Annotated in this window: 115 protein-coding genes, 1 other RNA gene and 1 pseudogene (2 of these 117 only partly in view); 53 read left to right on the top strand and 64 right to left on the bottom strand. The window is 37.6% G+C overall.

Annotated features, from left to right (window positions below; all coding sequences use genetic code 11):
• Positions 1-323: the 5' portion of a quinone-dependent dihydroorotate dehydrogenase gene (locus EHR07_RS10980; protein ID WP_135745122.1), read on the bottom strand. Its footprint begins 745 nt before the window's first position; only the first 323 of its 1,068 coding nucleotides appear in the window; its start codon is at positions 321-323; its stop codon lies off the left edge, out of view.
• 100 nt (positions 324-423) lie between these two features.
• Here EHR07_RS10980 and EHR07_RS10975 point away from each other — a divergent pair, with 100 nt between their 5' ends.
• The gene (locus EHR07_RS10975) at positions 424-2,040 is read left to right on the top strand and encodes a sensor histidine kinase (protein ID WP_135745121.1); all 1,617 of its coding nucleotides are present in this window, start codon (positions 424-426) and stop codon (positions 2,038-2,040) included.
• Positions 2,037-2,966 (top strand): response regulator, encoded by a 930-nt coding sequence (locus EHR07_RS10970; protein ID WP_135745120.1) that lies wholly within the window; start codon positions 2,037-2,039, stop codon positions 2,964-2,966. Before EHR07_RS10975 ends, EHR07_RS10970 begins: the two co-directional genes overlap by 4 nt.
• Positions 2,967-2,973: 7 nt before the next feature.
• Here EHR07_RS10970 and EHR07_RS10965 read toward each other — a convergent pair whose 3' ends face one another.
• Together EHR07_RS10965 and EHR07_RS10960 are read right to left on the bottom strand one after the other, a co-directional pair.
• Complete coding sequence (locus EHR07_RS10965) at positions 2,974-3,615, bottom strand: HAD family hydrolase (protein ID WP_135745119.1); 642 nt, start codon at positions 3,613-3,615, stop codon at positions 2,974-2,976.
• Complete coding sequence (locus tag EHR07_RS10960; RefSeq protein ID WP_135745118.1) at positions 3,605-4,318, bottom strand: RluA family pseudouridine synthase; 714 nt, start codon at positions 4,316-4,318, stop codon at positions 3,605-3,607. Before EHR07_RS10960 ends, EHR07_RS10965 begins: the two co-directional genes overlap by 11 nt.
• Positions 4,319-4,496: 178 nt before the next feature.
• Here EHR07_RS10960 and EHR07_RS10955 point away from each other — a divergent pair, with 178 nt between their 5' ends.
• The gene (locus EHR07_RS10955) at positions 4,497-5,699 is read left to right on the top strand and encodes an EAL domain-containing protein (protein ID WP_135745117.1); all 1,203 of its coding nucleotides are present in this window, start codon (positions 4,497-4,499) and stop codon (positions 5,697-5,699) included.
• A gap of 10 nt (positions 5,700-5,709) precedes the next feature.
• Here the strand turns inward: EHR07_RS10955 and EHR07_RS10950 are convergent, their stop codons facing one another.
• On the bottom strand, positions 5,710-6,288 hold the full coding sequence (locus EHR07_RS10950) for a TetR/AcrR family transcriptional regulator (protein WP_135745116.1): 579 nt from the start codon (positions 6,286-6,288) through the stop codon (positions 5,710-5,712).
• 168 nt (positions 6,289-6,456) lie between these two features.
• Between EHR07_RS10950 and EHR07_RS10945 the strand changes: the two genes are divergently transcribed.
• The 10 genes from EHR07_RS10945 to EHR07_RS10900 are packed head-to-tail and all read left to right on the top strand — an operon-like array spanning position 6,457 to position 17,937.
• Positions 6,457-7,023 carry a hypothetical protein gene (locus EHR07_RS10945; protein WP_135745115.1) on the top strand — a complete coding sequence of 189 codons (567 nt, stop codon included), beginning with the start codon at positions 6,457-6,459 and terminating at the stop codon, positions 7,021-7,023.
• A complete protein-coding gene (locus EHR07_RS10940; protein WP_135745114.1) occupies positions 7,016-8,557 on the top strand; it encodes a GMC family oxidoreductase N-terminal domain-containing protein in 1,542 nt (513 codons plus the stop codon). The genes EHR07_RS10945 and EHR07_RS10940 overlap by 8 nt, the downstream gene beginning before the upstream one ends.
• A gap of 4 nt (positions 8,558-8,561) precedes the next feature.
• Positions 8,562-9,443 carry a bile acid:sodium symporter gene (locus EHR07_RS10935; RefSeq protein WP_135745113.1) on the top strand — a complete coding sequence of 294 codons (882 nt, stop codon included), beginning with the start codon at positions 8,562-8,564 and terminating at the stop codon, positions 9,441-9,443.
• A complete protein-coding gene (locus EHR07_RS10930) occupies positions 9,440-10,567 on the top strand; it encodes an acyl-CoA dehydrogenase family protein (protein WP_135745112.1) in 1,128 nt (375 codons plus the stop codon). The genes EHR07_RS10935 and EHR07_RS10930 overlap by 4 nt, the downstream gene beginning before the upstream one ends.
• 1 nt (position 10,568) lies before the next feature.
• A complete protein-coding gene (locus EHR07_RS10925; RefSeq protein WP_135745111.1) occupies positions 10,569-11,531 on the top strand; it encodes an NAD-dependent epimerase/dehydratase family protein in 963 nt (320 codons plus the stop codon).
• Positions 11,532-11,552: 21 nt separating this feature from the next.
• A complete protein-coding gene (locus EHR07_RS10920) occupies positions 11,553-12,383 on the top strand; it encodes an SDR family NAD(P)-dependent oxidoreductase (protein WP_135745110.1) in 831 nt (276 codons plus the stop codon).
• 8 nt (positions 12,384-12,391) lie between these two features.
• A complete protein-coding gene (locus EHR07_RS10915; RefSeq protein ID WP_135745109.1) occupies positions 12,392-14,317 on the top strand; it encodes an AMP-dependent synthetase/ligase in 1,926 nt (641 codons plus the stop codon).
• Between the two features lie 11 nt (positions 14,318-14,328).
• Complete coding sequence (locus EHR07_RS10910; RefSeq protein ID WP_135745108.1) at positions 14,329-15,114, top strand: enoyl-CoA hydratase/isomerase family protein; 786 nt, start codon at positions 14,329-14,331, stop codon at positions 15,112-15,114.
• Between the two features lie 2 nt (positions 15,115-15,116).
• Positions 15,117-16,679 (top strand): methyl-accepting chemotaxis protein, encoded by a 1,563-nt coding sequence (locus tag EHR07_RS10905; RefSeq protein ID WP_135745107.1) that lies wholly within the window; start codon positions 15,117-15,119, stop codon positions 16,677-16,679.
• Positions 16,680-16,707: 28 nt separating this feature from the next.
• Entirely contained in the window at positions 16,708-17,937 is a 1,230-nt protein-coding gene (locus tag EHR07_RS10900; protein WP_135745106.1) for a DUF2804 domain-containing protein, read from the top strand.
• Between the two features lies 1 nt (position 17,938).
• Here EHR07_RS10900 and EHR07_RS10895 read toward each other — a convergent pair whose 3' ends face one another.
• From EHR07_RS10895 to EHR07_RS10860, 8 genes are all read right to left on the bottom strand, one after another.
• On the bottom strand, positions 17,939-19,138 hold the full coding sequence (locus EHR07_RS10895; protein ID WP_135745105.1) for an MFS transporter: 1,200 nt from the start codon (positions 19,136-19,138) through the stop codon (positions 17,939-17,941).
• On the bottom strand, positions 19,135-20,916 hold the full coding sequence (locus tag EHR07_RS10890) for a Vgb family protein (protein ID WP_135745104.1): 1,782 nt from the start codon (positions 20,914-20,916) through the stop codon (positions 19,135-19,137). Before EHR07_RS10890 ends, EHR07_RS10895 begins: the two co-directional genes overlap by 4 nt.
• Positions 20,906-21,871, bottom strand: coding sequence for an NAD-dependent epimerase/dehydratase family protein (locus tag EHR07_RS10885; protein WP_135745103.1), 966 nt, complete (start codon positions 21,869-21,871; stop codon positions 20,906-20,908). The genes EHR07_RS10890 and EHR07_RS10885 overlap by 11 nt, the downstream gene beginning before the upstream one ends.
• A gap of 1 nt (position 21,872) precedes the next feature.
• A complete protein-coding gene (locus tag EHR07_RS10880) occupies positions 21,873-22,766 on the bottom strand; it encodes a bile acid:sodium symporter family protein (RefSeq protein WP_135745102.1) in 894 nt (297 codons plus the stop codon).
• 281 nt (positions 22,767-23,047) lie between these two features.
• Positions 23,048-23,521: an LA_3150 family lipoprotein gene (locus tag EHR07_RS10875; RefSeq protein ID WP_135745101.1), complete on the bottom strand. Its 474-nt coding sequence runs from the start codon at positions 23,519-23,521 to the stop codon at positions 23,048-23,050.
• A 12-nt stretch (positions 23,522-23,533) separates the two neighbouring features.
• Positions 23,534-25,234, bottom strand: coding sequence for a porin (locus EHR07_RS10870; RefSeq protein ID WP_135745100.1), 1,701 nt, complete (start codon positions 25,232-25,234; stop codon positions 23,534-23,536).
• A 395-nt stretch (positions 25,235-25,629) separates the two neighbouring features.
• The gene (locus EHR07_RS10865) at positions 25,630-27,621 is read right to left on the bottom strand and encodes a methyl-accepting chemotaxis protein (protein WP_135746257.1); all 1,992 of its coding nucleotides are present in this window, start codon (positions 27,619-27,621) and stop codon (positions 25,630-25,632) included.
• Positions 27,622-27,738: 117 nt separating this feature from the next.
• A complete protein-coding gene (locus EHR07_RS10860) occupies positions 27,739-28,149 on the bottom strand; it encodes a DUF3052 family protein (protein WP_135745099.1) in 411 nt (136 codons plus the stop codon).
• 294 nt (positions 28,150-28,443) lie between these two features.
• On the opposite strand from EHR07_RS10860, the gene EHR07_RS10855 reads away from it, so the two are divergent.
• Positions 28,444-30,009, top strand: a complete 1,566-nt coding sequence (locus EHR07_RS10855; RefSeq protein ID WP_135745098.1) for a methyl-accepting chemotaxis protein — start codon at positions 28,444-28,446, stop codon at positions 30,007-30,009.
• Positions 30,010-30,095: 86 nt separating this feature from the next.
• On the opposite strand, the gene EHR07_RS10850 is transcribed toward EHR07_RS10855, so the two are convergent.
• Positions 30,096-30,956: an alpha/beta hydrolase gene (locus EHR07_RS10850; protein WP_135745097.1), complete on the bottom strand. Its 861-nt coding sequence runs from the start codon at positions 30,954-30,956 to the stop codon at positions 30,096-30,098.
• A 42-nt stretch (positions 30,957-30,998) separates the two neighbouring features.
• Positions 30,999-31,595, bottom strand: coding sequence for a TetR/AcrR family transcriptional regulator (locus tag EHR07_RS10845; RefSeq protein ID WP_135745096.1), 597 nt, complete (start codon positions 31,593-31,595; stop codon positions 30,999-31,001).
• A 436-nt stretch (positions 31,596-32,031) separates the two neighbouring features.
• Between EHR07_RS10845 and EHR07_RS19275 the strand changes: the two genes are divergently transcribed.
• Both EHR07_RS19275 and EHR07_RS10835 read left to right on the top strand, forming a co-directional pair.
• Positions 32,032-33,348 (top strand): AAA family ATPase, encoded by a 1,317-nt coding sequence (locus EHR07_RS19275; protein ID WP_135745095.1) that lies wholly within the window; start codon positions 32,032-32,034, stop codon positions 33,346-33,348.
• Positions 33,349-33,439: 91 nt separating this feature from the next.
• A complete protein-coding gene (locus EHR07_RS10835) occupies positions 33,440-34,018 on the top strand; it encodes an LURP-one-related family protein (RefSeq protein ID WP_135745094.1) in 579 nt (192 codons plus the stop codon).
• 189 nt (positions 34,019-34,207) lie between these two features.
• On the opposite strand, the gene EHR07_RS10830 is transcribed toward EHR07_RS10835, so the two are convergent.
• The 4 genes and pseudogenes from EHR07_RS10830 to EHR07_RS10815 form a co-directional block, all read right to left on the bottom strand.
• Positions 34,208-35,566, bottom strand: a complete 1,359-nt coding sequence (locus EHR07_RS10830) for a Fic family protein (protein ID WP_135745093.1) — start codon at positions 35,564-35,566, stop codon at positions 34,208-34,210.
• A 114-nt stretch (positions 35,567-35,680) separates the two neighbouring features.
• Positions 35,681-36,181, bottom strand: a complete 501-nt coding sequence (locus EHR07_RS10825; protein WP_135745092.1) for a DUF1579 domain-containing protein — start codon at positions 36,179-36,181, stop codon at positions 35,681-35,683.
• Between the two features lie 35 nt (positions 36,182-36,216).
• The gene (locus EHR07_RS10820; protein WP_135745091.1) at positions 36,217-36,780 is read right to left on the bottom strand and encodes a dihydrofolate reductase family protein; all 564 of its coding nucleotides are present in this window, start codon (positions 36,778-36,780) and stop codon (positions 36,217-36,219) included.
• Positions 36,781-37,154: 374 nt separating this feature from the next.
• Positions 37,155-37,910: pseudogene (locus tag EHR07_RS10815) on the bottom strand (SDR family NAD(P)-dependent oxidoreductase).
• A 268-nt stretch (positions 37,911-38,178) separates the two neighbouring features.
• On the opposite strand from EHR07_RS10815, the gene EHR07_RS10810 reads away from it, so the two are divergent.
• The 3 genes from EHR07_RS10810 to EHR07_RS19270 all read left to right on the top strand — a co-directional run bounded on the left by EHR07_RS10810 (position 38,179) and on the right by EHR07_RS19270 (position 40,453).
• Entirely contained in the window at positions 38,179-39,060 is an 882-nt protein-coding gene (locus EHR07_RS10810) for an AraC family transcriptional regulator (RefSeq protein ID WP_135745090.1), read from the top strand.
• 60 nt (positions 39,061-39,120) lie between these two features.
• Positions 39,121-39,597, top strand: a complete 477-nt coding sequence (locus EHR07_RS10805; protein WP_135745089.1) for a GyrI-like domain-containing protein — start codon at positions 39,121-39,123, stop codon at positions 39,595-39,597.
• Between the two features lie 184 nt (positions 39,598-39,781).
• Positions 39,782-40,453 (top strand): DUF1554 domain-containing protein, encoded by a 672-nt coding sequence (locus EHR07_RS19270; RefSeq protein WP_135745088.1) that lies wholly within the window; start codon positions 39,782-39,784, stop codon positions 40,451-40,453.
• A 101-nt stretch (positions 40,454-40,554) separates the two neighbouring features.
• Here the strand turns inward: EHR07_RS19270 and EHR07_RS10795 are convergent, their stop codons facing one another.
• From EHR07_RS10795 to bufA2, 3 genes are read right to left on the bottom strand one after another with little or no spacing between them, the layout of a single operon-like run.
• The gene (locus tag EHR07_RS10795) at positions 40,555-41,319 is read right to left on the bottom strand and encodes an HvfC/BufC family peptide modification chaperone (RefSeq protein WP_135745087.1); all 765 of its coding nucleotides are present in this window, start codon (positions 41,317-41,319) and stop codon (positions 40,555-40,557) included.
• Positions 41,285-42,145, bottom strand: a complete 861-nt coding sequence (bufB, locus tag EHR07_RS10790; RefSeq protein ID WP_244288932.1) for an MNIO family bufferin maturase — start codon at positions 42,143-42,145, stop codon at positions 41,285-41,287. The genes EHR07_RS10795 and bufB overlap by 35 nt, the downstream gene beginning before the upstream one ends.
• 5 nt (positions 42,146-42,150) lie before the next feature.
• The gene (bufA2, locus tag EHR07_RS10785; RefSeq protein ID WP_135572502.1) at positions 42,151-42,405 is read right to left on the bottom strand and encodes a BufA2 family periplasmic bufferin-type metallophore; all 255 of its coding nucleotides are present in this window, start codon (positions 42,403-42,405) and stop codon (positions 42,151-42,153) included.
• Between the two features lie 129 nt (positions 42,406-42,534).
• Here bufA2 and EHR07_RS10780 point away from each other — a divergent pair, with 129 nt between their 5' ends.
• Together EHR07_RS10780 and EHR07_RS10775 are read left to right on the top strand one after the other, a co-directional pair.
• A complete protein-coding gene (locus tag EHR07_RS10780; RefSeq protein WP_238734857.1) occupies positions 42,535-43,092 on the top strand; it encodes a sigma-70 family RNA polymerase sigma factor in 558 nt (185 codons plus the stop codon).
• Positions 43,089-43,733, top strand: a complete 645-nt coding sequence (locus EHR07_RS10775) for an NrsF family protein (protein ID WP_135745086.1) — start codon at positions 43,089-43,091, stop codon at positions 43,731-43,733. The genes EHR07_RS10780 and EHR07_RS10775 overlap by 4 nt, the downstream gene beginning before the upstream one ends.
• A 751-nt stretch (positions 43,734-44,484) precedes the next feature.
• On the opposite strand, the gene ssrA is transcribed toward EHR07_RS10775, so the two are convergent.
• Positions 44,485-44,836, bottom strand: a transfer-messenger RNA (tmRNA) gene (gene ssrA, locus EHR07_RS10770).
• 97 nt (positions 44,837-44,933) lie between these two features.
• Between ssrA and EHR07_RS10765 the strand changes: the two genes are divergently transcribed.
• The 5 genes from EHR07_RS10765 (at position 44,934) to EHR07_RS10745 (ending at position 49,100) form a co-directional block, all read left to right on the top strand.
• Entirely contained in the window at positions 44,934-46,076 is a 1,143-nt protein-coding gene (locus EHR07_RS10765; RefSeq protein ID WP_135745085.1) for an LIC13341 family surface-exposed protein, read from the top strand.
• A 6-nt stretch (positions 46,077-46,082) separates the two neighbouring features.
• Complete coding sequence (locus EHR07_RS10760; RefSeq protein WP_135745084.1) at positions 46,083-46,736, top strand: FFLEELY motif protein; 654 nt, start codon at positions 46,083-46,085, stop codon at positions 46,734-46,736.
• Positions 46,733-47,470, top strand: coding sequence for an OmpA/MotB family protein (locus EHR07_RS10755; RefSeq protein ID WP_135745083.1), 738 nt, complete (start codon positions 46,733-46,735; stop codon positions 47,468-47,470). The genes EHR07_RS10760 and EHR07_RS10755 overlap by 4 nt, the downstream gene beginning before the upstream one ends.
• A gap of 21 nt (positions 47,471-47,491) precedes the next feature.
• Positions 47,492-48,103, top strand: coding sequence for an LA_2478/LA_2722/LA_4182 family protein (locus EHR07_RS19185; RefSeq protein WP_238777068.1), 612 nt, complete (start codon positions 47,492-47,494; stop codon positions 48,101-48,103).
• 274 nt (positions 48,104-48,377) lie between these two features.
• The gene (locus EHR07_RS10745; RefSeq protein ID WP_135745082.1) at positions 48,378-49,100 is read left to right on the top strand and encodes a glycoside hydrolase family 25 protein; all 723 of its coding nucleotides are present in this window, start codon (positions 48,378-48,380) and stop codon (positions 49,098-49,100) included.
• Positions 49,101-49,106: 6 nt separating this feature from the next.
• Here the strand turns inward: EHR07_RS10745 and EHR07_RS19265 are convergent, their stop codons facing one another.
• The 4 genes from EHR07_RS19265 to EHR07_RS10725 form a co-directional block, all read right to left on the bottom strand.
• The gene (locus EHR07_RS19265) at positions 49,107-49,229 is read right to left on the bottom strand and encodes a hypothetical protein (RefSeq protein ID WP_275067017.1); all 123 of its coding nucleotides are present in this window, start codon (positions 49,227-49,229) and stop codon (positions 49,107-49,109) included.
• A 155-nt stretch (positions 49,230-49,384) separates the two neighbouring features.
• Complete coding sequence (locus EHR07_RS10735; RefSeq protein WP_135745081.1) at positions 49,385-49,855, bottom strand: hypothetical protein; 471 nt, start codon at positions 49,853-49,855, stop codon at positions 49,385-49,387.
• A gap of 29 nt (positions 49,856-49,884) precedes the next feature.
• Complete coding sequence (locus EHR07_RS10730) at positions 49,885-50,472, bottom strand: hypothetical protein (RefSeq protein ID WP_135745080.1); 588 nt, start codon at positions 50,470-50,472, stop codon at positions 49,885-49,887.
• Between the two features lie 460 nt (positions 50,473-50,932).
• Positions 50,933-51,649 (bottom strand): MIP/aquaporin family protein, encoded by a 717-nt coding sequence (locus EHR07_RS10725; protein WP_135745079.1) that lies wholly within the window; start codon positions 51,647-51,649, stop codon positions 50,933-50,935.
• 134 nt (positions 51,650-51,783) lie between these two features.
• Here EHR07_RS10725 and EHR07_RS10720 point away from each other — a divergent pair, with 134 nt between their 5' ends.
• On the top strand, positions 51,784-53,076 hold the full coding sequence (locus EHR07_RS10720; RefSeq protein ID WP_135745078.1) for a malic enzyme-like NAD(P)-binding protein: 1,293 nt from the start codon (positions 51,784-51,786) through the stop codon (positions 53,074-53,076).
• Positions 53,077-53,246: 170 nt separating this feature from the next.
• Here EHR07_RS10720 and EHR07_RS10715 read toward each other — a convergent pair whose 3' ends face one another.
• Both EHR07_RS10715 and EHR07_RS10710 read right to left on the bottom strand, forming a co-directional pair.
• Positions 53,247-53,696 (bottom strand): DoxX family protein, encoded by a 450-nt coding sequence (locus EHR07_RS10715; protein WP_135745077.1) that lies wholly within the window; start codon positions 53,694-53,696, stop codon positions 53,247-53,249.
• Positions 53,697-53,771: 75 nt separating this feature from the next.
• A complete protein-coding gene (locus EHR07_RS10710) occupies positions 53,772-54,671 on the bottom strand; it encodes an AraC family transcriptional regulator (RefSeq protein ID WP_135745076.1) in 900 nt (299 codons plus the stop codon).
• Positions 54,672-54,911: 240 nt separating this feature from the next.
• Here EHR07_RS10710 and EHR07_RS10705 point away from each other — a divergent pair, with 240 nt between their 5' ends.
• Together EHR07_RS10705 and EHR07_RS10700 are read left to right on the top strand one after the other, a co-directional pair.
• Positions 54,912-55,283 (top strand): phasin-related domain-containing protein, encoded by a 372-nt coding sequence (locus EHR07_RS10705; protein WP_004785689.1) that lies wholly within the window; start codon positions 54,912-54,914, stop codon positions 55,281-55,283.
• A 176-nt stretch (positions 55,284-55,459) separates the two neighbouring features.
• On the top strand, positions 55,460-56,296 hold the full coding sequence (locus tag EHR07_RS10700) for an LBF_0142 family lipoprotein (protein ID WP_135745075.1): 837 nt from the start codon (positions 55,460-55,462) through the stop codon (positions 56,294-56,296).
• An 85-nt stretch (positions 56,297-56,381) separates the two neighbouring features.
• Here EHR07_RS10700 and EHR07_RS10695 read toward each other — a convergent pair whose 3' ends face one another.
• Together EHR07_RS10695 and EHR07_RS10690 are read right to left on the bottom strand one after the other, a co-directional pair.
• On the bottom strand, positions 56,382-56,768 hold the full coding sequence (locus tag EHR07_RS10695) for a PIN domain-containing protein (protein ID WP_135745074.1): 387 nt from the start codon (positions 56,766-56,768) through the stop codon (positions 56,382-56,384).
• Positions 56,765-56,956 carry a type II toxin-antitoxin system VapB family antitoxin gene (locus tag EHR07_RS10690; RefSeq protein WP_135745073.1) on the bottom strand — a complete coding sequence of 64 codons (192 nt, stop codon included), beginning with the start codon at positions 56,954-56,956 and terminating at the stop codon, positions 56,765-56,767. The genes EHR07_RS10695 and EHR07_RS10690 overlap by 4 nt, the downstream gene beginning before the upstream one ends.
• Positions 56,957-57,187: 231 nt before the next feature.
• On the opposite strand from EHR07_RS10690, the gene EHR07_RS10685 reads away from it, so the two are divergent.
• Positions 57,188-57,427 (top strand): AbrB/MazE/SpoVT family DNA-binding domain-containing protein, encoded by a 240-nt coding sequence (locus EHR07_RS10685; protein WP_100719865.1) that lies wholly within the window; start codon positions 57,188-57,190, stop codon positions 57,425-57,427.
• Positions 57,424-57,819: a type II toxin-antitoxin system death-on-curing family toxin gene (locus tag EHR07_RS10680; protein WP_135745072.1), complete on the top strand. Its 396-nt coding sequence runs from the start codon at positions 57,424-57,426 to the stop codon at positions 57,817-57,819. Before EHR07_RS10685 ends, EHR07_RS10680 begins: the two co-directional genes overlap by 4 nt.
• A 168-nt stretch (positions 57,820-57,987) precedes the next feature.
• Here the strand turns inward: EHR07_RS10680 and EHR07_RS10675 are convergent, their stop codons facing one another.
• The 9 genes from EHR07_RS10675 to EHR07_RS10635 form a co-directional block, all read right to left on the bottom strand.
• Complete coding sequence (locus tag EHR07_RS10675) at positions 57,988-58,584, bottom strand: energy transducer TonB (protein ID WP_135745071.1); 597 nt, start codon at positions 58,582-58,584, stop codon at positions 57,988-57,990.
• A gap of 1 nt (position 58,585) precedes the next feature.
• Complete coding sequence (locus EHR07_RS10670; RefSeq protein ID WP_015677138.1) at positions 58,586-59,008, bottom strand: ExbD/TolR family protein; 423 nt, start codon at positions 59,006-59,008, stop codon at positions 58,586-58,588.
• Position 59,009: 1 nt separating this feature from the next.
• A complete protein-coding gene (locus EHR07_RS10665) occupies positions 59,010-59,429 on the bottom strand; it encodes an ExbD/TolR family protein (protein WP_004787714.1) in 420 nt (139 codons plus the stop codon).
• A gap of 20 nt (positions 59,430-59,449) precedes the next feature.
• Entirely contained in the window at positions 59,450-60,289 is an 840-nt protein-coding gene (locus tag EHR07_RS10660) for a MotA/TolQ/ExbB proton channel family protein (protein ID WP_135745070.1), read from the bottom strand.
• A gap of 85 nt (positions 60,290-60,374) precedes the next feature.
• A complete protein-coding gene (locus tag EHR07_RS10655; RefSeq protein WP_135745069.1) occupies positions 60,375-61,151 on the bottom strand; it encodes a cobalamin-binding protein in 777 nt (258 codons plus the stop codon).
• A 3-nt stretch (positions 61,152-61,154) separates the two neighbouring features.
• The gene (locus EHR07_RS10650) at positions 61,155-61,850 is read right to left on the bottom strand and encodes a potassium channel family protein (protein ID WP_135745068.1); all 696 of its coding nucleotides are present in this window, start codon (positions 61,848-61,850) and stop codon (positions 61,155-61,157) included.
• A gap of 7 nt (positions 61,851-61,857) precedes the next feature.
• On the bottom strand, positions 61,858-63,675 hold the full coding sequence (locus tag EHR07_RS10645) for a TrkH family potassium uptake protein (protein WP_135745067.1): 1,818 nt from the start codon (positions 63,673-63,675) through the stop codon (positions 61,858-61,860).
• A complete protein-coding gene (locus EHR07_RS10640) occupies positions 63,672-64,364 on the bottom strand; it encodes a hypothetical protein (RefSeq protein WP_135745066.1) in 693 nt (230 codons plus the stop codon). Before EHR07_RS10640 ends, EHR07_RS10645 begins: the two co-directional genes overlap by 4 nt.
• Before the next feature lie 30 nt (positions 64,365-64,394).
• Positions 64,395-65,705, bottom strand: coding sequence for an amidohydrolase family protein (locus tag EHR07_RS10635; RefSeq protein ID WP_135745065.1), 1,311 nt, complete (start codon positions 65,703-65,705; stop codon positions 64,395-64,397).
• 56 nt (positions 65,706-65,761) lie between these two features.
• On the opposite strand from EHR07_RS10635, the gene EHR07_RS10630 reads away from it, so the two are divergent.
• Together EHR07_RS10630 and EHR07_RS10625 are read left to right on the top strand one after the other, a co-directional pair.
• Positions 65,762-67,078 (top strand): MATE family efflux transporter, encoded by a 1,317-nt coding sequence (locus EHR07_RS10630; RefSeq protein ID WP_238734820.1) that lies wholly within the window; start codon positions 65,762-65,764, stop codon positions 67,076-67,078.
• A 15-nt stretch (positions 67,079-67,093) separates the two neighbouring features.
• Positions 67,094-68,845 carry a patatin-like phospholipase family protein gene (locus tag EHR07_RS10625; RefSeq protein WP_135745063.1) on the top strand — a complete coding sequence of 584 codons (1,752 nt, stop codon included), beginning with the start codon at positions 67,094-67,096 and terminating at the stop codon, positions 68,843-68,845.
• Between the two features lie 92 nt (positions 68,846-68,937).
• On the opposite strand, the gene EHR07_RS10620 is transcribed toward EHR07_RS10625, so the two are convergent.
• The 3 genes from EHR07_RS10620 to EHR07_RS10610 are packed head-to-tail and all read right to left on the bottom strand — an operon-like array spanning position 68,938 to position 71,559.
• The gene (locus EHR07_RS10620) at positions 68,938-69,933 is read right to left on the bottom strand and encodes an SPFH domain-containing protein (RefSeq protein ID WP_135745062.1); all 996 of its coding nucleotides are present in this window, start codon (positions 69,931-69,933) and stop codon (positions 68,938-68,940) included.
• A 26-nt stretch (positions 69,934-69,959) separates the two neighbouring features.
• Positions 69,960-70,487 carry an LIMLP_15305 family protein gene (locus tag EHR07_RS10615; protein WP_135745061.1) on the bottom strand — a complete coding sequence of 176 codons (528 nt, stop codon included), beginning with the start codon at positions 70,485-70,487 and terminating at the stop codon, positions 69,960-69,962.
• Between the two features lies 1 nt (position 70,488).
• A complete protein-coding gene (locus EHR07_RS10610; protein WP_135745060.1) occupies positions 70,489-71,559 on the bottom strand; it encodes a zinc ribbon domain-containing protein in 1,071 nt (356 codons plus the stop codon).
• A 76-nt stretch (positions 71,560-71,635) separates the two neighbouring features.
• Here EHR07_RS10610 and EHR07_RS10605 point away from each other — a divergent pair, with 76 nt between their 5' ends.
• Both EHR07_RS10605 and EHR07_RS10600 read left to right on the top strand, forming a co-directional pair.
• Positions 71,636-73,474 (top strand): DUF1553 domain-containing protein, encoded by a 1,839-nt coding sequence (locus EHR07_RS10605; protein ID WP_135745059.1) that lies wholly within the window; start codon positions 71,636-71,638, stop codon positions 73,472-73,474.
• Positions 73,475-73,483: 9 nt separating this feature from the next.
• Positions 73,484-74,770: a DUF1501 domain-containing protein gene (locus tag EHR07_RS10600; protein WP_135745058.1), complete on the top strand. Its 1,287-nt coding sequence runs from the start codon at positions 73,484-73,486 to the stop codon at positions 74,768-74,770.
• Here EHR07_RS10600 and EHR07_RS10595 read toward each other — a convergent pair.
• Positions 74,767-75,282 carry a hypothetical protein gene (locus EHR07_RS10595; RefSeq protein WP_135745057.1) on the bottom strand — a complete coding sequence of 172 codons (516 nt, stop codon included), beginning with the start codon at positions 75,280-75,282 and terminating at the stop codon, positions 74,767-74,769. The two genes, EHR07_RS10600 and EHR07_RS10595, sit on opposite strands and share 4 nt — an antisense overlap.
• 13 nt (positions 75,283-75,295) lie before the next feature.
• Positions 75,296-76,609: a porin gene (locus EHR07_RS10590; protein ID WP_135745056.1), complete on the bottom strand. Its 1,314-nt coding sequence runs from the start codon at positions 76,607-76,609 to the stop codon at positions 75,296-75,298.
• 147 nt (positions 76,610-76,756) lie between these two features.
• Here EHR07_RS10590 and gmd point away from each other — a divergent pair, with 147 nt between their 5' ends.
• On the top strand, positions 76,757-77,773 hold the full coding sequence (gene gmd, locus EHR07_RS10585) for a GDP-mannose 4,6-dehydratase (protein ID WP_135745055.1): 1,017 nt from the start codon (positions 76,757-76,759) through the stop codon (positions 77,771-77,773).
• Between the two features lie 140 nt (positions 77,774-77,913).
• Here the strand turns inward: gmd and EHR07_RS10580 are convergent, their stop codons facing one another.
• The 6 genes from EHR07_RS10580 to EHR07_RS10555 form a co-directional block, all read right to left on the bottom strand.
• Positions 77,914-78,219, bottom strand: a complete 306-nt coding sequence (locus EHR07_RS10580; RefSeq protein ID WP_135745054.1) for an STAS domain-containing protein — start codon at positions 78,217-78,219, stop codon at positions 77,914-77,916.
• A 48-nt stretch (positions 78,220-78,267) separates the two neighbouring features.
• On the bottom strand, positions 78,268-79,479 hold the full coding sequence (locus EHR07_RS10575; RefSeq protein ID WP_135745053.1) for a Crp/Fnr family transcriptional regulator: 1,212 nt from the start codon (positions 79,477-79,479) through the stop codon (positions 78,268-78,270).
• 78 nt (positions 79,480-79,557) lie between these two features.
• A complete protein-coding gene (locus EHR07_RS10570; RefSeq protein ID WP_135745052.1) occupies positions 79,558-80,094 on the bottom strand; it encodes a tetratricopeptide repeat protein in 537 nt (178 codons plus the stop codon).
• Positions 80,095-80,123: 29 nt separating this feature from the next.
• Positions 80,124-81,197, bottom strand: a complete 1,074-nt coding sequence (locus EHR07_RS10565; protein ID WP_135745051.1) for a vWA domain-containing protein — start codon at positions 81,195-81,197, stop codon at positions 80,124-80,126.
• A 32-nt stretch (positions 81,198-81,229) separates the two neighbouring features.
• Positions 81,230-81,853, bottom strand: a complete 624-nt coding sequence (locus EHR07_RS10560; RefSeq protein WP_409035715.1) for an NUDIX hydrolase — start codon at positions 81,851-81,853, stop codon at positions 81,230-81,232.
• Positions 81,850-83,070, bottom strand: a complete 1,221-nt coding sequence (locus EHR07_RS10555) for a ribonuclease D (protein ID WP_135745049.1) — start codon at positions 83,068-83,070, stop codon at positions 81,850-81,852. The genes EHR07_RS10560 and EHR07_RS10555 overlap by 4 nt, the downstream gene beginning before the upstream one ends.
• A gap of 41 nt (positions 83,071-83,111) precedes the next feature.
• On the opposite strand from EHR07_RS10555, the gene purF reads away from it, so the two are divergent.
• The 5 genes from purF (at position 83,112) to EHR07_RS10530 (ending at position 88,532) form a co-directional block, all read left to right on the top strand.
• Positions 83,112-84,539, top strand: coding sequence for an amidophosphoribosyltransferase (purF, locus tag EHR07_RS10550; RefSeq protein WP_135745048.1), 1,428 nt, complete (start codon positions 83,112-83,114; stop codon positions 84,537-84,539).
• The gene (gene queD, locus EHR07_RS10545; RefSeq protein ID WP_135745047.1) at positions 84,539-84,913 is read left to right on the top strand and encodes a 6-carboxytetrahydropterin synthase QueD; all 375 of its coding nucleotides are present in this window, start codon (positions 84,539-84,541) and stop codon (positions 84,911-84,913) included. The genes purF and queD overlap by 1 nt, the downstream gene beginning before the upstream one ends.
• Positions 84,914-85,669 (top strand): 7-cyano-7-deazaguanine synthase QueC, encoded by a 756-nt coding sequence (gene queC, locus EHR07_RS10540; RefSeq protein ID WP_135745046.1) that lies wholly within the window; start codon positions 84,914-84,916, stop codon positions 85,667-85,669.
• Between the two features lie 124 nt (positions 85,670-85,793).
• The gene (locus EHR07_RS10535) at positions 85,794-87,101 is read left to right on the top strand and encodes an SBBP repeat-containing protein (RefSeq protein WP_238734798.1); all 1,308 of its coding nucleotides are present in this window, start codon (positions 85,794-85,796) and stop codon (positions 87,099-87,101) included.
• Positions 87,102-87,122: 21 nt separating this feature from the next.
• On the top strand, positions 87,123-88,532 hold the full coding sequence (locus EHR07_RS10530) for an SBBP repeat-containing protein (RefSeq protein WP_208739759.1): 1,410 nt from the start codon (positions 87,123-87,125) through the stop codon (positions 88,530-88,532).
• 35 nt (positions 88,533-88,567) lie between these two features.
• On the opposite strand, the gene EHR07_RS10525 is transcribed toward EHR07_RS10530, so the two are convergent.
• Positions 88,568-90,283, bottom strand: a complete 1,716-nt coding sequence (locus EHR07_RS10525; RefSeq protein WP_135745044.1) for a hypothetical protein — start codon at positions 90,281-90,283, stop codon at positions 88,568-88,570.
• 339 nt (positions 90,284-90,622) lie between these two features.
• On the opposite strand from EHR07_RS10525, the gene EHR07_RS10520 reads away from it, so the two are divergent.
• From EHR07_RS10520 to EHR07_RS10510, 3 genes are read left to right on the top strand one after another with little or no spacing between them, the layout of a single operon-like run.
• A complete protein-coding gene (locus EHR07_RS10520; protein WP_035983036.1) occupies positions 90,623-90,913 on the top strand; it encodes an NAD(P) transhydrogenase subunit alpha part 2 in 291 nt (96 codons plus the stop codon).
• Positions 90,913-92,310: an NAD(P)(+) transhydrogenase (Re/Si-specific) subunit beta gene (locus EHR07_RS10515; RefSeq protein ID WP_135745043.1), complete on the top strand. Its 1,398-nt coding sequence runs from the start codon at positions 90,913-90,915 to the stop codon at positions 92,308-92,310. The genes EHR07_RS10520 and EHR07_RS10515 overlap by 1 nt, the downstream gene beginning before the upstream one ends.
• An 11-nt stretch (positions 92,311-92,321) precedes the next feature.
• Positions 92,322-92,993 carry a response regulator transcription factor gene (locus EHR07_RS10510; RefSeq protein ID WP_002977218.1) on the top strand — a complete coding sequence of 224 codons (672 nt, stop codon included), beginning with the start codon at positions 92,322-92,324 and terminating at the stop codon, positions 92,991-92,993.
• On the opposite strand, the gene EHR07_RS10505 is transcribed toward EHR07_RS10510, so the two are convergent.
• The 5 genes from EHR07_RS10505 to EHR07_RS10485 are packed head-to-tail and all read right to left on the bottom strand — an operon-like array spanning position 92,994 to position 99,411.
• Positions 92,994-94,007 (bottom strand): tetratricopeptide repeat protein, encoded by a 1,014-nt coding sequence (locus EHR07_RS10505; protein WP_135745042.1) that lies wholly within the window; start codon positions 94,005-94,007, stop codon positions 92,994-92,996.
• The gene (locus tag EHR07_RS10500) at positions 93,997-95,607 is read right to left on the bottom strand and encodes a cytidylyltransferase domain-containing protein (protein ID WP_135745041.1); all 1,611 of its coding nucleotides are present in this window, start codon (positions 95,605-95,607) and stop codon (positions 93,997-93,999) included. The genes EHR07_RS10505 and EHR07_RS10500 overlap by 11 nt, the downstream gene beginning before the upstream one ends.
• On the bottom strand, positions 95,582-97,132 hold the full coding sequence (locus EHR07_RS10495) for a spiro-SPASM protein (RefSeq protein WP_135745040.1): 1,551 nt from the start codon (positions 97,130-97,132) through the stop codon (positions 95,582-95,584). Before EHR07_RS10495 ends, EHR07_RS10500 begins: the two co-directional genes overlap by 26 nt.
• Positions 97,132-98,184 (bottom strand): putative peptidyl-prolyl cis-trans isomerase, encoded by a 1,053-nt coding sequence (locus tag EHR07_RS10490; RefSeq protein ID WP_135745039.1) that lies wholly within the window; start codon positions 98,182-98,184, stop codon positions 97,132-97,134. The genes EHR07_RS10495 and EHR07_RS10490 overlap by 1 nt, the downstream gene beginning before the upstream one ends.
• 12 nt (positions 98,185-98,196) lie before the next feature.
• A complete protein-coding gene (locus tag EHR07_RS10485; protein ID WP_135745038.1) occupies positions 98,197-99,411 on the bottom strand; it encodes an aspartate kinase in 1,215 nt (404 codons plus the stop codon).
• Positions 99,412-99,515: 104 nt separating this feature from the next.
• Here EHR07_RS10485 and EHR07_RS10480 point away from each other — a divergent pair, with 104 nt between their 5' ends.
• The gene (locus EHR07_RS10480) at positions 99,516-100,448 is read left to right on the top strand and encodes an acyl-CoA desaturase (protein WP_135745037.1); all 933 of its coding nucleotides are present in this window, start codon (positions 99,516-99,518) and stop codon (positions 100,446-100,448) included.
• A 10-nt stretch (positions 100,449-100,458) separates the two neighbouring features.
• On the opposite strand, the gene EHR07_RS10475 is transcribed toward EHR07_RS10480, so the two are convergent.
• Genes EHR07_RS10475 through EHR07_RS10460 form a run of 4 tightly spaced genes read right to left on the bottom strand, consistent with a single transcriptional unit; the run spans position 100,459 to position 102,776 of the window.
• Complete coding sequence (locus EHR07_RS10475; protein ID WP_135745036.1) at positions 100,459-100,968, bottom strand: hypothetical protein; 510 nt, start codon at positions 100,966-100,968, stop codon at positions 100,459-100,461.
• A gap of 2 nt (positions 100,969-100,970) precedes the next feature.
• Positions 100,971-101,279: an LIC13255 family lipoprotein gene (locus EHR07_RS10470; protein WP_135745035.1), complete on the bottom strand. Its 309-nt coding sequence runs from the start codon at positions 101,277-101,279 to the stop codon at positions 100,971-100,973.
• Positions 101,276-101,806, bottom strand: a complete 531-nt coding sequence (locus EHR07_RS10465) for a hypothetical protein (protein WP_135745034.1) — start codon at positions 101,804-101,806, stop codon at positions 101,276-101,278. Before EHR07_RS10465 ends, EHR07_RS10470 begins: the two co-directional genes overlap by 4 nt.
• Positions 101,796-102,776, bottom strand: a complete 981-nt coding sequence (locus tag EHR07_RS10460; protein ID WP_238839880.1) for a zinc-binding dehydrogenase — start codon at positions 102,774-102,776, stop codon at positions 101,796-101,798. The genes EHR07_RS10465 and EHR07_RS10460 overlap by 11 nt, the downstream gene beginning before the upstream one ends.
• Positions 102,777-102,846: 70 nt before the next feature.
• On the opposite strand from EHR07_RS10460, the gene EHR07_RS10455 reads away from it, so the two are divergent.
• From EHR07_RS10455 to EHR07_RS10420, 8 genes are all read left to right on the top strand, one after another.
• Positions 102,847-103,641, top strand: coding sequence for an MlaD family protein (locus tag EHR07_RS10455; protein ID WP_135745032.1), 795 nt, complete (start codon positions 102,847-102,849; stop codon positions 103,639-103,641).
• Entirely contained in the window at positions 103,641-104,720 is a 1,080-nt protein-coding gene (locus EHR07_RS10450; protein WP_135745031.1) for a glycosyltransferase, read from the top strand. Before EHR07_RS10455 ends, EHR07_RS10450 begins: the two co-directional genes overlap by 1 nt.
• Positions 104,721-104,741: 21 nt before the next feature.
• Positions 104,742-104,960 (top strand): flagellar FlbD family protein, encoded by a 219-nt coding sequence (locus EHR07_RS10445; RefSeq protein WP_100743511.1) that lies wholly within the window; start codon positions 104,742-104,744, stop codon positions 104,958-104,960.
• A gap of 3 nt (positions 104,961-104,963) precedes the next feature.
• The gene (locus tag EHR07_RS10440; RefSeq protein WP_015681831.1) at positions 104,964-105,746 is read left to right on the top strand and encodes a motility protein A; all 783 of its coding nucleotides are present in this window, start codon (positions 104,964-104,966) and stop codon (positions 105,744-105,746) included.
• Between the two features lie 10 nt (positions 105,747-105,756).
• Entirely contained in the window at positions 105,757-106,590 is an 834-nt protein-coding gene (gene motB / locus EHR07_RS10435; RefSeq protein ID WP_135740361.1) for a flagellar motor protein MotB, read from the top strand.
• Position 106,591: 1 nt separating this feature from the next.
• A complete protein-coding gene (locus EHR07_RS10430; protein WP_135572365.1) occupies positions 106,592-107,119 on the top strand; it encodes a flagellar basal body-associated FliL family protein in 528 nt (175 codons plus the stop codon).
• A gap of 4 nt (positions 107,120-107,123) precedes the next feature.
• On the top strand, positions 107,124-107,864 hold the full coding sequence (gene kdsB / locus EHR07_RS10425; RefSeq protein WP_135745030.1) for a 3-deoxy-manno-octulosonate cytidylyltransferase: 741 nt from the start codon (positions 107,124-107,126) through the stop codon (positions 107,862-107,864).
• Positions 107,865-108,036: 172 nt separating this feature from the next.
• Positions 108,037-108,726 (top strand): DUF1003 domain-containing protein, encoded by a 690-nt coding sequence (locus EHR07_RS10420; RefSeq protein ID WP_135745029.1) that lies wholly within the window; start codon positions 108,037-108,039, stop codon positions 108,724-108,726.
• Between the two features lie 27 nt (positions 108,727-108,753).
• Here the strand turns inward: EHR07_RS10420 and EHR07_RS10415 are convergent, their stop codons facing one another.
• The 4 genes from EHR07_RS10415 to EHR07_RS10400 all read right to left on the bottom strand — a co-directional run.
• The gene (locus EHR07_RS10415; RefSeq protein WP_135745028.1) at positions 108,754-110,463 is read right to left on the bottom strand and encodes a cation:proton antiporter; all 1,710 of its coding nucleotides are present in this window, start codon (positions 110,461-110,463) and stop codon (positions 108,754-108,756) included.
• A gap of 76 nt (positions 110,464-110,539) precedes the next feature.
• Positions 110,540-112,036, bottom strand: coding sequence for a TolC family protein (locus EHR07_RS10410; protein ID WP_135745027.1), 1,497 nt, complete (start codon positions 112,034-112,036; stop codon positions 110,540-110,542).
• Positions 112,033-113,370: an HlyD family secretion protein gene (locus tag EHR07_RS10405; RefSeq protein ID WP_208739751.1), complete on the bottom strand. Its 1,338-nt coding sequence runs from the start codon at positions 113,368-113,370 to the stop codon at positions 112,033-112,035. Before EHR07_RS10405 ends, EHR07_RS10410 begins: the two co-directional genes overlap by 4 nt.
• 21 nt (positions 113,371-113,391) lie before the next feature.
• Positions 113,392-115,343 carry the 3' portion of an ABC transporter transmembrane domain-containing protein gene (locus EHR07_RS10400; RefSeq protein ID WP_135745025.1) on the bottom strand. 277 nt of this gene lie beyond the right edge of the window, so only the last 1,952 of its 2,229 coding nucleotides appear in the window; the start codon falls outside the window, past its right edge — the gene reads right to left on this strand; it ends in the stop codon at positions 113,392-113,394.

The following is a 115,343-nucleotide window of genomic DNA, read 5'->3' as shown; positions in this document are numbered from 1 at the left end:
CGGAAGAGTCTTGGTTTTTCATTGCCTGGTTGTCCATTGGCAGTGATGGTACCTACTTCAATGTACCCAAATCCCATATGAATCATTGTAGGAAAGAGTTCTGCTGTTTTGTCAAATCCTGCGGCAAGTCCTAATGGATTGGGGAAATGGATTCCCTGAATGGTTTGTTCCAATCGTTTCGATTTGTATTCAAAGATTGAAGAAAGAGTCTTATGGAAAAAAGGGATTTTTTGTGAAAGCGAAAGGAATGTGGCAGCCAAGTGGTGTGCAGATTCCGGATCTAAATGAAATAGGATTGGTTTGATCAGGTGATTGTAGAACAAGAGGAGAACCTTAACGTTGATTCTTTTTTCGCACTCTTTTCTTACAATTTCTTTCCGAAAATAGCGTTCTTTCAGAGACTCATAATCAGGACTTTAATGAATGGCACCAAATTCTTCATTTGCCCGTATTTGGCAGAATCCTTCCGACTTTCCACCGGAAGCTGTACTTCGGGAATTGGAAAACCTTCTCAGGTCCAATCCTGATTTTTGGCTCAAAATCAACAGAGATGGAATCATCGTTGATTATAAAACTTCCAGGTTTGTCAATATTGGAGACAAACCAGAAACCTTACTCGGCAAACATATCGATGTGGGTCTTCCTCCTTACTTACGTGAAATCGCAGCCGAAGCATTGTCATATTTATCGGAGAAAAAAAGCCAAGTTTTTTGGAAAGAATATTCTTATGGCGTAGAACCAAATATCCGTTATGTGGAAGTTCGATTTGTAGTTCTCTATGAAGGATATATCATGTCCAACCATAGGGACATCACAGAAAGAAAACGTTTGGAAAATGCGTTTTTAGAAAGTGAATCTAGATTCCTTTCGATGGCGCAAAATGCTGCCGATTCTATTATCATAATCAACGATGACGGAATTATCCAATTTTTTAACAAAACCGCTGAAATTACCTTTGGATATACTCATGATGAAGTGATTGGCAAAAATGTTACGATGATTATCCCACCGGAATACAAAGACAAACATGATGAGTATTTGCGAAGATATAAGGCTACAGGTACTCAACATATCATCGGGGTTGGAAGGGAACTAATTGCACAACGAAAGTCAGGTGAGATTTTTCCATGTGAATTGTCTGTGGGTGAATTCAAAACTAAATCAGGGAAAATGTTTACAGGGATTTTAAGAGATATTAGTCAAAGGAAAATCCAAGAACAAGAATTATACCAATATAGAAATCATTTAGAAGAGTTGGTAGAAAGCCAAACGATGGACTTAAAAATGTCCAAAAATATTGCAGAAGAAGCCTCTTATATGAAGTCTCTCTTTTTAGCAAATATCTCTCATGAATTAAAAACACCGATCCATGCTATTTTGAGTTATGCTGAACTAGGGGAAGAAAAATCAGCAACGGTTTCGCCAGAGAAAATAAAAGAATACTTTCAGATTATTGATTCTTCAGGAAAACGATTGTTAGGTTTACTTGAAAATTTGTTAGATATAGCCAAATTAGAATCAGGCAAAATGAGGTATTTATTTGAGAAAAATTGTCTGAAAGAAACAGCTAAATTTGTGATTAACGAAATGCGAGTCATTTTGGAAAAAAGAGGGATCACAGTTGTTTTACTAGATAAGGAAGAACGTTGGGAAGCCGAGTTCGACTATGAAAGAATCCAACAGGTGATACGAAATATTCTCTCAAATGCACTAAAATTCATCCCAAATGACACTAATATTGAAATTAGTATGGTCAGAAGAGAATTTATTCCGAGAAAAACTCAGTCATATGTCAACGGTATCGGAATACAAATTCGTGATTTTGGACCGGGAATTCCTCCCGAAGACTTGGATAAAATTTTTGAAAAATTCATCCAATCGAAACAGGTAAAAGCAGGAACAAAGGGAACTGGACTCGGTTTGTCCATTTCTAGAGAAATTGTGAATGACCACCACGGATTGTTGTACGCCGAGAACCATGAAACAAAGGGAGCAATTTTTACCATGTTAATTCCTTGTTCTCGCGAAGGACTCCGATGATTAACTTACTTGCAGTGGATGATGAAATGATCAACTTGATGATCATTGATGAATCTCTCTCTGACAAAGGCTTTAATGTTGTAAAAGCAAAAGATGGAGAAGAGGCATTTCAAATTCTTAGTTCAGATTCTACATTGTTCCATGCGATTATTTTGGATCGACTGATGCCCAAAATGGATGGGATCGAACTTTTAAAAAAGATCAAACGCTCTGAAAAGTATAAGGATATTCCAGTTATCTTTCAAACAGCGATGAGTTCAGTCACAGATATGACCGAAGGATTGGATGCAGGTGCATTTTATTATCTTACAAAACCTTATTCTAGAACTTTACTCGTTCGGATTGTCCAAACAGCAGTAGAACATTTTATCAAACTCCAACGTGCAAAGGAAGACCTTCATAAAGGTATGGGTGCACTTAGGCATATGATCACAGGTGAGTTTCGCATTCGTTCGATTCGTGAGTCACATGAATTAGCACCATTACTTGCTAATGCATGTCCAGACCCCGAACGTGTGTTAACTGGTATCATGGAAATTTTAAACAATGCCATTGAACATGGAAACTTGGGTATCTCGTATCAGGAAAAATCGGAACTTCACGATAATGACAAACTTATGGAAGAAATTTTCAGAAGGTTAGAAACTCCCGAATTTAAAGATAAATTTGTAAAAGTTACTTTTGAAAAAAATGACGAAAGGATAGAAATTCGAGTGAGTGACCAAGGAAAGGGTTTTGATTGGCAAAGGTATTTGTCTGTAGAAGCCATGACAAAGAATGCTTTCAAAACCCATGGTCGCGGAATTTTTATGGCTCGCAAATTGTCTTTTGATGACCTTTCTTATACGGACGAAGGTAGAACTGCCGTGATTCGTATTGATTTATCCAATAAAAGGGGAAATTTACTCACCGACTTTCAAGAGTAAACTTCGTTTATAAAAGATAAACCGATGGTTCGGTGAAATCGCTTATGATTTGGTTTACGTGACTTTTTAGTTCTGATTCCGTATGAGATGTGGCCACACCGATGATGGAACATCCTGCTGACTTTCCAGATTGTAAACCAGCAAGCGAGTCTTCGAACACAACACAATCTTTAGGATCTAGTTCTAAAGCCTTTGCACAAAGTTCATACACTTGTGGGTGAGGTTTTCCTTGGTTTACCATTGTTCCATCCACAATCACATCAAAAAAATGTCTTAAAGATAAAGTATCTAGAGTGAAATTAACATTCATTGTGGGTGCAGAAGTTCCAAGTGCAATCTTTAGGTGATTGTCTTTTAGAAATTGAAGATACTTCACGAGACCTGTATGTGGTTTCATTTCATTTTTATATAATTCTTGGTACCAACTTTCTTTTTCATCTCCATAGTCTTTGATTTCTTTGTTAGAGATATTTCCGAATATCATGCGGAAAAGATCTGCATTAGTTTTACCATTAAACGTATCTCTATAGATTTCTGAATTTAGTGGGAAGTTATATTTTTTAGCAAATGCCATCCAAGCTTTGAAATGAAAAGAATGATTGTCTACAACGACACCATCCATATCGAAGATAAATCCTTTATGTTTCATTTAATTTCCTTTCATATCCACCAACGAGTCCTGTAAAATAGGCGGGGATATTAGTTTCAAAAGTAAGCAATTCTTTGTTATACGGATGAGTCAGTTGTATTGAAAAAGAATGTAATGCCATTCTTGGAAAAGATCTTGTATCGTTTCCATACTTCGTATCGCCCACAATCGGATGTTTTTTATCGGATACGTGGACACGAATTTGATTTTTTCGGCCTGTTAATAATTCGATTTCTAATAATGAATATAAATTTGTTTCTTTGAGGACTTTGAATTTTGTTTTAGAAAGTTTACCTAATTCTGGATCGTCAGTCGAATACACTCGGTGTGCCTTTGATTCGACAAGATAAGATTGAATGATACCTGACTTTTCTTTCCATACTCCATGAGTCACCGCCAGATAAACTTTTTTTGTTTTCTCCCAAGACTCTTGGAGTGTTTGTTTTGCCGTTTCTGTTTTAGCAAATACTAAGATCCCCGAAGTTTCTCGATCCAACCTGTGTACGATAAAGATTCTATTTTTAGAACGTTCGCTCCCTTTTTTTACATAATCCATTAGAGCAGCGTAAGCGGTTTTGGATTTTTCCGATTCCGTGGCGATCGTAAGGAGTCCGGCGGGTTTGTCTACGACAAGGATGTCCCTGTCTTCATATAATATGTTTAACCCTTTGGGTAAAAAACGGGTATTGGTCTTCTGTTTCATTCGTAATAAAAGGGTGCGAGGAATTCTTACCCCTCCTGGGAGTCTAAGAGAAAGTGCGGAAGGGGTCAAGAATTGTCCATTTCTCCTAAAATTCGATCAAAAACCTGGTTTCTTCCCTTCTGGGTTTAATTTATTGAATTTTATTCCGTTAAAACAGACGATGGTGGAAAGGAAACCTATGACTTTGGAATCAACAGTGGAATCGATACTTACAAATCATTATGTCCCTTTACTTCAGCCTATTTTCTCGGTAGAGGAACAGACTGTTGTGGCTTACGAATCTTTAGGTCGCAAACGAGATGATCTTGGGAATTTGGTGGCAGTTCCAGAGTTTAGCGATCCTCATGTTTCGGCACTTCGAATGAGTATCATCGATCGGCAGTTGCTTGGTCTGGCACTTACTAAAATTCAATCCACAAAAGATCTTTTGTTTGTAAACATGTCACCCGACCAAGTGATTTTGGAATACGAAGAAAGCCGTTCCAATACCTTACCCATTTCTGATTTGGTAAATAGCTATGGGATTCCTTTAAATCAAATTGTTATAGAGATTACCGAAAAATCGGGAAGTTACGGAACCGATGTGTTAGCTGCTGGTGTTGAACTTTTACGAGAACAAGGATTTGGAATTGCATTGGATGATGTTGGATCTGAATCTTCCAACTTAGAAAGATTAGGTGCCATAAAACCAGATATCATAAAAATTGATTTAAACTTATTAAAAAAGTCTATTGAGAAAAGAGAATACCAATCGATTTTAGAGTATTTGAAACAAATTTCTTTAAGTATTGGTTCTCAATTGCTGTTTGAAGGAATTGAAACAGAGGAAGAGTTATACCGTGCCATTAGTTCTGGAGCTAGTCTTTTACAAGGTTATTTTTTAGGAAGACCTTCGGAACAAAATCATGATAAACGAAGTATTTGTGACATCGTCGTTCCTCACTTACAGTTGTATCATGAAATGAAACGAAGAGAAGTTGCTACAGAGATTGAATTCGAAAAACAAATCAAATCAAAACTAAATTCAATCCATTTAAAAACTATAAAGTTAGATAATCGTGTGATTATCGATCCACATTCTTTTTTTAAACTAGATTCTCATATTAAAAGAGTCTATGTAACAGATTGGCAAGGTACCCAAGTTTCACCTTATTATGAACGTACAAGTGAAACTGGTTTTAGTGAAAACCTTTTGTTAATTCAGAAAAACTGGTCTTATATGCCATTCTTTTATAAACATGTGAAACAAGTTTTCAGAGATACAGATAATTGGCAAGTGAGTGATCCCTATTGGGATAAAGAACTAAAAAAGAATGTGATTGTGTTTTCTCGTGTAAACGAATTGGGATATTCTTTTTTTGTAGATTTAACTTTAGATTAAAAGAATTCCTTTAAGATGGCAAACAAATCGCAATCCACATCAGTTCTTCTGATTCTTTTAAAAAAGCGGAATCTAATTTTATTTTGCCGTTTCTGGATCCTTTAACTAAACCAACAAAAGCTCCCCAAACAATGGCTATCAAAGCATCTGGTGGTAAGTTTCTAAACACGTTACGGTTGTTATGTGCAAAACGTGCTAAGAATTTTAAAAGTAAAGCTCGTTTTTCTATGCTCTTTTTATCCAAATGAGGGAGATTGTATTGCATCTCTAAAAAGTCAAAGGCAAGAGGATTTTCTCTTTGGAATTCAGCCATAGATTGCCAAATACAGTGAAACTGTTCTCTTGGATTTCCATTAGTCGGAAAATCAGATTTAATCTTATCATATAAACTTTCTTGCCAACGCTGGAAGAGACTATTTACCAATTCTTCTTTGCTGGCAAAATATCGATAAATAGTTCCTGCAGCTACATTCGCTTTTTCTGCTATGAGTGGAACTGCAGTCCCATCAAATCCTTTTGCAGTAAATAATTCTAAGGCTGCGTTCAGGATTTCTTCGCTTTTGTTTAGTTTTAAAGACTTTTCGACCAATGAGACTCACTACCATCCAAACAGTTTGGATGTATTGTTCCTTTTTCAATTGGGATCATTGAACCCCAAAATCTGATTCGTTTCATTCTTTTTTTAAAAAAGTACTTGTAAAGTAAAAAAAGGAATGAATATTCATTCATTATTTTGTGAGGGAAATACGGATTTACGATGGCAATTTCGAGAAAAATTCTAATTTCTAGGCGAACCGTTGTCAAAACCTCGGCTCTTGGGGCGGTTTTTCTTTTTCTTTCCACTTGGAAATGTAAACCAACTGAAAAATCGGTGATTGCCGGTCGGGGTCTTTCTTGCAGGTTTTTGGATCCAGAGGCTCAAGAAATTTTCGCCCATTTGTGTGAAGCCGTACTATTTAACTTTCTTCCTAAAGAACCTTCAGAAAAAGAAAAGGTCCTCAATGAGGTTATCCTGGGTATTGATTCTTATCTCTACACTTTACCAATCCATACTCAAGATGAAATTTTGGAAGCCATTCAGTTTTTAAAGCTAAGATTTGTTAGATGGTATTTGTTTGGATCAGGTTCTCATTGGGAATTAACAGATAGAAACGTAGTCATCAAAACATTGAACCAATGGAAGATGTCCTCTATTAGTTTATTTCGTTCTATTTTCTTTTTACTACAATCAATGATTACAATTGGATATTTTGATTCATCCTATTCGTGGAAACATGTCGGATATCCAGGTCCAAAACATGCATTAGGATTACGTCATGGATAAATTAATTAATGTTTCCTATCTAGAGAAAGATTTGGATTTAGAAGCAGACTTTGTTATCGTCGGTTCAGGTGCCGGCGGTGGAACTAGTGCTGAGATTTTATCAAAAGCAGGATACAAAGTAATTATCGTTGAAGAAGGAAACTATGAAACGAGTAAAGACTTTGATCTGAAAGAACTTTCTACTTTTAATCGACTGTACTTTGAAGGTGCAACTCGACCAACAAAAGATAAAGCATTTACCGTTGTGCAAGGAAGAACTGTTGGTGGTTCAACAGTAGTTAACTGGACTACTTGTATCAAAACACCGAAGGAAACGTTAGAGTATTGGGAAAATGATTTGGGTATAAGAGGATATAGTTCAGATGAATTAGAACCTTGGTTCCAAATTGCCTCAAATAGACTTTCCATTGAAACATGGGAAGCACATAATCATAATAACAACTTACTTAGTTTAGGTGCAAAAAAACTAGGCTGGCGTTATAGTTCAATTCCGCGTAATGTTAAAAATTGTCGAATGTTAGGATATTGTGGGTTGGGTTGTCCCGTTGATGCTAAACAAAGCCAACTAGTGACTACGATTCCTTCTGCTCTGAAAGAAAAAACTACGTTGTTGTACAATACAAAAGCGCTTCGTTATGAATGGAGTGAGAATCAAATCGATCATTTGGTATGTGAGCCTGCAGTTTATAAAACAGATAACAAACCAAAAATAAGATTATTTGCAAAACATTTTATTACCAGTGCAGGAGCCATTAATTCACCGGCATTACTTTTAAGATCCAAACTACCCGATCCTTACCAATTAATTGGAAAAAGAACTTTCGTACAATTGCATAATTATTCGGTAGCAGAAATGCCTTCTTCTGTATTTGGATTTTTCGGTGCTCCTCAATCTGTGGCTTCGGACGAATTTTTATGGAAGGATGGGGTTACAGGTAGAGCTGGTTATAATATTGAAGCAGTAGGTGCACAACCTATTGTTCTTATGAACTTGCGAAAGTTAGTGGGTGAAGAATTTGAATCTTATGTAAAAAGTTATCCAAACTTACATGTATTGGTTTCGCAAATTCGGGATGGATTTAACGATGATAGTCCCGGTGGAACGGTGAGTTTGAATGATGTTGGTTATCCAATCCTAGATTATCCATTGAATAACTATATGATTGATGGAATTAGGAGATCTTATTTATCAATGGCAGAGTGTCAGTTTGCAGCAGGAGCAAAAACTGTTGTTCCTGCTAATAATGCTGTGAGTCCTTTTTCTTCTTGGTCAGAAGCAAAAAAAGGGATTGAATCGATGACAATCCAATCTCCTAACACTGTTGTAAATTCCACACATCCGTTAGGTGGAAATCCAATGGGAAAAGATCCAAAAACTTCTGTAGTAGATACATTCGGAAAATTTCACCATCTAAAAAACTTATCAGTCATCGATGGATCCATTTTTCCTACAAGTTTGGGTGTAAATCCAAGTTTCACCATTTACGCGATTGCATCGAAACTAGCCACTCACTTGGGGAAAGAATTAAACTAATATTATGTTAACAAGAGTCGAAGAAATATTATTTGCTTCTATGATTTTTTTTCTAATGGTTGCGATGGGTACAACCTTAACCTTAGAAAATTTTAAAAAAGCAATCCAATCCAAAAAACCATTGTTAATTGGAATGATTTCCCAATTTGGATTTATGCCATTGATTGCTTTTGGACTCGCAACGGGATTTGAACTTTCTCCATCGTTTGCCATAGGATTAATTTTAGTTGGCTGTACACCAGGTGGAACAACTTCAAATTTATTAACCTATTATGCAAAAGGTGATGTTGCGTTAAGCATTAGTATGACCATTGCTTCGACAATTCTTGCCATCGTAATGATGCCATTTTTGTTTTGGCTGTATTGTTCTGGATTCAACGCAGAACAGATTCAAATTCCATATAAGAGTATTATTGGTTCCATTATTATCCTAATATTTCCCGTGTTAATCGGTATTAAGATTAGGTCAGCTAATCTTAAAATGGCGTTAAAAATTGAAAAAGTGGGAAGTGTTTTAGGAATTCTAATGATCGTATTTCTTTTGATAGTTATGGTTCCGAAAAATATTGAGATATTGAAAAAAACTACATCTGCAATGTATATTTCCGCGATTTTGATTACGATTCTGGGGTATATATTTGGTTATGCGCTAAGTAGGGTTTTAAATCTATCAGAGAAACAAAGTACAACCGTTTCTTTAGAAACAGGCATTCAAAATGGACCACTTACGATCGCAGTGATTTTACTTAGTTTTCCAGCAGGATTAGTGAACGAAATTTTGTGGATGCCCTTGTTATACGCATTATTTGTTCCGATCACATCTTCTTTCGCAACGTTATTATTTTACTTAAAATCTAAGAAAAACCAAAAGGAAATGATTCAATGAATTTTTATTTTTCGGAAGAACAAAACCGATTACGAGAAGCCGTAGCTGCTTACGCAAAGATCGCGGGTGCAGATCCCCAAAGAGATGTTGAAGAACGCGATAGTGAGTTTTCATGGGACGTATTGAGTGCGTTAGGTGAAAAAGGTTGGACTGGCGTAATTGTTCCAGAGGAATACGGCGGAATGGGCAAAGGCGCAATGGAATATACTATCATTATGGAAGAGACTGCCAAAGAATTAGTATATGGTCCACAGAATTTAATACAAGCTCAACAAGGTCTGTTAGCTGTTGGAACAGAAGAGCAAAAACGGAAATGGTTACCTGAACTTGCGAAAGGAAAGATTATGGCTGCCCAGGCAATTTCTGAACCAGATGCAGGATCGTCTTTTCAAAACATTCAAACAACTGCCGTAAAAGATGGAAATGAATGGGTGCTGAATGGATTAAAGGTACATATCAATTTGGGAAAAGAAGCACAGTTAATGATGGTGTTAGCGAAAACTGATAAAGGATTAACTGAATTCTTGGTAGATAAAGATTCGAAAGGAATTCGATACGAAAAACAAGATCCAATTGGTTTACGTTCAGCTCCTATGTATGATGTATACTTTGAAGATTGTCGTATTCCTGCTGATACTGTTTTAGGAAGAGAAGGCAGAGGGATCGAAACCTTTATGGCGATTTTTAAATTGAGTCGTCTTGGTGTGGCATCGCAGCTAATTGGAATTGCTCGGGGCTGTTTAGACCATGCCGTGTCCTTTACCAAATCTAGAAAGGTTGGTGAAAACAGAGTTTCAGATTTTCAAGGAATACAGTGGATCATTGCAAAACTTACCTCCGAATTAGAAGCTGCGAAACTGGCTAGAAACCAAGCTGCATGGTTACATGATCAAAAAGTAAATCATAATTTGGAAACTTCCATTGCCAAGTATCTTGCAGGAGTTGTTGCCGATGAAACTGTGAATAAAGCATTCACTCTCACGGGATCCCATGCATGTTACAGAAATCGTCCTTATGATCGTTATGTGAGAGAAGTCAAGTCGCTATTAGCTGGCGGTGGAAGTTCTGAAGTCATGTTAAACAATGTCGCTAGAGAAATCTTAAGACCATCTTATCACTATTAATATGAATTATATCTCTACAACTTTAGTTACAGGTGCGAATGGATTTATCGGGTTTGAACTATTAAAGGAACTTTCCAAAGATAAAAACCTAAAAATTCGTGTTACTGATTTAAGAAATGATAGAATTGATTCTTTAAAGAATCCAAATATTGAATTTGTTAAATCAGACATACGTAAAGAAGAAGAACTTCGACCATTAATGGATGGAGTGGATAGAATCTTTCATGTGGCGGGGATTTGTAATTTAAGTACAACTTACGATACTTTAAAACCAATCAATGTAAATGCTGTGGATAAAATCACAGATTTAGCATTAGAAAAGAAAGTAAAAGCGTACATTCACTTTAGTTCTTCTAGTGTTTACGGAACTTATAAAGGGAATCCATTTCAGGAGACAGATCTTTGTTTCCCTAAGGACTCTTATGGTAAAAGTAAATATGATGGAGAACAAATTGTAATGAGTAAAATTCCGAAAGGTCTTAAAGCAGTGATTTTAAGACCTTGTACGGTTTACGGCCCTGGTTGCAATGATGGTGCTGGAAAGGTTTTTTCTAGGCCAGGAAAAATAGCAGGAATTCCAGGAAACGGAAAACAAAAGTTAGCAAATGTTAGGGTAGAGGATGTGGCATCGGCTGCAATCTATCTTTCAGAGAATGAATCTGTTTTTGGTGGAATTTTTAATGTAGCAGATGATAGCCATCCAAGTTTAGAAGAGGCTTTGAGTTTAGCTGCAGATGCTTTTGGTTCAAAAATTAATAAGGTCCACATCCCTTTAGGTTTTTTAAAGGTTTTAGCAAAGTTAGAAGCACCTATTGCCAAACTGAGAGGGAAAATTCCCGATTTGGAATATGAAGCCATCAAATATCTGTATAACGACTATTATATGGATAATCGAAAACTGAAATCGGTAGGTTATACTTTAAAGTATCCTGATTTCAAAAGTTCAATTTTAAAAATGAAATAGTTTTCTATAGGAGATAAGGAAATGAGTAAAGTCATAGTAATCAGTGGAATTGCACAAGGAATGGGAAGAGAAGTATCTCTTATGTTAGCGGCCCAAGGTCATATCATCTGTGGATTTGATATTGAAAAAAAGTATTTAGATAGTTTATCTTCTGAATTAACTAAGTTAAATGCAAAGTTTCATTTAGAACAATTGAGTATTACCGAAACAGAAAAAATTATAAAGTTTAAAGATACCGTTCTAAAAAAATTCGGAAATGTGGATACAGTTGTATCAAATGTTGGAATTGGTTTTTTCGGTCCATTTGAAGAAGTAGATTTAAACAAGGCTCTTCAATGTTTTGATATCAATGTTATCGGTTGTGCAAGACTTTTACAATCATTCCTTCCTTCTATGCGTATTGCAAAAAAAGGAAAACTGATTGTAATGTCCTCTCTTGTGGGCCAAGTTCCTTTTCCTTTTGAATCTATCTATTCAGCCACAAAATTTGCGATTGAGGGGATGGTATCTTCCTTACGTTATGAAGTAACTCCATTTGGTATTCAAGTGGCCATGATCCAACCAGCGCAAGTATCTACAAACTTTGCAGCAAAAGCACAAAAGTTACCAGAAAAAAATTCACCATATTATGATCGTTGTGTGCGTTTTATCAATAGAGATAATGATTTGATCCGAACCGCTACGAATCCTATTCAGGCAGCGGAAAAGATAGTTAAGGTTATTGTTTCTAACAAACCTAAGTTATTCAACCAAGTAGATTTTATGAGTACATTCTTTTTAGGACTAAACCGCTTTTTGCCACAAAAAATCAAAGATAAAATTTTGTTAAACCATATGAATATCAACGTTTAGGAATGGATATGAAGGTTCCCAATTTAGAAAAAAAAACTTTGTATAACTTAGTACAAGAAGGAAGACGTTTGTACGGCGATCTTCCTGTTCAAAGTTATAAAGATAATAAAAAAAATTATTTTGATATTAGTTATAATGAATTTGTTTCTTCAGTGGAAAGTTTATCCAAGGGATTACTTTATTTAAATGTAAATTCTGGAGAAAGAATCGGAATCATTGCTGATGTAGGCCACCAATGGTTACAAGTAAGTATGGCCATCACAAATATAGGTTGTGTGGATGTTCCTAGAGGAACCGATGCAACTTTAGATGACATCAGTTATATATTAACCCACGCAAACTGTAAAATTGTCTTTATTGAAAACGAAAAAACGTTACTTAAGTTTTTACCTGAACTAAAAAAACTGAAAATTGAAACTATTGTTTTATTTGGGGACAATCGAAGTGAAAATACCGAATTAGGTTTTCCAATTTTAAATTTTTCAGAATTGAAGAGAGCCGGCGCCTCCATTAGTGATGATAAATTTCATTCAAGAGGAAAAGAAATCCAGGAAGAAGATTTAGCTACTATCATTTATACTTCTGGTACAACAGGAAAACCAAAAGGTGTTATGTTAACACATGGGAGTATTCTTTTTGAAATTCATTCCCTTGTGGCTGAATTTCGAAAAACAGGAGTTCGAGTGGGAGAAGGTGATGTCACTTTAGGTTTCCTTCCTCCTTGGCATAGCGGTGAAAGAATTTTTGAAACTATCTGTTTTTATTCGGGTATCAAAATTGCTTTTACAACGGTTGCCGAGTTAGGAAAGGACTTAGCAAAGGCAAAACCTACAATTTTATTTACCGTTCCTCGTGTTTGGGAAAGTTTTTATGATAAAATTAGAGATACCATTAACAAAAGTAATCTATTCAAAAAATATTTTTTGAAATTACTTGTTTGGAACTCTGTTAATTTTTCCATTTGTTTTGATATTGCTTTTGATCGAATTCCAAGGTTAAATTCACCTAAAACAATAGCGCAACTGTTATCACAAGTTTTTCATTTCATTAAATTAGTCATTTATCTTCCGCTGCTCCCTATTTCTAAATTGGTACTATCAAAAATATTATCAGTATTAGGTGGTAAATTGCGTTATGCTTTCGCTGGTGCAGGAGCATTGCAAGCCGAAGTTGATAGGTTTATGTATGCAATTGGAATGCCTATATTAGAAGTCTACGGGATGACAGAGAATTCAGGTGTTTCTACCATAAGACATTATAATGATTTTTCAATTGGTAATGTTGGAAAACCCATTGAAGGAGTAACAATTAAACTTATTGATGAGTTTGGAAAGGAAATCAAAAAACCAGGAATCAAGGGTGTAGCACACCATCATGGATTCCATAATATGAAAGGTTACTATTTGGAAGAGGAAAAAACAAAAGCAGTGTTAACCGAAGATCGTTGGTTAAATTCTGGTGACCTACTTGTTTATACAGCTCAAGGTACTTTGAAGTTTGCTGGTAGAGCCAAAGATACAATTGTTCTCTCTGGAGGTGAAAATGTCGAACCAGAGCCAATAGAAATTTGTTTGAAACAAAGTGAATATATAGACCAAGCAGTTGTCGTTGGACAAGATAAAAAAACGTTATCAGTATTAATCCTGTTAAATTTGGAAAAAGTACAATCCTATTTAAATTTGCACTCGATCCCTTTGGATTTGAACCATTGTATCTACAACGAAGACGAGAATTTACAAAAGTTAATCAAAGAAGAAGTAAAAAGGTTTATATCTGATAAAAATGGATTTAAAGCTTTTGAAAGAATTTCAAATATTTATATCTTACAAAATCCTTTTGTTGTACATGATGAATTAACCCAAACACAAAAAGTGAAACGAAATAGAGTTCAAGAAAAGTATCATAATGAAATTGAATCTATGTATCGCAAATAGGGAGAAATATAGTGCAAACATATAAATCTTGGAACATAAGTATAGAAGACCGAGTTGCAACGCTTACATTACAAACGAATGATTTGAATGTAATGAATATGGATTCTCTTTTTGAACTAAAGAAAATTAGTAAAGAGTTAGATGAAAATCAAAATGTTTGGGTCATCATTTTGCAGGGTGCAGGAAAACATTTTTCGTCCGGTGTAAACATAGATATTTTAAATAAAGTGACTGAAATCAATACTGAAGACTTCAAACATAACATGCGCGAAATGCAAAGTTGTTTTACCGCATTTGAAAATATCAAAAAGCCAACAATTGCCAAAATGCAAGGATTTTGTATGGGTGGTGGATTTATGTTGAGTTTATGTTGTGATTTTAGAATCGCTAGCGAAAAGTCGGTATTTTCAATTCCTCTTGTTAAATTAGGGTTAACTGTTCTTATGGGAACCAATCGAATTACTAGAAATGCTGGCGTGGCTGCAACAAATGAATTAGTTATGTTAGGTGATAAATTTAATCCTGAAAAAGCATTACAACTTAACTTAGTCACCAAAATAGTTTCTCCTGATCATTTAGAAGACTCTGTGAAACAATTTGCAAATAAGTTTAAATCTTTACCTCCCAAAACTATTTCGATTACGAAACAAATTATAAAACAAGGGGATAAAATTCCTTTAGACCAGAGTTTAGAGTTAGAAATCGAATTACAATCGCAGATTTTAGGTTCTTCAGATTTAAAAGAAGCTCTAGATAGTTTTACTAATCAACGGAAACCTATTTTTACTGGCAACTAACAATGAGTATTGATTCTCTTTGGCAGAATGGAAAAGTAACAGTCAACCGAATCCGAATCGTTCTTTTTTTTATATTCTTTTTTGCGTTACTTGGAACGAGAGAAAGTATGCCAAAAGCAATGTTTACGATCCATTTGTCTGGAACATTGATTATGGGTATTTATGCTACCATTTGTTATCTTTGGTTAAAAAACGGAAATCCACCGGATTGGTTTCATAAATTTCTCATTGTTTTAGACATTGGAATTCACTTAATCAATACATCTATTGACTGTAGTATGGGCCCTCTAGAGGCGAAGTCTGCCTTAAATAACACTGCAGTGTTACTCGTTGTGTATTTTTATTTAATATACTCTGGGTTTTTAGGAAGTCCAAAATTTGTTTTGTTTAATGGATGTTTGTCGGGGTTTGGTGTTTTTTTATCTTATTTTATTTCTGTCTCTTATGGTGGATTGATTCCGACTGAAGATCCAACTCTTTATATACAAACGGGTTATGTGGGAACTTCTGCTGAAATCATTAAAGGTATATTTATTATTGTTAGTGGAGTTTTACTCTCAAGGCTTATTGCCCTTTTGATACAAATCAGTGATAAAGGAATGGAAAAGGCAAAAGAATCGGAAGACTTATTTCAAAAATCAATTTTACAAAAGAAAATGGTGCAAGGTGCTGCAGTTAATTTAGAATCTTCAATTCAAAGTTGTGGAAATTACATTTCTAAAACAGCAGAAAGATTAGAATCTCAAGCGGCATCTTTAGAACAAGTGACAGCAATCAACACAGAACTATTTTCTTCTTTTGAATCGAATGCTAAGATTATCAATGATCAAAATATAAAAATTTCTGATTTATTCTCTGGATCGAACGAACTAAATCAGTTGGTTAAAACGATCAGTGAAACAAATCAGGATTTAATTTTATTGGCCAATGAAAATAAAAAAGATACAACGGAAATTGCTGTGGTCTCTCAAAGAACTAGTGAATACTTATCTTCCATAAAATCTTCTTTTGATAAGGTAGATGAAATCAATCAAATTGTCGCCGAAATCGGAGAGAAAACAAATCTACTTGCATTGAATGCTTCCATTGAAGCGGCTCGTGCTGGTGAAGTAGGTAGGGGATTTGCTGTTGTTGCGAGCGAAGTAAGTAAACTTGCAGACTTTACAGCAACAAATGCAAAAATTATTTCAGAAGTTGTAGGCAACTCGCGAAAGTTTATATTTAACGCAGCTGAAGTTTCTGCTCAAACAGGGAAATTTACTACAAATCAAATTCAAAAATTAGAAATAACAACAGAGAAAGTGAGTTATATGCATGAACTTTTTGAAAAACAAAAAGGAATTATTTATGATACCTTAGCTCGTTTGAACGAAATCAATGATTTATCGTCACAAATATCACTTAGTACGAAAGAACAAATTTCAGGACAAACCGAAGTGAATAAAGGAATCCTTTCCTTAGAAGATGAGGTGAGTCAAATTTCGGATGCTTCCAGAAATTTGGAGCAGTATGTAGAACAAATTAGAATTCAATCTCAAGAGTTATTGACTTTAAGCAACTCCTAGTATAATATTTGTTTTTTGGAGAACATTTATGTTTTATAGCAAACCACAGGTGTTAATTGTCTTAGGTATTTTTTTCCTAAGCTTTTGTATATTCAATTGTTCTAATGCTACATTAGAACCTGGTCAAACCGTAGACCAACATGGAAAAACCATCACGCTCATTCCCGAACCTGGCACAAATCCGACTATTCAAAAGGAAATCAAAAGCCCAATCCCACTTTTGTTAGTCGATGGAAAACTAAATGTTTCTGGTTGGTCAAGATACCCTCATTTCCAAATAAATGAATCCTTTATTAAGGCTGAACCAAAACGATACAAACGATGGGAACATTATACATTTTATAACGAAAAATTTGGTGGAGCTGTTACTGTTACCGATATTGGAAATTTAGCAATGGGTAGCATTGAACTTTTAGATTTCTCCACTGGCAAAGTGATTTTTTCAAAAACTGAATTGGTAAGACCTGGTGAGATTTTTTTTCCTACTAATACAACAGATCCAATCGAATTCAAAAAAGGGGATCAGTTCATTCGCATTACGAAACTAAAAGGCAAAAGAGTCATTGAATATTCTATCATTGGTGATTCCAATTCTGATTTTATCAAAGGTAATTTAGAGTTGGAAGAAAAAGCAGCAGAGGCCCTTGCCGTGATTACTCCTTTTTCCGAATCAACCTTCTTTTATGAATACAAAATGCCAAGTTTGTTATGTAAAGGTTCAATCCAACATAACAATATCAATTATGAATTTAATGATAAGAGTTATGCTGTATTAGATTGGGGAAGAGGCACATGGCCAGAAAAAAACAAATGGCTTTGGGCAGCAGGTGCTGGTCTTGTTGATGGAGAATTACTAAGTTTAAACTTAGGATATGGATTTGGAATTCCAAACAACGCTACTGAAAATGGAATCGTTTATAAAGGAAAGGTTCATAAACTAGATAAAGTTACATGGAAGTATGATGTAACAGATTACAAAAAACCTTGGAAGTTTATCAGTAACGAAGGTCGTTTGGAACTCGAATTCACACCTGTTTATCTTTTGCATTCAGACATTGACTTAATGGGAATGATTGGTTTCTTAAAACAATTATACCAAAACTTTACCTTCGCTGAAATATTGGAACTTCTTAAGACAGAAGCTTATTTAAATAAAGCATTTGGACATTACAACGGTTATGTTGTTTTGGACAATGGCACAAAACTAATAGTAAAAGATCTTGCTGGTTTTGCAGAACAAATGTACCAACAATGGTAATTTAAAATTTATAGTTTCTAAGTGTTTCTAATCTGATTGTGCTGAAAATCACAATCAGAGTGAGGGTGGCTCCTGCGGCGATTACAGCGGTGTCTATTGGTAATTTTACCAATAGAAGTCCAGAAAGAAGACCTGACGTTGCCGGTACAACTTGACTTGTGATTGTATATAAACTCACAAGTCTACCTCTATATTCTGTAGTTACTTCTGATTGTAAGATAGCAACGATTAAACTAATACTAGCACCTGCTCCAAATCCACTAAATAGTAAAAATAAAACAGAGACCCATACAATTTTACTAAACCCAATTCCTAAAAAACCCAACCCACAAAATAAACCGGCCAAAAGTATCATTTTTCCATAACCAACGTGTTTTGCCAGTTTCAAAGAAACTCCTCCACCAATTAACAAAGCAATGGCGAGTCCTCCCAAAAAAAATCCTCGTTCCAATTCTCCCAGTTTCAAAATTCCTTTGGCAAACCGGGGCATCATTACTTGGACCGGGCCCATCGAGCAGTAAATGATAATCGAAAAAAGTAAGGTTTGTTTAAGGAGAGTGTGATTTTTAGCATAAGAAACCCCACGTAAAATCCGATCCCAAGCAGAGGAATTTTTACCAAGACCATCCGTTCGAATTCCCAAAAGAAGAACCATTGCAAGAATAAATAAACTGATTCCCGTTAGGTGAACCATTTCCCAGGAGTTCAATTTCCGGCAAAAAGCAAGAATTGGAGGAGCAGCTCCAAAACCAAGCATCACAAGAATATTAAATACTACTGCTAACTTTACTTGGCGCTCCCCTGCAAGCCTTCCCAGAAGGGACATCCGTGCGGGAGCAAGAACAGACCAACCAACGCCAGCAAAAGCAGCACCAAGTAGGTAAATGATCACTGCAAGTTCACCTTCCATGCGAGAAGAAAGGTTTAATAAACCAAGAGAAACTAAAAAAGAAACATGGGCACCTTGTGCTAATTTTTGAGGTGAATAAGAATCACACCAAGCACCCGCAAACCAACCAAGAATGAGTGGGACACCAAAACACAAACCAAAACCGAGACCAGCAAGGGCATCTGCATTCCAAACATCTTGTGCGTACAAAATGACGCTGTAGTTTGTTAGGTGGCCTGCTAAAAATCCTAAAAAAGAGGCAGCCAAAAATCTTACAATTTGTCCTTGGTTATAGTTTGTTATTGAATTCATTTTGATTGTTTAATTTCCATCAGTGTTGGTTGTCCATCTTCAATATGCCAACTAGGGAAGGCACCATTACAAGTGTAGGCTTTTCCATCGGGACCAAATTCTACATCTCTAGTAAAAGTAACTTTTCGACTCATTGGATAAACTTTCCATTCTTCTGTATTGATATCCATTGCCATAAGATTGTCCGAAGAAGTACCATTCACCCAAACTAAGTTTCTTGGTCTGTCTACGTTAAGAGAATAAGGAGTTTCTACTCCATCTACAGCAGTAGGCAAAGGATACAATTTAAATTTACCATCTTCTGGTGTGTACTTAGCAATAGAACCTTCAGGAAATGCAGAGATCCAAATATGATTGTCTTTATCGATTCTTAGGCGACGTGGTCCTTGGAAAGGTGTTTCAATCAATTGAAAACTATCATCTTTGGGATTGATCACACCAATTGTATCGGCGTGTAATCGAGTGAACCAAACATTTCCATTGGGTGCGATATCAATTCCATAAGGAAGAGGCATTCCACTCACACGTTCATCCACAGGAAGTAAGTGCATTGGGAAACCCCAGTTCATCAACTTCACAATGAATCCGCTGATCCATAAACTAAAACTTTCCTTTTTGGTTCTAGCTGGTAAGTTATAGTTTTTGAATGTATTTTTTTTACGATCAAACATTCCCACTTGGTTGGAAAGAGCTAATGTAAACCAAACTCGATCTTCATCATCAATACGAACCGTGTGAGGATACAATCCATCAGCAAACATATGGTCTGTGAATTTTTTTGAAATCGGATCAAACTCAGTGATTCTTTTTTGTAAGGATGGTGTGATGAATATATGTCCGTCCACTGGAGACTCTGCTAAGGAATGTAGGCCTACATAAGTTTCATGTTTTTGGAAAGATCGTAATCTTCCAGGAAGAAGCCCACCAAGTTCGTCTTCTGGTTGTTTGGGAACTTTGTAAACTACCGTTTTACCTGTGTTAGGGTTAATTTCCCAAAGTCTGTCTTGAATATTATCACCCACATACACTAAACCTGTTTTTTTATGATACAAAAGATCATGCATTTGGGAAAAACTATCACCCATTGGCCATTCGCGAATTACAGCACCGTATAATTCTTTTCCCCAAGTGCGACCTGGTTTTACACGTTCAGGATGTTTGAGTAAATCTACATAAGCATTTGATAATAATGACGGGAGTTTCTTTTTGGCTTTGCCGTGTGGCCTTGCACCATATCCCATCATTCGATTGATGATATCTTCCCAATCTCCTTCTGAAAATGCGCGGCGCATAAAAAAACTACCTTGTTGGTGACAGAACCCACATTGTTCCATGTAAGTTTTTCTTAAATCCTTATCTTCGCCAAAATCTAAGGCCGCTACCCAACTATTGGATGGGTATTGACTGGCAAGAAGGTTGATATCTACTACTTTCTCCATTCGAAAGGATTGGAATGAACCAGAGGAAAAGGCCCTTAAGTTTTGGTCTTTGTATCCAATTTTTCGCAAACGAATAACCACTGAGGGCGCATAAGGAAAAGGAACTTGTACTTTTCCGTTGGGGTTTGTAAACATAGTCACTTCTGGTGTAATCGTAAATTCCAAACCTTCGGGAGGATATCCATGATCATCTCGAGGAGGTACTTGCGGTTTTTCTGCTTTGACAGTGACCATAACCAGATCTAAAGGTTTTCCAGAAGAATCTTTCACTTCGATGTCAATGGCAAATAACGGGAAATAGGTGAATATAGAAAATAACAAAAAGTATTTAACGTTCATGGTAAGGAACTCCTTTGGCTTTTAAATATTGAATGAATGTTTCTTTGGATGTGAATTTGGGTGTGTATCCAAATTCTGTTTTTAGTTTTTTATTGGATAAAACAGGTCTATATCTTAAAAAATCAATTTGATCAGGACCGTATTGTGTTAGGCGGAACATTCGCAGAATAAAAAGCACCGACTGTAATAAAAACGCAGGAATTGGCAAATAAGGTTTTTTAATCATAGAACTAATTTCCTTTAGAGTCATAGCCCCATCTCCAGCAAGATTGAACTGTCCTTCTTTTTTTTCCAATATACCTTTGATGATGATTTGAATGACATCTTCATCCCAAATAAAAACAAAAGGACTTAGATGTCCGAAAACACCCATAACAAATGGTTTTCGAAACATATCGGTAATTAGGTTATTGACGGTAGCTCCTAAGATGGTTCCGGGTCTTAAGATTAGTTGTTTTAATTCAGGATGTTGGGTGCGGTAACTCACAAGAAGTTCTTCTACTTCCTTTTTATGCCTAGAATAAACAAAAGCAGAATGTCCCCGAATAGGATCTGTTTCCTCGATCCAATCTCTATTGTCTTTATGATATCCATAAGCGGCCCCGGAACTGGTAATGATAACTTGTTCGGTTTGAGAAAGGACAGCACCATCTAACACATTCTTTGTGCCTTCCACATCAATTTTATGTTGGATTTCTTCACTCATTCCTGGTGGTGGATTTAAAATGGAAGCCAAATGCACTATAGAATTAGGTTTCCATTTTTGAATCAGTGAAATCACTTCTTCTTTCTTCGTGATGTCTAAAATTTGAAATTCGACATTGGAAAAATTTTCTAAACCATTAAAAGGTTTTATATCTGTTGAAAAAATTTTCCAATTTGGAAAGGATTTAGATATATGTTGGATGAGCGAGGTACCGATGTATCCGGCACCTCCTGTAATCAATACTCTCAAGCTATTTTCCTTCAATAGGTGAAAACTTTCGCCAATACAATACTAACAAAAGTCCCGAAACAATATGCCAAATTCCCCAGAATGCGGCTACCAAAGCCATGTTTGGTTCTGCTTGGAATTGTGTTAATATAAGTCCCAGAGCAAGACCTGAGTTTTGCATTCCTACTTCAATCGTAATCGCACGACGGTTATAAGGGTCTTGTCGAAATACTCTAGCGATTAGATTTCCAATGGTTAGGGCTACCAAATTATGGAAGACAACAATTAGAAAAATAAATCCCATATTGTCTAAAAACACTTTCCAGTTTCCCCCAACAGCCACAAGGATAAACACAAGAAAAGCAAAGGAAGAAACCCTTTTGAAAAAGGGAGTGATTTTATGAGCGGTTCCCGTCGCATAATTTCCAATTAACATTCCAAGAGTTAATGGAAACAAAAGTAAAATCAATAATCCTTTGATGATAGCGATACTATCGATATGAAGTTCTCCTGTTCCAGAGATCAGGGCCTGTGTAACAGGATTCAAATTTGCCGTAATCGTAAAGTTAAGTGGTAAAGTTATAATGGCGAATGCACTGGAAACAGCAGTCATACTCACTGAAAGTGCTGTATTTCCACGAGCCAAATGTGTGATGATATTGGATAAATTTCCTCCAGGACTTGCTGCCACTAACAACATACCTAGCTCTATCCCTGCGGGCAAATCGAGTAGGAGTGTAATCAGTAGAGTGATCCAAGGTAAAAATACGGTTTGTCCAATGAGGCCAGCCAAGGCAGAGATCGGACGTTGTAACACTGCTTTAAAAGCAATGAACCTAAGTTCCAAAGCAACCCCGAAGATCATAAGTGCTAATACAAGGCCTAAAACGATTTGGTAGTCGTTATTATAATTCATTCTCATTCATTCCTATAGAATTAAATAGATCCAATAAAGAACGCACATTGAAATTTTGTACGTTTGTAAGAGGTAATCTTCTTTTATGGAAGTTCCAATTCTATCTTTTTTTGAGGGGAAGGAAAGTGAGAGCTAAGTAATTTCTGAACACTAACTTCTTTTCCATATTGAACAAATTCGAAATGAAGTTAAGATCCTTACAAAATTCACAAAAGGATAGTGATTTTATCCTTTTGTGAAAAGAAACTTGATGTTAGTTTTAGAGATTCGATAAGTTTTGTTTAAAATCCTGCAGCTTTGATCGCGGATTTCGCACAAGGGTTGTTATTCGGATCACAAGTAAACATTTTAAACGTAAACAAATCATTTGGATTTGGTCTTTGTGATGTAGAACCAAAATTGGTGCCACTGGCAAATCCTAAATCGGAACAAGAGGAAGTTGATACAGCATACTTTTTTACTTCCGTGTTTAGGGTTCCACCAGCACCACCAGGAGGAGTGTTGAAGTAAGCAGTGGAACCAATATTTCCTCCATTCAGTTGGAACGTATCATAACAAGTACCAGTATAAGAGCCACCCAGATCGGCCACTTCCATTACCACTAAAGATTTATTTCGATCCGGCACATTGTTTAATAAATTGTGAATCACAAGTGAGGAAATTTCATCCCGGTTTTGTTCTTTGGATTGGCAATTGCCAAGTAAAAACAAAACAAAGACCATAAACAACAATCGATTCATTTGATTTAATTTCATATAAAGGTCCTCTTAGTTTGGTCTATAACTGTAAGCTTCAGGAGAAACAACTCCGGTCCAAAAGTTTGCCTGTAATTGTAGGTAAACTCTTCTGTCATCAATTGGCATTGCATTTCCAGTGTTCGGATTCACATCAAACTGATTGCCTAGAACTTGGTAATACAGTTGGGCTTTAAAATGATGTTTGTCCCCGAACAAATTCAAACCAGCCCAATACACTCGTAACGAGTCGGTTGGATCGATCCTTCCATTTCGGTTAAAATCACCTTGGATGAATTCGTATTTCAAAACTGGCATGATGTAGTATTTATCAAAAATGGGAATATTGTAACCAATCGTTCCATGATATCCAAATAAATCATTGGAAGCGGCACCACCAAATTTAGTATAGGCGCCCGATAGATAAAAACCTTTATAAGTGAAAGTGCTATCGTAGGTATGTCCAATGAGTCCCATCTTCGGTCGGCCCATTGTAGGCACAGAGTTTTGAACTAAAAAATTAGGATATCCATTCGCATCTAAACTTCCACGATCCGGGTTGGAACCTTGTGCTGTTAACAATTGGATTCCACTTGTGGTTCCTGGTGTGTATTCGGGAACATAAAGAGCAGGTGTGATTAAATTCTGTGTTTGTACGTAACCTGCACCCACAGACCATTTTAATTCACGTTGGAAAATTTCTTCTCCTTCTTGCCAATTCACCATCTTTCCATCAGACTCCCGTTTGAGTCCGCCAAACACATTCACTTGTGCCCGCGCATAGTAAATAGGGGAAGTGTTCACAGCTCCGTATCGATTGGCGGTAGTTAGATCTTGTCTTCTTCCTGTTCCGTAATCTCCTCCACCACCTTTTCCATTACCAACCATCAGCGATAGTTGTAGGTATCTTTCCCATTTATGATCAATTTCTTTTAGTGGGGTGGCTTGGAGCATCACACCGTTATCAAACTGAGGAATCGCATTCACAATCATACTGCGTTCTAATGTCACAAAATTGGCAGACGATTGTAAATACTCTCTACTAAATTGTGTTGGTAATTGTCCAAACACAAATCGCAAACCACCATAAGGAATTTTAGCATAAGCAAAGGCTTCATGAATGTAACCCCGATTGTCTTTCAATCTAGTATTTGTCACATAACTAGTGGTAGCTGGTTTTCCATTTGCATTCAAATAATTTAATGTGCTCGTGGTTTGAACCACATCGGGCCTGTTTAACATGTTTTCTAAACGAAGTTGGATGTTTGCACCCCACCAATCGTTTTCATATTGAGCCCCCAATCGTAACCTTCGGAAGTTCCAATCCACAGTATTAAAATCGCGATGTCCGTTATTAAAAAGCGAGTCTTGCGATCCAGAAACTCCGCGAAATTGCATCCGACCTGTAATCGTTAATTTTTCTTTGGCAGTATCATCGGGTCTATGGGCAAAGGCATCAGGAAGAGTGGTTGTATTTCCGGAAAGGGGACGGTTGTACTCCACCTTCACTCGGTTGGCACCAGGTTTTGTAAAAATTTGACCCGATTCTGTATCTTCATAAAGATCTCGGTATACTTTCGTTTGTGGTTCTTTTGAATCTTTTTTATGTTCTTTGGCTTCCGCTGGGTTTGATCCCACCTGACCCACTTCTTTGGTTTGGGAAGGTTCTGGTTCTGCAGAAACAGCCTTAACAAAGAGTAGGAGGGCCAAAATTGCTTTTGAGATAGTCTTCATTCGTTTTGGTTACGACTGATTTGGATTTATTACAAACGGATGAAACGCATCCGATTCAATGTTTCAGTCTAGTTACAAACGTATTGAAGTACTGTTGGGATTGGATGACGGAATTGTTACGATTTGGTTACAGGGGACCTTGGTGCGTGCTTTTTGTACTTTTTTTTTAACAAAAACAAGGTTTGTCACAATAGAACTAAGGATTATTACAAGTTCATCACGAATGGATACGAGCCAATTTGTGAATCCATTTGGTTTGTTTAGAGGATTCTATAAAAGATTGGGGGGGCGGATCCGCCCTTTCGTGCGGACCGGGCTCTACGCTTCAATCTTTCGCTTAGGCGAAAGGATTTCCGCTGCGATCCCTTCCGCTTAAGACAACTAAGAACTAAAGGTTATAATTGGAATTGGTCGCAGATTCCCTTTAGCTTATCTGCCGTATTAGAAAGATTTTTGGCAGAGGAGGACATTTCTTCTGCCCCTGCGGCTGTGTTGATGGTATGTTCATTGATCTGGGTGATGACATCGGTAATCTCCCGAACCGCTCCTCTTTGTTCGTCCGCGGCCACTTTGATTTGGTCGGATTCCCCTTTGACCACCCCAGAATTCTCAAGTACCGACCGATTGATTTCCGCTTGGGAACCCATAATCGTATAAAGAGAATCCATCGCCTGCGAAACACCATTGATATTTTTAATGATTTCTTGGATGAGAGATGTTGAGGATTGGATGCTTTTGGCACCTCCATCTAATTCTTTTGCGTTATTGCCAATCATCTCAGAAATGGATTTGATTGAAGAAGCTGTCCGAATGGATAGTTTAGAAATTTCTTCGGCAACTACAGCAAATCCTCTTCCCGCGTCACCCGCACGAGCCGCTTCAATTGCTGCATTGAGAGCCAAAAGTTGTGTTTGGTCAGAAATTTCATTGATGATGGCAATGATCGCTTTCATCTCATCAGATGATTTGAGTATGTTACTGATCATATCATTCATACCAGTGAGCGACTGTTCTCCTTCTTTCGCTTGGTTGGAGATAGACTTCATTTGGTTTAGGGTATGATTGATTTCGTCTGCTACTTGTTTGACGCTATTTGCCAATTCTTGTATTTTCACTTGGAACTGGGAAATATTATTGTGTTGGATATCAATGGAACCCGTAATGTTTTCCATACTTGCAGACATTTCTTCAACTGTAGCTGACATCTCTTCGGTGGAAGCGGCTGTTGCTTGAGCACCGCCGGAAAAACTATCGGCACTGGAAGAAAGTTCTCCGGCACTGGATGCAAGTTCTTGTGATATAAACTGAATCTCGGAAATAATTTTGCGAAGGCTAACCAAAAAGGAATTTGTATCCCCACTTAACTCACCAATTTCATCACTATGAATGATTTTTAAAGATTGGCTTAGATCCCCAGAAGACATTTTTTTAAATAAATCTCTAAGACCAGAAATAGGTTTTAATCTTTGTGTGATGAGTTTGGAAAGCGCAAAAATCGATATCACTAAAATACCAATAGCAAAGATTCCAATTTTTAATAACATATCATGGACAACTGCTATAATCTCGCCTTTGGAAGCAATCGTCGCCAAACGAATGTTGTATTGTTTAATATCAAACACAGTAGCTATTTTTTCTTTACCGAAAAAATATTCCATGTGTTCTTCAGAGTTTAGAGCGAGTAACTTTTTCCCCCAATCTAGTTTTTGGAGGTCCAAATTTAGGATTAATGATTTGTCTGGATGTCCAATGACTTGGCCTTCCATATCTGTTATTGCAATAAAACCTTCTTTTCCAATTTTGACATCCTTTACCACTTCATCGGTAAGATGACTCAAAGAAATCGCAAAGGCAAAGATAGCCACTACTTGTTTGCCTTGGAACACAGGCATGGTTAGAACAGCTACAGGTTCTTGTGTGACCGGTGACTTTGCCACCTTACTGAGAAGAGGTTTTCCTTTAAGAACTGCTTTGATGTTTTCATCAAATCCTGTGTTCCCCCATCGAAATCCAATGGCCTTACCGGTTGCATCGGAAAAAACCATCGGGTTTTCTTCTGCAGTGGATACAAAAACATTTTCATAAATGCCGTATTTTTTACTTATATTGGAGAGAACCTGATCTAGATATTTACGATCTTTTTTGATACATCGTTCTGCAAATTCAGGGTTAGTGGCATTTAACTCTGCTAATAAAAATTGGTAGTCAAAAAAAATCTGAATCTGCCTTGCTGAGATCCTGGCAACATTTTTCATTTCGCCTATATAAGCATTCACAATATAGGATTTGCCTATGATGTAAGCGAAAGAGGAGATCCCAATGGTTAACACCAAAATTACGGTTACACTCAGTGCTACAATTACAGTCTTTAGGCTATTTAATTTCATAATATAAGTCCCAACAAAAACAAATCGAATCATATTTCATAATGGTTAGTTTGGATTTGTCAAATCACATATTAGAAACTTTTCGAACGATTCGTACGAATACTAATAAATTGAGGTTTATCGATTCTCTTTTCGGATCACTAGTTTTAATCCTGACCAAATTTCATCCACGGCACAAACTTTAATGTCTACAAGACCTAATTCTAGTGCAAAATCCCGAATGAGATTTTCATTCATATCAGTAGGGATTTTAGATGTTTTTTTGGGCCAAGAAATCCAAATCATTCCTGATGGTTTGATCAAACCCATCAGTTTAGGCAATTTTTTGCGGTATTCTTCGGAGGAAGTTGTAAAAAAATGAATGAGATCTAAATCTTTTTTAGGTTTGTCAACAATTTGAATTTCTTTGGGAAAAGTTCCCCAAGTTTTGGTGAAGTCTTTGGAGGGAAGATTGATAAAGTGAAGGAACATACGTTCTTTGATTCCTAATTTTTCAACCAGCGGTTTACCTGAATAACCAGCAGACATAAATTCCTCGTTAACCTCCGTAATCTTAAAATACTATCGGCAAAATACTGTTAGCTTTTGATTCTAAAAACTAAGGACTTAGCAACAAAAAATATTTTCTAGATCCTTTCCAATTTTTCTGTTTCAGGAAAAAAACCAATGGACAAAACCCTATTTCTTTATAAAAAACCTGCATCCATAAAAAAACAGAAACTACTGGATCATTTCTATGAAATTTGATCCGTCGGTGAATAAGAGCAATAAAATATTGACCCAATCACTGTTCTAGTAATTTCAACTAATAGAGGGTATTTAGTGTTAACGATCGCAGATCTTTGGAAACAAGGAAAAATCATCATCAATAGAATCAGATTCGGTTTGGTTCTTTTATTCTTTTTTGCCATGGTAGGGGCAAAGGACGAATTCCAACCAAAGATGTTTTTGATCCATATGATTGGAACTTGCACAATGGCTTTTTATTGTGCCGTTGCTTATTTTTTAGAAAGAAAATCAAACCCACCCACTTGGTTTCACAAAACACTTATTTTATTAGATACTTTAGTCCTAGGTGGCACCATCATTATGGACTGCACCCTTAGTTTAAATGAGGCGCAGGCAGCACTTGCAAATACGGCAGTTTATTTTATTTACTTTTTTAATGCTATCTATTCTGGATTTTTAGGTGACCGAAAGTTTGTTTTGCTTAATTCGTTTATAGGTGCCACAACTTCCGCTATTGCTTTGTATTGTGCCGTAAACATTGGAGGAATTAAACTTTCTGTTGATCCAGAACTTTCTCGGCAAATAGGCTATGTGGGTACGGCGGGTGAAGTTCTTAAACCTGTTTTTATTATGATTGCAGGTTATATTGTCAGTTTACTAGTGCAGCTCCTAACAAAAATTAGTTCCCTTGCCGAAATCAAAGCGGATGAAGCAGAACTTCTTTTAGACCAAACCAAAGAAAGAAATAAAATTTCTGCTAATGCAGCTGTAAAATTAGAAAGTTCGATTACAAACTTTAGTAACTTTGTTTCACAAACTTCCGTAAAACTAGAATCACAGGCTGCTTCCTTAGAAGAAATAACGGCAGTTATATCAGAACTTTCCAGTTCATTTGAATCCAACGGGTCTTCCATCGAAGAACAAAACAATAAAGTACAAGGAATGGTATCGGACACTGAAATTCTAAAAGAAACTGTAGACCAAATTCTTGTTCAAAGTGAACGACTTGTGGAAATCGCTGAGATCAATAAAAAAGAAAGTATGTCCGTTACGGAAGTAGCGGACCAAACCGCAAGCCATTTGGAATCCATCCAATCATCCTTTGACCAAGTAAACGAAATCAATAATATCGTAGCCGAAATTGGAGAAAAGACAAACTTACTTGCGTTAAATGCATCGATTGAAGCGGCAAGGGCAGGGGACGTCGGAAAAGGTTTTGCTGTTGTGGCAAATGAAGTAAGTAAACTGGCTGAGTTTACCAAAAACAACGTAAAACGAATTTCTGTAGTGGTTAAAAGTTCCAAAGATATCATAGCCAACGCAAGAAATGCATCCAAAGAAACAGGGGAATTGGCAAAATCACAAATTGATCGTTTGAACCAAACCTTGGTCGAAATCCAAGATATGAATCGTTTGTATTTGGAACAAAGAAATACTTTGTCAGCCATTCTAACAGAACTTGGACAAATTCGGGAATTATCCAAACAAATTTCCGAATCTACCAAAGAACAGTTACTTGGTCAGAAAGAAGCATCCAAAGGAATCGTCCAACTTGAAATGGAAGTTAATGAAATCAGCCGTGCCTCCAAAGACCTAGAAGAGCATATTGAAATGATAAAAGATGAAGCCAATAAATTGGCATCGATGAGCCAAACGTAGTTCTTAATTTAGGAATTTCCATTTTCTCTTATAAAAACTAACTTAAATATTTTTTTTAAGTTAGTTTTTATTATTAAAATTTGGTTTTAACCTTCTTTTAGAAAACCAATGATTTCATCTTTGACACTCTCGGTTCGCAAAATCATTTTGTGGCCGAGACCTTTGGTTTGGACTAACTTGGATTTTTTCCAGGCCTTAGAAACTGCAAATCCCATTGCAAAAGGAATTTCCAAATCATCTTCATCATGAATCACAAGAAGGGAGTTATCAAATTTAGGTCCGGCTTTTTCTAAATCCAAACTGCTAAGAGGTTGTTTCACCTTTCGTTCCAACACCTCTCGCATCGCTTCACTTTCTTCTTCAGTTAATTGGTAGTATCGGTTAAAACTTTCTCGTAATATTTCTAAACGTAAAGGTGGAGCAATATAAACTAACTTACTTGCATTAACACCTAATTCTTGTGCTACGGTGGCGACCGCACCACCAAAAGAATGTGTAATGATATAATTTGGATTTCCAATTTCCTGTACGAGCCTACGTACCATCTTCGCGGATAATACAATATTAGAATACCTACCAGTAGAAAATCCATGTCCTGGTAAATCAATTCCTATGACATTATATCCTTCTTCCAAAAGCGCAGGAACAATCCTTGCAAAATTTCCTGTATGTCCATTCCAACCATGAACAAGAAGGATGGTTTCTTTCTCTCCCTTCCAATGAAAGTATTGGATGCGGTGTTCATTCTCTTGAAACTCTTTTTGTTCTGCTAATGTTAATACATCCATTTCTTTTCTGGATGGTTTTTGTTTCTGTGTGGATAAAAAATACCCAGCGGCCACATGACCAATGAACTTTGGCCTTCTTCTGGCAAAGACCCATTTTTCTTCCATTGTGAATGGATAACTTCTATTTAAAGTACGAACGATCGTGCTATTATGTTCCATAATTTTAAACCTCTTTTATAAAAATCCTTTCTCAATTTCTTTTCAAATATTGTATTGGTGTCGTTTGATTAATTCGTTAAAACTTTGTTTGGTTCTCTTTTCAGAGTTTTTGTCTTCCAAAAGTCTGTTATAAAAATGAAATCCTAAGATCAGTCCCCAAATTTCTTGGACCATCTTATCTACATTTGTATTGGCATCTAACTCTACGGTATCTTTTGCATCTTGCACAAATTGTTTTAATGTCTTTTGCCAACTGAGTTGTGTTTTTTTCAAATGATCTCTGACTGCACCGGGCCTGTCGTCAAATTCGGAACTAGATGACAAAAACAAACATCCTCCGGGTAGGCTATCCGTATTTGCCCAAGACAACCACATCTGAAAAGCTGTTTTGAGTCTTGCCAATCCTGGTTTGGTTTTGAGAGCAGGATAAACCACATTCCGTCGGAACAGTTCGCTTCCAACCCTAAGGACTTCGATTTGGAGATTTTCTTTGGAAGCAAACTTTCCAAAGAGTCCACTTTTGGACATTCCCAATTCTTCGGCAAGGGATCCGATGGTAAGCCCTTCCAATCCTTGGATGCTTGCCATTTGGACCGCTTTGTCCAAAATCATTGATTTTGTGTTTTCTCCCTTGCCCATAAATAAAAGTACGATCGTTCGTTGAATTTAGTAAAGTACTTTTTAGGTTTTGGGTGCCTTAATTTGGTTTTTTTAATCAGATGGGTACGATTCACAACCGGGCTTCTCCGGGGTGCGCTGACGCTCCCGTCTTAGTTCGACCCCAATGGTCCGAACTAAGACCAAGCCCTTCGCATCCCTGGCACAGGAAAGGGTTGGAGGACGGTCGAATTTATCTAGGGAAACTTTTTAAGAAAACGAATTCTATTGTTTTAATTTGGCATAACGCGAAAATTTTTCGTTACAAAATATAACCTTTAACTGCAGTAAGTGGAAGTAAATTTCTTGTTTTTATGGAATGGCAGGTTCCGATATGAAAGAAGATCAGTAAATTCAGTTCTACTAAAGAATGTAATTATTTTTTTAGCTGAAAGATATATAAGTTAATGGAGATACTATGGCGGCAAAAAAAGAAAGTGAGTTTCCATCCATTATTCGTTTTTTAAAACAAAACGGGCGTGAATCGGAAGTAGAAACAAGACTGGTTCTCCCTTTAATCAAACATTTAGGTTATCAAAGAGAAGATTTTAAAGACAAAGTAACTTTAAAAAAATCAGGAGAAGCAGATTTTGTTTGTTTTGTAAATCAAAATCCATATTTAGCCATTGAAGTAAAATCCAATGTTGTCAATTTATCTGATCCTTCTGCCAAAACATACATAGAAGCAAAGTTTCAGTTATTTGATTATATGAACACCGATGATTTGCAAAAAGTACAGTTTGGTTTACTGATCAATGGTAAAAATGCCCAAGTCTTTCAACGTAAAAATAAAGTAATTTTCCCACTGACTGAGATTTTAAATTTAGAAGAGGGAACAGACAAAACCATAACTCTTCTCAAAAAACTTTTAAAAAAACCTTCTCTTTATGAAGATAAGAAGAAAGCTCTTATCGTTGCAATTTATAACAATAAGGGAGGAGTGGGTAAAACAGTCACAACCGGTAACTTTGCAGGTGTACTTTCTGAAAAAGGAAAAAATGTTTTACTCATTGATTTAGACCCACAACAACGAGACCTAACCGATTCCTTTAAACTTGAAGTTAAAAAAACAGAAACACCTACAAGTGTTTTTGATATTTTGTTAGGGAAAGAAATTAAGGGAAGTATCAATACCATTCGAATCAGGAAAAATCTGCATATCATCAGAGGAGACGAACGTTTTGATAGTGCTGCACACGCTACTAAAGCAATCACACAGACAATGGTGAAAAAATTTCGTAAACTTCTCGATGCCTTTGGTGAAAAAGGAAATTTTGATTATATACTCATCGATTGTCCAACCAACTGGAGTTTTTTTAGTAAAATTGGAGTTTCTGTTTCCGACTCTGTTTTAATTCCCGTAAATTACCAAGCAGCACAAGCCATTCATAATGCCGTCCAAGTATTAGAAAAATTCATTCCAGAAGTTTGGTCAGAAAGAAAAGGAAATGGACCAGAAGTCTTGCCTATCCTTTTTAATAATGCATATACCGATCCAACGAGCAAAAAACATTTTGATAATGTAAGACGGGATGAAATACGAAAACTAACAAAAGACAAATGGTATGCAAAACTATTTGATGAAGCTATTGAAATTAAACACCATCATGAAATTTCAACATCATTATTTTTGCATATTGATGAAACTGGACCTGCACCATATACATTAAAGAATAAACAATCAAAAGTATTTAGAGAATATGAAGAAGTTTTAGGTCAAATTTTCGGTATTTAAAACCATAAAGGTTTAATGGCTTAGCTTGAAAGTGCGTGATTTAAACTTTTTTTGACTTGAGTTTACTAAGATTTTGATACAATCGAGGCTTATGCAACAGTACACATTTAACAAATATTTTGCAAAAAAAAGTTTTTTAAAAATCTTTGGCGGCGAAATTCGCATTTTTGATGAAAACAAAACGAACCTTCTCTTTTTTGTGAAACAAAAAGCTTTTAAACTAAAAGAAGACATTACAGTTTATGCAGATGAAACAAAATCTAAAGAACTTTTAAAAATAAAAGCACGTAGTATGATCGATTTTTCTGCAATCTACGATGTTGTGGATGTTTCCTCAAATGAGTCGATTGGGTCACTGCGCCGAAAAGGATTCAAATCAATACTAAAAGATTCTTGGGAAATTTTAGATGCAAAGGACCAAGTGATAGGTTCTATTGATGAAGATAGTATGTTGAAAGCAATGCTTCGTAGGTTTTTAACTAATTTAATTCCACAAACCTTTTTCATTACTGTAAACAAGAATCAGGTGGGAGTTTTAAAACAAACTTTTAATCCTTTTGTTCCTCAATTCAATATAGATTTTTCAGCTGATACAGCAAAAATTCTAGATCGAAGAATGGGCATTGCAATTGTGATTTTGTTACAAATCATTGAAGGTAGACAAGAATAGTTTTGGATTGGTAATTTAAGTTTTTATCTCCGCGATAAGGTTACGTAGGGCTTGGTCACCTGTCATCGTTAGATGGCAGGTGACGGGAGCGTTAGCGCTCCCCGGAGGAGCCTGACCCATTGCAGGAAGAATGGTGAGTCTTCGGAGGGATTGGGATCGCCCAAAGCAAAAGAAAAACGGTTATTGGATTTAAGACTTACTGATTGCCTCAAGCATCGTAACCCATTGGCCTAGTAAATTCTTTGAAAAAGTTTTGATTTGTTCTATCGAGATTTGTTCACTGTATGGCAAAGTAATTTTAATTATTTGAGGATAAGATGAATTCACTGTATAAGTGTATTCATTAAAAAGAATATATAAATTAGTTTGGATATTAAAGTCAGCTTTTTCGGCAGAATGTTTGTATCCATTTAGGCTGATTGAAACTGTAATCGACTTAGGAAATGAGTCGTCTAGGTTTCTTGCATAAGTTTGGTATGATTCCTTTAGTTGACTTAAGTTTTTAAATGTTTTTCTTGCGGATGGTTCTAAAGGTATTGTAATCTCGTTAGAGATATTTAAAAAAAAGGAATTCATTTTAGGTAAGTTTGAAATTACTTCTTCGATCAATGGTACAATGGATTGAGCAACTGTTTCGAAAACATGGCTCGGGTCTCGTTTGACACGTACTACATTTTTTTTGTTTTCCTCTATCTGCCCAAGTAACAGTTTTAACCGTTTGTCGATATCATCATCTTCGTCAATGGATTCACCATTTGCACCCTTTAATGTCAATTCTAAAGAGTGAATTAATTGTTGGCCTATGTATTCAATAAATGGATTTAATTCACCACCATCTGCTTGTCTAAGTGCTCGAAAGTAGTTTTCTTTTTCCTCTGTTTTAATGACCACAGGTGGATAACCGTTCATCATCAGAATTAGATTCATGAGGATTCGTGCCATCCTTCCATTTCCATCATCGAAGGGATGGATCCGGATGAATTTGTAATGAAAGGTCGCAGCTAATATTAAGGTAGGGAGTTCGTTTTTTGTCTGATTTTCTTCAAACCACTTGAGAAGTTGTTCCATCTCCAGTGGAACAAGGTTAGGTTCGGTAAAATAAAATGTTTCACCTGTAGAAGTTAAAACATGATTGGGTTGCGATTTGTATTTACCTGGAACTATCTGTTTCGTTGTTTCCATTCCATCTTTCGTAAGTGCCTTTGTAGCGTATGGTTCACCTAAAATCAATTGGTGGAAGCTGCGAATTTTATGTTCTGTGAGTTGAACCTCCCCTTTTACCATATCTTCTAAATCGAGTATTGCCTCGTTGTGACCTTTAATTTCAAGGTGATCTTTTAATGGTTTGCCTGAAGCGGTGTTTCCATGTAGTAAAAAGGTTTTGGTTTCACCGAAAGTGAGAGAGTTCCCTTCCATCGAATTGGAATGGTAGTTCCAATCGAGTCGAAACTTTTGCATGACCTTTGCCATTGTTTCCTCAGGAATGGGACGAATGGCATCTAACTCTGCTTTCAGTCTTTTGATTCTATTTAAATCTTCACTTAACATGTACAAATTATTTTTGGTACTGATTTAAGTTTGTAAATCATTAAAAAATAGATCTGTTTTTGAAATCAATTACGGATCATTTACCTTTTTAGAAATTAATTCATTAGTTTCCTGTTATCCCACTTTCTTATAAAATGTCTCTGTGGCTTTTGCTTCTTCTCCATCTGGCGAAATATTGAAGGCAGTTAATGAAAATTCTTTTTCACTGATAAACTGAATTTCGGTCCTCCAACCCCAAAGGGCTTCTCCGTATTCAGGATTGCCATAAGAACCTAAAACAGAAAATCCGTTACCTTTTGATTCTCCGCTCGATAACATAATTTGAGTTCCCATATGAAAACTATCAATCCAAGAGCTTGTGTATCTTTGGTAAGGGATATCAAATCCAAGGATCATTTTACCTACGAATGGTTTCCCATCCAAACTACTGTGATAATCAATAGAGATGAATCTTCCATCTAACAAAGTAGTGATGGTTGCCTCCGCATTGGATTCGTCAGTCAAAACATCTTTTTCGAACCAAGTTTTGGTTTTTCCTGACCAATGACCAAGGAGTTTTTGTAACTGGTGGTGAGGTCCTTCTTTCAGGGATTCTTCGAATTTGTTTGTAGTCATAATTAATTTTCCTTATCTTTAATAGAAGTTAGAGTTTATGTTTGATTCTTTGGTACATAACTAAGAATGACACCACCTGTCGAAAGTTTTTTTGTTTCGATGAGGTTCAATTCTTGGTTGGGAATTCCTTCTAAAAAAAGTTTCCTTCCTTTTCCTAAAAATACAGGCGCTATACAGATTCGATATTCATCAAATAAACCTGCTTTCATCAGTGATGCGGAAAGAATTCCACTTCCAAAGACAAACATATCCCCGCTTCCTTCCTTTTTTAATTTAGAAACTTCGCTTATTGCATCTTTGGTGATGGTGGTATTTTTCCAGGTGGCAGATCCAAGAGTGGTGGAGCAGGCAAGTTTCGGGAGTTCGTTCATAAATTTGGCAACTTCTCCTTCGTTTTCGGGAGCGTTCGTCCAATAATCCGCCATACCTTGGTAGGTTTTGGCACCAAACACAAGTATGTCGGCTGAGCGAAGTTGGGTGAGACTAAACTCTTCGAGTTCTTTTCCCCAAACAAGTCCATGAAAACTTAAATCCCAGTTTGTTTCCCCTTCGAAGTAGCCATCTAATGTGATCACATTCCACATAATTAGTTTTCTCATGAAATTCTCCCCTTTTCCAACAACGAAATACCAAACTTATCTTATCGTGAGAACAGATTCTATATTTTCATCAAGAGATTTATTTTTTAAATACAATTTGTATTGTTTTTGCGTTAAGGATACGTAGGGCTTGGTCACCTGACATCGTTAGATGGCGGGGGACGGGAGCGTAAGCGCACCCCGGAGGAGCCTGGCCCTTATTCGTAAGAAATGTTTTTTTTGCATTTGTTTGGGAACGCCCCCATCAATAAAATTTTCAATGAAAGAAAACGAATTTCGAATGAGCGTATAGAACCAAAAAACTGAAATTCAAATGAGTGGACCCAAATTGAAAATCCACCCTTTATGATCTTTGTGATTTTGTTCTAATCGTATTAAAGTAAATGTCCTCCCGAAACTTCAATGTCTTGGGCAGTGACCCATCCAAAGTCATCAGATAGAAAATTGACAATTACCTTCCCAATGTCTTCGGGAAGTCCAATGCGTCCAAAGGCAGTTTGTTCGGCCAATGGTTTGATGTATTCTGGATATTTATCAAACACACCATCGCCAAAGTTACTATGTGTAGGGCCAGGGGATACTGCATTCACACGAATTTTGCGAGGCGCTAGTTCGTTTGCTAAATAACGAGTCCAAGTGGACAAGGCAGCTTTTAAAGATCCGTAAATGGAATAACCGACAAAAGCTTTTGTGCTAGAGGAACTCGAAGTGTTAACAATTGCACCTCCCTCTTCCATGAGACTAATTAACTTTTGTGTTAAAAAGATAGGGCCTTTGTAGTTGGTATTTAAAATTTGTTCAAAGTATTCTTAGGTTAAATCTGTAAATGCCATTGGTCCACCAATCCCACCATTGTTGACAAGGTAATCAAAACTGGACCGGTTCCAAATGTTTTTCAGTTTGTGTTTTACTTCCTCAACAAACATGGGAAAGGTTTCCTTTTTAGTTAGATCTAACTTCAAAGCAATGGCTCGAACTTCCTTGTTCTTTTCAATTTCTTTGACGACTTCTTCCGCTCGGTCCTTATAAGAATTGTAAGTAAGGATCACACTAATTCCTCGTTTACCAAGTTCAAGAGCTGTTGCTTTCCCAATTCCATTGCTACCACCGGTGATGATTGCTATTTTCATAATAAACTCCTTTTGTAAACTCAAACAACCATTGAACGCTCGTAATGTGGGAATAGGTTTAGTTCCTTCTCATGGATACAAGAATTCATTGTTTGCAAGTTTTGTAATAAGAAATATAACTGAAGCGAAGTTTAGTAACAAGATCCGATTATACCATAAAGTTGCCTAAAACTACCGGTCTCTTTTTTTTTGATTAAAAAGTATTTTTAAAAATCATTTTTTTTGAGGAAAGAAGTGCCTAAAAGAATCTTTTGTGTTAGGATGGGTTGTGCAGGCAATACTAAATGAAATTGTAGAACTTTGTCAGGATGCCACAACGGAACCAACCAAAACAGCTCTTCCGCGTGTGCTAATGATCCAAGGGGAAGTTCCGACACACCAACTGGCAGCCGTCTACGAACCGTTAATTGGTCTTGTTGTCCAAGGTGGTAAAACTATATCGATTGGTACACAGGTAGTACACTTGGAAGGACCATCCTATTTTGTCATTCCCACAGAAATGCCTGCAACGGGGCATGTAAGGCAAGCCGCCAATGGTTCTCCTTATTTGTCTGTTGCGATCCAGTTGGATCAAAAAGTTTTATTGGATTTATTAAAAGATATACCAAATACAGTTGGTGATAAAAAAAATCAGAACGAATTTTCTGCCTGTCCTGCTACCCTTCCCTTCTTAGATGTTTGGTTACGAATGTTACGGTTAATGAAAACACCAGAACATATCACGGCCTTGTCACCAGTCTACGAGAGAGAAATTTTATACCATGTTTTGATTGGACCGGAAGGTTGGCGACTTAGGAAATTATTTCAATCTCATCAAAAAGGTTCGAGCATTCACCATGCCATTCAATGGATCAGACAAAATTTTACAGATAGTTTTGAAATAGACCAATTGGCAAATCGTGCTTGTATGGGAATCACGACCTTTCACAGACAATTCAAATCTATTACGGGCTTAAGTCCGATTCAATTTCAAAAACAATTACGACTCCTGGAAGCAAGAAAACTTTTAACGTATAGTGGTTATTCGGTCACTGATGCTGCCTTAGATGTAGGTTATGAAAGTACATCGCAATTCAATAGGGAATATTCAAGATTTTTTGGAGCCTCTCCCGCGAAAGATGTTAAAAAATTAAAAGAAATGGAAGTGTAGAAATTTGTAAATTTAGCAATAAGGTATTGCAAAGGGAGATTATCATTTTATGTTATACTTATGGATTCAGAAATAGTTAAAGTAGATCAAAAAATTATTGTGGGAATGAAATTAGAAATCTCTCTTTTGGAGAATCAAACCCAAACTTTGTGGCAAAGATTCATGCCAAAATTAAATTCTATTTCGAATCGATTGGACAACAATTTGATTTCCATGTCGATTTATTCTTCTGATTATTTTCACAGTTTCAATCCATCGAATCGGTTTATGAAATGGGCCGGAGTGGAAGTGAGTGAAGAACCAATCATCGGCGATGGTTTAGAAATCATAAAAATTCCCAAAGGACTTTATGTTCGATTTTTGTACCAAGGTTTACCAAGTCAGGCTGGTCCCTTTTACCAATCGATATTTCAGGAGTGGTTTCCTAAGTCGGGATATAAGTTGGACCAACGTCCTCATTTTGAAGTGATGGGTGATAAATACAAAAATAACGAACCAAGTTCTGAAGAGATGATATATATTCCCGTGATGGAGTGATTTAAAAAAGTGGTTTTTTTTAAAAGTCTGTTGCATACACTATAGGAAAGATACTTTCACCTGTCGGTGTTAGCTGGTAATGCGAACGTTGATCAACTTTACTATGAAAGTGGTTGAACTGTAATTGTTAAAAACAAATCAATTTCTTAGTTGATCTAGAATCAAATTCTTATAAAATTCAGGAATGCGATTCTGGATTTTCATTTCACTTTTTTTATTCCTACATTGTACGCAGCCAAAACTAGACAACCCAAATGAATTTGGGACTGATTCTTATTGGAAGACGCAGTCGGTACTGTGCATCACTGGAGTATCTTCTGATTGTCGCCCTCCCGTTCCTGTTTGCACCACTTGTAAATTTTTTACCACGAGTACAACCTATACGGGAGCAAGAGGAGGAATTGCGGGAGCGGATGCTAAATGTATGAGTGATTCGAAAAAACCAACTGAGCCAGCGAGAGCGGTTTACAAAGCCTTTCTTGTGGATGATGTGAATCGCATTGCTTGTACAACTTCGAATTGTTTGACTGGAGGTATATCTGAACATGTGAATTGGATTTTAAAACCAAATACAACCTATGTGCGAGCTGTGGATGGAGTGACTATCGCGACCACAAATAGTTTCGGTATTTTTTCAAGTCAAACCAATGATGCAGAAAATCCATCTGTCACTACTATCTTTTCTGGTTTCGATGCAGGAGGTTGGCTCACTCGTTCTAGTGGACATTGTAATCGATGGACGGATGGAACAAACGCATCGCTACTTGGGGCAGCCCCAAACAGTAACCAACTTTATATCTCAACAGGTGGAATAACATGCGATACATTTTCCGTTATACTTTGTGTGGAACAGTAGTTATGTTAGAAAAGTAAATACGAGAATTTAAAGTGCAAAGGGAGAAGACAAAGATTCATGATCCTTACAAGCAGAGGAATCATAACCAACTTGCCAGTATCTTAAGTTTTTAAAAAAATATTTTTTACAATTCCCGAGGTCGCTATTTTTCCAAAAAGGTTGGATATGATTTCTGGATTCAATTGGAAACGAGTGTTTGTTTTTTCCATTGCAACTCCAATTGATTCGCCTTTATGTAGTAAGTCGATAAAAAAGAATTCAATGGCCGCAAGGGAAAGCACATAAAGATTCGAATGTTGTTTATATAATAGTAAAAATTCCTGTTGATTGGTTTTGGAAAGATCTGGTTGTAGATTTGACTTTCTATTTTTCCAAATGGAATAAATCGAAAATTGATTTTGAATGAGTTTTACCGTTTCTCCAAATTCAAATACAGCATTTTCCAATTCGGTTTGATTTTGGAGACTAAAAAGATCAAAACTAATGTGTTCTTTTTTATGAAAACTGTCTATAAATTGTATTTCGAATTCAGCCAAATTTTTTAAATAAGGAAATTCAGGATAGGTTTCCAAGAGAAAATTAGGAAAATTTCTTCCGTAGTTAGATAAATCATAAGCCTTATGATTGTTTTTATTTATATATTTTTCAATTGCGAAATCAAATAAAGTATCACCTAATACAAAATGTACGGCTTGGAAATTATCTAACAAGGTATCTTTCATTCGAAATAAGTAGGCTTGCTTATAAACAGATGTAGCTTCATCCGATGATAAATTCCCGCAGGCAATGATTTGATTTTGAAAAGGAATATTGTGATTGGATAAAATACAGTCAGTATATAAGTTCTGAAGGTTCTCTAACTTCATTTTTTATCCCTTTTTTTACAATTTTTCTTACTTTGTTAAGCTCATCTTCCAACTGTTGAAACTCAGGAACATTCTCGTCCCATTCAATCATGATTGGAACATTCTCTGGAATATAATCTAAAAATGTTTCCAATAAATTCCAGACTTCTGGATGTACTGGCTCTGCATGTGTATCGAATAGGAAATTTCCCATATCTGTAAAACCAGCCAAATGAATCTGGGCTATACTTTTTTTAGGAATCGTTTTGATAAAATCAACCGGATTGAATTGAAAGTTTTTTGCATTTACATAAACATTATTTATGTCTAGAAGAATTAAACATCCTGTCTTTTGAGTTAGTAAATTTAAAAACTCACATTCTTTCATCGTAGACGATTTATAATTGAAGTATGCTATTATATTTTCTATAGCAATCTGTCTTTTTAGTTCATTCTGTACGTGATCAATGTGATTCGTAATGACTTCTAAACATTCTTCATGATAAGGAACAGGAATCAGTTCATGCAATCTGATTCCGTTAAAATGATTCCAAGCCAAATGGTCTGATACCAGAAATGGATCCACTCTATCGATCAGTAGTTTTAAATCTTTAAGGTAATTTGGATCAATATCATTTGAACTTCCAAGAGACATTCCAACTCCATGGCATGTGATTGGATAGTCCTTTCGAATGGATTCCAATACAGACATAGGGCGTCCTTCAGTGTTCATATAGTTTTCACTGATGACTTCAAACCAATCTATATCTGTATTTGGTTTCTCCATTAGATAAGGATAATGTTCTCTTCTGAGACCAACACCAAATTTAGGAGATTTATTTTCCAAGGGTTTTACGATTTAATAAACTTTCCACCTTTCTCTGCACATTCTTTTTCGGAAGTACCTTTCCAACCTTGTCCTTTGCATGCATTTTTACCTGAACAAGCATGTCCTTTTCCTCCACAATCGCCCTGTCCCTTGCAGGCATTGATTCCGTGGCATTCACCTTCCGCTTTTTCCGCAACTTGGGTTTTAGCGCTCATACAAGATGTAAAAGTAAGTCCAGCCAATGCTGCACCTAAAAGTATTCCCGATTTGTAATTCATAATCTTCTCCTAGTTTGAATTGTAGGTTCTTTCGTCTGAAAGATTGAAAAGTTACATCTGCGAAAAAAAAAATGTGGTTTTTATAAATAAATTGATTTATGAACGGAGCATTGGAATGAAAGAAGGGTGTTGAAATTATCCAAGAACAGGATCTCACCTGATGAACTATCTGGTTTGATGCGTTCTTCGCAAGAAGGTGATTCATTAGCTTATAAGAAATTATTGGAAGAAATTTGTGTAATACTAAGAGGAATTCTAACTGTAAAAATTTTTGATGCAGAAGATAGGGAAGATGTTCTTCAGGAAATCCTCATTGCAGTCCATCTTTCCAAACATACTTTTTTACCTGACAAATCCTTTTTGCCTTGGTTGTATACGATTGCTAATTATAAGATCATTGATTACATTCGAAAAAAAGGTCGTAAGAAAAAAAGAGAATTCCTTTTGTCTAATGAGTATTTGCCGGAAAATAAATATTTTCCTTCTGACGATGATTCCAAGGAACGAATTGAAGAAATATTAGCCAAACTTTCTGAAAAACAGAGATTGATTTTTCGGCTTTTAAAGTTGGATAAAATGTCAATTGCTGAAACTGCGAAAATCATGTCTATGTCCCAGTCTGCAGTAAAAACGGCTGCTCATAGAATTTATAAAATCATTCGACTTCGTCCAGGAGACAAATTATGAAAACTATAGAATTAATTGAAATCCTTACTCAAGACAATAAGAAAGTGTCTCCATTAAAAAGCTCACAACATCGATTTTTACAATGGGCTTTATATTCATTACTAAGTATGATTATGATTTTGGCGCTTTCCATAATGATTCGTGGTCAATATCATATTCCCAGATTCTGGGAATCCATTGTTACATTAATAGTAGGTTTTCTTTTTTGTGGATTCGTTTTGTTTAAAAGAAACATTCCAGGCAACCAATCTACTTATGATTATTTATTTCATAATTTAATTCTTGTTATTTGGATTATCTTTTTAGTTTTATCCGTAACATTTACAGAAAAAGGTTTATTTTCCTCTATATCGGAAGAGTTGACTCATCACGGTTCGATTTGCGTAGTATTATTATTGTTAATTGCAACAATTCCTGTGATTTTATTAAATATAAATTTAAAAAAAGGTTTTGTTGAACCTTCCCTTTTATTTCAATTTTCGGTTTATGCGTTACCATTTACCTTTGCTCAAATAGGAATTTCCTTTCTCTGTCCTAATGAAACATCCATCCATATGTTGACTTGGCATACTCTTGCACTCATTCCCTTTTATAGCCTAATTTCTTTTTTGGGATTCAAACTGATTCAAAGTAAGGAATAGAATTCTGCCTATAAAATCATAATCATTTAAGAAAGATAATGATCCAAAGAAATTACTTACTTATTGTATAACAATCTGGCTAATCGAAGTGGGTCGTTCGACTCATCTCGTAAAACAATGATTAAGCGAAAGTTAATTCTCTCTCTACACCAACCAAACATCTCTATACTTTAGCGTGATAACCCAGTGGAGGTGTTTGCTTCGAAAAGCACCCATGGATGGGTGCGGGCGGGAGCTCTGGCCAAGGATGGCCAGGCGAACGCGAGAAGCGAATGCCGAAACTTATACCGAAATTCTGGAGACGCCGGGAGTCGGCTTCCACGGTTCTCCCATCCAGGTCGAACACGTTCCAGCCCGTCCCGCATCAGCCTTCGCACATCGTGTGCTCAGGTCGAAATGGCTTAACGCACGAAGACTGGGGTGTCCCAGTCTACGAGCTACCATTTCTCTCTGCTGCGGTCGTTCGACTCCCGTCGTAAATTGTTTGTTATATGAAAAAGGCTTTGAGATGCTTAAAATAAATTCTGGAGACGCCGGGAGTCGGCTTCCACGGTTCTCCCATCCAGGTCGAACACGTTCCAGCCCGTCCCGCATCAGCCTTCGCACATCGTGTGCTCAGGTCGAAATGGCTTAACGCACGAAGACTGGGGTGTCCCAGTCTACGAGCTACCATTTCTCTCTGCTGCGGTCGTTCGACTCCCGTCGTAAATTGTTTGTTATATGAAAAAGGCTTTGAGATGCTTAAAATAAATTCTGGAGACGCCGGGAGTCGAACCCGGGTCCTATCATCCTCAAATGCAGCTTCTACACGTTTAGTTTGCAAATAAATTTCGGAAAGACTTACCCTACAAACGGGGGACTAATTCCTATCCTACTTAAAGTTCAATCCGGTTCGAAGCGGGCGACAAATCCGAAAGGTCCTTAGAGAGGTGTCGGTTTCTTGGCCACCTAAGGAAACAGCCAGGGAAACCGTAGAGCTTAAAATTAAGCTGCTAGAGCAAATTCGTTATTTGCAGTTATTGTTTTGAAGGTTTTTAAGAGGTCCCTCACCCCTACGTGCCACTGAATCCAAGCCAACAACAGTCGAAACCAATGTCGTCCCCAATTCTTACTACTTAGACGAGTAAAACACAGGACTGAGAAAGGAAAAGCAAAAAAGGTTGAATTGGAGTTTTGGTCTGATCGAATGAAAGAATTCCTATGAATTTATCTAATTTGTTTCGTGTTACAGCCACTTTTCTTTTCGCTTTTGTTTTTTGTGTATCTTGTTCCCAAAAGGAACACCCTTCGGATTCAGAAATTCGGCAAGCTGTCTACGGAAATGATAACGGACAGCCTGTACGGGTTTTGGGTCAAAAACAAATCAATTTGGATGAAACTCCCGAAATGGAAACTTTGGTTTTGTTCCAATCAGGGACAAGTGAGGTCCTAGCTGCCTTTCGCAAAGATGGTTCAAGTTGGGATTATCTTTGGAAATTGGAATTTTTTTTGCAAAATTTGGGTCCGATGTATTACGACGCAAAACTCAATTCTTGGGTTCCAGGGTCTGCACAAGGTAAGGAGAAAGTAACTTTTGCGGGAGACTGCCTTCGTCGGATTGTAGTGGCGGAACTTCCAGGTGATAACTTTAATTCTGTATTTGTGGAAGTTCTTGCTGAAGAACCGCCGTTAGGTTTGTTTTCAGTGCCAATGGGTTATAGGAAAGGCAAAAAAATTTGGGACGGGTTCCAACTCAAAGAACACGAAGAATTAAAAAGAAGCAAACGTGTGGATTTTGAGTATAATCAAAAAGATAAATCCTTTCGTATTTTTCCAACCAATCCTAATTATTCTCAAGAGTTTGTTTTTAATGGTTGGGAAATGATTCCGAATCTTCCTATGCAACCAGTTCCTGCTTTCGTATCATTAGAAGTGATTCCAAAGTTTGAAATTGGAAAAGAGTCACTTGTAACTTTACAATTAAAGAATCGTGGAAACTATGTTAGTTTAACATATTTATCCATATCATTTCCAGAAGCTGGATCCGTTCGGTTAGCAGGGGAAACGCAAGGAGTAAGGTTGTATAAAAAAGGAGACATTGTGTTTAATGTTGTCCAAAACAAAAAAATCCCAGCAGAATATCCACTGTTAGAAGCTACAAAAGAAGGATGGGCGAATAACTTTCGTTATGGGATAAAATTTTATTATACACCAAAAGAATCTGCGAATCCAAAAATTTTATTTCGTTCCACTTATAAGTTTTATCAAGAAATAGTTTCGATTCCAAATCAGTTCTCCATTGCTCCTTTTGAACGTGACCAACAAGGATTTCCTTCTTATCTTTTGGAAACACCTACAAACTAATAATAAATGAAACACCAACTAACGAAAGAAGTCACAATTGCTAGAAGAGAAATTGTTCGCGTTCAAGTGGATCGATTTCATCTCTTCTATTATGACTTTTTTCATCGTAGTGAAACGATAGAAATGGCTAAGTTCTTTTTTGAAACTGTTTACAACTTAGATGGTAAAGAAGAGTGGGAAACTTTAGCTTTCTCGACTTATGAAAAAGTAAAAAACATGATGAAAGAAGGAACAAGGGAAAGTGTTGAACGTTTGATAGAATTAAATTCAATCACTGACGAATTGGACATTCAGATGGCCGAACTCCTTCTTTCTAAAGGTTGGGAATTGGGAAAGGAAATTACGCAAGAGCAGTATTTTAATTTGTTTTGTGAACTGGATAGAAGAGAAACGCGCAAAAAACAATTAGAAGTCGTTCTTTTTAACCTCAAAAAATTCTATGAGTTGGCACATAAACCTGTCAGCGCATATATCATCAAACCGGCAGCAATGATGGCGCGGTTACTTGGAGTTTATCCTTTGTTTAAAAAAGTGGAACAAGGATATTACGCTACTTTGCCAGTACACCAAGATTTGTTTAATGAGTTTTATGCGATAGTTCAAGAAAAGGAATGGGATTTTTTACATAAGGCATTCCCAACTCTTAAAGAGGAAACATGAGAAGGCGTTCTAGGTTTACATCAAAGGAAGAAGAACATGTTGAAGCACATGATCGTTGGCTTTTAACTTATGCCGATATGATTACCTTGTTACTTGGACTTTTTATTATATTGTATGCGATTAGTAAGGTTGACGCTAACCGCCTAACAGAAGTAGCAAAAGATATAAAACGTGGATTTGGTTTGAATGTATCTTCTGTGGGAGCCCTATTGGATGGTGGGTCCGGAATTTTAGAAGATGATACAATGGAACCAAAGTCACAAGTGTTTCGTCTTTGGGAACGAATTGGATTTGCATTAAAGACTCTCCGCGAAAAGGCTAAGTTAAAATTAGGACTTGCAGAAACGGAAGAACTCAAGTTAACCTTCGCTGGATCTGATTTGGCATCGGATGATATTTTAAAATCAGACCCTGATCTTAAATTTGCTTTTGAACAATTGGCAATTTTATCGAAAGGGATGGACATAGATATTGTTGTTCGAGTGCAAATTCCTTATGAATCACAAATTGACAAATCCAAATTTCAAAATTCATGGGACTATCATTCTCATAGGGCCTCTTTACTCGCTGAAAAATTAGTAAATGAATATGGAATTCCCAAAGAACAAGTTTCTGTTCAAGGGTATGCCATGTTTCAAAAATCTAAGGACTCTGACACTCCAGAAAAAAAAGCCAAAGAAGAGAGAATTGAAATTTTGATACGTAAAAAAGAAACAGCAGAAACGGCTAAATAGAAAGGAAAATCAAAGGAAATTATGAACTTAGTAAAACTATTTTTAAAGTTGAAAAGAGTTATACGTCATGCGTATAACACGGTTGGTAGTTTGGAAGATATACGAAATACAAATCACAGAAGATTCAGTTTGCCGGCTATACGCAATACGGATAACACACACTTCAGTTTGGGAAATAAACGAATCACGATGAAAAGCCGAGCGGTTCATTCTTTTTCTAAAGCAAAATCACAAAATGGACTGATTCTTTTCTTATCTATTCTTGTTTTTATGACGGTAGTTTCTTGTAAAAAAGACAAAGGGATTGTGAATGTTGAATGGCAAAATGAATCTTTGGGTTTAACAGCGGAGATTTGTGCTAAGTATAGAGAGTGTGCTGATAAAGAATGGAAATCCATTCCAGAGAATCTGAAAAAATTTACCGAAGGAAGATTGGAAGAAACACAATGCCAAAAACGATTTCGGGAGAGTAACGCATATAAACTAATTGGAGCTGATCCATTGGCAATTCAAACGGCTTATAAGGATTGTCACAAACAAATTTTACAATTTAGCTGTAAGGATTTACAAGAAGGGAAAATAGATACCGTGTCATCTTGTTTAGTGTTTCAAAAGGTACAGAATGGGAACTAGATTTATCAGATTTGGAATGGTGATAGCAAACCTGCGTTAGTCTAATATGCGCGATGCGTATAGCCACCGCCGACACAAGCGGTAACTATGCGTTATTCGGATAACCCGCCTTTTCTTTTAATTATAAATTTCATAGGAATATTTCGCAAAAAGTGATTCAATGGGAAATATGTGTTATTCGTATAACCGCCGCCAAAAGTTAGATTGGCAAATATACGCAATGCGAATAAACGCTACCTGACAGTTTTTTAGAAGATCTATATCGATAATTGTTATGATAAAAAAAATATTCATTTTAGCTTTCTTCGTTTTGTTCGCCTTCTCGGCTCTATATAAGGTTTTTGATTTAGGACTACTATGGTTTGTTTATCCTTCGGAAGAAAAATATCCCATTAGGGGTATCGATGTATCCAATCACCAAGGCAAAATTGAATGGAACCAAGTGCCGAAAAAACAAATTTCCTTTGTTTATATCAAAGCAACAGAAGGAGGAGATTTTAAAGATAAGTCGTTTTCATATAATTGGAATGAAGCAAAGAAAGTGGGATTTAAAGTGGGAGCCTACCATTTTTTCACCTTATGCAAACCAGGTGCTGAACAAGCTGAAAATTTTATTCAATCAGTTCCTTTAGAGATGGATTCATTACCACCCGTTGTTGATTTAGAATTCGTTGGGAATTGTAAAGATAGGCCGAAAATTGAAAATGTTCAGAATGAAATTTCTATTTTCTTAAATAAAGTGGATACTTACTATAAAACCAAAGCCATTCTTTATTTAACGAATGAATTTATAGAAAAATATCTTGGGGATCAGTTATTTAACCACCCCATTTGGATTCGAAATATTTTTCTACATCCCAATACATTTTCGTCCCTTGATTGGATGATTTGGCAATATAAAAATACTGCGAGAATTGACGGAATCAGTGGCCCAGTTGATTTAAATGTTCTAAATGGTAGTCTTGAAAGTTTAATACAATTAAATAATCCAAACTAAACAATTCTAATAACCCATAATTTCTTTGATATAATTTGTGTTTTCTTCTGAGGTTAACAACTTTAGAAGAAGGAAAGCAACTCCCATTGCAGTCGCAGGACTCCAACTTGTGATAATTTTTTTATCCAATACGATCGGCTCCATTTGAACACTGGCACCAAGGTCAGCTAGTTGTTTTTGTCTCCATCCACAAGGTTCCAACCAATGACATCAATGAAAACACTGGCTTCAAATGATTCGAAACCTTTCGCGAGTAGAAGCAGGACTTTCTTCATTCGCTTCCTCTAATCTTCTACTTTGATTTTACCTGACTTTAAATTTAAAGATGCAAATGATACCATTGTAAATGGCGTTTGGCCGTCAATGGTGCCATCCACTTCAGCAATGAGAACCGGACGTTTTGCATCTCGAAGGTCTAACATCAAAATTCCTTCTTCTTGGTAATCATTTCCAGTGGCACCGTCATCGACAATGTAAGCAAAGGGAACAACTCCTTCCCGTAGTTCCGGTGAGAATATCTCATCGTCACCATTGTCGATAATGTATTTACCGAGAACATTTTCTTCATCAATGTCACCAAACCGGTCATAGAATTCGATTTTTTTGTTTTTACTTATTTGAAACCAATCGAAAAGACGAATGTTCTTTTGAATTTTTTTCTGGCCTTCAAATGGGATGGTGACATTTGCTGCTTTGCCAAAAAGATTTTTATATTCCCCAATGACTTGATTGAGTATTGTTTCGTATTGATTCATAAATTTTCTTTTTTAGTGCGATCGTTTTTTCACTTTGTTTTTGATTCGATATTGATACTGTTTAAGATAAGAAACGAATGCATTAGAATATCCTGCCATTCTTCCTCCGGAAATTTAGGATGGTAGATTAGGTTCATGGAAACTCTGTAAGTTTCATTGGTATCTTTCATGTAATAAAATGTGTTTATCTTTGTTCCCAGTAATTCCCCAGGCCCCATTAAAATTTTGGTTTTGTCTGTTTTGAATGTGAGAAGTTCGACCCATTTGTTCACTTCGTACGGTGGATTGCCAAAATCAGCAGCTCTTGATTCTTCCACCAAAGTATCAAAGGATTTTGTTGAGTCTGGTATGACAGATACAGCAATGAGTAAGGAAAAACATTCCTTTTCTTGGATGCAATCTGCCTTAAAGAAAGTGATTGGATACTTATCCTTCATATGAATGGAGTCGGATCTTTTTGCGGCCTGTGGAATGAAAATGGACATGGCTTTTATTTTTTGAGCTTCCGTTGTAGAAAAATTAATTCCACGAAAAGTATCTAAAGTTTCTGATTCTGTAGCAAAAATCGTGAGGAAGGGGAGAGTGAAGATGCAAAAAAGAATTAATTTATGTTTCATAGTCCTATATGGTTTCTATTAGGTTTCATGTTATATTTGATCTAACGAATATTCTAATTAATGGTATAATTTTTTATTGATTCAAAGTTTAATGTAACTTGAAACAATCGAATATCTGTTGTTAATCATTAATTTTCTAAAATAATTCAAGTCAATATTTTTCTAATACATTCCTGTTGATTTATCATAGCATAACATTAGAAAATTTTATATTTGTTCAGAATTCTGTGAGAAAAATGGAAATGGTAATTGTTATGATCGAAATGGAAAATGATGATTTCAGTTAGTTTATGATTGATATAGATCCTTATAGTTGAACAAGTTTGATAAAAAAACAGTGGTGTGTTGAAATTTATTATTGTACGTATGAATTGAATCTTTGTCTGAATGTCCCTCTTAGGTAAGATTGGAATTCCTAAATTAAAAATTCCAATCTTGTTGATTTAAACCTTTACACAAACTACAAGATCCCCCACCGAATTACAACCGCCGCAAGTCCACCACCCACTAACGGAATCACAACGGGAAGCCATGCGTATTTCCAATTCGAATTTCCTTTGTTGGGAATGGGCAAAAGCCAATGGGCAATCCTTGGGCCTAAGTCGCGTGCTGGGTTAATTGCATAACCTGTGGTTCCACCCATAGAAAGACCTATGGCCCAAACAAGAAGGGCTACAAATCCCGTTCCCACAACTCCTGTGGCACCACCGTTGAACGGAGAGAAGATGGCATGGATTCCGAGGATGAGAAGAAAGGTCCCAAGGCCTTCACTAATCCCGTTGGAAATGGTATGTTTGATGGCAGGTGATGTAGAGAATACTGCTAGAATGACTCCCGCATCTTTGGTTTCTTTCCAATGGGGAAGGTAGTGCAAGTACACAAGGGTGGCACCGAGGGCAGCCCCTGCGATTTGTGCGAGGCTATAGGGGAGAAAATTGGAAAAATCACCCGACTGGATACAAACAGAAAGGGTGACTGCAGGATTCAGATGGGCACCAGGACTTCCCAAGGCCTTTGCCACCAAAACACCGAAACAAACCGCCAGGGCCCAAGCAGTGGTGATGGTGATCCATCCTCCGTCTTTTGCTTTTGATTTTTCTAATAAAACACCGGCAACAACGCCATCACCCAGTAAAATAAGAACAGCTGTTCCAAAAAATTCTCCGACGAGTTCCAAATTTGCCCCCTATGGCTTTTCGTAAGGTCTTTATCTAAAGGGACATAGAACTTCCATCAACCTTTTTTGAAAGCCCATCCCTCCAATTTATTCTAGGATTTTCCATCGAATCATAAATCATGGGAAAATAGACCATGAAAAATAGCGCACTTGAGTATCACTCTAGGTTTCCGAAAGGAAAAACCAAAGTAGTTCCGACAAAACCAACGGAGAACAGTTACGATCTGTCCTTGGCCTACTCACCGGGTGTCGCTTACCCTTGCCTCGAAATTGAAAAACAACCTGATCTCGTCTACGAATACACGAACCGAGGTAATTTAGTCGGAATCATCACCAATGGCACTGCCATTTTAGGTCTTGGAAATATTGGAGCTTCCGCCGGAAAACCAGTGATGGAAGGAAAGGCAGTTTTATTTAAAAAATTTGCCGGCATCGATGTCTTTGATATTGAAATTAATGAAACTGATCCTGAAAAATTCATTACCATTGTAAAGGCCCTCGAACCAACGTTTGGTGGTATCAACTTGGAAGACATTCGTGCCCCAGAATGTTTTCATATAGAAAAAACTTTAGATGAAAGTATGAAAATTCCTGTGTTTCATGATGACCAACATGGAACGGCTATCATTTCTACTGCTGCCTTATTAAACTCATTAGAGATTACTGGCAAAAAAGCTGGTAATATCAAAGTTGTGATCAATGGAGCAGGTGCTGCTGCCATCTCCATTGCTGAGATGTTAACACATATCGGAGTCAAACATGAATCAATATTTATGTTGGATTCAAGAGGTGTGATTAGTCACAAACGAACCAACTTACATGAATCCAAGTTACCTTTTGTTCGTAACACCGAAGCAGAAACGTTAGCAGATATCTTTCCTGGAACGGATCTATTTATTGGAGTTTCTGTTGCTAATGTCGTAACAGAAGCAATGGTAAAAACTATGGCTGAGAAACCCATTATGTTTGCACTTGCCAATCCTGATCCAGAGATTCCTTATCCAGATGCAAAACGTGCAAGACCAGACCTCATCATGGCAACAGGTCGCAGTGATTATCATAATCAAGTTAACAATGTACTTGGGTTTCCATTTATCTTTCGCGGAGCATTAGATGTTCGTGCAAAAGTTGTGAATATGGAAATGAAATTGGCTGCGGCTTATGCGTTAAGCGAACTCACTAAACTTCCGGTTCCGATCGAAGTCTCTGAAGCTTACAACGAAAAAGAAATCCGGTTTGGTGCTGACTATATCATTCCAAAACCTTTGGACTCAAGGGTTCTTTACCATGTGGCTCCGGCCGTAGCAGAGGCTGCTGTCAAAACCGGAGTCAACCAAGTAGAATATCCAGGTCGCGAGGCCTATGTTAAGTTTTTGGAATCGATCATGGCCCAACAACAAGAGCCAATCAGCGCTTTAGAAATCTAAATACAAAATAGATAAGATTCTCTCGGTTTCGAATGATCGAAACTAAACAATCGAAAACTTTGTATTTAGATTTGGTTGAAACTTGTTTTGTTTTAACGTTAATGTGATTTCGCTAAATTCACTTTCCTTCTATCTTTCAAAACGTTTTATTTTGTTGGAATCTATTGGATTCAATTAGAATTGATATTTTGGGCTACCCAACTATCAATTGCTAGTTGACCACCGCCAGTGAACATCAAAATCACAGAAATTCCAATGGCTAAGATGTGATATTCAAATCCTTCGCCCGCTTGTTGGTTGAACCAATTCATAAAAAAGCCGTTTTTTCTTACATAAATGGCTGCTCCGATCATAGTAAGTCCAATCCCAAATGCGGAAAGCCTTGTGAAAAATCCGAAGATGAGTCCAAGAGCGCCGAATGATTCTGCTACAATGACTAAAAAACCAATGGCATAGGGGATCCCTTCCGATTTAAAAAAATCCAAAGTGGCAGAAAATCCATACCCTCCAAACCATCCACATAACTTCTGTAATCCGTGTGGTAAAATCACAAAACCTAAAACTAATCTGAGTAAGGTAAAAAACCAACTGGATTCTGTGTAAAATAACTTTTCTAACATTTTCATTTCCTTTTCTAAGTGTTGGTTGTATCTTACAGAAAAAGAGAAAGTTGGTAAATGGAGAGAATTTGATTTTTATGGTAGTTTTCGTTTCAGGCTTCTGAATTTTTCGGGTGAGTTGTTTGTGAGGTTCTTAAAGAATTTACTAAAATAAGAATTGTCATCAAATCCCAAAGTCAATGCAATTTGGTTGATATTCAAATCGGAATGTAGTAACAGTCGTTTGATTTCTAAAATTAACCTTTCTTGGATAATTGCTTTTGCCGATTTTCCATATTGTTTTTGGCATAATTGGTTTAAATTTCCTGAGGAAGTTCCAATCTGTTTTGCATAGTACGATGTAGTTTTTTGCTCTTTAAAATGATTTTCTAATAAACGAAAAAAATCTCCTAACTTAGAATCAATGGTCACTATGTCCTGAAAGGATGATTTGAATTCATTCAGAGATTGTTGTAAAACCAATTGAATGAGTAAATAGACCATAGAAGAATTTGAATTGGATTTCTTTTCTATGAGTAATCTTTCAAAATCGTTTTTTAATTGTTCTGAATCTTTGACCACAAGTTTCGAATTTTCATTTCTCAATTGGAAAAAGGGATAGTTTTGAAAATTAGTAGTTTGTCCTCCCTCCTCAGATAAATAATCAGGATAAATTTTTAATGCATAACCTTTCACAGGTTTGGAAAAAGTCCAGGAATGGACTTGTCCTGGTCTTAAGAAAAAAAGACTATTCTTTGCAATAGAATGGGAATGGAAGTCGATTGTGTGAATGCCTTCTCCTTCTGTAAAAAAGAATAAAGCATAATAAGAATGTCTGTGCGAGCTATCAAAGATTTGGAATTCATTGGGTAAATCTTCCAAACGACCGGTGTAGAAAAAAGGATTTTTTATATTTATGTTAACATCTGTTAAATGAAGTAGAGGGATGTTTTTAATGTCCTTTTGTATCTTGGATGGTGGATTTAGAGTTTTCATTTCTTTCTTTGATTAAATAACAAGTTACCCGGCAAAATCCAGAGGATTCGAATATAAAATGATGCGGATAGTGGTATTTTTCCCTTTGGGAAGAATTCTTTGGAATTGAATCGTAAATGGGTTACGAAAAAAAATTCCAAAAATTTACAAAATGGGATAAAAAAGTTCTTGAAAGATTTTGTGCGACGCACATAACAGTGTTGTGCGCTGCACAAATAGGTGAAAACCAGGAGCTAAATTATGGAAAAACAAATCATGGACATTCTTAACGCAGGAATCGGACTTTTCCAATCGGGAAAAGAAGGTCTTGAAAAAGCAAAAACTCAGTTGGAAACAACTTATAATGAATTAGTATCCAAAGGTGCTTTGGACAATACAGAAGATTCTGTAAAGATTCGCCAATCCGTTGACAAAATCCTAACAGACATTAAAGAATTCTCTAGTGTTGCTGGAAAAAACTACGACGAAACTCGTTCTAAAATCGTAGAAAACTACAACAAAATTGCTGAAGAAATCAAAGCAAAAATGCCTGAAGGAAAAATCGAATCCGTAAAAGCAAAAATCAACGAAGTTGCTGAATCGATCAAAAAAACAGGTGCTGCAAAAGCATAAGTATCATTTAAAAAGAGAGGGTCGGGATTCCGGCCTTATCTCTCTTCTTCTTTAGTATTAACTCATCTCATTCTCCCACTTTCGAAACTTCAATCTTCTGATTCTTATAAACCTTAGTTTGTTCTGATTCACTTTCCCTATTGACAGAGGATCGTTTTTGCTTCACTCTGGAATCAATGTTTCGTTTCCATGTTTTACTCATTTCCATTTCTTTATTTTTTATTTCTTGTTCTTTGGCTGATCTACGCCCTCCCACCTTACAAAAAGAAGGTTTCAATCCTGACTTAAAAAAGAAGGGATTGTCGATCATTACAAATCCCCCTGTGAAAGAACTCACGCCCGGCGATTGGAAAGGGTACAAACATATCCAATTTTTTTTAAAAGACGTTTGGCATTCTAAGTTTGTTCGATTTTTTACTCCGATCAAAGAATCGGAACAAAGGCTTCGTGTGTATTTGGATTTTGAAAAAGATGCAATGGAAGTGGAATTCCTTGGTGGTGAAAAAAAAGGCCTGATCCTTGGCCTTGTCAAAAAAGACACTTACCAAATTGCTGCTGATACAGGAAAAGTTTTTACTGGTGACGATGAAGTTCGAGTTTATTTAGAATCCCTTCGTTTGTATCTAACATTGCCTTGGCGACTGACAGAATATCCTATCATTCAATATGCAGGTTCCAATCAAAAATTAGGCCAAGACTATGAAGTGGTTTATTTCACTTCTGTTCAGGTGAATGCCACTCCCGACACAGACCAATATGTTGGTTACTTTGAAAAAACAAGTGGTGCTTTGGAATGGATGGAGTTTACCTACAGAGAACTTTTTAGTTTTTACAAAGGTGTGATCAAATACGGATACTATGAAGTTTGGAACGACAAACAATATCCGAGACGTATTAGTATTTTAGATAAGTTTGAAGATCCTGATTTTGTTCATGAAATCCGAATCGAAAAAATGGAAATTCCCAAACAACCAATGGAAGAAGAAGATAAGGTATTGGAGTTACCGGAATAAGTATGAACTTCTCTATTGCATTGTGTCACCTAACCACGATGAGAAAATTCAAAGTTTAATTTCTATTACTATTGATAGCATTCGCTTAAAAGAGACTCAGTTTAATGAATTTACTAATAAGTTTAAAGTGTTTGTCTAGAGTGAATAAAGTGGCTTGGTATTGAATTATATTTTGAGCTATGATTAAATCTGGTATTCCCACGCGATTGATACCATTTCGAATGATTAAAGTTTGGTAATCGATCAGTTGTTTCCAGTCAATATTCAATTTTAAACATTCAATCGATTCTAAAATTTGGATTAACTGGTTTTGTTTCTTTAGCTTAAGAAAAGGAACTAACTCCGCCAATATTAATTCATTAGTATAAATATTTCCACTATCGATGAGTGAATCAACTTGAAACGAAATCGTTGTATTAGAATTTCTAAAATATTCAATCCAAATGGATGAGTCTAAAACAACTTGGCTCATCTTTTCCGTATAGTATTGAGATCGATAGTAAGATCAATGGCCCCTTTGTAATTTTTCAAGTTTTTTAGTTTTTCTTTTCTAATTAATGTTTGCAGGCCTTCTTTGATTACATCCGTTTTTGTTTTTAAATGGGTCAGTTTCATTGCTTCACGAACTAATTCTTCTGGGATATCGATAGTTGTTCTCATGATATGCATAAAGTAGTCCTTTTTTATGCATAAGTCAAGTTTTCTTTGAGAGATAAAGGTAACGAGAATGTGGAGAGGAATGTTTGCCAGGTGAATTTGACAGTAGAAAAATGAAATCAAGTATTATTAGCCCCCCTCGGTTGCGTTAAATTTTCAAGAAAAGCTATACCCAAAATTTCAAAACCTAGAAAATTCGATTGAATTTCCAAAGTTATTACTTATGTTATAACCATGGAAAGTTCTGCGGTCAAAAAAACTACGATTCGAGCGATTGGAAATTCATCAGGGGCAACGATCCCAAAAGCACTTCTTGAGAAATATAATTTTCATGAAGGAGACACTGTCTTTCTTGTCGAAACTGAAAACGGTATTCTTTTGTCTCCCTATGATCCAGACTTTGAATCAGCTATGGAATTTTATCAGGATGCTTCTAAGAAATATAGAAATGCGCTTAAAGAATTAGCGAAATGAAACGGGAACCTAAGTGGTTAAATAGAAAAATTGCTGAGGCGATTCATTTAGATCAAATCAAACAACACGGAGGTTCTTTGGGAATTCGAGATATCGGTTTACTTGAATCAGCTCTGGACCGACCAAAGAATCAATGGCATTACAAACCTGAGTCTACTATTTTTGCACTTACGGCTTCCCTTGGAATCGGTGTCGCTAAAAATCATCCCTTTATGGATGGAAACAAGAGAACGTCGTTTCTTTTGATGTATGTATTTTTAGCTTCTAACGGATTCATTATAGATACATCAGAGGAAGATGTTGTGAATGTTATGTTAAAAGTAGCAGATGGCTCTATCAAAGAAGTTGAGTTGGCTAAGTGGTTGAAACATTCATCTAAATCAAATCAATAGGATACACGAATTCTTTTGTTATACGATGTTGATAGATCAAAAGATAATGAGGAAATTATTAGGATCATTTCTTTTGCGAAAGGGATCGTAGCGGAAATCCTGCTTGCAGATTGCAGCGGAGAGCCCGGTCCACCACCGTTTGGTGGTGGATTCGCCCCAATGATAGTTTTAATTTAATGTAAATCGAATCGGAACAAGCACCTTCACGGTGATGGCTTTTCCTTCAAGGATCGATGGAGAAAATCTTTTTCTTCGGTAAACTTTGACGGCTTCTTCTTCAAGACCGCCACCTAACTGTTTTCCTACGGAACGAACTCGTAACACTTCGCCAGTATTTCCGATGATCACTTCCAAAGTCATAGTTCCTGTCACACCAAGTGCTTTTGCCTCAGATGTATATTCAGGGCGAACGTTAGGTGATAAATCCACTGGAGAAGTAGCTCCCGAAACGATGGGATCAGAAGCTCCAGCAATGCGTGGGTCTTCCTTTTTCTCTTCTTTTTCTTTGTCGGTTAAATCAAAATCACCATCTGTTGGTTTGGAATCGGTAGATGGTTCTTGGATTTGGACATTGTCGATGAAAGCAACTTCTTCTACAAGGTCATCCAAACTATCGGTTTCCAAATGAGGAGTGAACCAAAAGAGAATGATGATGGCTTGGACAAAGGCAGAAATGGCGAGACCAGTTTCGATTCGGTATCTATCAATGAACCTATGGATTCTTTCGCGTTTGGATCTTTTCTGTGTAACAACTGTTCCGTTCACGTTACTTTCCTTTTAACCCGCCACCTTGAGTGGTCTTGGTAACGAGAGAAACCTTTAAGGCTCCAATCTCTCGGAGAGTTTCGAATACATTGTCCAACTCTTCATAAGTTAAATCTTGATCTGCGTGGATCAAAACTTTTAAGTCAGGTGTAGTGGAAATTTTAGCTCTGATTTCACTCATTGCTTCGTTAAGTTCCATCTTCACTGAGTTGAAATAGACAGTTCTCTTTTCATCAGCAGTTAGATAAAGATTGGCAATCTTTTTGTTTAACTGTTCTCCACCAGGAACATCTGGTAGATTGATGGGAAGGTCTGGATCCGAATCTAATACGGAGGTTACCATAAAGAACACGAGAAGTAGGAAGGCAATGTCTGCCATCGAACTTACGGGAACTGAAGGTGCGACTCTCTTTCTTCGTAACATATTATTTCTTCTTTCTCACTGAGATTTTTTCAAATCCACGAAGTTGAACTGCGGATAAGGCATCCAACATCTTTGCATATTTGGTATCACCGGTTGTAACAATGAGTGCTAGTTTGTTTTTAAGATCCGGGATTTCCATTTGGTTTAGGTCATCACGAAATTCTTTTAAACTAGAATATTCTTTGGTTCCGAATGCTGGGTTACGCATTTTGTATCTGTCTTGTGTTACCAAAATTTCATATACGTTCTTACGTAAAAAAGGCTGAGGTTCGGATTGTTTGCGAGGAAGAGAAATGTTAAGTCCTTCCTTTACAAAGAATACAGCAGTTACCATAAAAAATACCAAGAGTAGAAAGGCAATATCCGACATGGATGCTGCCGATATCTCCTCTAGTTCTTGTTTTTTCTTTAACTTAATCATGGTTAGTTAGTTTCCGCTCTTTACGCTCTTTTTCCGGCTTTGAGTTTTAAGTATTCTTTATAGATTTTGTTTGCAGCTTCTTCTACTTCAGAAGTAAAGAATGCAACTCGGCCTTGTAAGTATTGGTAGAATGTCATTGCAGGAATCGCAACGATAAGACCAGCAGCAGTAGTAATAAGAGCTTCTTTGATACCACCAGCAACCACTTTCGCGTTCACTTGGTCAGCGTTTGCAATCGCATCGAATGCGTTGATCATACCTGATACAGTTCCAAGAAATCCAACAAGTGGAGCAATCGTAGAGACTGCAGAAAGAACAGTAAGACCTTTTTCGAGAAGAGTCATCACTTCACCAGCTTCTCTTTCGATACCAGCTGCAAAAATCTCTGGATCGTTTTGAGAAACTTCCATACCATTTTTTAAGACGTCAGTGATTTTTTGGCCTTCGTTTGCTTTTAAGAATTCTTCAATTCCATTCATTCCAGAAGCATCAATGGCATCTTGTAAATCTTGGTTGTATCCTTTTCTGATTAGTTTTGCTGTGAAGAAAAAGTACATTCTTTCTAAGATCACACCAAATCCTACGATAGAAGAAAGGAGTAGTGGCCACATTGACCATCCACCTGTCACAAACAATTTAACGAGTCCGATTTCAGATTCTTGTTGTGGTGCTTCCGCAGGAGCTTCTGCTACAGGAGCCGGAGTTTCTGCTGGTGCTTCTGTGGTTTGTGTGGATTCAGTCGTTGGTGCCGCAGGTGCTGCCTGTGCTTCGATTTTTTCTGCAAGAGTAAAGATTGTGATAAGTAAGGTCACAAAAGACAAAGCGATTTTTTTCTTTGTCAGGTTACATGAAAAGTTCATGAATGTCTCCATATCTAATTGATATGTTTCAAATCTAGAATATCTCTGTTACATTTATATGACAGCAGAATGACAAAGTAGGGAATTAAAGGGAGGAGAAGATCTCTTTCAGTTTAGGAATTCCTTCTAAAAACAAAGCAGGCCCTGGTTGTAATATAATGCTTGGGTCTAGTTCAAAGATTTTGTTGGATTTGATAAAGTTTGTCGATACCCATTCGGGTTTGTTCCGCACCCATTCCCAGTCCATCGCCTTTCCACACCAAGAACCAACATAGACATCGGGATTGGCATCCTTCACATCCTCGGCTGTGATGATTCGGTCTTTGGCAAGTTTACGATCTTTTAAGTGCGAAAAACAATCTTCGCCACCGGCAAGTTCTATGGCTTCGCTCACCCATTGGATTCCTGTGATGATGGGTTCATCCCATTCTTGAAAAAAGACTTTTGGTTTTTTGGATTTGGATTCGTTCTCTTGTTTCCAAGACTCTATTGCGTTTTGCCATTCTAAAATAAGTGTTTTGGCTTTTTCGGCCTGGCCCACAAGGTTTCCTAAGATTTGCATATTGGCTAAGATTTCTGTGATAGACCTTTGGTTAAAGATAAGAACATTTAATCCTCGTTCAATGAGGTCTTTGGCAAGTTGGGATTGGATGTCAGAAAATCCAATGACAAGATCGGGTTCGAGAGCCGTTATTTTTTTTAAGTTCCCACTAATAAAGGCAGAGACTTTTGTTTTTTCTTCTTTAGCACGAGCTGGTCGTTCTGTATAAACCGAAATTCCTACAATCCGTTTTTCTTCCCCCAAAAGATACAACATCTCTGTGGGTTCTTCGGTAAGACAAATGATTCTTTCTGGACCCATATTTTATGTTTCCAGAAAACGAGCCAGGTCAGTTTGCGATCCAAAGAGAACAATTACATCCTCTTCTTTGAGAACTGTATTTCCATGTGGGATTCCTAAGATCTTTTCAGATTTTGAATCGGAAGCACGTTTGGTATCTTTGTTGATCGTGGGGCGTTTGATGGTGATGACATTGATATTGTATTTATGACGAAGATCTGCATCGGCGATGGTTTGGTTGATATAACGTTTGGGAACCGTGACTTCTACCACACTGTATTCATCGGAGAGTAAAAAACTAGAACGCATTCCAGAAAAGGATAAGGTTTCGGCCATACTCCTTGCTGCTTTTTCTTCAGGATTAAACAAATCTTTGATTCCAAGAAGTGCCAAAACCTTCATTTGCAATTCCGTTTGGTAACGAGCGTAAATATTTTTAACACCACATTTTTTTAAACTTTCGGCACAAATGATAGAGGTTTCAAAATCATCGGCAAGGGCAATGACTGCATAATCCACTTCAGATATTCCTTGGGATCGTAATGCATGTTCGTCGGTGGCATCTAAGGTTACGGCAATGGTAACATAATCTTTTATGGAATCGATGATGATTGGGTCTTTGTCGATCGCGATTACTTCATGTCCATCATCAAAAAGATAACGAACAAACAACTTTCCAAAACTTCCAATTCCGATGACTGCTATTTTTTTTCTTTGCATACGAAGTTCAACCTACAACCACATATTCTTTCGGATATTCATAAGAGATACGATCTACTTTTTTAGAGAGTGCTACAAGTAGCGTTAAAATTCCAACTCTACCCACAAACATTACGGTACAAATGATGATTTTACCAGAATCACTCAAATGAGGAGTGAGACCACGAGTGAGACCGACTGTCCCAAATGCAGAAACCACTTCATAACACAAATCGATAAAATTGGCATTTTCAGTGAGTAACAAACTGAAGATGGCAAGGAAAATTACAAATAAAGAAAGCACAATTGTGGCACTGGCTCTTGCAATGGATGAGTTAGCAATTGTTCGGTGGTTTATTTCCATCCTTTCTTTTCCACGAATTTCATTGGTTATGTTTAATAAGGAGATGGCAAAGGTTGTGGTTTTGATTCCACCTCCGGTGGAAACAGGAGAGGCTCCCACCCACATTAAAAAGAAAGATATGAAGGTGATGGGAAATCCCATCTGGCTTAGGTCCAAAGTATTAAACCCAGCGGTTCTTGTGGTGACCGAATAAAACAAAGAATGAAAGATCTGTTCGGATGTGGTTAATCCTTTTAAACTAGAATTCTGTTCTAAAAAATAATAAGAAACCCAACCGAATAACAGAAGACAGCCGGTCGTCCAAAATACCAATTTAGAGGTCACAGACCATCGAAACTTAAAATCAAAAGGATTGGCAAACCTTGTGCGAATTTGGAATAAAACAGGAAACCCAAGCCCGCCAAGAACTATCAGAAACATAATCACCGATAAAAAACCTTCTGATCTTTGGAAGCCTTCGGTTGCGAGTCCATTCGGCAACAAACTAAAACCAGCATTACAAAATGCAGATATAGAATGGAAGATAGAGTAATAAATTTTTTCAGAGAGAGCGATCGGAAAGTTTTCTGGGAAACTATAAAATAATAAGAACGCTCCAATGGATTCAATGACAAGAGTTTGGATTGTAATCTGTTTTAAAATTTCTTTGGCCCGACCCATGGTTTCTTCAGATAGAAGGTCTTTGATCATCATCGTATCACTTACTGATACTTTTCCAGCAAGGAAGATGGAAAAAAAACTGGTAAGCGTCATAAGCCCGAGCCCACCCACCTGGATGAGAAGTAAAACGATCAATTGTCCGGTCAATGTGAAACTGGAACTGATATCGACTGTGGAAAGTCCAGTCACACAAGTGGCGCTAATGGTTGTGAATACTAGATCAATGGAAGGAACAGTTCCATTGGTTGATTTTGGAAAATGTAAAAAACAAACGCCCAGTAAAATGATAAATGCAAAAGAAGAAACAAATACAATGGAAGGGTTTAGTTTTTTGGAATCATGATTTCTAGAAAGTCGATAAAAATGGGCTAAGTTAGAAAACAAAAACAAAACTTGGTTGGCTGATAAAAAGATCAGCGTGGTATCATCGCCTGAAATATGATAGGACTTCAAAATCGAAACTATATTTTTTTCATAAATGAACTCTAACCCTAACATCAGCAAGATGATGAGTTCTATTTTGTGAATGGATACATATTCTTTCCAACGTTTGTTTGTAAAAATTAAATGAACAGATTCATAGAAAATAAAAAAACTTACGAGAGTTCGAATTGAAAGAGTTACATATTCTTTCCAACTTTCCGGATAATAAAATCCAAAATCTAAAATTAAAATGGTAACGGACAAAAAACCAAAGAATATATAAAACGTTCTTCCCAGCCAACGGAAGTGTTCTACATAGAATTTTCGAATTTCGTATCTTTGGACTTGTAAATAAAGAAAAAATCGTGATAGAAAAACGATGATTCGTTTGAGTTTCAAGGGAAAACTTCAGCCACTTGTTTTTTCTTTTCTCGGTGTTCTTCTAATCGTTGTCTGTCTAGATAAACATTGGTTCCAGAAAGACCAGTGGTTCCTGTGATCATAATCCCACTTGCTATTGCTGACTTTTGTAATGCCACAGGAAGTAATGCCACGCCACCAGCTGAAGCAATGAGAGCAAAAGGTAAGGTCAAAAAGAAAATGATATAGGCCCTTCGGAATTTTGTTTCTTCGTAGACTGCATCTTCATCAAACTCTTCTTTTTGTTTTTTCTTTAACTCTTGTTTAATTCTACTTTTTTGTAATTGGTTTTGAAGCGCTTGTTCATTGATTTCCCCGGTGAGTGGGTTGATTGGCAAATTTTGTGAACCAGTTAAATTGTAGGGATTGGCAGCATTTTGGCTGGAGTTCGATGTAGTTCTTGAATTGAGAAGAGCTCCTGCTCCAGGAATCGAATCAATTCCAGTGTACTGGGTTCTTACATTTTTCGGAGTGGCGAGTGCTGGGGTTTCAAATTTGGGAGGGATGGTTACATCCGGTAATATATTGGATTCTGGATCTGACTTGGGAAGATTTCTTAGGTCGTAATTATTTGTGTCGTAAAAACCTTCTTTGGTTTGTCCAAAAAGAGGTCCCATTGCCAAAGAGAAAACAATCATGGGCACAAAAACTTGGGAAAAAATCCGCATACTTTCCAGTTTACCTAATCTCTGTCAGGGTCAATCCAATTCACGCCCGGAAAGTTTGGTAGATCTATAAGAAAATGACTTTTCCCTGATGGTTTCCAAATCTTTTTCAGAGACTCCAGCCGTATGAGCATGTCCATATTCCTCGGGCATGGTCGTTCCAAATAAACCTGGATCGTCCGAACCAATGGTGATTTTGACATCGTTTTGGAGAAACCTTGTGATGGGGTGATCGATGTGTGACTCTAACATTCCAATGTATAAATTGGAAGAGGGACAACATTCAATCACTGCCTCTGTTTGGGCTATCTTAGACATAACAAAGTTTTGGAAAGTATGAAGGTATTGGGACTGCGTTGCATCAAATGGGATTTTTAATAGTTCAGAATCTGGTTTGGTTTTTAATTCTTTTCGTTTGAGTTCGAGTTCCTCTTTGGAATAAAATGGTCCAAAACTTGTAATCTCTTCATAAGATTCCAACTCACATTCGATTTGGTCTTTGGCTTCTGATACAAGTTCTGTCCTTTCGTCTCCCAAAAAATAATCGGAATCAACACCAAGTGCCAATGCATGTCCCAACCGATGGGCACCATTCAATGCGGATTCCAAAACCCAACGGGCCGCAGAGAAGGGCGTTTTGTCTCGAAAACTTTCTCCTACATGGTAAAGGATCGATAAGGCAGTGTTAGGTTCTGCTTTGTTGTCTTTGATGACAGATTGGAAAAAAGTTTTTTTATCTTTAGGGGGATGACCTTCTTCGATATGACAGAAATCAATTCCCACAAGTCCTTCTCGAATGATAGATTCTTTTTCCATCCAATTTTTCATCCAATCATAATGCCTTTCATAATTGATATCTCTATGTAGAGACATCACCAGTTTTGATTGGATGGGTTTTCCTTCTTTTTTCGCAGAGTTTTCGCCTTTGGAAAGCCCCTCCAAACAAGCCATTAGTTTGCTATAAAAACTTTCTTTTGGTTCTTCTTTACCAAACATCAAACGGTATTCCGCATAACTGATATCATCCAAACTATTGGATAAGACAACATCATGAGTTACTTCTGTAATTTCTCGTTCATCAAACTTTACTAGTGCGATGATGAGATTAAACTTTGCTTGGAAATGTAAAAAAGGAGCCTTTTCTCGAAAGTGATAGAGTTTGGAAAACTCTTTGATATCAGCATAATCTTCAAAAAAAGTAGAAGGTCGAATTTTTAACCCATAAGCTTTTTCATAAGAATCTAAATAGAGATGCCATCTAGGTTCTGGGTTATTTTTACCAATTCGATACAAAGTTTCAGGGGGTAAACATCCATAAAGGTGGTTGTGTAGATCGCAATACATATAAGAATGACAAAACTATGCTTCACAAAATTAGACGCATCTTGAAGCCAACTCGATTGAATCAGAAAATTCTTGGATTAGCAATCCCTGTTTTTTTTGGAATGATTAGTTATACAGCCATTATGGTGGCAGATACTGCTATGGTAGGGAAATTAGGTGAGGTTCCTCTTGCCGCAGTTGGATTTGGTGGAATGGTTTATTTTTCCATCTTCGCCTTTCTTATGGGTGGATCAATGGCTGTTCAAATCATCGTAGCACGTCGATTTGGCGAAAAAAATGACAAAGGAGTCGGAATTACTCTAGTTAACTCCGTATATTTGTCTTTAGTTTTAGGATCTCTTTTGTCCTATTTTGGATTTCTTTACGCTCCGCAATTTATGGGTTGGATTGGAGATGATCCGGAAGTGATCGAAGTGGCGGGAGTTTATCTTTCCTATCGATTTATTGGTACAGTTCTATTTTTTGTTGGGTTCGCCTTACGCGGATTTTTTGACGGGATTGGAATTGTGCAGGTGGGGATGATTTCTTCCATTTTAGCTGCTGTCACCAATATCTTTTTTAATTGGTTACTCATTTTTGGAAACTGGGGTTTTCCAGCTTGGGGAGTGAAGGGTGCGGCCATTGCCTCTAGTTTATCTTCTGTTCCTGCACTTCTGATTGTGGTGTTTTATTTTTTCCGTAAAGATGTGATCAAGTTCTTTCAGTATCAAATCTTTACTCCTAGTTTTGAAATCATCAAAGAACTTTGTATGGTTGGATTTGCTCCCGCTGTAGAAGGAACACTCGTTAACTTTGCATTTTCTGGATTTTATAAAATTGCAGGCATGATTAGCACAACCACTCTTGCCTCGGCAAGCGTAGTATTAACATGTCTTAGTTTGTCTTTTATGCCTGGATTTTCATTTGGGATTGCGGCCACTACCATTCTCGGACAATCGATGGGACAAGGAAAACTACGATTGGCTTATGAAGGAACCATGCGTTCGGCTACTTTCTCTGCTATTGTGATGGGAAGTATGGGACTCTTTTTTATCATTGGAGGACCTTGGCTCATTAGTCTTTTTACTGATGTACCTGCTGTTGCCAAGGTAGCTTATCCTGCTCTCTGTATTGTGGCCCTCATCCAAGTGGGAGATGCCTATCATATGGTGATTGGTTCTGCACTTCGTAGTGCTGGAATGATGTACTATGTGATGTTTGTTTATCTTATTGTATCTTTCATCATCATGTTGCCGTTGGCTTATTTATTCGGGATTGTCCTAGCGTGGGGTAATTTTGGAATATGGTCTGCGTTTTTTATTTGGATTTTACTCATGGCAGTGATTTTTGTCAGAAAATTTCGTAAGAAGGAGTGGGTGAACATACGAATTTAATAGAACGAGGGGAAAATGAAACGAACAGAGATTGAACGACAGGCCATACAAAACTTTTTAAAGTCTGTGGATTTGTTCAAAAAACTTCCCCCTGCAGTTCTCTTAAGACTGGCAAACAATGTCCAAGAAAAATTAATTCGAAGCCACGAGGCTCTCTATTATAAAGGAGAGTCCTCGGAATCGATTTACATTGTCAGATACGGTGAAATCCTTCTTGAGAACGTTGCTGGTCAAAATCATGTATATGTAGGTTCTGGCCAAGTATTGGCAGAGAACTCACTGATCTCTAGTTCCAACCATTCCACATCTGCCATTGCTGTCATCGATACCCTTGTTTATGTTTTGAATGGTAAATTATTTTTGCAATTAGCATCTCAAGAGAAGGTATTTGCACAAAACATCATCCAAATGATGGGCTCTCGGATGCGAGAGAATTTAGACCGTTCTAGTCATAAAGATACATTTCCAGGCTTACGAAGGTTATGTGTTCATCTTCCTTTAGAACCAGAATATCATTTTGGTGAAAAAGTAAAATCTTTCTTAGACGAGTATGGTGAGGTTACCAAAAAATTATCATCTGCCATTCCTATTTCTACTTTTAAAGGAATGGATCCCACAAAAATTTCTGAGTATCTAACCAATCTTAGAAGTAAAACTCCCTTACTTCATATTTATTTTGATGAATCCACTTCCAGAATGGATTTGCATTATCTTGTCGTTCAATCCGACTTCATAGTTTTTTGGGAAGATGAACCAGAAAAGTTTTATAAAGAAAAAGAAGAGATCATAGGTTTTTGGAAAACTAGAATTCGAAACTTTGAAGGTCGCGCCATTCGTATGATGGAAAGCGGTGTTCGTAAAAGTTACCTTCCCCAAGACCAATCACTCAAAACCTTTTATCAAAAAGATACATTGGCAAGGTATCTCGTCGCAAAAACAAGAGGTTTGGCGTTAGGTGGTGGTGGTGCCAGAGCCCTTGCGCATGTTGGTTTGTTAAAAGTATTACATAGAGAAGGAATTCATTTTGATTTTGTTTCTGGTGCATCGATGGGAGCTGTGATTGCGGCCCTGTATGCGAGAAAAAATTCACCGGTAGAAATTGAAGAGATGATTAAAAATTTCTTTGGTGGATTGGAAAGTGCCTTCGATCCAACGATCCCAGTTGTTGCCTTTTTTAAAGGAAAACGAATGAAACGGATGTTAAAAAAAGGGTTTGGTGACCAAAGAATTGAAGAATTACCTCTCCCTTTTGCCACTTCCGCGGTGGATTTACAAACAGGCAAAGAACATATTTTTGACCAAGGTCCCATTACAGAAGCTCTCACCAGTGCGATGAGTTTGCCTGGTGCCTTTCCTCCTTACAGACTTGGTGAAAAACTATTAGTGGATGGCGGAATGATCAATAACGTTCCCGAAAATCTCATTCGTTCTAAGGGTGCGGATGTGGTGATGGGAATCAACGTGTCTCCTTTACAAGAAATTGTTCCGGTCAAACTTTTCGAAGACAGAAACACAACAGAAAAAGGATTCTTTCGTTATATTTGGGATACTTTAAAATACCCTCCTATCTTACAGATTATGACAAGAACCATTACTTTGGAAGGAAGAGAAATCACTCGCCTCAAACGACCTAAAATGGATCTTTTTGTACACTTCCATTTAGAAGAATTTCAATTATTTGATTTTGCTCGTTACCAAGAAATCATTGATAAAGGGGAACAGGAAGCAGAAGCAAACTTAGCAGAGATCAAACAATTGTTTTCTTAACAATTGTTTGATTTACAATCTAAATCACTCTACCTAACGAAAGCTATATAGTTTCGATCGGTGGAGTGAATGTTTTTAAGTTTAAATCAATTTTACAAAGAAGAAAGGATTTCTTTTTTCTTTGCTTCAAACTCTTCTGCGTTGATGAGACCCTGGTCGAGTAATCCTTTTAGTTTGGCAATCCTTGCGGCCGGATCATTGGCTGCTGGAGCTGCACCACTTTGGCCTCCCCCTTGGTTCATCATATTGCCCATCATTTGGCCCATGTTCATCCCCATTCCCATGCCCATCCCGGCACCCATCGCACCACCACCTTGGCCTTCGTTTTCTGCGGCAGCTTGTCCAATATCAAACATTTTCTTTTGTTGGTATTTATCGCCGAGCATATCGATTTCGAATTTATCGGTAATGATTTTTTGGATTCTTTGGTAGTTGGGATCGTTTTGGTCAAAGTTCACCGAAGATACGTTAAACTCTGTTAAGTCGATTCCATATTTTTCAAATTCAGGGGCCAGTTTGACTTTTCCAGCAGTGGAACTTTCATCTCTGAATTTATTGATCTCCACAACAGATGTATTGTTATTTAAAATAACTTCCGAAATAAAATCACCGATCCCACGAACTATATTTGGTTTTAAAAATTCATCAATGGATTCGTTGGTAGTTCGATTTCCACCTTTCACTACATTCAGTAAAAAGGATCTTGCATCTTTGATTCTAAATTTATAATCACCAAAAGCACGAATGTTTAATACAATTTTGTATTTTGGATCTTCCAAAGGGATAGGAGTATTGGTTCCCCATTTCATCGCAAAGATTGCTTTGTTTACATAATAAACTTCTGCTGTAAATGGAGTTTTTCCACCAAAAGGAAGATTGACGAGAGCTTCAAGGATGGGAATGTTTCCCGTTTTTAAAGTATGAGTTCCTGGACCAAAAGTATCCAATGCCTTACCTTCTTTAAAAAAGATGGCTTCTTGGTTTTCATCCACCACCAGTTGCCCTGCGGTACTGATTTCATCAGATGGATACTTCCAAACGATTTCATTGGGACTACCTTCAAATTTAATTCTATCGATTAGTGCCATGGTTTATTCCTTATTTCCTGATTTTATTATTTTAAAAAGATTGAGTTTCTTGATTCAAATTGTGTTTCAAAATCTAACAGTGATTTGTTGAAGGATTCAATTGCGGCTTCTGGGTTAGTCACAAATGCACCGGGAAGGGTATCCAAAATTTCTTTTTGTAAGTTCCCCACTTTTTCCAACATCGAAAAGTCATGGTTGAGTAATTTTTCCATTTCTTCTGCTGTGGCTTTGACTCCCGCGCCGAGTCCATTCAGTCCATAACCAGCAGAACCTACTTTCATAATGATTCGATCGAGGAGTGTAGTAGCAGGATTTGTTTTTCCAATGTTTTGGATTTGTGCTTTCGCAACAAAACCTTCTTCTAGTTTACGAAAACTTTCTTTAAAAGAGGTAAGAATTCCTCCGAGTTCTTTTCGAATGAGAAAATCGGTTTTTTCATACTCTTGGTTGGCAAGAGCTTCTTCGAATAGTTTGGTTTCTTTTAAAAACTTACGAATGGGATCTTGTTCGTTCTTAAAACGTTCTAATGTTGTTTTTAACCAAGTTTGGTCCATTTTATTCCTCTGTTGCGTTTCCTTCTAACGTCTGTATGGTGTCGCAAGTGATGTAGTTAAAAATGACACTTTTTTCAGTTTGGTAGAGCCCTTTGGCTGGTAATGATTTCCATTTGGCCATATCAAAATCACAGTCATGTTTTTCTCCTTTGGTTTCTCCGCTAGACTCTGTGAAATGAACTATATATTTTTCTTCCTTGGGTCCTAAACGTTCACAACCAATACTTGTGTTTGCACATTCGCGAATTTGAGGAGTGGGCCAATAGGGTTCTTGTGTGGTTCCAAATCCTTTGGCCACAGCATTTCTATCAAAGGCCCATTTATCGATGCGGTAACTACAATGGTCATCATACACAGGTTCTTGTCTGTATTTGGTAGTACAACTTTCACTTTCAGAGAAGGTTCCATCTCCACGATCCGAACGAACAGTATGACAATCTTCTCCATCAGGAATGCTGTTATAACTTCTGACTTGGCGACTGCGGGACACACTGTACGCACCCATAGGCATAGAGTCACACCATTCGGATTCAGAAACTGGTTTGAACTGATCGATGGCGATTGTGCGAGACCATTCATGGTGAGTGATTTGTAATTCTACTTTTTCCGTCCATAAAACGCCAAGACAAACAAATCCAATCCCACCAATCACAATGGTTCCCAATAACCACAAAACCCATTTGGGAGTTTTGGGATGAGGTTTGATGTATTCGGAATTGGGGAAGGCTAAATCTTCTTTAGCTTTTTGGACAGAGTCTTCTGTGATTCCATCGTGATCGGATCTGAGTTTGACATTTTGTGCACCATCTAAGGAACCTCCACAGTTTCCACAGAACGTGGCTTTGGCTCCATTCGGAGTTTGGCAAAAAGGACAAACCTTATCGACTCCATAATAGATATGGTCTTGGACAGCAACTTTGTCTGCATCGTTTGGAAAGTATCGACGACTTGGGTCTTGTGTGGCTCCACAATTGGGACAATGCCTATGTGTTTTACCGAGTAATTTTTTTGACCCGCAAAATTCGCAGTCCCAAAGCATTTCATAGATTCTTTCTTCTGCCATCGCAACCAAGGTTTATTTGCAAAAAATTGACTTTTGCAAGAAAAATATTTTCAATTCGCAAAATCCCACGTAGAATCTTTGCAAAATGAGATTGGTACTAAATCTAGTTCTTAAGTTTCGCTATTTCCTTTTTTCTTTTGTCGTTCTGATTTTCTCTCTTGGATACCTTCAGTCACGATCAAAACAGAATGCAGTTCATCCACTGGATAGTTTGTATTTGAAATTATCACCTAATGTAGTTAATGCGGAAAGGAAAATCACCTTTCGAAGACTTTCCCTTCATTTACGAGGAGTGATTCCCAGTGTCGCCGAATGGAAAGAACTAGAAGCTCTACCTTCCGACCAAAGTTTAGAATCATTCGCAGTTAATTTTTTAAAACAACCTGAGTTTGCCGAATACTGGGGGACTAAGTTTACTTCCATGTTGCGGGACAAATCCAAAGGTCGAAAAATTCCTACAGGCAAATTCTTTGAATACATTGCGGGTTCGCTTCATAAAAACAAACCCTATGACCAATTGGTGCAAGAGATGTTAACATCGACTGGCAATGTAAAAGATTCTCCTGCTACCATGTTTTACATCCGTGATGGGGCTGATCCATTACAAACAGCGGAGTATGTGGGAAGGTTATTTTATGCAAAACGAGTGGCTTGTGCCAGATGCCATGACCATCCTTATATTTCGGATTTTACCAGAAGAGATTATTATGCACTTGCTGCTTTTTTTAGCCAACAGTTCTTTCGGGATGGAAGTTGGGAAGCAGATCGTTATGGAAAAACATTCAGTTATGTTCCAAGAGAATTAGAAGTCCATCTTCCTATGGAAGACCAAAAAAATCTCCAAGACAAAAACAATGAATGGAATCGAGACAATTGGAACAAATGGACCGACGAACAACGAAAAGACTATCAAAAGAAACATGAAGTAGAGTATGCCACACTTTTCTACCAACCGAAACTCGGCCTTCGATTTCCTCATACGGATGATGCCCCCGGTGGAGATTTGGTTCGGCCCAAGTATTTGGACGGAAAGGAAGCCAAACTAAAACCTGGTGAAGATCGTAGAAAAGCCTTTGCTGATTGGTTAACCAGTAAGTCCAATGACAGGTTTCGCAAAGTAATCATCAACCGGGTGTGGACCGAACTTATGGGTTGGAGTTTTTTCACACCACTTGATGACTGGAATGAAGACACTGTGGTGACAGGGGAAGAGATCCTAAACCATCTCGATTCTTATTTTTTGGCAAACAACTTAAAACTAAAAGAACTCATTTTATACATTGTCACTTCGAATGTTTACAATCGTTCGCTGACAAAAAGTCCAAACGACCAAGACCCCATTCGGTATTTTTCACCACAAAGATTGGATAGTGACCAACTCCTAAACTCTCTCATTCGAGTCTCTGATTCCCAAAAAATCAGTAACATTCGAGAAAGGAATTTATCTTGGCTCTCTGGCCTTATGGATAAAAAACCTTATGATTTGACAGGTACGGGTTCCATTCGATTTCCCCAAGACAATTTAAAGGAATTCACAAACGCAGTGGAGGTGGAAAGACCTGCACCTTACCATAGCATTTTATCTGTTTTTGGGTCTGGACCAAGAGTGGATATTTCTGATGATATCTCTGAACTTACCATCGAACAAATGTTAACATTGATGAACGGTCGTGTGGTGGGAAAACTGGTTTGGGATTTTGGGAATAAAGAGTCTTTGGTGAAACAAGAGTTTGACCAAGTAAAATCAATGAATTTGGTTATTTCCAATCTTTACTTTCGACTTTTAGGTCGAGAGCCAAGTCCTTTAGAAAAAGAAAAGATAAAAACACTTATGTTAAAACCAGATTCTGTTTTTGACAAAGACTTACTCCAAGACATTCTCTGGGCTCTGATCAATAGCCAAGAGTTCCAACATATCAATTAAGGAATTTTCATGGATCGCAAAGAATTTTTAAAAAAATCAATCCTCAGTTTGGGACTCAGTCCCGTTTTGTTTTCTACAAATCCCTTTGGAAGTTTACATGCGGAAGAAGAAGAGGAATCCATTGCCCTTCCTTCTAAAGTAAAGTCCGTCATCTTTATTGAAATGATGGGAGGGATGAGCCATGTGGATACATTGGATCCTAAACCGAATAGTGCATTTGGAAAAGTAAACTCCAGTATCTCAGGGTTATCTGTATTGGAACCGTTTTCTCTTACCGCCAAACAATTACATTCGATTGGAATCGTTAGGTCTACATGGAGTGAAGAAGGAGATCATGGTTTTGCACAAATGTTATTGGGAACAGGATACCGAATGACAGAAGCGATGGGCTTTCCAGACATTCCTCATTTTGGTGCTGTAATAGCTTATGCTAAAAAAGCAAAAGTCAAATCTTCGTATTTTCCAAGTTATGTGACGATTGGTGGCCGTGGTGGAAAAAATGGGAACTCTGGGTTCCTTGGAATCGATTATTCTGGTTATCATGTTGGAAATGTGGATGAACCCATCCAACACCTAAATCCATCCTATGGAAAATTTGCAGAAGATCGAATTCTTCGAAGAAAAGATTTGGTTTCTTTTATGAATGAGGAGTTTTCTAAAACTTATCCGACAAAAGAATCCAAACATTGGAAAAATATGCTCGTGGCAGCGGAAGAGTTTCGCAATTCCAAAAACATCGATAGTTTTCGCATCAGTTTGGAAGAGGAAAAAACACGGGCACGATACGGAACCACTTGGCAAGGCAAAGCGATGTTACTTGCCAAACGTCTTGCGGCACAGGAAGTTCCTTTCATCCATATTTCCATTGGAGGATTTGACACACATACGGGAAACAAAGCACAAATTACTAAAATTATGAAAGAAACCGACATGGGAATTGCAGCTTTGTTAGAAGATCTTAACAATACTGGTCTCATGAAACAAACGTTATTTGTTCTTACCAGTGAATTTGGAAGAACCCCTGATGTAGGATCAAGAGACGGTCGTGACCACCATCCGAAAGTTTGGTCTACTTTGCTCGGCGGTGGTCCCTTTGCCAAAGGATTTGTGTTAGGGGAAACTGATGAAACAGGTTCCAAACCTCTAAATCCAAAGGAATCGCTTCATGTAAGAGATCTCATTGCCACCATTTACCAAGCAGCAGGAGTCAACCCCGAAGGTGTACTTACCAACTCCTTTGGCCGTCCGTTTTTATTGACCACGAAGAAAGCCAAAGTCTATGAAGGTTTGTTTTAGTTTTTTTGTGCTTTATCGATACAAAGATAACCGTTTGTAAGAATGGTATCAAGCGAAGTGGATTTATCTCCTGGATTCAAATAGGTTTCTGTAAATTGGGAACCTGTTCCATAGGATTGACAGTTGGCGATGGCAGCTTCCCTTGTATCATTTGGTTTTGCATATACCACTGTAGTGACTTTGGTTGTATCTCCGTTGGGTTGGTAACGACATACTCCCACTAGGTTTTGGATAGAACATTTGGAGGAGGACTTTGTAAATCCCAATGGACAAGAGATTTCTTCTTTCACCAAGCCATATTGTTCCGTACAAGATGGTGAGTCGTTAGAAGTAGCAGAACAAGAACCTAAAAATTGGAAACTTCCACTAAAACCAGATTTTCCTGCATTCAAACTAGCCAAATACAAAGTTTGCAGGCATTTCGTCTGTGTTTCTTTAATTTTATCTTCCCTTTGTGTTTTACATTGTTCTAAAGATAAAGCTAACAAAAGTATAGTGATCAATGTTTTCATAAATGGGTTCATTTTAGTAAAATACCTGAATTTGTGTTCGAACTACGTGGTCTCCTTCTGCGGCTGTGGGAGTTCCTGTGTAATAAAAATAGTCAGTTTGCCATTTTAAATTATGTTCTGCAAAGTAATAGGAAAGTGCTCCTCCCACTTCACGAGAATATTTCAAATTGGGATCTGTTTCTCCTAAAGGTCGAAATTCCCCAAATCGAAAACTGAGTTCATATTGATTTGTAAAAAGGTAGCCCAATTGGACAAAATGACCTTGTCCACTTCTGGAATATTCTCTGGAAAGTGACGTGTTGACTGTTTTTTCCACATAAGCCGTGTTTGCTCTTCGCCACAACCACTCATATTGAAAGGAAAAACCCATCCATTTGAAATAAATATCTCCTGCAGCATGGCTATAATTGAATTTTGCAAAATTATATTCAACACCATGGGTACTCAGTGACCTATCGGAATTTTTATTGTAAGCCCCAGAAACACCAATCGATAATTTTGGTTCTTTGTATCTGGCAAAATCACTTTCTGACAACCAATCATTATCAGAACCAGATTTTGACATTCCACCAAAAGGAGAAAAAATAAATCTGGCAACAGTCAACACACCGGGAGTTTGTCTTTCGACTCGGTTTCTCCCTTGTCCACCAAAAACACCTAAGTAGTAAGCAAACATTCGTTTGCTGCCAAAAAGATCTTCCGAAAAAAGATAAGTTCCCACATCACGATCTAAATTAAATTCTGCGGTGACTGATGATCTATCTACAGTTTGTAAGGCACTGGATGAATTCCAACGTTGTCTACTGAAGGGAACTTTCATTTGACCAAAGGCGATTTTTACATCACGATACTGGTTGTAGACAATATTCGCATCACGTAATGTATTCCTTCTTTGGCTTTCCATATCTCGTTCGGCAAAACCCATTTGTAAGTTCACAAGCCATGTATCATTGAATAATCCTGCTTTGAGTTGTAATCTGGTACGGCGAACAAGAAAGTTTGTTGTATCTTGAGATGGATCTAGTTGAAAACTTTGGTTTCCTTGGACTTGTGATCGAAACCTTAATTGGATATTGTGTTTGCCGTCTGTAGATGTGCCACGAATTCCTTTTCCTAGTCCTGTTTCCCAATTGGATTTGTTTTCTGATGCCGTTGTCACCTGCGCCGTTGCTGCCGGAGGTTGCGGGGAATTCTCTGAACTTTTCTGTTGAGAACCTGTTTCTATTTTTGGTTCCGTTTTTTCTTCTGCCATAACGACAAAAGGAAAGGAAAAGAAACTCAAAAAGAGAAATACATATTGGACTGGAATTCGATTCTTATGTAACATAAACGTAAATTTTGTAATAAATGTCACAGTTGACAGGATGGAGGAAATGGCAAAAGGAAATCGGTCTTAAATTTTCGGATTATTTAACCTTCCTGACCCATTTTTCCTTTTCTTACCGAAGAAACTTAAAATACTGATCCCTGATCTATGAAAAAAGCACTCATCACCGGAATCACAGGCCAAGACGGGTCCTATCTGGCAGAACTCCTCTTACAAAAAGGATACGAAGTCCACGGAATCGTTCGTAGAACGAGCCTTTTCAATCGCAATCGCATTGAACACCTGCATGGAAACCCGAATCTCCACCTTCATTATGGAGACATGACAGATTCCTCGAACCTAAACCGAATCTTAGAAAAAATCCAACCCACTGAAATCTATAACTTGGCCGCACAATCTCATGTTCAAGTTTCCTTCGAAGTCCCTGAATACACGGCAGAAGTGGATGCGGTGGGAACATTACGAATCTTAGATGCGATTAAACAAACAGGAATCAATTCCCGATTTTACCAAGCATCTACTTCGGAACTTTACGGCCTTGTCCAAGAAGTGCCACAAACTGAAAAAACACCATTTTATCCGCGTTCACCTTATGCTGTGGCTAAACTTTATGCATATTGGGCTGTAGTCAATTATCGTGAAGCGTACAAATTGCACGCATCCAATGGAATTTTATTTAACCACGAATCTCCAAGACGTGGAGAAACCTTTGTGACAAGAAAAATCACACTTGGAGTGGCTGCTGTGAAAGCAGGAAAACTTCCTCATATCACTATGGGTAACATTGATTCCAAACGCGATTGGGGATATGCTCCTGATTACGTAGAAATGATGTGGATGATGTTACAAAAAGACACTCCTGACGATTATGTAGTAGCAACCAATGAAACACATACAGTTCGTGAGTTTATCGAAGAGGCTTATAAAATTGCCGGTTTCGAAGTAGTTTGGGAAGGGAAAGACGATAAAGAAGTTGGTAAGGACAAAAAATCCGGCCAAGTTTTAGTAAAAATTGATCCAAAATACTACAGGCCAACGGAAGTAGAACTCCTTATTGGAAATCCTGAAAAAGCAAAACGTCAGTTAGGTTGGGAGCCAAAAGTGAAATTCAAAGAATTGGTGAAAATCATGATGGAAGCTGATTTAAAGGACCAAGGATTTTAAATAGATTCCCTAGTTTTGGAAATACAATTTATTACTAAAACTTGGGATTGAAAACCAAGAGATTTGTGCCAGTTGACAAACTCTTGGTTTATGATTTTGAATATGTTGTTGGGTTAATAGGAAAAGAATCTAAACTCGGTTTAAAGACCAAAAAACTGATCCAACATCAATTTCTTCAATGTCTCTTTTAGTTTTTCTTGGATGTTGACAATTTTCACTGTCATCTTTTTTTCATCGGCTTTGTTTTTGAATGATAACAAACGAGAAATTCCGAGAGAACTCACAATGACTACTTTCTCTAAATCCAAAGAAATTTCTTGAACATTCTTTTCCAGAATCTCCGCTAAAATTTCCCGCAACTCCGGTGCATTTCCGTCGAGAATTTGATCCATAAAACGAACGCGGATCGTATTTCCCTTTTCTTCAACTAGTATCTTATCGCTCATATTTCCGTGGCCTCTAACATAAGTCAGGAGAGGAATGCTGGCAAGAAGTTATTTCAGCTTCTTTAGCTTATTCTCCATATTAGCCTTTTTATGATAGAATTGGACGAGTTTTTCTAGTTCTGCCATGTCTGAACAAACAATTTTTCCCATATCCATCCGAATAAATTTATTATTTTTCATGATATCAGATATGATCAGTTCGTCTTTTGGATCAGTAAGACCCACCATTTTGAGAAGGTCTTTGGTTCCGATTTCAAAATTATAAGCTTGTTTGGGAGCCACTTTGATTCGATTTTTTTCGGCCAAGGTCATCAGTGTATCAACGATACGGCCTTGAGGATCTTTGAGGAGTAAGTTTGCTAATTGTTTGTAAGCAATCCAAATTCTTTCAGAAAGGAGAGTGATAAGCCTTGTTGCCAATTGCGGTTGTGCTTTCACCATCCCTTCAAAGTTGGCTTTGTTGATGGCAAGAAGTTCCACATCACCTGCAGCCACTGCCGAAGCAGAGCGAGGTTTGTTATCAAGGATGGCCATCTCTCCAAAAATATCTCCTGCTTGGAGAACAGCGAGCATCACCTCGTTTTGGTTTACGATTTTGGAAATTTTTACCTTTCCACTTTGTAAGATAAATAATTCCTTACCCGGTTCATGTTCACAAAAGATCATCTCACTATCTTTATAGTTCCGATTGAATTTTGTGTAATCAATGGGAGGAGATTGGAATGGTTGGTTCATGGTTTGTAATCGCAACTTTGCCTGCGGTACAAACTGTCCATTCGGAAGATGTTTTAGATAACTTTGGTATGCGAAAGTCGCATGTGAAGAATTCTGTTGTTGGAAGTAATATTCACCAATTTTAAAAAGTTCGTTTGGATCTTCTTCGACAGCATTGCGAAAGGATAAACGAGTGATTGTAGTATCAAATTGTCGTAACTTCATGGAGAAGAAACGAATGATATTCATAGCAACTGCCGTAGACTTTTGGATTAGAGTTCCAAACTGGTCATAACTAACAGAGATTAAAGATACATTAGTAAGGGAAGTAGCAGATTCGATTTGTGGATGTTGGCTCATGGCCGCAACCACACCAAAGAAGTCACCAGGTCCTAAAACTTGGTTGGGATCTTCTCCGACAACAGCAGTCTCGCGTGTAACACGTACCTTCCCCTCACGGATGATATAGAAATTGTTCGCATCCTTTTTCCCCTCTACAATGATGTAGGAGTTCGCTGGGAAAGTAACCATTTGAAAAAACGACATTCTTAAATCTCTGAACCCTTTTTGCTCAACGTGCCTAGTTTATTATCGGAGATCCCTAGGGCAATATTTTCGTAAAAATTACTTATTTTTACTCTCTCCTAAAATTTCCATCTGAGTCAGTTCTAATTCCGCTTCTTGTGCAATTTTGCTAGAATACGTATTTTTGATAATGTCCTGAAAAATCTGATAGGCTTTATCTTCCCGGCCCATACGCACAAAGGCTTTTCCTGAAATTAGGTAGGATTCGAGCCCTTCTTCTGTGTTGGGAAATTCTTTATAAGTTTTTAGTTCATTTTCCGCAAGAGCTAAAATATCTCCCGTCATGCGGTAGTTGGAACTTAAAATCTTCCTAATATCTCTTGTTTTGGGATGGCCCGGATAGAGTAACAGAAAACTTTTGCATGATTCTACAGATTGGTAGTGGTTTCGGTCTTCCAAAAACTCTTTCGCCTTTTGGTAAAGAAGATCACCTTGTTTGGTGCGTTCATTGGCAAAAATTTGACTGATGGAACGTTCTGCGGAAAGAGTAAGGGGCAAAAAACCCAGAAAAACGAGGATTCCCAGAGCAGAAATGGCCCGTTTGAAAAGATTCCATACTGTAGAATTCTGTCTCATTACTATCAATTTCGGTTGAAACTAGGGTTCTACTGAACGGGTTTTTCTTCGGAAATGGCAAGAATTTTCGGAATTCCTGTTAAATCCCATAATTCTGCAGAGGCTCGCATCCTTTTTCCTGTGGGCAATCGAAAGATCCAATGTCCCTTTCCCTCTGGTCCCGTTTGGAAGGCAACTTGGTGTTTGGTGAGGTCACCCATCCTACGTTCTCGCAAAGGTGGAATGGGAAAACTTCTTTGTTTTTCTTCCTCTGGAAAAACATATAATTGAACCATATAAGAAGTGTTGGTTTGGCCACTATATTCGTAATTTAGAATGTAACCGGATTCAGATCCGTCTTCATAAGGTAGAATATTTAAAATTTTGATTTCGTTTTGGGAATTTGTGGGTAGGTTTGTTTGGGATTTGGTGGTTTCAGAGACCAGAGCCTGTTCCCCTTCGGATTTATAAAAGATCCGTTTAAAAGAAGAATCGTAATCTTCGGGACGTTTTAAAGAATAATAATGTCCATCTCCAAGAATCGAAAGTCTTTTTAGATCTTCTTCTCCTTGTGGATCAATATCAATCCCTAACACTTGCAAACGAAATTTTTTTCCAGAATTTTTCAATTGGTACAGTACTGCTTTGGGATCCCCGTCACAACTTTCCACACCATCCGAGATAAAAATAATTTCAGTTTCTTGTACATCATTCAAAAGAAATTCTCCCACAACACTTAAGGTTTGGGCAATGGGAGTAGATCCTGCAGGAACAATGTTAGAAATTTTTTGACTAACAAGGGATGCGGCCCCTCGTTGGATGGGGTGGTACAATCTGGCTGAGGAACAACCTGCAATTCGGTTACCGTAAGCGACAAGACCCACACTCACATCTTTGGGAAGACCACCAAGAACTTGTAAAAGTTTTTCTTTGGCAACCGCCATCCTTGTTTTCCCATCCCATTTTTCAGCCATAGAGCCACTGGCATCTAAGATAAACACATATCGTTTATTAGGTTGTGATTGGGCCGAAAGGGGAAAATTGGAAAGTAAAAATAAAATACAACCAACAAAGACAGAAAATCGGATCGAAGATTGTCCTTGGTTTTTATTTTTTTTCCGCACCTGTACACCATCGGCGAAAACGGGAATTGACCTTAGAGAGATTTGGGATCTAAAAAAGGAGGTTTCAGAAGGTTTGGTTTCACAAGAAGAGGGGTCCTGTCAAAGGAGGAATGTTCTCGTAGGAATCGCAAAATCATTTCGCAGGTTGCACCCCAAAGGAGACCGTCACCTAAATCAAAATAATAAGCAAAATGTTCCCGGCCCGGGACTTGGATGGCATAAAAAGGTATGGTCCAAAGGTCGGAAAAGGGAAGGAGGATGACCCGGTCCACTTCCTCTGTATTATGCGGAAAGCTCAAATCCCCTTCATAAATGGCTAAAAACGGGGTAATATGAAAACCGGTTCTTGTATGGAGACCTTCTAGTTTTCCAAGGACATTTAAGGTAGAACGATGGACTCCCATCTCTTCTTCCCATTCCCGAAGAGCCGTGACTAGGAGATTGGGATCTTGTTTTTCCTTAACCCCACCCGGAAATGAAATTTGGCCAGGGTGAGATTTTAGATGTTTGGAACGTTCTGTAAGAATGATACCTTCTGCTGTATCTTTGGATCCGAACAAAGGAAAAATCACTCCTGACTTGATTTCTGATGTGTCAGGAATTGCCTCGAAGTCCCTTGAAAGTTTTTCTACAAAGGACTGGTAGGGTAACATCAACCCTCGTCTTTCGAGTTTTGGTTTTGTTTTTTCCTACGTTTGGCAACAAATGCTTCTTTGGAACGAATGGCCACCAAACGGTTGATCATCGAATCAAAAGGAAGTCCTTGGATGGCAGCAAGTAAACTAGGACCATAGTTTTGTACTTTCCAATCGGAAAATACATGTAATGCTTTTAGTTCTTCCAAGTTTTTGGGTGCTGCTCGTAAAATAACGATAAGTTGTTTGTTGGAAGGCAGAAGAGAATGTTCCATTCGTCTAGCGCGCATAATGCGAAGTCGCCATTTTTTAGCGTTTTCGAATTTATGATTCTCTTCTTCGTTTAGATCTTCCCCGTGACGTTTCGAAAGTTCTGAGGTATCAATTGGATCACTATATTCTGCTATTAACAGTTTGTAGATTTCTGATCCGTCTTTTTTACCAAACCATTCGATACATTTGTCTTCGTTAGGTTGTTCTTTGACTGCTTGAGAGAGTTTGTCATTATTAAAAACGCGGAAACTTGCTTTGTTGATTCGTTTTGCTTTTTCGTCGCGGTAACGAAGAAGTTCTAAAATCTTTCTTCTTTCGAGAGGAGTGAAATTTAGAATATCAGGAAATTTTCCAAGGGAGAATCCTTCTCCTTCTTTGGCAACATACTCTTCAGATGCTATGAATTCAAACTCTGATTTTGCCTCATCATATAAAGATCTACGTTTGAGTTCTTCTTCCATTTTTAACCAAATGGATTCTAAATATGCGGTATCGAGGGCTGCGTATTTTAGCTGTTGTTTTTGGAGGGGGCGAATTTCCCAATTAGACTTCTGTTCTACTTTAGAAAGTGTTACTTTATGATAATGTTCTACCACATGGGACAATGAACTTTGTTCTAGTGACAATAACCGAGAACTGATCATTGTATCTGCCGTGTTCACAAATTTGAACCCAAAGTCTCTTTTTAAGGCTTTGATATCATCTTGTGCTGAATGGAAGATTTTGAGAATGTTCGGATCTTCAAACAAAGGACCCAAAGCTGACAAATTTGTGATTTTTAGAGGGTCAATCAGGTAATTTTTGCCATTAGAATTGATCTGAATGAGACAAACTTTGGGGTAGTACGTGTAATAACCGGAGGACTCGGTGTCGATGGACATGATTTTGGACTGTCTGAGATTAATCAGAGCTAAATCCAAAGCTTTTGCTGTATCAACGAGAATATAGTTGGAATTGATTTGCATCTAATTGGGATTTTGGAAATACTGCAATTGTCATTCTAACAATGATTCTCCAATCTGACAAACCAAAAGAAGAATGTGCCATATACGGCATCTACAATAGCAAGGAAGCTGCTAATTTTACCTACCTAGGTTTGTACTCGATGCAACACCGTGGCCAGGAGTCCAGTGGGATCGTCACAACTGATGGTTCCCACCTATACCGGTATGCCAATATGGGCCTTGTGGCAAATATCTTCACCCAACCGAAGATCAAAGAGCTCATAGGGGATGCGGCCATTGGTCACAACCGGTATTCCACAACGGGAGCAAGTTTTCTTAGAAATGCCCAGCCCATCCGCGTGGAATCTCACTTAGGTCCTGTGGCTCTTGCCCACAATGGAAACCTAGTCAACTCTTGGGACATTCGCAATCGCCTGGAGAGAGACGGGTCCATCTTCCAAACTACGATTGATTCCGAGGTTATCGTCCACCTTATGGCAAAAAGCCATAAAACAGATCTTCTGGAAGCCCTGTGTGAGTCACTGGCTCAGGTTCGCGGAGCTTATTCCTTATTAGTTTTAACTCCCAGATACTTAATCGCCGTGCGAGACCCGAATGGATTTAGGCCCCTTGTCATGGGAAAACGCTCGGACGGAGCCATTGTATTTGCTTCTGAAACTTGTGCTTTCGATATTACTGATACCGAATATGTAAGAGATGTGGAACCAGGGGAAATGGTTGTCATCGATCATACAGGAATGAGGTCTCTTTACCCATTCCCAAAAGCAAAACCAAGTCTTTGTATTTTTGAATATATCTACTTCGCAAGACCAGATTCTTATATTTTTGAAGAATCAGTTTACAAAGTAAGAAAATCTCTCGGTCGTCAGCTGGCACGTGTTATGCCTGTGGAAGCTGATGTGATCATTCCTGTGCCCGATTCTGCAAACATTGCAGCACTTGGTTATAGTGAAGAGTCAGGGATTCCTTACCAAAGTGGACTCATTCGTTCTCATTATATTGGTAGAACCTTCATTGAACCGGACCAAAAGATTCGCGACTTTGGAGCCAAAATCAAATACAATGTAGTGAAAGAAGTGGTGAATGGTAAACGAGTAGTCATCATTGATGACTCGGTGATGCGCGGAACCACAAGCCGTAAAATCATCAAAATGATTCGAAACGCTGGTGCCAAAGAAATTCATTTCCGTGTTTCAGCTCCACCTACGGTAGCTCCTTGTTATTATGGAATTGATATTCCTACCCATAAAGAACTCATTGCGTCCACTCATACCATTGAAGAAATTCAAAAATACCTTCGTGTGGATTCTCTCGCCTATCTAACGTTAGATACAATGCATAAGGCGGTGGAAGGACATAAAGGTGGTGGGTTTTGTGATGCTTGTTTTACATCCAATTACCCTGTCGAATTCCAAGACCATGCGGGAAATCAAAAGTCATTATTTACTGAATATGCGACGGAAGAGTGATGGAAGAGCTTGAACTTTCCAAAACCTTTGGTTTTGAAGCCGCACATTTTTTACCAAATGTTCCTGAAGGCCATAAGTGCAAAAGAATGCACGGTCATAGCTTTCGTTTTGCTGTTTATCTAAAAGGTGAAATTGATCCACATACCGGTTGGATTATGGACTTTGGAGAACTAAAATCCATCGTAAAACCAATCTTAGACGAACATTTGGATCATTATGTTTTGAATGATGTGCCAGGACTTGAAAATCCCACGAGCGAAAATATTGCAGTATGGCTTTGGAACCAACTAAAACCAAAACTTCCACTGCTAGATAAAATCACTTTGTACGAAACATGTTCGAGTTCTTGTGTATACAGAGGGCCGAAAAAGTAAATGGTCTCCGTTAAGGATTCCTCACTCAAATCCAAGTCTGAAAAAAAAGGTGCCGTTGTACTTCTGTCAGGTGGGCTTGATTCTACAACCTGCCTCTATTTTGCTGCCAAAGAATTTGGTTTTCCCAAAAACAAAAAATTACCACTACTAGCACTCTCTTTTGATTATTCGCAAAAACACAAAATTGAACTCATCAAAAGTAAAAAAATCGCCAAAACTCTCGGAATCAAACATGTGATCCAAAAATTGGATCCTGGTTTTTTTTTAGGAAGTTCACTTACAGAGAAAAAAATCAAGGTAAGAAAAAACGCCAAATCACTGTTTAGTGGTAAAGAGGAAGAAATTCCAAATACTTATGTACCTGGACGTAATATTTTATTTTTATCCTTTGCTCTGTCCCTGGCAGAAGGTCATGGATATGATTCGATTTACATTGGAGTCAATGCTCTTGATTATTCTGGGTATCCGGATTGTCGGCCAGAGTTTATTGAATCCTTCCAAAAAATGGCAAACCTAGGTACCAAAAAGGGTGTGAGTGGGGATGGTGATTCTATCCAAATCAAAACTCCACTCCTTCATTTGGGTAAAAAGGAAATCATTGAGCTAGGTTTAGAAGTGGGAGCTCCACTCCAATTAACACATTCTTGTTATGATCCTCTCAAAGGGAAACCTTGCGGAAAATGTGATTCTTGTATTTTAAGAGCTAAAGGATTTTTGGAAGCTGGAATTTTAGACCCAGCTTTATCAATTCGATAATTTTTGAAAGGGTTCTATGAAAATTCGAATACTGTTTTTTTTGTTACTCCTATCATTTCATTGTAAACTAATTAATCTCAATAATCCGTCTGATTCCCAGTCAAAAGCTTACTTGGAAACAGCATTGTGGAATTGCATATATAGACTTGTTCCATGTTATGAAATTACACAGCAAAACAAAGGCATTAAACAATGGACAAGATTGTTAGGTGGCACTTCGTCTGTTGCAACCAATTCTTTTGCTTCTGCAACTGATTTCGAAGGAAACAATTATATTGCTGGTAAAGTGGATGGAGCACTTCCTGGGCAAACGAAAGTATCTTCTGGTTTTAACACGGATTTATTTCTTGCGAAATACAACTCAATAGGAGACCTCCAGTGGGTTCGACAATTGGGCTCTTTGAGTAATTATAATTCAGATGCACAGTCGATTCATGTAGATTCCTTTGGTGATATTATTGTGACAGGACTAACCCAAGGTTCTTTTGGAGAATATACTTCAACAGAATATGGTTTAGTTTTATTAAAGTATTCTTCATCAGGAGAAAAACTTTGGACAAAAATATTTTATGGAAATTCGGGATCAGTGACTGCCGGAGTAGGAGTCACATCTGATTTACAAGGGAATATTTATGTTACCGGACATACTGAATTAACAAATATTAACGGTGAAATTGCTTTTGGAATTTATAATTTGATTCTATTTAAGTATGATCGAACGGGGAATTTGTTATGGACTCGAATATTAGCTGAGACTTCAGGAAGTTTAATTTTCGGATATAAAATTACATACGATCGATTCTCAAACCAACTTTTTGTGAGTGGTCATGCCACTGGCCCCGGAACTTTTTTAGGCCAAACCATTGGAAATACACAGGAAAGTTTTATCGCTGCATTTCGCGATGATGGTTTCAATACGTGGGCAAAAATTGTAGGCCAACCTGGAACAAGTGTTTTTGCGCGTGGAGTTTCTTCCGATCATCGTGGTAACGTTTATCTGACAGGTGAGTTGAGTGGATCACCAATTGATGGCCAAACTTTTTCTGGGGCAACCGCTGAGTTGCTTATAAAATACAATGTGAACGGTAATAGAGAATGGACAAAACTACGAGGGGCTGGTCCCGGAACAACAACTATCTCTCGAGATGTTTATGCTGACAACGCGGGTAACGTGTATACAACAGGTTGGACTACAGGGAATTTATCCGATGTGAGTTTGAATGGAACTCAAGATGTTTATTTGTCAAAATACCATTTTAATAGAAACTTGGAATGGACAAGGTTATCGGGTGGCACCTTGGTAACGTTAGATGGTATGGCTTTGTCTTCGGATCGCTATGGAACCATTTTTCTGACGGGAGGGACAACCGGAAACTTTGACGGTAAGATAAAAACAGGGACAAAAGATGCCTTTGTCATTCAATATAAATAATTTCCCAAGTTAGAAATCTATATGCGATTGCGATTCTTTTTATATCTAACGATTTTGGCCTTATGGTTATGTAAACCCTTGTCTTTGAATAATCCATCAGACCCGAAAACTGATGCCTTTTGGAAGACAGTGTTTTTGCGATGTTTATTAGAGGATATTGACTGTATTGAAGTTCCTCAAGACAACCAAGGGATCAAAGAATGGACAAAATTTTTAGGAGCAACAGGTAGTGTCTTAACAGCTTCGCAGTCCACTGCTACCGATCGATCTGGAAACGTGTATGTAGTTGGAACAACAACTGGTTCACTGGCTGGCCAAACAAAAATATCTCCTGGAACTTATAATGATATCTTTATAGCTAAATTTGATAGTAACGGAAATCTTTTGTGGGTTCGTCAGACGGGCAGTCCTATCATTGCTTCCACTTATGCTGAAGTAGCACATTTTGATAAGTGGGGGGATATGTATATAGTAGGTTCCTCTGGAGGTCCATTCAATGATTATACGGGTACCGGAGCAGGAAGTTTACTTCTTAAAGTGCATCCATCGGGTATTGTGCTCTGGACAAAAATTTTCCCAACGGGAAGTGAAACATTAGGATCGGGAGTCACTACAGATTCTGATGGAAATGTTTATATCACAGGAAATACTGAAGAACAAATCATCAATGGAGAAACGGCACTCGGCGGAAGAAATACGTTTATCTTTAAATACAGTCGTAACGGGGATTTTATTTGGACAAGACTTATTGACAATGGTGGTGCCAGTTCATATGGACAACAGATGCAATATGATCCTCATTCAAAAAATATTTTAATAGCTGGCCAAGTCGGTGGTTCCGGAACCTTTTTAGGAAATCCGTTACCAGGTGGAACCATGAATTCCTATTTACTTTCTATCAATACGAATGCTATCATCCAATGGGTTCGCTTCCTTGGAGTCTCCGGTGGGACTACCAGTGCAAAAACGTTGTCTGTTGATAAAAAGGGATCTGTGTATATTACAGGGGATGCAAATACAGATATTGATGGTCAATCTAAATCAGGCACCATTGTCCAATTTTTAACTCGATACAATGTGTTAGGTGAAAAAATTTGGACCCGGTTGTTAGGTGGTGGAGGATCAAGTAATACTTTTTCTTATGGAATATATGCTGATAATGCTTCTCATATTTATACAGTTGGAAGTAGTAATGGATATTTACCAGGTGTTAGTCTAATTGGAAATCAATATTCTTACCTCTCAAAATATGATGCAAATGGAAACTTGATTTGGATTCGAAATTCCGGAAGTAGTGGTTCCACTGTTTATGGAAGAGGAATTTCCTCAGATAAGTTTGGAACTTTATATGTATCTGGTTCTACCGATGGAAGTTTTGATGGGCAAACCAAACAAGGTACAAACGATGCATTTATTATGAAATATCGTTAATGACAAAAATCCGTTTGGATTCTATTTTTAGTTTTCTATTTCCTCCATTTTCTAGGGTTTGAGAAGTTTTTGGTCCGTCCCGGTTTGATATGAAATTTAGAACTTTTCATTTTTGGAGGATTCCATTTGGACTGATTGATTTGAAACCTGCCAGGTTTAATATCCAATTTTCCTTTGGGAATTTTTGTTCTTTCTTTTAAGATAGAAACTAATCCTGATAAATCCATTTCTCCTTGTAAGCCTCCGCCACTTTCCACCAATTCTTCTTCATCCTCACTATCCTCTTCGTCATCTTCTTCATCGTCGTAGTTGTCATCTTCAGCATTAGTTTCGGTTTTTCTCTTTTCATCGTTCATTGCGAGGTCTATGGCGATAGGTTTTGGTTCGATGTATTTAGATTGAAACGATATTTGTGAATAAAAATCTAAAATGTTAGATTCCGCTAATTGATATAAGTTGGCGCTACTTGTATCGTTTGGCAAACTTCTAGATAAAATGTAGATTTGGCTTTGCGATTTAAAACAAGAAAAAACAAAATACTCTTTTTTAAACTCATCGATTCCAGGTTCTGGTTTTGCAATTTCTAAAATAAAAGTATAAGTCCCATCTCGGTAGTCGGGTGTGTACATTTCATGTAGGATCGTTGACTTTGGATAATTTTTCTTAACCTTATCTACAAGATTTGTTGTGATAAAAGATTTTAATGTTTTTTCAAAGCCTTCAGTAATGATATCAGAATTAATTTTTGTATTTGTATTGATTGCCTGAATTTTGTAAAGACCGTGGATGGGATCATAGAAACTAACATTTTGTTTGCCATCACGAACCACAGCAAATCTTGTATCAACTGGAATTTGTGTTTTAAAAAGATCGGAATCAGAAGAATACATACTTCCTATGATATCACCATATACAGGATTCAAATGTTTGATTGGTAAAGGTTGGCTATATTTGTTTTCGATCGCAGATAAAAATTGGTCTTTCGCATGATCGACAAAACGATAATCTTTGTTATAGTTTTCTACATCGTTAAAAAAATTAAACGTTGGTAAGAGTAACCAACTGATTAGCCTTCTGTATCCGAACTTATACGCAATAGTCTCCCGTTTCAAATCAAAGGCTTTTCGTTTATAAACAGTGAAATAATGATTTTCGTAATTTGCAGTTGGAAGAATTCCGAGAGTAATTAAAAATAAAACAACGTTATAATTATCTTTTTCCTTTTTAGTATAATTTAACTGATAATATGTGTCGCAGTTTTCAAATTCTAAAAAACTAGTTAAAATATCTTCGTCAGTAAAAAAATATGTATCTGCATCCGCTATTTCGGCATATTTAATTAATGTTTTTTTATATTGAGGTTCCATCGAAAGATTTTGAATTTCTTTAAAACGATCGAAGGTTTTAATTTTACGAAAGGATTTCAATTCTTTCAAATAAGGCCAGGATTTTGGAACACCATATATATGTTTGATATGTTTTGTATTGGTGTTTTTTAATTTTAAATTGGTTCGAATGTTTTCTATGATTTGTGTATCGATGATAGGATTTAACTTTAGCGCGGAATCCCCAGTAGTTTCCAGACCTTGGAACTTGAAACTTGAAATAAAACAAGCAGTACCCAGTTCTCCAAATACATTTTCAGCTTCTGAAATTGGCGTTTCCTTTGTCTCGTTTTTGGAGACTCGGGTGTGATACCAACTTACCTGGCAATTCAAAAGGAAGATTAAGATTAAAAAATAAAATTTCATTTGGGGAATCACCGATGAGAGTAGGGCTTCCTTTCGTTTTGTCAAAACAAATCACCACCTTGTCCTTGTTGCTATTTATCCAGATACTAACGTACTGTTAGTTGGAAAGAATAGAGTGTTACCATTGGTTTGTCATGATTCACCATTCAAGAGAAGAAAAATCAAAAACGAGACTAGAGTCAGACCTTTCCTATCACAGATGTGACCGTTTTCCACCTAGAAACCAGTGAGAAATGCCTTAAATCCTGTTTCTTTTAAGAATTCAGAACCCTACATGGGTAAAATTCCTGAAAATTTTGTTTCCAAAATGGCCATTTTTTCCATTACTACTACTAGTTTATGGAAATATTTGTTACAGCCGTCACGATTTTCGTCCTCGCGATCTTCGTGGGATTTGAAATCATCACAAAAATCCCTCCCATCCTCCACACCCCTCTTATGTCGGGTTCCAACGCCATTTCCGGCATTACCTTGATTGGTGCACTTTATGCAGCCGGAATCCAAGAGAGCAATATTACCAAAATTTTGGGCTTACTCTCTGTTATTTTTGCTACGATCAACGTAGTGGGTGGGTTTCTTGTAACTCACAGAATGCTCGGAATGTTTAAGAAAAAGGACGCACCTAAATAATGGAATTAATCAGCATCCTTAACCTTTCTTACCTTGTTGCTTCCATTCTTTTTATTGTTGGAATCAAACAATTAGCTCATCCCAAAACCGCTACCAGAGGAAATTTACTCGGTGCTTTAGGGATGCTCATTGCAGTTGTTGCAACTCTATTTGACCAAGCCATCTTAACTTATGATTGGATCCTTGTTGGTGTTCTGATTGGATCTGTGATCGGAATTATTTTAGCGATTAAAATCCAGATGACTGCCATGCCACAACTTGTAGCCGTACTCAATGGTTTTGGTGGAATTGCTTCTGTTTTTGTTGCCGGTGCAGCACTCCAACTTTCCATTCCTAAATATGCTTTTGCCGTCAACTACCAAGAGATTGTCTCTATCGTATTTTCTGCAATCGTTGGTGGGATTACCTTCTCTGGAAGTTTTATCGCCTTCGGTAAGTTACAAGGTTTTATTACTGAAAAAGCAGTTCGTTACCCTGGTGACCAACTTGTAAAAATCTTAGTTGGTCTTACAGCAGTTGGTCTTGGTGTGTATGGATGTTTAGAGCCAACCGATGAATCTATTTACTGGATTTTAAGTGGAGTGAGTTTACTTCTTGGGGTATTCCTCGTGATCCCAATTGGTGGGGCTGATATGCCAGTGGTAATCTCTCTTCTTAACTCTTACTCAGGGATTGCAGCATCTGCAACAGGATTTGTTCTTAACAATAACGTTCTCATCATTTCAGGATCACTCGTAGGTGCTTCTGGAATTATTCTAACTCAAATCATGTGTAAAGCGATGAATCGTAGTTTGACGAATGTTCTCTTCGGAGGATTCGGGGCTGTCGCTACAGAAATGAAAGATGATGGCGATTTTTACTCAGGTAAAGTGAAATCAACAAGCGCTGAAGAAGTCGCAATGTTGTTAGATGTCGCACGAAGTGTAGTGATTGTCCCTGGGTATGGTATGGCTGTAGCGCAAGCACAACATACGGTTCGTGACTTATACCAACTTTTAACTGCACGTGGTATCGATGTTTCCTTTGCAATTCATCCAGTAGCAGGTCGTATGCCTGGTCATATGAACGTATTACTTGCAGAAGCAGATATTCCTTATGATCGATTGAAAGAGATGGACGAGATCAATAGTACTTTCGAAAATGTTGATGTTGTGATAGTCAATGGGGCCAATGACGTAACAAACCCTCTTGCAAAAACAGATCCAAAATCACCAATCGCTGGTATGCCGATTTTGGATGTTGGAAATGCTAAGACAGTTGTTGTGATCAAACGTTCCTTAAGTCCTGGTTTTGCAGGAGTGCCTAACCCACTCTTCATTGCTGACAACTGTTTGATGTTGTTTGGTGATGGTAAAAAAGCAACACAAGAGATGATCACAGCTTTAAAAGAATCTTAGAGCCGGAAAATATGAAGAAACAAGTCTATATCGTTGATGACCACCCTCTTGTAGTAGATGCACTACAAAACCTAATTGCTAAATCGGAAGATTTAGAGTGCATCGGGAGTGCGGATAACATTGAAAAATCATTTAATGATATAGAAAAACTGCAACCAAGTTTGGTGCTCATTGATATCCAACTCAAACAAAACCAAAATGGTTTGCAGTTACTCAAACGACTTCGAACAACTTTTCCAAATATCGCCGTCATCATCATTAGTATGTTGACGGACGATACCTTTGTGGATCGTGCCTTTAAACTCGGCGCTATGGGTTATGTTTTCAAAGAAGACACCACCACACAAATCGTAGAAGCCATTCACACTGTGCTAAAGGGAGATTATTTTGTAAGTTCTTCCCAAGCCACGAGGCTGCTTGGACATTTATACAGAGCTTCCCAAAAAGACGAAAAAGATCCCATCGACAGATTGTCCAACCGAGAATTGGAAGTGTTTCTTATGATTGGAGAAGGGATGCCGGTCAAAGAAATTGCAGCCAATATGGGTCTTGCTCCTTCTACCATTGAAACTTTACGTTCTCGTATTAAATCCAAACTCAGCATTACAGAAAACGAAAAACTAATTCGTGTGGCTGTGGAATGGAAATACACACAAGCCAAAACGGATATCGTCGTTTCTTAATCAATATCTAAGTTTAAAATAGTGATACAATAAATCTTTTCCCTCACGGGAAGAGAGTAACATTCTGTACGCTTCTGCAATTTTTGATTCGTTTTGCGATTGTTTTTGGATGAAATGAAAGAAGTCATTTGCTCTTTCATCATATCCTAAATTCAAAAGTAAGTTTAAATAAAAACTTTGGTCATATTCATCGGCAAACGGTGAGTAGGCGATTGGTCGAAGTAGGTTTTCCGCATCTTTCCACTTACGAATTTCAAAGTAACATCGTGCATATATCTTTTTTTCTCTCCATCCGAGGACTCTTTGGTTTTTTAAATAAGTGAGAGATTTTTTCGGATCTTTTTCGAGTAAATATACAACGCGGCCCATTAAATGAGAAGCTTGGATATGTTTGGGATCCTGTTCCAAAATGGTGGAAAGTTCCATTTTGGCTTTTTCTGTTTCATTTAGTTCTAAATAGGTTTTAGCTAAAATGAGTTTTGCTTCATTATAGTTAGCTTTGTATTCTAAAGATTTGTTTAAGGATACAATGGCATTGTTGTAATCTTTTAAAATAAAGTAGGCAAGACCTAAGTTGTAATGATAAAATGGATTGTATGGAGAAATTTGATTGGTTTCCATCCAAGTATCTTTTGCTTCGGCCCAACTATCTTCCTGCGCATAAATCATACCGAGTAAAAAACTTGCTGCTTCATGGTTTGGTTCTTTTTTGAGAGCTTTGTTTAGGCTTTCTTTTGCCTCTTGCCATTCCATTCTCGAGTATAACAAACTTCCATTTAAATAATCATATTCAGGATAGGACTTATAAACATCGGATTGAATTTTTTTCCATTCAGTATCCGCTAAAAGAAATTTTCCATAACGTAGTGCATTAATGATATTACGACTTACTTTTTCGAGTTCAATTTTTGCGTTGATTTCGATAGATTCTTTATCTTCTGTTTGAGTCAATAATGGATTTGAGAATAGTAAAAGAATAAAACAGACGAATAGAATTTGTATTTTAGCTTTCATAAATAGATTCTAACCATTTCAAAATTTTTAAGTGAGCATCGCGAACTAATTTTAATTTTGTATGAGGAAAAACTTTGGGAAATTGATTGTTTTCATTTAATTCAAAAAAAGATCCTAAGTAAGGAATTCCTAATTCTTTTTCTGCAAATTTACCCAAAGATTCATGTACTGGCGTGATTCCTAACAAACAAACTTTTTTACCATTGGATAGAGATTCCATCATGGTTTGGCCAAAGTAGGTAAGAACAACTTCAGATCTTTGAATTTGTTTTAAAAATTCAATATAAGAAACTCGTTGGATATACTGCACTTCCTTGTTTATGGGAGGTGTTCCTCCTATACGGATCACCGAACTTATGTTAGTTTTTTCGGAGTAAACATTGGAATTTAGAAATTGTAATACATACCTATCAATTTGTTCTGATTCTTCTTTTCCTAAATTACCTGCATAAACAAGAATTCGTCCAGGGATGGTGGATTGGTTCCAATCCCATTCAGAAAGTGGGGAACTAAAATACGAGATAGGGTCTCCCTGTTTGATTGGGGCCACTGGATTTGGGAGAAAAAAACTAGAATTGGCTTCGGTTGGCAAATGATGGAGATTATCGATATAAAACAAATGGTTTAAGGGAAATTCATTTTCTCTGATATCAAGAATCTGGGGTAGATGTTTGGATTGGAGATCTGGTTTGTCAGCTAGTATTAGATCATATCCATTCATCTCCAAAAATACAGACAAAGATTTACATCGTTCCGAGTGTCCACTTCCAAAGAGAGAAGGTTCTCCGTAGACAATCCGCACTGGTTTGGACTCTCGATTAGTTTTTGGTAAAGAAAAAGTAACTTGTTCGACAGAAGCGTTCACCAAAAAAACTTCTGGTTGGTCATTTGCCAGTTGGATCACTTCTTTGGCACCAAAGAAAGGATCTTTCGTGCCTAACTTTTCCCACAAGGAACAAACCAGTTCATAATCTTTGGATTCATCAACAGTGATTCGAAGAGAACTTGGATTGATATCTGTGAACTGATTGAGATGTGGGGCCGACAAACGAAATTGTTTATGGATTTCTGGATGTTCTTTTATATGAAGAGAAACATGTTCTGTATGTCGTTCGGGTGCATAACCATCCAAATCAAACAATAGAGAATTCGCAGAAAAACATTCTACACCCATTCCCAATGGTAATCCAACCATCGATAGACTATAATAACGATCAGAAATATAGGTGATCGCTTCGTATAAATAACGTATAGATTCTAAATCAATGAAGGGATTATCTCCTGTTAGGCGAAATATATGTTTGGCTTGGAAATGAAGACATGCTTTGCGAAATCTATCTCGAACATCAGTTTCTGATCCAACAAAGTATTGGTAATGTTTTTTATTTAGAAATGCAATGAGTTCTGTATCCCCTTCAGGAACCAAAAAAACAATCTGTTCATTTGGGAAGATGGTAGAAAGCCGATTGTGGATATGACAAAGAACCGAAGTATTGGATCCTTCTGGGATGGACTTTAAAATTTTTTTTGGAAACCGTGTGGAACCTAGTCTTGCCTGAATAAAGGCAAAACAATCAAGCGTTGAAAGTATACCACTCATCACAATTCAAACAAGGGGCAGGAATTTTATCGTGTTCACCATGAAAGCTATGTTTAAAAAAATCCAATCCTTTTTGCCAAACATCGCCGAGAGTTTCGTTATATAAATTTCCAACCACTTCCGTTTGGTTTTGTTTGCAGATGGAAACCGTACCATCTACGGAAAGAGATAAATCTCGCACCAAATGCCAACAAAAATCTCTATGAATCGGAGTGAGATCACTGACTCGACGTTCCGAGAGTTTGTTTGCAAATGTATTGTATTTTTGTAGAATCACATTGATTCCTTTTTTCTCAAAGAAGGTAAAATACGGATCAATCTCTTCTTCCACTTCCTTCATCTTGATCATCTGCACATGTAATGATTTGTTGGGAAGGGCTTTCGTAAGTAAATCAACCGTATCTAGTACTTTTTCCAGTTCTGGTTTTCCATATAAGGATTTATAAACCTCTGGTTTTAAAGTGGTTACATTGACGATGACACAAAGTTTTTCTTTATCGTAAGGACTTAAACCTTCTATAAGCGACAACAATGAGTCTGTATTTGTGTAGAGTGCTGTTTCGATAATCAGTTCATTCAGTAAATTTAATTTTAAAATTTCTGTAACAACATTTTTAAAATCAGGATGGAGGAGAGGCTCTCCATTTCCAGAAAGGCTGATGGTAATCGGGGAAGTCAGTTCTGTATTTAATTTGGTAATAGTTGATTTTACATCTTCTAAAGAAACAAAACTTCTATCATTGGCTAAGTCGACGAACTCACGCGGACAGAATGTACACTTAAGTTCACAACCTTTGTAAATTTCCCATTCCAAATAAGAAGGGGCACTGCGAAATATCTGCGGATTTTCTTTTAATTTGGTAAGCAGATTGTCGTATGATAAACTTTCTCCCATAGGTAACAAACCTTGGATGAGAGTTAAAGAACGAATGGATGCCAATCGAAAATCTAAACGAAGTTGGCGAAGGTCAGGTGCTTTGTAAAAAATATCAACATCGTATTGGTTGATATTCTTTAGAAAAAACGAATGGATGTCGGTGGTTAGTGTGTCCGGTAAAGAAGTCAGGAATTCACGAGTCATGATTGTGGGTGTGAGCCCTGGCGGTAAGTTTTCTGAATAAGAATACTGACTAAAAAAGTTTTTGTGACGGTTCCAAGCTGTTTCTGTTAGGTGAATATCCAGTAAGGGAGAAATCCCTGTGAAATATAGAAAACAAACCTCATCCCAATCTGGATCTTTAAACTTTGACTCTGGTAAAAGTTTTCCTAATTTGAGGAGAAAATCATATTCCTTGGAAACATCTTCGTGAACTATGATCCCTTTTTTTAAGGAAGTAGAATTTAATTTTTCAGAAAGTGAGGGGTTGGAATTGATATGAACTGGAATTTCAGGGAAAACTTGTAAGAGGCGATTTAAAAACTCTTCCCACAATTCTATTTTAAAATTCTGATCTAAAAATTGAATGGACTTAGGTTCTAAGTAAACAGCCGCAAAACTTGGATTATATTCCTTTTTATTCATCATCAATCTGTATTGTATTTTTCTTCCGGATTATTGATGTTATGTTCTTTGATATAAATGGGATCAAAGATGGAGATAGAAGTATTTTTTCGTGTATTGGAAACCCATTCTTCAAAGGAAGTTTGTTCTTTTTCTCGAAATAAAAATCCTTGAATTCCTTTTCTAACAGCATCAAGAGGAGTAGGTCTCATTCCTTCAACAAAAACCAAACAGTATCTTTTGCGATCATCTCGGAACACTTCAGAAATTTTTCCCTGACCACCAACTTGCGCCAATACGGAAGCCGTAGTTGGTTGCGATTTATACAATTCAAAAGTGGGAACCCAATTGACAAGTCCCCCATTCAATCGGTATCTAGATTCATTTCTGGGACCTGAGGCAACTAACTTAAAAAAGGAAGGATCTTTTAAAGATTTATTTCGTATTTCTGTAAGTTCATTGAACACTCTTGATTCTTCATCGATGGAAGAGTTGGCTGGTGAAAAAACAATCTCGCGGAATTTGAATTCCGAACCAACCTTCGCCTTGTTTTTGTTATACCATGATTGAACTTCTTGTTCCGAAGGTAAGGGAGGACTAACTTTAATTTGTAAGAGTTGTCCTTTTTTGATTTGGTAAGGTAAATCTTCTAACCAAACTTCGTACGGTAAGTTAAATTGGGCTTGAACTGATTTCTTAAATTGTTCTAAGTCAGTGATTCCTTGTGCTTCCATTCTTTTTTGAATTTCAGCTTCGATTCGTTTTTCGTTTACCTGAACGGATTCCTCATCTGCAACATTATCTACGACAGCTCTATCAATAAGAAAATCGATAACTTGAGAATGTAGAGATCCTTTTTTGCGATAGTTGGGAAAAAAACGAGATAGGTTTTTATAACGTTCGACTCCTTCTTCATAATCCAAACTAGAAATGGATCTTGGGCCAACAATGGCTAAAACGGAATTTAGAGATTCGTAAGAACTTAAACTGATGAGAGGGGTAAAAAGAAGGCTAAAGACAAAAACCGATGCAAAAAACAAAACGAAAACTCGAGCCATTCGTGATCCTTTTTGCATACGGTCGTAAAATTATCCGATGAACGTAGTGTGTAAAGCCTTTACTGCGTCTTCCGCTTGGTTTTGTTTGATGACACAAGAAATTTTAATCTCTGAAGTAGAGATCATTTCAATATTGATGTTTTTTTCCGCAAGGGATTGGAACATCTTCGCTGCCACACCTACATGAGATTTCATTCCCACACCAACTGCCGATACGATGGAAATGTTTTCATCGATTTCAGCTTTTCCATTTCCATGATCTTTTGCATAGGCATCAATGATTGGTTTCGCAGCAGAAATGTCTTTTTTGGCAATGGTAAAGGAAATGGTATTGATTCCATCTCTAGGAGAAGATTGAACAATCACATCCACAATTACATCTTTATTCGACAATTGAGTGAATAACTCTGCAGCAATTCCAGGTTTGTCTTTTACATCGGCAATGGTCACTCGAGCTTGGTCACCTTTGGCAGTCACTCCACTCACTTTCATTTTTTCCATAATTTTGTCCTCACTCATCACTAAAGTTCCCGGTTTGTCGTGGAAACTGGATCTTACGTGGATCACCACGTTATAGTTCATACCTAATTCTACACTTCGAGAGTGAAGGACTCCAGCACCAAGGCTTGCCAGCTCCAACATTTCTTCGTAAGTGATTTGTTTGTGCATCTTTGCAGTCGGAATTTTTCTTGGATCGGCAGTGTAAACACCATCAACGTCCGTATAAATTTCACATTCATCAGCACCAAGCGCAGCAGCAAGAGCTACGGCTGAAGTATCACTTCCTCCACGTCCCAAGGTGACAATGTTTTCGTCTTTATCGATTCCTTGGAAACCAGCAACAATGACCACCTTACCTTTGTTAAAGGCTTCATCGATACGAGATCGATCAATCATTTCGATCTTACCGTTCGAGAAGTTTCCATCCGTTAAGATTTTTAATTGGGAACCAGTAAAGGATTGAGCTGGAACTCCGAGTTCATTCAGAGCAATGGCAAGAAGTGCGATCGACACTTGTTCCCCTGTCGAAAGCAACATGTCCATTTCTCGTTTAGGAGGATTTTTAGAAATTTGGTCAGCCAAATCGACAAGTTCGTCAGTAGTATGTCCCATTGCAGAAACTACAACGGCTACTTTTTGGCCTTCGTCGTGGTAACGTTTGATACGTTTGGCCACATTTTGGATTTTGGTGGTGTCACCAACGGAGGTTCCACCGTATTTTTGGACAACGATTTTCGATGACATGGGTATATGGACAGGGTGCTACAGGCAAATCCGGAATCAAGTAGAATGAATTTTTTTGCAACCAAACGTCATTTGGGGACTCCAATAGGCATAGGTTTATTTGCATGAATTCTTCTTCTACTGTTGAGCCAGTTGTCAAAGAACAGGCTCCTTTGCTTTTTCTAATTTTATTTTTTTTAGTCCAAGCTACCGTCCTTACCGTTTTCACCGTTCCCTTTTCTTGGTCCCTTGTTTGGTTGGCCGTTGGATCCTACTTCCTTAGGATGTTTGGAATCACTGCCGCATACCATCGCTATTTTTCCCATGCCTCCTTTAAAACTTCCCGGGTTTTCCAATTTATTTTGGCTTGGATCGGGGCAATGTCTATGCAGAAGGGTCCTCTTTGGTGGGCGGCACACCATAGAAACCACCATAAATACTCCGACACGGAAAAAGACATTCATTCTCCCAGTCGAAAGGGTTTTTGGTACTCCCATATGTTATGGTTTTTAAGAAACGATTATAACGATTATGAAGCCAAACTAATCCCTGATTTTTATAAATATCCGGAGCTTCGTTTTTTAGATCGTAATCATTGGATTCCACCACTTTCTTACGCCATCTTACTTTACCTAGTGGGTGGATGGGCTTGGCTTGTTTACGGTTATGCGGTTTCTACTTTCTTTTTGGGACATGCTACCTGGACCATCAACTCGCTTTCCCATGTGTTTGGTTCTGTGAGATATGATTCCAGAGATACCAGTAAAAATAATCTATGGCTTGCCCTTCTGACCATGGGAGAAGGTTGGCATAACAATCATCACTACTACTGCTCTTCTGCAAACCAAGGTTTCTATTGGTATGAAGTGGATGTTTCTTATTATATTTTAAAAGTACTCAGTTGGTTTGGAATTGTTTGGGATTTAAAAAAACCACCTAAAAAAGTGATTGAGGAAGGACTTCTTCGTGATCGGGAGCAAAAAGCAACAAAACGATTCATAAAAGAATCGAAACAACCTTCTAAGTTTAAAAACAAAACAGAGGTATTGTCTATCTAGAGTAGGGTTGTTATACTCCTAATCGTTTACGAATGTCAGCCGGGATACTTTGGATGGAATCATACTTTTTTTTCTTTCCGCCCGGCAATGACACATAATAGAATCCATTGATCATTTCTAAAAAATAATCTTCTCCTTTTTCACCCAGTGAACGATTGTCCAACTCTTTGACCATTTTTTGGTATTTGGAAGGAAGCAGATTCCAGTTCATATAGTTAGTAACCACACCTTGGTCATTCACTGTATAAGCGCCGTCTTGGTGTAAGATTTTAATCCCGTTGTAATCAAAAATTTCCATTACCTTGAGGTTGGTATCTTTGGATGGTTTGGAATCTTTTTTTGATTTTCCTGAACCTTGGTTTTTTGAATCTTCTGACCCTTGCCCAGATTTCGATTTTGAGTTGGTAGGTTTTTCTTTTTTTCTTAGTTTACTAAAAAGCAGAAGGGATATACCGGCAAACGCCAGTGATGCGAATAAAAAAATTTCTGTAGTGGATAAATCAAATAAATACCTCCACATCACTATTTAAAACTCGTTCCAATATTTTTGCAGGAACCAGGAACATACCCTTCCGTATTCCATGTAACACAATCGATAAGTTCAATAGCCTTAAAACAAAGTTTTAAATCATCAATTTTTACTCTACCGAGCAGTAGTGCTCCCGGTAATTTGTTAGTTCCGCAACCAGAGTTTTTTAATGCATAGGTTTCAAATATCTTTTGGTTTCCTTCTTGTCCGGAATAAAACAAATCATCCCGATTTTGGATACATTGGAAAAATAGGCCACAGAGAACAAATAAGATCCCAATCTTAGAAAAAAATGATTTCATTTTTTAAGTTTGATCCGAGAGATTTCTCTTACAGGTATCGGAAGTTTTCCAAAAGCACTATCAACTTGGACATTTCCATAAATTTCAAATTCTGCATCTTCTCCTCGTTTTGCGGCCTCAGAGAGTTGTTTTGCTAACATAAGCAGTTTGGGAAGAATGGACTGCTTTTGTTCGGGAACCAGTTTTAAAACCACAAGTCCTTTTGCGTTAGGTTCCACTTCGAGGGGAGTTTCGTTTTGAAGTTTTCCTATATATTCTTTTCCACCAGCAGTCACAAGTTCAATTTCTAAATCAAATTGATAAATGGAGACTTTAGTATTGTTTGGATTTACTACGGAAACCTGCGGATACAAATCCACCAAAGGAAACAATGGAAAGTTTGGATTTGGTTTTAGATCAATACGAACATCCACCAAATCAAACTGACACGCTTTAAGACTTTCTAAATTTTTTTTTGGTTCACTCAGGCAATGAGTAAAAACAAAGGAAGAAAGAATAATGAATAATAAAAATAATCTACGGACCAAATACTACCTTCCCTTCGGTCATATGTTGTTTGTAAAATTCCAAACCTTCTTTGTATTCTTCAAATTTAAATCGTTTGTTGATTTTAGTCTGGAAAACGGTTTTTAAAAATTTTTGTGCTTCTTTGGCTTGTTTTTGAAATTCTTCTAAACCAATTTCATAAATCCAAGAAGACAACCAAAACCCTTCGATTTTTTTGTTTTGGAAAAGTATGATTCCTGAATTTACAGAAAATGGTTTTTCGGAAAGAGCTCCATAACAAACTACTTTTGATCCATAAGGCATACATTCTACGAGGGACTGCGCTGTTTCTCCTGCCACTGCATCAATGGCATAAGTAGCATTCAGTTTTTTAGAGATTTTGAATAAGTCTTTTTGGAAGTTGGGAGAGGTGGAGTTTAGAATGTTTTCTGCACCAATTTCGAGTAGACTGTCCTCTTGTTCTTTTTTTCGCACAACATTGATTAAAGGAATACCACGTTCTTTACAAAGTCGAACTACCATTTTACCCAGAGCGCTAGCAGCGGCAGTTTGGATCATGGCGGGATGGCCTTCTTTGGAACATTTTGATACCATGGCCCAAGCAGTCATTGGGTTTACAAAAAAACTAGATCCTTCGTCAAGACTCACACCATCCACTAACGGCAAACAGTTGTCTTCTGTGGTGATCATATATTCAGCCCAAGATCCATCGTTTTGAGGTGCCACACAAGATACGTGCATTCCCACCTTCAATGTTTTGATGGCAGTTCCCACCGCATCGACGATTCCACTCGCTTCAAACCCTGCGGAGACTGGTGCTTTTTTTTTGAATCCATAGAGCCCACGAATGAACATCAGATCAGAAGGATTGATCGGAGAAAGATGGATTTTGATCCTAACTTCGTTCTCTTTCGGTGTAGGAACTTCTTTTTCACGGAGTTCCAATTGAGGTTCGGATTCGTCGTATTTAAGGATGGTGACTGCTTTCATCTTCTCCCATTCAGTCATTTAAAATCTGCTTGCCAACTCTTTCTTTGGAAGGAAGAATTTTAAGTCTCCCGTGAAATCAAAAAAGTTATCAAAGGAATCCCTGACGGGAATCGTTTTTTTTTCAATTTTGGTCTTTGCCTTTTTCACAACGGTCGTAGAGCCGGATCGTCCCGCCAAAAAATATCCCTATAGGTTATCCTTATTTTACTCACGTATTGATGGAATTAAAGAAGGGACAGAAGTTCGGATTTTGGGAGTTCAAAAAGGATATGTGGCCCATATCGATTCAAGGCCGCTACTTGATGTACCGGACCGCCGATTCCTTGACCATAACATAGATCATGCGATCGAACTCCATATTGCATTAGAAGATCCTTTAACTCTTTGGGATAATTATGAAGTGGATTTTCAAACGATTACGTTATTTTCAGAAAGGATTATCAATATCAATCCGGGAAGTTCGGATGGGAAACGCCCCTTTTTCAAACCCACATTTCGTGAAGGGGAAAAAACTCCCGACTATTTACCTTCTGCTCGCTATTTTGATGATTTTTTCAAAGCCACCTCTGTGACAATGGAAGAAAATCGGGCAGACCTCAGACAAATCACATTGGATTTTCGTTCTATCTCCGATAAATTAAATCATACAGAAGGAACCATTCCCAAATTAATTGGTAGTACAGAAATGTACGATGAACTACTTGCTACGGTAAAAGACGCAGAAACGATTGGAAAAGAAGGAAGGCGTTATATGGAAAGTTCTAGAAATTTAGAGAACACTATGCCGATTCCTTTTTTAATTACAGCATCGTATTACGGACGTACAACGCCAATTACGGGAAGAAGGATTGGACCACAAGAATAATGAAAGTTGCAATTATACATGATTGGCTCACCGGTATGCGCGGTGGAGAACTTGTTCTCGATAGTTTATTAAAAGCATTTCCAGAAGCGGATTTATTTACTCTTTTTTATTCCAAAGGAAAACTCAACGAAAGGATTGAAAATAGAAAGATCACAACCGCTTTCACAAACAATCTTCCTTTTAAAGAAAAGTATTATCGTTATTATTTACCTGTTTTCCCTACAGCAATTGAATCATTAGATTTAAAAGGATATGATGTGGTGATTAGTTCTTCGCATTGTGTGGCAAAAGGAGTGATTCCTCATCCCGATACCTTCCATTTAAGTTATATCCATAGCCCTATGCGTTATGTTTGGGATATGTATTATGATTATTTTCCGGGTCGCAGTGGATTAAAATTTTTTCTTTTACAATCCATAGCTAACTACCTTCGTACATGGGATGCAGCCTCTGCCAACCGTGTGGATTATTTTACATGTAACTCACATTTTGTGGGAAGACGGATTCAAAAGTATTATAGACGCGATTATAAAATTGTATATCCGCCCTGTTTGCCCCAAGATTTCCGAGTCCATGACAACTCTAAAGATGATTATTATCTGATGGTTTCAGCCTTTGCACCTTATAAAAAAATTGACCTTGCCATTGAAGCCTTCCGCGAAAATGGAAAACCACTCATCCTTGTGGGTGGGGGGCAAGAAGAAGGAAAACTCATCAAAAATTTACCAAAAAACATCCTTTGGAAAAAAGGCCTACCTCGCAACGAGGTGGTGGAACTTTACAAAAAGGCACGCGGGTTTATTTTTCCAGGAATGGAAGACTTTGGGATCACTCCTGTTGAGGCACAGGCCTACGCCACTCCTGTCATCGCTTTCGGGAAGGGGGGAGCACTCGAGTCGGTCAAAGAGGACAGGACCGGGGTATTTTTTAAGGAACAGACCGTAAAATCCTTAAATGACGCCATCCAAAGGGCAGAAAAGATCCAATTCAAACGCGGAGATTTCCAAAATTCCATCAATCGATTTACGGAAGAAAAATTCGTAAGCGAAATTCGAAAGGTAGTCGATAGACATAAATAGAAATCTCTGAAGGGGGATCTCTTGGTCATTTTACATCGACTCAAAGGTGCGGAATTTGTTCTCAATGCAGATTTGATTGAGACCATCGAAGCAAATCCAGATACGATCATCACTCTTGTGAATGAGAAAAAATTCATTGTACAAGAGCCTGTTGCGGAAGTTGTGGAAAAGGTAATCGCTTACCAAACAAGAATCCACAACCTCCCTCGAGTTGGTGAAAGAAGACCTGAGGAAACATAAGAAATGGATATAGCTACAGTCATTGGTTTGGCCCTTGGAGTGGCCTTGATGTTACTAGGGGTGGTTTCAGGGGGTCTTGCTTTAACAGACCTTATCGATATTCCTTCGGTGATGATTACATTTGGTGGGGCGGCAGCGGCCACGATCATTTCTTTTCCTTGGACCTCTACCATTGGAGTGGGAGCTGTTACTAAAAAAGCCTTCCAAAATCCTCCCTCAGACTTACCTGGACTCATTACGACACTCGTTAGTTTTTCTGAGAAAGCTCGTCGTGAAGGATTACTTGCTCTAGAAGATGATATCAACGAACTTCCTGAAGAATTTTTAAAGAAGGGAATCCAACTTGTAGTGGATGGAACCGATCCCGAACTGGTTCGAAATATTATGGAAACCGAAATTGGGAACACAGCCACAAGACATGCGTACGGCCGTTCTTGGTGGGATGCTTACGCTGGTTTTGCGCCCGGGTTCGGGATGCTTGGGACCCTTGTGGGTCTTGTGGGGATGTTAAAGAACTTAGGTGGTGGGGATGCGAGTGCCATTGGACAAGGTATGGCAACAGCTCTTATTACCACATTATACGGATCACTTGCACAGAACTTATTTGCGGCGCCGGTTGTTAGAAAACTCACACGTAGATCAGAAGATGAACTTGTGATCAAACAAGTCATGGTAGAAGGAACTTTATCGATTCAATCCGGGGACAACCCAAGGATTGTAAAAGAGAAACTTGCGAGTTTCTTAACTCCTGCTGAAAGAACGGCACTCAAAGACGACGGAGATTAATATCTAAACTATGGCGTCTAAAAAAGAAAAATGTCCTGAGTGCATCCAAAAAGTTCCCGAGTTCATGGCAACTTACGGGGACATGGTGACACTTCTCCTTTGTTTCTTTATCCTTTTATATACAACGGGGAAAACAGATGCAAAGGAGATGCAGATTATTTTGTCTGCATTCAAATCCACAACAGGATTTTTCACTGGGGGGCAAACGCTATCCAAAGGTTCTTTGGAAGAGATGGGAATGCAAATTGAATCGTTACCATCTCAAGTGGTTGGTCGTAACCTTTCTAAATCCAAAAAAGATGCCCAAGAAGTATTTAAACCAGAAGTAGAAGCGGGAAAAGTTCGAATTTCGGAAAACGAAAGGGGACTTGTGATTTCTCTTGTAGGTGCTGATTATTTTTATCCTGGTTCGGCTATCCTAACACCTGCAATTCGAGAAACATTACGAAAAGCAGCAGGTCTCATCAAGGGACTTGAACGATTTGTCCGAGTGGAAGGACATAGTGATGACGATGCGGTCAATCCTGTGAGTCGACCGGGTCGAGAAGAACGTGAATATATCAATAACTGGGATTTGGCGGGAGCAAGAGCAGTGAATGCTACCGTTTTTATGATCAATTCAGAAGAAATTGAACCTAGTTGGTTCCAAGCGGTTAGTTTTGGATCCTATAGACCTCTTGTATTGGAAAATGAAGGAACACCGGAAGCAAAAGCTTTCAATCGTAGAGTGGATATCATCATTCTGACAGAGAAGTCTACCAAACGAGCACCAGGGGAAAGTAAATACGGACTACCTGACACTCGTTTACCGAACACTGAAACAAATGTAGAAGGAGAATTTTAACATGGGTGACCGTGAAGTAGATGAAGAAGAAGGTGGGTTAGCCGAAGGAAGTACCGCCTCTGCCGGGATGTCCCCCATTGTAAAATGGTTATTGTACATTGCTGCTGCCATTTTTGGGATTATCATTGTAACCGTAATATCGATGTTTGTTGCTCAAAAAACAGCAACAAGTGTGTTTAAACAACAAAAGAATATCTCTCTTGTGAAAGCTCCCCCTCCTTTGGAAGTTTACACATTTCAAGAAGAATTTAGAGTGAATACTTCGGATGTTGGTGAGTCACACTTTGTAAAGTTAAAGATGTCTCTTGGATTTGAATCTGGACAACCTGCTCTTTCTGCGGAACTTGCGGCACGTGTGGCGCAAATGCAAAACATCATTAACCTTGTCATAGCACGTAAAACAAAAGACGATTTAAAATCCATTACCAACCAATTGGATTTACGTGAGGAAATCAAAGCCCACTTAAATCATATTTTGACCAATGGAAAAATCAAAGAGGTTTACTTTACCGAGTTCTTGGTAAACTAGGACTATGTCCGACCAAATCCTTGGTGTGATCCCTGCGCGCTACGCAAGCACAAGACTCCCCGGAAAACCACTGGCCCTCATTGGAACAAAACCAATGATCCAGTGGACTTACCACCACGCATCTCTTTCCAAATCTATCCACCGTTTGGTGGTCGCCACCGACGACAAACGAATCCATGAGGCCGTCATCGCCTTCGGTGGGGAATCAGTTCTCACAAGTCCTGACCATCCTACTGGCACGGATCGTATCATTGAAGTGGCAGAAAAATTTCCAGGCTACGGAATCATTCTAAATATCCAAGGCGACGAACCCGGGATGGAACCAAACCTCATTGATGGAGTTTTGGATTTAAAAATCAAACATAGAAATTGGGAAATGACCACAGCGGCCGTTCCTTTTGCTAGCTCAGAAGATCCAAAAGACCCTAACAAAGTGAAGGTGGTCTTTGACAGAAACGGACGTGCCAATTATTTTTCCCGTTCTCCGATCCCCGCTTCTTTTAAAGCTGAGGCAACTTACCATCGGCATTTAGGTATTTATGCCTATGAAAGAGAATTTTTAATGAATTATAATCAGTTGCCAGCATCCAATTGGGAAACGGTAGAATCTTTAGAACAACTTCGTGCTTTGCAAAATGGATCTACCATTGGAGTTTATCTTTCGGATAAGGCCAACTTGGGTGTGGATTCCCCTGCCGATTTGGAAGTAGTGATTCGGGATTTTAAAGCGAAAGGTTTGATTTAGAGAATTCTTTTCTTTTTCATTCGATTCTTATTTTCAAAGGAATCAAATATTTGAGAGGAAATCAAGATAGAAACCAATTATTCATTGCTCATAGGTATTTATCTTTCAAAATTTTATCTTTAGGTTAAAAGACAAAAAGGTTATATCAAATTGGATCAACCCAAAGGATTGTATGGTAAATAACATTTGTTTTGTTTGTAAGAAACCATTCCGCGAACATCAATTAATAAGTGCCCTGGGTATAGGTAACGAAATTGTAGAACTCATTAATGAAAAATATCCTGGTTGGGATGATCAAAGTAAAATTTGTAAAAATGATTTTAATATTTTTCGAATGAAGTATATTACTCAGTTAGTTGAAGAAGAAAAAGGAAACATTGAAAATTTAGAGAGAGAAGTTATCAAAAGTATCAATGAAAATGAAATTTTAACAATTGATACTTCCTTAAAAACAGATTCACTTACATTTGGTGATAGAATTTCGGACAAAGTTGCATCCTTTGGGGGTAGTTGGAAATTTATTATCGCTTTCTTTTCTGTATTAATTCTATGGATATTTGGAAATAGTTTTTATCTGTATCTCAAGCCATTTGATCCATATCCATTTATATTATTGAATTTAATCTTATCTTGCGTTGCCGCAATACAAGCACCTATCATTATGATGAGTCAAAATAGACAAGAGGTAAAGGATAGAATTCGCGCAGAGAATGATTACAAAGTGAATCTAAAATCTGAGATTGAAATTAGAACCTTACATGAAAAAGTGGATCATCTTTTACTCGACCAATGGTCAAAAATGATGAAGATCCAAGCGATTCAAATCGAGATTTTAAACGAAATTCGAAGCAAAATCAAATAAGGTTCCAATACAAATCTATTTTAAATATTATTCGTTATTTCTCATCCCTCGAGAGATATAATCATACAAAAATTCTCCTGTGATCACGCCAGGAATGATGACTTTTTGGGCTCCGTCCGCTACTAACTTTTTGGCTTCGCCAGGTTCATCGCTGGTAAGGATAATTTTTGCGTTTGGTGCGAGTTTGCTGAGTGTGGAGAGCAAACGATTGTTATTGGTTCCTTTTAAAAAAGAGTCTGATATGGTACAGATGACCATAGATGCATCATGGAGTCCTATATGGGATAAAGAATCTGGATGGGCAAGGTCTGCATAAGCCCATTGGAATCCTTTGTTAGTGAGTTCATCTTTGAAGGCTGGATTGTAGTCAGCAATGATAATCCGTTTGATGAGCGATGGGGATAAGTCTTCTAAGTATTCCACAAAGGCTCGGGCAATTCGAAAATAACCAAGCACAATGATATCTCGTACCATTCCATCTCCATGTCCCCCATGTCCCCCATGTCCACCGTGACCTGCTTTGTCGTCATTCCCAGATTCTTCTGTTTGGTCAGAGATACCCACACGAGCAAGTAATCGTTCAAACGTGGCTGCTATGTTATGGTTATACATAATGATGTATGTGGATAAAATGGATGCAATGATGGTTGAAGTTAGAATCACTGCTTGTAGTTTAGGAGTGATGTGTTCGAATCCAGCACCTAACGCTAAAATGACGAGTGAGAATTCTGATATCTGAGCTAAATTGAGGGCAGTTAAAAATCCATTTCGTACTCCTTTGTTGAGTTTGATGATAACAGGAGCAATGGTAATCATCCTTACAAATAACATAAGTGCGATGATGGCAGCCGATAATCCAATGACTTCCAAACTAGGAAGGGGAACTTTAAGGCCCAAAGCCACAAAAAATAGTGTTACAAAGAAGTCGCGAATTCCAATCAGTTTGGAGATCACATCGGCACCATAAGGGAAAGCGGCGATACTCATACCGGCCACAAGGGCACCCATTTCTTTAGAAAGTCCTGCTTCTCCTGCAATCCCGCAAACAAGAAAACACCACATAATAGAAGTTAAAAGAATGAGTTCTGGGCTACTGGCGCAAGCTTTGTATAACTTGGCTAAAACATAACGGCTTACACTAAAACTAAAGGCTATGAGTAAAACGATAATTCCAACAGACGTAAGAATTTTTAAAATTTCTGGATTGTTTAAGTTAGGTTGGACCCCCATAAACAAAATCGCCCAGATGTCCTGGAAAACTAAAACACCGACCGTTAGTTTTCCTGAGAGAGTATTGATTTCGACTTTGTCTTGTAATAATTTAACAACGATTAAGGTAGAGCTAAGTGAAAGGGCAACTGCTATATAAAGAAGGTCAAACTTTTCAGAACCAATGGAAAGTCCAAAAAAAGGAAACACGGAGTAAACAAAGGCAACGGAAAGTGTGAACTGAAGGATTCCCAAGGTAAACATGGCCTTTCCCATTTTTGCAAGTTCAGCTAAATTGATTTCTAAACCGATGATGAAAAGTAGTAGGATGAGTCCGATTTCGGAAATGAGTTCAATACTGGCTTCGTTAGTAACAAGTTCAAACCCCATCTCTTTTCCGAGAATGGCCCCACCGATAATATAACCTAAAATTAACGGTTGTTTGAGTACTCTTGCGATGTGACTTAAGACTGTTGCGAAAATAATACTAAGACCAATGTCTTGTAATAGAGACTCTTCCCCGTGCATAGATACCTTCTTTAGGGAAAATTTTAGAGATTCATGGAGTTGTGAAAGTCGTTTTTTTTTCTGAACAAAAAACAATCTACGGAAAAGGTGAAATTTGCAAAACAGAAGCTGTGGCTGCTTGGAAATGGGCAATGGCTACATGATGATCGTACAATGCCTTAATTTCTCGCACCGCAGCTTCGGCACTTGTCTGTTCGCGAATATTCACAAATAACAGTGTAGAGTCTCCGAGTGCAAAACGTTCCCTCTCCATCTCTTCTAACTTTCTGGCAAGTTCGACTTCATTTTGAGTAACACTTACGCGTTTTGCCGAAGCAATCACCTCAGAAATCGCATCTTGTACTTCTGTTTTGATTTTGTCTTTGGAAAATTGTAGTTCTTGGTCCAGTTGCGCAATCTTTGCTTCGGCAGCTCCGATCATCCCTCTTGGACGTTTGGTTTGGATGGGCAGGTTGAGAACTAGAGAGGCTTCCAATTCTGGTTTGGCTCTTGTGACAGAACCTGGACCAAAGTCTTGGGAACCAGCAACCACTAGGTCCACTTGTGGTTTCAAAGCATTAAAACCCATATCTTGGTCCACACGAACCTTATCTCGTTTGAATTCAAAGTCTTGTAATTCGGGTCTAAACTTCCAAGCCAGTTTGATACTTTTTTCTAGTTCCACTTTTTTATAATCGATGGGCTTGGGAAATCCGATGGGCAATCGGTTCGTTGTTGGTAGGATTAAATTTCCATCAGGTGCTCGTAAGAACAAAGATAAATCAATCGCAGCTTTTTGCATCTCTCGTTCTGCAGAAACAAATTGGGATTCTCTTTGTAAAATAGCACGATCGTTTTCGGTTCCTTCCATTTTTGGAATGTCACCTAACTTGATACGTTCGGCGATTTGGGTTTGTCTATTTTTGGCGATGGCTAACAAGTCTTTGTTGACTAAATACTCTTGGCCACTAGACACCCATTTCCAATAACGTTTTGTTGCTTCTTTGATAACTTCGATTTTTAATTTTTGGATAGAAAGTTCTGCAAGTCTTCGGTCAAGGTCAGCCTTTTTGATATCGGCCCTGTTTTTATCAATCTCACGATTGCGCATCAGGGGAAAGATGGCACCCGCCCGAATTTCTCCATGATCGTTGGTTTCTCTTTTTCCGTCATACACAGGAAAGTTCCCACGCCCAATGCGGTAACCTGCAAAAAAAGAAGTTCCACCGAGCGGTGTTGGTTTTTCAAACATGGCATCAGCTGTATTGTTTGTATAATAACCTAATGGTTTTGTGGTTCCCATAGACTTAAACTGTAAGTCAAAGGCACCTTCTGCAGCAAGGTAGTTGTATTCGGCCTCTGATAAAAGTTTTTCGGCAGCAAGAACCAGTGGATAAGATTTTTCGACAGATTTTAAAAGTTCTTCTAACGTGAGAACTCCTGGTTGTTGGTTGATATAATCCTGAGAATAAATATTGGGACCGTGTAAAGATTCAAAGGGATCCCGTGTCGGATCTGCTTCTATGACAAAGGAAAAAAACATTCCAAAAGGACAAAGGAATGCTAGTAGAGATTTTTTAAGTTTTGAGATCATTTGACCTTATCCCCGCTTCCTGTATCGTCTAACAAATATTTCATTTCTGGATCATCCATGGGAAGATTTGGTGGAAAATCATTAAATCTTCTCCAGAGTTCGTAACCTACACTCACACGATTGAGAAAAATCCAACCTTTCGCTCTGACTCCTTGTCTGAGATAACGACTTGTTGGCCACTTACGATCATCTCGATCTGGAATGACAAGGACTCGGAAATTTCCAGAGCCATTGTCTGTAATATCAACAAGTTTGACAATCCCTCCAAATGTTCCCACAGCTGTTTCTGGCCAACCACTGATTTGTAAAACAGGATACCCTTGGAATTGTAATCGAACCTTTCTTCCTTCACCAACGAGCGGTATGTCGTTGCCAGAGATAAAAAGTTCTACTGCTTTGTCTTCTGCATCAGGTACAAGAATCGCAACACCATCTCCTTCTTTCACTTGTTGAGTATCGGGATTTACCAAAATTCTCATGATGGTTCCATCCCTTGGTGCAAATATTTCTTGGGTTTCTTGTCTAGATAATCTTGCTTCCAATTTGGGTAAGTCTTCTAATACTCGAGCCACTTCGGATTGTGCTGCTGCTAAGGAAGCTTTGGCATCATTGATGGATGCTTCTGCATCTTGTGCTACCTTTCCTGTGTCGCTATATAAAGCACGTTCTTCTTTAATGGCAGCATCGTAAGCAGCTTTAGCACGGTCTAGTCCAGTTTCTGCATTGGTATGTTCTAATTCTGCTAGTTCCAAAGTTCGTTTCGAAGTAAGTCCTTTTTCCCAAAGTTGTTTTTGGCGATCTAAATTGAGGTTGGCGGTTTTTAAAGCTGCTTTTGCGGCATCTACTGCTTGTTCGCTGGCCCGTACTCGGTCTTTTGCCATCATCCTTCTAGAGTCCGCAGCATCCACTGCACTGCCACGGGAGGAACGTAAACTAATGATTCGTGAACGAATATTATCTTCTCTGGACCTTGCGGCCTCAAGTCGTTGTAAAAGTGCGTTTTTTTCCTCACGAATTCGGTTGATAAAGTTGGGATCGTTATCAGAGATATCTATGATTGGATCGCCCTTTCTCACACGAGTGCCTTCGTGTACATGCCATTTGACAACCCGTCCACTGATGGGAGATTCAATGACTTGTTGTCGGTCGAGGGGTGCATAAGCGACAACCCTACCAAACCCCATCGTAGTTTGTTGCCAAGGTACATAAAGAAGGATAATGACACTTAAGAAAAATATTATGGTGAGGATATAGGCAAGGCTTTGTGCAGGCAAAGCTGTTTGCACCAATCGGTAGGAAGGTAGGTTTTTTCTAAGTTTCCATTTTTGAGACATATCAGTTTTCATATTCCAACCTTAAGTGTTTGCTTTTAAGGAATGGGAGTCGTTTTCCAATCGTAAAATTTGATCCATTTGCGAAAGGACTGCTTGGGATTTGGAAACAATTAAGAGTGTCCACTCCCTATTTTTTTGCAATAAAACTTTTAGACAAGAGTTTAGTAGAGCTGGAGGCAATAGATCTAAATTCCCATCGATTAACAATAGTTTTGGATTACCGAGGACTGCTCTCGCAACAGAAATCACAGTCGTTTGGATTGTATCAAAAGGATGTCCAAATGTTAGAAGTTGTGTATGGATTCCATTTGGTAAAGATTGAATGGTTTCCCAAATTCCTAAATCTTCTAAGAGTTTTCTAATTTCAATTAAAGAAATTTCTTCTCGACCCACTCGAATGTTCTCTAGAATACTTCCTTCAAAAATTTCATTTCCTCGGATTAGAAAGGTAACGGAATGAATTTGTTCTTTGGAAACTTCATGAATATTTTGATGATTGTATTCTACAATTCCAAAAGTGGGAGTGCGCATTCCGCAAATCAAATCTAACAAAATATGTGCATCATAAGGTGTGTTAGAAGAGATACCCACTGATTTCCCTGCGGCCACTTTTAAATCAAATTGGTTAAAAATTTTGTGTCCGTTGGTAAGAGAATAATGAATTCCCGATAGTTGGACCTGGATCGGACCTTCTGGAATCTCAAATTCGACAGTTTTAACCGGGATTGTTGGTAAATGAAAGACTGAATTGATTTTATCAACGGCAGCGATCAAACTATAAAAACTATCTAATTGTTTCCCAAACTTAGATATATCACTGAGCACTTTGGCAATCACAAGTTCTGCAGCTACTAATTGACCAATCGTAAGTTGTCTATGGATGACTAAATAACCACCTAATCCAAGTACAATGGCACTTGCCAGAGCCTGGATACCTACAAGGCCAATGATTTGGCGAATAAAGTTAAAAAAATATTTTTTCCGTGCATATAAATAATCCCGAATAAAGGAATCTGCTTTGTCCAAAGCAAAATTAGAACCGAAGGTAGAATGAAATAAAGCAGAGTGTCTAGATATTTCTTCTAACCAAGCTGCGACTTTATATTTTTCTTTCGAAATTTTGATATAGTTTTCTGCTGCTGGTTTTCCTAAACGATAGGTAACCCAATACCCACCTATAAATAAAATAAGAAATGAAAAAACAATGAAGATAGGGTGGTAAAATGAAATCAGAACAAAACCAATAACGGTGGTTAAAATAACTGATAAACCATCAACTAACAAGGAATGGATGGATTTCTGTATGGTCATCGTATCAAAAAAACGATTTACGAGTTCTGGGTTGTGGTGTTTGTCCAAAACATCTTGTCTAATTTTTGGAAATTTTACAGCAAATTCTGTGGCAATTCTTACGAATACACGCCTTTGTAAGATTTCAACAACGTAAATTTGGATGGTTTGCATGGCGCCTGCAAATCCAAGAAAAAATACAACTAACAACGTCAAGATGATGACTGGTTGAAGTAAAACACCAAATGCGACTATGTTGACAAGGGAAGACGTAGCCACTGGAACAACTAACGATAGAATTCCAATCCCTATCCCATAAATAAACACAATCCAAACGTCTTTTGATTCCATTCGGATCAAATGAGAAATTTGTTTTAAAGCATTTTTAACAGAAGAGAAAGAATTTGTAACTTCGATGTTTGTTGTAAAAGGAAAAATTGGTTCTGCTATGATCCAGTCCACAGAATCTTTGTTTGATTTGATTCCCATAAACTTGATCAGGTCTTTTTCAGAATACCATTCTCCTTCATTATCAAACCCATGTAGAGGTTTTACTAGGTATGCTGATGTTTGGTAACTTGTGATGGCATAAAATTCATCCAACCTTTGACCTTCGTTTAACACTTTAAAAACAAAAGGTGAATTTTGAGTGATGTAGCCTCTTATGTCTTGTAAGGTTTTTT

The sequence above is a fragment of the Leptospira bandrabouensis genome (genome assembly GCF_004770905.1).
GTDB lineage: Bacteria > Spirochaetota > Leptospiria > Leptospirales > Leptospiraceae > Leptospira_A > Leptospira_A bandrabouensis.
Note: the sequence above shows the minus strand (reverse complement) of the source record. Positions and strands in the feature narration are given on the sequence as shown.

Coding starts and splice junctions, on each gene's coding strand:
- EHR07_RS10975 (WP_135745121.1), top strand. CDS start 424: ATGGCACCAAATTCTTCATTTGCCCGTATTTGGCAGAATCCTTCCGAC.
- EHR07_RS10970 (WP_135745120.1), top strand. CDS start 2,037: ATGATTAACTTACTTGCAGTGGATGATGAAATGATCAACTTGATGATC.
- EHR07_RS10965 (WP_135745119.1), bottom strand. CDS start 3,615: ATGAAACATAAAGGATTTATCTTCGATATGGATGGTGTCGTTGTAGAC.
- EHR07_RS10960 (WP_135745118.1), bottom strand. CDS start 4,318: ATGAAACAGAAGACCAATACCCGTTTTTTACCCAAAGGGTTAAACATA.
- EHR07_RS10955 (WP_135745117.1), top strand. CDS start 4,497: ATGACTTTGGAATCAACAGTGGAATCGATACTTACAAATCATTATGTC.
- EHR07_RS10945 (WP_135745115.1), top strand. CDS start 6,457: ATGGCAATTTCGAGAAAAATTCTAATTTCTAGGCGAACCGTTGTCAAA.
- EHR07_RS10940 (WP_135745114.1), top strand. CDS start 7,016: ATGGATAAATTAATTAATGTTTCCTATCTAGAGAAAGATTTGGATTTA.
- EHR07_RS10935 (WP_135745113.1), top strand. CDS start 8,562: ATGTTAACAAGAGTCGAAGAAATATTATTTGCTTCTATGATTTTTTTT.
- EHR07_RS10930 (WP_135745112.1), top strand. CDS start 9,440: ATGAATTTTTATTTTTCGGAAGAACAAAACCGATTACGAGAAGCCGTA.
- EHR07_RS10925 (WP_135745111.1), top strand. CDS start 10,569: ATGAATTATATCTCTACAACTTTAGTTACAGGTGCGAATGGATTTATC.
- EHR07_RS10920 (WP_135745110.1), top strand. CDS start 11,553: ATGAGTAAAGTCATAGTAATCAGTGGAATTGCACAAGGAATGGGAAGA.
- EHR07_RS10915 (WP_135745109.1), top strand. CDS start 12,392: ATGAAGGTTCCCAATTTAGAAAAAAAAACTTTGTATAACTTAGTACAA.
- EHR07_RS10905 (WP_135745107.1), top strand. CDS start 15,117: ATGAGTATTGATTCTCTTTGGCAGAATGGAAAAGTAACAGTCAACCGA.
- EHR07_RS10900 (WP_135745106.1), top strand. CDS start 16,708: ATGTTTTATAGCAAACCACAGGTGTTAATTGTCTTAGGTATTTTTTTC.
- EHR07_RS10895 (WP_135745105.1), bottom strand. CDS start 19,138: ATGAATTCAATAACAAACTATAACCAAGGACAAATTGTAAGATTTTTG.
- EHR07_RS10890 (WP_135745104.1), bottom strand. CDS start 20,916: ATGAACGTTAAATACTTTTTGTTATTTTCTATATTCACCTATTTCCCG.
- EHR07_RS10880 (WP_135745102.1), bottom strand. CDS start 22,766: ATGAATTATAATAACGACTACCAAATCGTTTTAGGCCTTGTATTAGCA.
- EHR07_RS10875 (WP_135745101.1), bottom strand. CDS start 23,521: ATGAAATTAAATCAAATGAATCGATTGTTGTTTATGGTCTTTGTTTTG.
- EHR07_RS10870 (WP_135745100.1), bottom strand. CDS start 25,234: ATGAAGACTATCTCAAAAGCAATTTTGGCCCTCCTACTCTTTGTTAAG.
- EHR07_RS10865 (WP_135746257.1), bottom strand. CDS start 27,621: ATGAAATTAAATAGCCTAAAGACTGTAATTGTAGCACTGAGTGTAACC.
- EHR07_RS10860 (WP_135745099.1), bottom strand. CDS start 28,149: ATGTCTGCTGGTTATTCAGGTAAACCGCTGGTTGAAAAATTAGGAATC.
- EHR07_RS10850 (WP_135745097.1), bottom strand. CDS start 30,956: ATGGAACATAATAGCACGATCGTTCGTACTTTAAATAGAAGTTATCCA.
- EHR07_RS10845 (WP_135745096.1), bottom strand. CDS start 31,595: ATGGGCAAGGGAGAAAACACAAAATCAATGATTTTGGACAAAGCGGTC.
- EHR07_RS19275 (WP_135745095.1), top strand. CDS start 32,032: ATGGCGGCAAAAAAAGAAAGTGAGTTTCCATCCATTATTCGTTTTTTA.
- EHR07_RS10835 (WP_135745094.1), top strand. CDS start 33,440: ATGCAACAGTACACATTTAACAAATATTTTGCAAAAAAAAGTTTTTTA.
- EHR07_RS10830 (WP_135745093.1), bottom strand. CDS start 35,566: ATGTTAAGTGAAGATTTAAATAGAATCAAAAGACTGAAAGCAGAGTTA.
- EHR07_RS10825 (WP_135745092.1), bottom strand. CDS start 36,181: ATGACTACAAACAAATTCGAAGAATCCCTGAAAGAAGGACCTCACCAC.
- EHR07_RS10820 (WP_135745091.1), bottom strand. CDS start 36,780: ATGAGAAAACTAATTATGTGGAATGTGATCACATTAGATGGCTACTTC.
- EHR07_RS10805 (WP_135745089.1), top strand. CDS start 39,121: ATGGATTCAGAAATAGTTAAAGTAGATCAAAAAATTATTGTGGGAATG.
- EHR07_RS19270 (WP_135745088.1), top strand. CDS start 39,782: ATGCGATTCTGGATTTTCATTTCACTTTTTTTATTCCTACATTGTACG.
- EHR07_RS10795 (WP_135745087.1), bottom strand. CDS start 41,319: ATGAAGTTAGAGAACCTTCAGAACTTATATACTGACTGTATTTTATCC.
- bufA2 (WP_135572502.1), bottom strand. CDS start 42,405: ATGAATTACAAATCGGGAATACTTTTAGGTGCAGCATTGGCTGGACTT.
- EHR07_RS10775 (WP_135745086.1), top strand. CDS start 43,089: ATGAAAACTATAGAATTAATTGAAATCCTTACTCAAGACAATAAGAAA.
- EHR07_RS10765 (WP_135745085.1), top strand. CDS start 44,934: ATGAATTTATCTAATTTGTTTCGTGTTACAGCCACTTTTCTTTTCGCT.
- EHR07_RS10760 (WP_135745084.1), top strand. CDS start 46,083: ATGAAACACCAACTAACGAAAGAAGTCACAATTGCTAGAAGAGAAATT.
- EHR07_RS10755 (WP_135745083.1), top strand. CDS start 46,733: ATGAGAAGGCGTTCTAGGTTTACATCAAAGGAAGAAGAACATGTTGAA.
- EHR07_RS19185 (WP_238777068.1), top strand. CDS start 47,492: ATGAACTTAGTAAAACTATTTTTAAAGTTGAAAAGAGTTATACGTCAT.
- EHR07_RS10745 (WP_135745082.1), top strand. CDS start 48,378: ATGATAAAAAAAATATTCATTTTAGCTTTCTTCGTTTTGTTCGCCTTC.
- EHR07_RS10735 (WP_135745081.1), bottom strand. CDS start 49,855: ATGAATCAATACGAAACAATACTCAATCAAGTCATTGGGGAATATAAA.
- EHR07_RS10730 (WP_135745080.1), bottom strand. CDS start 50,472: ATGAAACATAAATTAATTCTTTTTTGCATCTTCACTCTCCCCTTCCTC.
- EHR07_RS10720 (WP_135745078.1), top strand. CDS start 51,784: ATGAAAAATAGCGCACTTGAGTATCACTCTAGGTTTCCGAAAGGAAAA.
- EHR07_RS10715 (WP_135745077.1), bottom strand. CDS start 53,696: ATGTTAGAAAAGTTATTTTACACAGAATCCAGTTGGTTTTTTACCTTA.
- EHR07_RS10710 (WP_135745076.1), bottom strand. CDS start 54,671: ATGAAAACTCTAAATCCACCATCCAAGATACAAAAGGACATTAAAAAC.
- EHR07_RS10705 (WP_004785689.1), top strand. CDS start 54,912: ATGGAAAAACAAATCATGGACATTCTTAACGCAGGAATCGGACTTTTC.
- EHR07_RS10700 (WP_135745075.1), top strand. CDS start 55,460: ATGTTTCGTTTCCATGTTTTACTCATTTCCATTTCTTTATTTTTTATT.
- EHR07_RS10695 (WP_135745074.1), bottom strand. CDS start 56,768: ATGAGCCAAGTTGTTTTAGACTCATCCATTTGGATTGAATATTTTAGA.
- EHR07_RS10690 (WP_135745073.1), bottom strand. CDS start 56,956: ATGAGAACAACTATCGATATCCCAGAAGAATTAGTTCGTGAAGCAATG.
- EHR07_RS10685 (WP_100719865.1), top strand. CDS start 57,188: ATGGAAAGTTCTGCGGTCAAAAAAACTACGATTCGAGCGATTGGAAAT.
- EHR07_RS10680 (WP_135745072.1), top strand. CDS start 57,424: ATGAAACGGGAACCTAAGTGGTTAAATAGAAAAATTGCTGAGGCGATT.
- EHR07_RS10670 (WP_015677138.1), bottom strand. CDS start 59,008: ATGTTACGAAGAAAGAGAGTCGCACCTTCAGTTCCCGTAAGTTCGATG.
- EHR07_RS10665 (WP_004787714.1), bottom strand. CDS start 59,429: ATGATTAAGTTAAAGAAAAAACAAGAACTAGAGGAGATATCGGCAGCA.
- EHR07_RS10660 (WP_135745070.1), bottom strand. CDS start 60,289: ATGAACTTTTCATGTAACCTGACAAAGAAAAAAATCGCTTTGTCTTTT.
- EHR07_RS10655 (WP_135745069.1), bottom strand. CDS start 61,151: ATGGGTCCAGAAAGAATCATTTGTCTTACCGAAGAACCCACAGAGATG.
- EHR07_RS10650 (WP_135745068.1), bottom strand. CDS start 61,850: ATGCAAAGAAAAAAAATAGCAGTCATCGGAATTGGAAGTTTTGGAAAG.
- EHR07_RS10640 (WP_135745066.1), bottom strand. CDS start 64,364: ATGCGGATTTTTTCCCAAGTTTTTGTGCCCATGATTGTTTTCTCTTTG.
- EHR07_RS10635 (WP_135745065.1), bottom strand. CDS start 65,705: ATGTATTGCGATCTACACAACCACCTTTATGGATGTTTACCCCCTGAA.
- EHR07_RS10625 (WP_135745063.1), top strand. CDS start 67,094: ATGAAACGAACAGAGATTGAACGACAGGCCATACAAAACTTTTTAAAG.
- EHR07_RS10620 (WP_135745062.1), bottom strand. CDS start 69,933: ATGGCACTAATCGATAGAATTAAATTTGAAGGTAGTCCCAATGAAATC.
- EHR07_RS10615 (WP_135745061.1), bottom strand. CDS start 70,487: ATGGACCAAACTTGGTTAAAAACAACATTAGAACGTTTTAAGAACGAA.
- EHR07_RS10605 (WP_135745059.1), top strand. CDS start 71,636: ATGAGATTGGTACTAAATCTAGTTCTTAAGTTTCGCTATTTCCTTTTT.
- EHR07_RS10600 (WP_135745058.1), top strand. CDS start 73,484: ATGGATCGCAAAGAATTTTTAAAAAAATCAATCCTCAGTTTGGGACTC.
- EHR07_RS10595 (WP_135745057.1), bottom strand. CDS start 75,282: ATGAAAACATTGATCACTATACTTTTGTTAGCTTTATCTTTAGAACAA.
- EHR07_RS10590 (WP_135745056.1), bottom strand. CDS start 76,609: ATGTTACATAAGAATCGAATTCCAGTCCAATATGTATTTCTCTTTTTG.
- gmd (WP_135745055.1), top strand. CDS start 76,757: ATGAAAAAAGCACTCATCACCGGAATCACAGGCCAAGACGGGTCCTAT.
- EHR07_RS10580 (WP_135745054.1), bottom strand. CDS start 78,219: ATGAGCGATAAGATACTAGTTGAAGAAAAGGGAAATACGATCCGCGTT.
- EHR07_RS10575 (WP_135745053.1), bottom strand. CDS start 79,479: ATGTCGTTTTTTCAAATGGTTACTTTCCCAGCGAACTCCTACATCATT.
- EHR07_RS10570 (WP_135745052.1), bottom strand. CDS start 80,094: ATGAGACAGAATTCTACAGTATGGAATCTTTTCAAACGGGCCATTTCT.
- EHR07_RS10555 (WP_135745049.1), bottom strand. CDS start 83,070: ATGCAAATCAATTCCAACTATATTCTCGTTGATACAGCAAAAGCTTTG.
- purF (WP_135745048.1), top strand. CDS start 83,112: ATGATTCTCCAATCTGACAAACCAAAAGAAGAATGTGCCATATACGGC.
- queD (WP_135745047.1), top strand. CDS start 84,539: ATGGAAGAGCTTGAACTTTCCAAAACCTTTGGTTTTGAAGCCGCACAT.
- queC (WP_135745046.1), top strand. CDS start 84,914: ATGGTCTCCGTTAAGGATTCCTCACTCAAATCCAAGTCTGAAAAAAAA.
- EHR07_RS10530 (WP_208739759.1), top strand. CDS start 87,123: ATGCGATTGCGATTCTTTTTATATCTAACGATTTTGGCCTTATGGTTA.
- EHR07_RS10525 (WP_135745044.1), bottom strand. CDS start 90,283: ATGAAATTTTATTTTTTAATCTTAATCTTCCTTTTGAATTGCCAGGTA.
- EHR07_RS10520 (WP_035983036.1), top strand. CDS start 90,623: ATGGAAATATTTGTTACAGCCGTCACGATTTTCGTCCTCGCGATCTTC.
- EHR07_RS10515 (WP_135745043.1), top strand. CDS start 90,913: ATGGAATTAATCAGCATCCTTAACCTTTCTTACCTTGTTGCTTCCATT.
- EHR07_RS10510 (WP_002977218.1), top strand. CDS start 92,322: ATGAAGAAACAAGTCTATATCGTTGATGACCACCCTCTTGTAGTAGAT.
- EHR07_RS10505 (WP_135745042.1), bottom strand. CDS start 94,007: ATGAAAGCTAAAATACAAATTCTATTCGTCTGTTTTATTCTTTTACTA.
- EHR07_RS10500 (WP_135745041.1), bottom strand. CDS start 95,607: ATGAGTGGTATACTTTCAACGCTTGATTGTTTTGCCTTTATTCAGGCA.
- EHR07_RS10495 (WP_135745040.1), bottom strand. CDS start 97,132: ATGATGAATAAAAAGGAATATAATCCAAGTTTTGCGGCTGTTTACTTA.
- EHR07_RS10490 (WP_135745039.1), bottom strand. CDS start 98,184: ATGCAAAAAGGATCACGAATGGCTCGAGTTTTCGTTTTGTTTTTTGCA.
- EHR07_RS10485 (WP_135745038.1), bottom strand. CDS start 99,411: ATGTCATCGAAAATCGTTGTCCAAAAATACGGTGGAACCTCCGTTGGT.
- EHR07_RS10480 (WP_135745037.1), top strand. CDS start 99,516: ATGAATTCTTCTTCTACTGTTGAGCCAGTTGTCAAAGAACAGGCTCCT.
- EHR07_RS10475 (WP_135745036.1), bottom strand. CDS start 100,968: ATGTGGAGGTATTTATTTGATTTATCCACTACAGAAATTTTTTTATTC.
- EHR07_RS10470 (WP_135745035.1), bottom strand. CDS start 101,279: ATGAAATCATTTTTTTCTAAGATTGGGATCTTATTTGTTCTCTGTGGC.
- EHR07_RS10460 (WP_238839880.1), bottom strand. CDS start 102,776: ATGAAAGCAGTCACCATCCTTAAATACGACGAATCCGAACCTCAATTG.
- EHR07_RS10450 (WP_135745031.1), top strand. CDS start 103,641: ATGAAAGTTGCAATTATACATGATTGGCTCACCGGTATGCGCGGTGGA.
- EHR07_RS10440 (WP_015681831.1), top strand. CDS start 104,964: ATGGATATAGCTACAGTCATTGGTTTGGCCCTTGGAGTGGCCTTGATG.
- motB (WP_135740361.1), top strand. CDS start 105,757: ATGGCGTCTAAAAAAGAAAAATGTCCTGAGTGCATCCAAAAAGTTCCC.
- EHR07_RS10430 (WP_135572365.1), top strand. CDS start 106,592: ATGGGTGACCGTGAAGTAGATGAAGAAGAAGGTGGGTTAGCCGAAGGA.
- kdsB (WP_135745030.1), top strand. CDS start 107,124: ATGTCCGACCAAATCCTTGGTGTGATCCCTGCGCGCTACGCAAGCACA.
- EHR07_RS10420 (WP_135745029.1), top strand. CDS start 108,037: ATGGTAAATAACATTTGTTTTGTTTGTAAGAAACCATTCCGCGAACAT.
- EHR07_RS10415 (WP_135745028.1), bottom strand. CDS start 110,463: ATGCACGGGGAAGAGTCTCTATTACAAGACATTGGTCTTAGTATTATT.
- EHR07_RS10410 (WP_135745027.1), bottom strand. CDS start 112,036: ATGATCTCAAAACTTAAAAAATCTCTACTAGCATTCCTTTGTCCTTTT.
- EHR07_RS10405 (WP_208739751.1), bottom strand. CDS start 113,370: ATGTCTCAAAAATGGAAACTTAGAAAAAACCTACCTTCCTACCGATTG.